The organism is Litoreibacter sp., from assembly GCF_058136045.1.
Window position 1 is genome coordinate 167487 of record NZ_JBYVDD010000006.1, and the last position, 113646, is coordinate 281132.

The window sequence follows — 113646 nt, forward strand, 5'->3', positions numbered from 1 at the left end:
TACCCTGCCCAGCGACGGCGATCGTCAAGGGGGACGGGAAGTCACAGTCAATCGCCGCCGCATCTATATTGGCGAAAGTGACGCGCGATAGACACATGGGTGCACTTGCGCAACAGCACCCCGGCTATGGCTGGGACAAAAATGCCGGATACCCCACCAAGGGTCACATTTCTGCCCTAATTGAACTTGGCGTGACCCCACATCATAGACGTAGCTTCAAACCTGTCCACAATATCTTGTGTCACCCATAAATTTCAACACATTGAAATATAAAGGTTTTGACAGCGAATCAGCTTTGACTCATCTTTAGGTCAACACAGCGAACAAGCACGACAACGTGCACCAGCTTGAGGCGAACAATGGGTAAAATGACAAAGGTGATGCATGACGCATTGCCACTGAACACGATTTTAGATGGCGATTGCATTGATGCGATGAACAGTCTTCCTGAAGGCTCTGTTGATCTGATATTTGCGGACCCTCCTTATAACCTGCAATTGCGCGGTGACTTGCATCGCCCAGACAATTCCAAAGTGGATGCGGTTGATGATGCGTGGGACCAGTTCTCGTCGTTCAAGAAGTATGATGAATTCACCCAAGCATGGCTGAAAGCTGCAAGGCGCTTGCTGAAGCCTAATGGTGCGATCTGGGTGATCGGATCTTACCACAACGTTTTTCGTGTTGGCTATGAGATGCAGAACCAAGGGTTCTGGATGCTGAATGATGTGATCTGGCGCAAGTCTAACCCGATGCCTAACTTTCGCGGCAAACGGTTAACCAATGCGCATGAGACATTGATTTGGGCGTCTAAATCCGAGGGTAGCAAATACACCTTTAACTATGAGGCGCTGAAGGCGTTGAATGAAGGTATCCAGATGCGCTCTGATTGGGTGCTACCGATTTGCACGGGTCATGAGCGTCTGAAAAATGAGCAAGGTGACAAAGCCCATCCGACGCAAAAGCCTGAAAGCCTGCTGCACCGGGTGTTAGTTGCAACGACAAATCCCGGCGATGTTGTGTTGGACCCATTTTTTGGCACCGGAACCACGGGTGCTGTCGCCAAGAAGCTGGGTCGTGATTTCATCGGGATTGAGCGTGAAGCTGCATATCGTGAAGTGGCAGAAAAGCGCCTGAAGAACGTGCGTAAATTTGACCGATCTTCGTTGGAAGTAACGCGATCCAAACGCGCCGAGCCACGGGTGCCTTTCGGCCAATTGGTCGAGCGCGGCATGTTGAGCCCGGGCGAAGAGTTATGGAGCCTAAATGGTCGCCATAAAGCCAAAATTCGCGCTGATGGCACACTGATTGGCGATGATATCAAAGGGTCGATCCACCAAGTAGGCGCTGCGCTGGAAGGCGCACCAAGCTGCAACGGCTGGACCTATTGGACATTCAAGCGTGATGGCAAAAAAGTCCCGATTGACCTGTTACGTCAACAAATCCGCTCGGAAATGAACTGAGCTACACCCAGAATTTTACAGTTACCGCCTGTGCTTGCGGCCTATCCGCGGCACACAACTGCCCCGCCCTAACCCAAGGTGCGGGGCATTTTTTTCACGCATTTCACAGTTTCTGTCTATAGTCACGCCAGTTTGATAGAGTTAACGTGACGCATATTCGTTAGTTAACAAGCATTATAAGAGCATTTACCCGATGTCTGATCTCGAGAGAACCGAAGCCGAACTGAGCCAATTAACTCGCCATTTGGCAGATTTCTTGTCCCTGTCACCTTGTGATCGCAGTGCGCCGGGATTTGCAAAGGTCTGGAGGCCGATATCGCGTTACCGTGTGCAATTACGCACCGCATTGCGCGAAGATGGCTCCATTCTATCTGACCCAAGATACCGTGTTGGGCGTACTGAAATTGAACAACGAAACAACTATAACGCCGCTCACAGGCGGCTGCGGTTGTGGCCCGAAATTGAGGACATGATTAATAAGCAAGTGTCACCGATTGGCAAAAACCTAATGCCGCAGCTTTCGGAATACATGGAGGGGGCACACAACCGTTATGTAAACCACTTGTATTCGGCGCTGCACACACTGGCCCTACCCTCGGCTGAAGCCATGAAGAATTTATTATCGGACGCACATGCTGACATTGCGCTGCCAGCCACTCATTTTGAGGCCCTAATGCATGCGGCCTATCGGATTTGCCTTGCCCAGTCGCGCAGCGCACCACCTCGGTTTTTAGACGTAGGGTGTGGTGGTGGAACCAAAGTTTATGCAGCTTTGCCGTTTTTCCGTGACTCAATGGGCCTTGAAAACAACCCTATTCAAGCCCAGGTGGCGGCGGCAGTCATGGCCAAGCTGAATGCACCATTGGAATGCATCATTGAGAGTGACGCACGTAACTTTGACGACTTCGGTAAATTCGATGTGATCTACTTTTATCGCCCCATTAAAAACCCTAATGGGCTGCGTCAGATGGAGGATCGCATCATGTCACAAGTGCGCCCCGGAACACTGCTGATTGCGCCCTACCTTGGCTTTTCTGCGGAGCAAGGCGACATGCGATGTTCTAAAATCGCCCCGTCAATTTATGTGGCCGGGATGTCCCCATATCAGGTGGAAACACTGAGACGCCGCGCGGAAATGATTGGGACCGAGGCCCCTGCCCATGACAGCGCAAGTGATGCAGCGTTAGGATACTGGCGTTCTGTTGTTGAGGCATCCCGGCGCAATGGCTTTGCCTTGTAAGGTTCTATTATAGGCAGAGATAAAGATGCTCGGACGTGTAATCAGCAATAGTGCGCGTTGACGCGAATTCCGCGCGGCGCGAGCGCTTGGCGCAGATACGATCCGCTTCGATTTGTGTCGCCGCACGGGCCTCATCAAGTTTCACAAATTCCGATATTTGGATTTTAACGCTATCGCCGTTGAAGCTGGAGACAACCGGGTTTGCTGGAACACAGCCCGCCAAAGCGCCCAGCATGGTGGCGTATAAAATTTTCTTCACAACATTTCCTTTTCAAGACTGAGTTATGCAACAGCTAGCCTTGCTATGGTAAATGATGTCTTAATTTAACGGATTTCCTACCGAGGCATCGGGTTTGTAGCAGCCTTATAAGGGGCCCAATCCGTGATCTCTGGATAATACATCGCCCGCCATTTACGCACGCGTGGGTTCATGATCCGGCGATAAACCGGGGGCACCATCGCCGCCATAGTCATCATCGGATACCCATAGGGCAGTTGCGGCGCTTCCTCCTCGGTATAGTTTTGCAGCAAGGGAAAACGACGGTCTGGTTTATAGTGGTGATCAGAGTGGCGTTGCAGGTTAATCAGCAGCCAGTTCGACGCCTTATGCGCGGCATTCCACGAATGGCGTGGCTGAACGTGCTCATATTTCCCCTCACCCAAGTGCTTACGGGTCAGGCCGTAGTGCTCAATGTAATTAACAAGCTCTAGCTGCCAAATCGCGACATAAGCTTGGAAGATGAACAGTCCAAGGCCTGCCCAGCCGCCGATTAGGAAAGCCAGCAACAACATACCCAGTTGCAAAACCGCATAGCGCGCGAATGGGTTGGACGGGTCTAAGGCCGGCAGGTTTTTACGCGCCAACATAGCTTTTTCGGCCTTCCACGCAGAAACAAAACACTCGCGTAAAACCCTAGGAAAGAAACGGTGAAACCCCTCGTTGTATCGGGCGGTAACAGGGTCTTTTGGGGTCGCGACATAGCGATGGTGAACCAACAGATGCTCGGACCGGAAATGAGAATAGAGCACAAGGGCAAGGAGCAAATCCCCCAGCCAGCGCTCGGTGCGGTTTTTCTGGTGCATAAGCTCGTGGGAATAGTTGATGCCGATAGTTCCAGAAATGACCCCGATGCCAAAGAACAACGCGATACGCTCGCCACTGGACAAATGACCTGCATGGGTAGCGTAAGCGATCATCCCGAACACCAGCAAAAATTGCAGCGGGAACCACGCCATGGTGATAGCGCGATACCAAAACAGCTCGTCGTCAGTGGTTTCCAGATCAGCGTCATCCAAGTTCAACCCGATGATTGCATCAAGAACCGAGAACATTCCCCAACCATAAAGCGGCAGTAATGCCAGCCACCAGCCGCCTTGTGTCGCGCCAATGAGCGCAAGGGGGATGAGAGCGAGCGATAACCAAAATGGCAGGGCCGTGCTGAGTTTTGAGACTTGGTTGCTAGGGATAATGGTCATGGCACATCTTTCTGAACCTGAATATCTGCCCCAAGTCTACGCGCTTCGGCGGAGGTACTCAATTGCCCACGAAGCGGTCTTTCGCCGCGTCATAAACCTTGCGCATAACGGTCGGCAGGTCGGAGGGGCGAAAGTCAGAATGCGGGACGAATGTTGCTGTGTTGAGACCAAAGGCGGCTTGATCTTGGGGAAGTTGTGCCGTCATGACCTCAAGGATCAGGTGAAAGTGGGTGAAGGTATGGCGAACCTGCATGTCGGCTGGCAGCCACTCGGCTTGAACCGGTGGCATTGGCGTAGGCACATCCGACCATTCCGAGCCGGGCCAGCCAAGCATCCCCCCAAGCAAGCCCTTGTCGGGACGGGTCTCCAACAGCCACCCGCCTTGCGCATTTCGCACAACATAGGCAATGCCGCGGCGCGTTGGTTTCGCCTTTTTGGGCAGCTTTCGCGGTAGTTGAGGCGCAACACCGCTTTGGCGGGCTTTGCATGGTGCGTGCCATGGGCAAATGCCGCAAGTGGGGCTTTTGGGCGTGCAGACCGTGGCCCCCAGATCCATGACTGCTTGCGCATAATCACCGGGGCGCTCAGCCGATGTTAGGGTCTTTGCCAACTCCATTAGCTCTGGCTTTGCCGTCGGCAGCGGGGTTTCAACCAGATGCAAGCGGGCCATGACGCGCTCCACGTTTCCATCGAGCACAGTCTCGGGTAAATCAAAAGCAATCGCCGCAATCGCGGCGGAGGTATAGGGGCCAATGCCCGGCAAGGCTTGCAACTCCTCACGCGTATTGGGGAAGATGGCGTCATAATCATGGGCGATCACTCGCGCACATTTCAGCAGGTTGCGGGCACGAGCGTAGTAGCCAAGCCCCGCCCATGCGGCCATGACATCTGCATCTTTGGCAGCGGCAAGATCAGTGACCGTGGGCCAAAGAGTAGTAAACTTAACAAAGTAGCTTTTGACTGCGGCAACCGTGGTTTGCTGTAACATTACCTCGCTCAACCAAACGCGGTAAGGGTCAGGTAAAGCCCCGTTCAAGCGCCGTGCGGGCGGGATTCTCCAAGGCATTTCCCGCGCATGACGGTCATACCAAGCCAAAAGCACGGCGGAAGAGGCATCTTCACGCAAAGTTTTATCCCCTCAAGTCGCTTTTCTCTGACATCGCTGCTACGAGGCGCTAGATTACACGGGCAACCCAAGGGAATACCAGTGACTCGCAAGCAAACCCCCTATGCCGCATCCATGGCAAAGGCCCGCCCGCCCCAGCGTCGGCGCGGATCGAAGGGGTTTTCCGCAATGTCTGGGTACGTCGAGGGCCAGATTCGCCATGCCGGAGAGCAGCGCGGCTTTGCGGTTATGCGTTTGCTGACCCATTGGAACGAGATTGTTGGTGAAGACACAGCCCGCATGGCCCACCCGATTGATGTTGGCTATAACCGCGAAGGGTTCGGGGCCACACTGACAGTACTGTGCACGGGGTCTAGCGCCCCATTGGTGCAACAGATGCTCCCGCAAATCCGCGACAAGGTGAACGCCTGCTATGGCTACTCCGCAATTAGCCGCGTGCGAGTGACGCAAACAGCGCCCGTAGGGTTCAGCGAAGGGCAAATGGCCTTTCAAGCAGCCCCTAAGCCAAAGGCCGCCCCGCCAGCACATGTAATTTCGGCCAGCGCAGATCTGGCCCGAGACGTAGAAAGCGATGGCCTGCGCCTTGCTTTGGAGAGGTTAGGCCAAAATGTATTGGCCGGAAAAGACGAAACCCTGAGAAGGAACTCTAATTAAATGAACCGCAATATCCTTATCGCCGTGGTCGGCGTTCTTGCCATCGGTCTTGGCGTATTTGTGCTAACGGGTAATTCGCCCGCGCCGGTCACACCAGTGAATGCCCAGACGACAGAACTGTCAGAAGTAGACACATCAAGCATTGTTGATATGGCAATGGGCGACGAGAATGCTCCGATCACCTTAATTGAATATGCTTCGTTCACATGCCCACATTGCGCAACATTCCATGAGAATGTGTTGAAAGACCTGAAAAAAGATTACATCGACACCGGCAAAGTGAAGTTCATTTTCCGCGAGGTCTACTTTGACCGTTATGGTTTGTGGGCTGGCATGGTGGCCCGCTGCGGCGGCGGCATGCGCTACTTCGGCATCATTGATCTGGTGTTTGAACATCAACGCGAATGGTCGCAAGGCGAGCCAACAGCCATCGCAGCCAATCTCAAGAAATTTGGCAAGCAGGCCGGGTTGGATGATGAAACGCTGGACGCCTGCATGACCGATGGTGAAAAGGCGACTGCTTTGAACGCCTTCTACCAGAAGAACGCGCAGGCTGACGGAATTCGCGCCACTCCATCCTTGGTGATCAATGGCACGACCCATTCGAACATGAGCTACGACGACTTGAAGAAACTGCTCGACGCGGAGCTGTAAATCTAGAAGTTAGAAGGGGGCTGGCAAGTTTTCGATTGCCAGCCCCAAGTTTTTAACACGCGTAAGGCCGAGCAAAGCACCGAAATGTAACGTGCGGGTCAATCCTATCTGACACTCCGGTAGCATTGCACACTGGGAAAACAACTTCTCAATGCCAGTTCAATATAGGCTAACCACCTTGCATATAAGGGACAGCTTTGGCACAAGAGCGCGACCCGCTTGGCAAGGAGACCACCATGGACAAGTTCGAAACACTCACCGGCATTGCCGCACCGATGCCTTTGATCAACATTGATACCGACATGATCATCCCCAAGCAGTTTCTTAAAACCATCAAGCGCTCGGGCCTTGGGGTAAACCTGTTTGACGAGATGCGCTACGACGACGACCGCAACGAAATCGCAGACTTTGTGCTGAACAAGCCGCAATACCGCAAGACCGAGATTTTGGTGGCTGGCGATAACTTCGGGTGCGGCTCCTCGCGTGAACACGCCCCTTGGGCGATCAAGGACTTCGGCATCCGCTGTGTCATCGCACCTAGCTATGCCGACATCTTCTATAACAACTGCTTTAAGAACGGCATCTTGCCCATCGTGTTACCGCCAGAGCAGGTCGACATATTGATGCAAGACGCCGAGAGGGGCGCGAACGCCCGCATGTCCATTGATCTGGAAGCACAGACCGTAACGACATCAGATGGCGAAGTGTTCAACTTCGAGGTAGACAGCTTCAAGAAGCATTGCCTGATGAACGGCCTTGATGACATCGGATTAACGATGGAAAAAATCAGCAGCGTTCAGGCATTTGAAACCAAGGCGGCAACCGCGCGCCCTTGGGTATAGCCAAAACTCAACCTGACTGACGGCCAGCCTTAATTACTTAGGGCTGGTCGTTTTCGTTGAGCGATCACTCCCTCAGAGACCAAATAACTGCCTGATTTTGCGCAACAAGGTTAATATCCGACCACAGTCTGGTGAGCCTGTTTGACACGGCACTGCCATGTTTCATCCCAGATATAGCGGATCACAAAGAGGCTTCACCTAAATGGGCTAATGCCCCTTTTTGAGTGACACAAGAATACCACGGAATCTCCCAATAAAATCCCTTAGTCTTATCAGATGGTTGAAGGACTTACTGAATGTAGGCAGAAATGAGGCAAGAATGAGGCACCTTTCGGCAGAAGCCAAAGGATCATCCTACTGGGACAGGGTTCGGCAAAGTATCGGATCCGCTCGGTTTGAGGGGTTTATTGAAGTGGTATCACGCTTAACAGGCGCGGTCGCCCGAGCAATGTTTGCCGTGCTGTTGATCTGCACGCCTTCACTATTGCTTCCTGGGATGACCCAAGACACGACGCAAATGGTCGTGCTTGTTGCGCTATTTGCGGGGCTGGTCACGCTTGTTGAATACGGCTCGACTTATCCCTGCCTCATAGAGTTTCGCAACGCGCCACCGTTCAACCGCGTACGGTTTCTGTCGCTTTTTGTGACCGTGTTCCTGCTCTCGATCATCTTTCGGGGTATGAATGACCCAACCACGCTGACCCGCTTTGTGCAGGCTGTCGGCCATCTTGTTGGCTACGTTATTGATTTCCCATACAGTCCCGTGCGCCTGATTTTGCTGATGGTTCCTGACCAAGGCAATGTAGAGCATATGAACCTGATGCGCGCCGCCGTGGGCCTTAGCTATCTGGTCTCGCTGCTGACATTGGCAGTGTTCTTGATCATCCTCAGGGTCATGGGCTGGCCAAACAAAACGCAGACCTTCAACTTCTGGACCAATTTGCCCACGTTCGACCCAACAATGGGTGGTGATGTGGTGGCCAGGTTAAGTCGCGATGCGCGCTTTAACATTGCGTTAGGGTTTTTCCTGCCATTCTTGACGCCAGCCGTGGCGCGTTCCGCCTCTGGGTTGTTCGATGCGTCGATGATGGAGTCGCCGCAAACTTTGGTTTGGATGATCTCCATATGGGCCTTCCTTCCTGCCAGCCTGTTCATGCGCGGTATCGCTATGAACCGGATCGCCGACATGATCGACGAAAAGCGGATGCGTGGCGCTCGCGCTGTGGCAGCTGGGTTATTGCCTGCCTAATCCTTTTGGCTAGCGCGGCGACCCCCGCGTGCGCTGAAACTTACCGAATTTTGACCTATAACTCCGGCCTATCTCGTGACGGGCCGGGGCTTCTTGTTCGTGACATCATGGCGGGCAAGGCCGATGATGATTTGCAGCGTATTGCAGACCAGACACCAGACATCGCTTCTTTACAAAATGTTGACTACGATCATGATCACATTGCCCTGAAGTTAATCCAAAAGCGGTTGAAGAAACTGGGCCATGACATGCCTTACGCGTTTGCGGCGCGTCCCAATACTGGCATCGACAGCGGTTTTGATTTGGATAAAAATGGCAAGCTGGGCGAGCCCCGCGACATGCTTGGCTATGGGCGATTTACTGGGCAAGGTGGCATGGTGGTGTTGTCCCGGCACCCTATTTTAGTGGACCAAAATCAAGACTTTTCACAACTTTTATGGGCAGACATGGATCTACCTCAGCTGCCCGAAGACGGCTATTACTCATCTAAAGTTTTGGACGTTTTACCCCTGCATTCAGTTGGCGCATGGGATGTTGCAGTGCAGCTTCCTGACGGGCTTTTGCACGTTTTGACATCGCACGCATCAACACCTGTTTTTGATGGTCCGGAAGACCGAAATGGCCTGCGAAACGCGGCTGAACTGAGGTTTTGGAAAGAGTACCTTGAGCGATCTGACCGAGACGAATCTCGCTACGTATTACTGGGAACATTTAATATTGATCCCAAGGCAGGCCAAGGGATCAAGCGGCCCCTCCTCGATCTTGTAAATCACACAGCGTTGCAAGATCCGCAGCCAATCCACGCAAACGGGGCATTCACCGCGGAGTGGTCATCAGGCTTGGCGTTGCGCCTAGATTATGTTTTGCCATCACATCGGTTTGGCATTCGGGCAACAGCTGTAGAACGGGCGCTTACGAAGGATGGAAGATCGCGCCATCACCCGGTTTGGGTTGATATCACTTGGTAATGACGCAGTAATTGCCTCAAGCAAAGGCGTCGACTCAAACTCTGGTAGCAACTCTGCAAAACGGGCCGATTGAATGCTGTGAGGCGTATCCCAAAGGTAGCGCATTTCCAGTAATGGCTTGGCCATGGCCCAAAATGGTTTTGCAACCTGCAAGGGCCACCAAGCCATTTTCCGCAAGGTCAGAGACCGCTCTGTGACCTCTTCCAAAGCATGATGTAGCTCGCGCGCCGTTAAGGTATATCCCGGAAAATTCACCTCAAGAAATGGGGGCAGCTCTTGCGCTTTTTCGGCCAATCCAACAGCCACATCCGCAAGGTCATGCAAGAACGCCCATGTGTGGGGTGCGTCCAGATCGCCGGGGTATTCAACAATGCCTTTGGACAGCTTTGCAGTGATAACTTTATCATACCAATTGCCGCTTGCAGTTGTGTCGATGAAATCGCCCGCACGCAGAATAATGGTGCGCACCCCTGCGTCGCGATAGGCTTGTTCCATATCTTCGCGGACCTGTCCCAGCGAGCATGTTGGGTGGTGCGGCGTTGTCTCATACAACTCGGTAGGCATGCCCGCGCCATAGCCATAAATGTTGCCAGGAATGATTACGGTCGCGCCGGTGTCTTTGGCCGTGTCGATTATCTGGCGTGTAAGCTCTGGAATAACCTTGGCCCAGTCCGAGGAGGCAGGGTTCCAAGCATTAACAATAACATCTGCGCCCCACGCTGCATCGGGAAGGGTATCAGTCGCACGATCAAAACAGGTGACATCCCAATTTGCCCAAGAAAACGCAGAGGCCGCGTTGCTGCCGAACCCACCATGCGAGCCGAGAATGAGGACAGTTTTTGTCATTGAGATAGGTGCTCCTGAGCTTTAATGCCCTAAGGTTACCCATTCATAATTGGAATGAAATTGCCAAAAAATGGATATCTGATATTCATAATTGAATGGATAGAATTGATAAACTCGACTGGACCTTGATACAGACCTTCCTCGCGGTTGCGGCTGAAGGGTCTCTGTCTGGGGCTGCGCGTTGTTTGAACGTTAGCCAGCCCACGCTTGGACGCCAAATCAAAGCGATGGAAGAACAGCTCGGCGTCGCGCTTTTTTATCGCCAACCAAAGGGGTTGAGCTTAACTGCGGAAGGCGAAGGGCTTCTTCCACACGCATCGGCCATGGCAGACGCGGCCTCAGGGCTGGCGACCGCCGCTGCTGGGCACGACAATTCACTGCGCGGGACAGTTCGCATCACCGCAAGCGAGTTTACGGCAATGTATTCTCTACCTCCAATTCTCGCGAGATTGCGGATAGAATATCCTGACATTCAGATTGAATTGAACCCAACAGACTTAACAGAAAATCTACTTTTCCGCGAAGCTGATATCGCCGTGCGTATGTATCGACCGACACAATTGGAGGTTGTGACAAAGAAGCTGGGCGTGCTGAAATTGGGCTTCTTTGCATCCAGCGGTTACTTGGAGCGGCGCGGCACCCCACAAAATGTCACCGAACTTATGGAGCATGACTTGATGGGCTACGACCGCTCAGAACGCTTTATTCGCGGTGCTGCCAAGATGGGGTGGCAATTGACACGTCAAAGTTTTGGCTTTCGGTGCGACTCGCAAAATGTGCATTGCGAGATGATCCGTGCAGGGGCGGGCATTGGCGTGATGTCAGAAGCCTTGGCAAAATCCTTTCCCGAAGTGATTCCCGTTATGCCCAACTTCCCGGTCCCCGGCCTTGAGATCTGGCTCTCGACCCACGAAGCTTTGCGTCACACCCCGCGCGTGGCTGCTGTTTGGAAAGGGCTTGAGCATGGATTGCGACCAATTTTGTCGCAAGATAGCTCGATCCCGATCACCGCAGGTCCGTAGCGACCTTGACCCCATAAGCCGCCCACGATACCCCGCTAGGGACCTATATTTTATGGAGCGAACCCCAATGTCCAACCCAACCATCCTGATCTTGCCGGGCGACGGCATTGGCCCTGAAGTTATGGCACAAGTGACACGCATCATTGATTGGTTTGGCGCCAAGCGCGACCTGAACTTCGATATCGAGACGGATTTGGTCGGTGGTGCGGCCTATGACAAGCACGGCGTTCCCCTGTCTGACGCGACTATGGAGCGGGCGCTGGAAGTCGACGCTGTATTGCTGGGTGCTGTCGGTGGTCCGAAATATGACGATCTGGATTTCTCGGTAAAGCCAGAGCGTGGCCTGTTGCGCCTGCGCAAAGAGATGGACTTGTTCTCGAACCTGCGTCCCGCGCAATGCTTTGATGCGCTGGCTGACTTCTCGTCGTTGAAAAAGGAAATCGTGTCCGGTCTCGACATCATGATCGTGCGCGAACTGACGTCAGGCGTGTATTTCGGTGAGCCGCGCGGCATTCAAGATGACAACGAGGGCGGCCGTGTTGGCGTGAATACGCAGCGCTACACCACCAACGAAATTCGCCGTGTCGCGCGCTCTGCGTTTGAGCTGGCGCGCCGCCGCAACAACCGGGTTTGCTCTATGGAGAAAGCCAACGTGATGGAATCGGGCATTTTGTGGCGCGAAGAGGTGCAATGGGTCCACGACAATGAATACCCCGACGTTGAGCTATCCCACATGTACGCCGACAACGGGGCGATGCAACTGGTGCGCGCGCCCAAACAATTCGACGTGATCGTGACCGACAACCTGTTCGGCGACATCCTGTCTGACTGCGCGGCAATGCTAACCGGCTCGCTTGGTATGCTCCCGTCCGCATCGCTTGGCGCCCCTGACGAGAACGGTCGCCCTAAAGCGATGTATGAGCCCGTCCACGGCTCCGCCCCTGACATCACAGGCCAATCCAAGGCCAACCCGATTGCCTGCATTCTAAGCTTCGCTATGGCATTGCGCTACTCTTTCGACCAAGGTGATGAGGCAACACGTCTGGAAGGCGCTATTGAGAAGGTCTTGGCCGACGGGGTACGCACCGCGGACCTAATGGGCCCTGACGATGGCACACCTGTTTCCACATCGGAAATGGGCGACGTCATTCTCGCGGCGCTGGACGCGACCCTATAGGAGAACGCCAATGGGCCCGAACGTTAAAGGCGCACTTTATGCTCTGGTAGCGTTCGGAGTTTTTGCGACCCATGACGTGATAATCAAAGTGTTGGGCGGGTCATACTCGCCCATACAAATTGTTTTCTTTTCAGTGGTTTTCAGTTTTCCACTGGCCACACTATGGTTGCTGAGCGATCAAACCAGCGGAACGCTAATCCCACGCCACCCATATTGGATGCTGGCGCGAACAGGCGCCGCAGTGGTTACCGGGGTGTCTGCATTCTATGCATTTTCCGTACTGCCATTGGCGCAAGTCTATGCGATTATTTTCGCATCCCCTTTGCTCATCACAGTTCTGGCTATTCCTGTTTTGGGGGAAAAAGTCCACCTGCGCCGCTGGGCTGCGGTTTTGGTTGGCCTATGCGGTGTCTTAGTCGTGCTAAGACCCGGGCAGACAGATTTGGGGTTAGGCCATCTGGCGGCATTAGCCTGTGCGATTGGTGGGGCACTGGCCTCGGTCATCGTGCGTAAAATCGGGCGCGAAGAACGAACAGTTGTCATCATGCTTTACCCGATGATGGCCAATTTCATAATCATGGGCTGCCTCTTGCCTTTGGTCTACGTTCCGATGCCCATTGAAGACCTAGGACGCATCGCAGTCGTCGCAGTGTTTGCGTGGATCGCTGGTAGGTTTCTCATCTCGGCCTACAACACGGGTGAAGCCGTTATCGTGGCCCCGATGCAATATAGCCAAATCCTTTGGGCATCCGTATATGGCGGGCTATTTTTCAATGAAGTGCCCGATTGGGGAACGCTTGCAGGCTCGACGATTATCATTCTAAGTGGGCTCTATATTGTGCTTCGAGAAAGCCGCTCAACTAGCTCCGAGACCCCTGTGCTTCGAACGCGATCTCGCCCCGAAACCGGTACATCTCTTCGCATTGGGCCTTTCTTGTGGCCACACCGGTTGAAGAAGTAAAAGCCAGTAATCCTATGGAGAATGCGCCGGAATGCTGGCTCACGCCACCCTACACTAATGGGCCGTTCCTATCTTTCGACGATCCTGCGCCAGTTTCCTCACTCTCGCGAGGTTAAGACAAATCTCGCGCTCATCGTCTAAATTTCACTTTGGATCACAAGACCAACCCCAGCGGCACAGGAAAAACAGAAGTAACACTCATGTTTCAAAACCCGCAGCTTCACGCATATCCAAATCCCAAGTTTATGTTACAGTTTGCGTGTGAAACCGTGCTCGCGTAGTCAAAGCAAATGAAATCTGTACCACCTCTTTTTGTGACCAACTTCAATCGGAACTTTACCGGTGTGTCTGCGACAACGGCCGGCGTCGTGCGCGCGCAGGCTAAGTTGATGGATTTGCACCTTGTTGGACACCCACTCCCCGGCTGCCCTGACCCTATTGATCTAAAGACCGCCCGCCAGTTATCCCGCGATACATCACAGGGGCACCCGTTTTCAATTTGGCATGTCCGCAGAAATACAGAAATGCGCGCGGCGCTCTGGGCGCGTGATGTGCTGCGCCTACCAATTCAAATTGTGTTCACCTCTGCCGCGCAGCGCAGGCATTCAGCCTTCCCCCGATGGTTGATTTCGCGCATGGATGCCGTCATCGCCACCACAAAGGTTGCAGCAACATTCGTCCCAAATGTACGAGGTGTTGTGCCTCATGGCGTGGATACAGAACGGTTCCACCCAGCCCTTGATCGCGCTGCTGCTTGGACTGCAAGCGGCTACCCTGGGCGCATTGGTATTGCAACTGTAGGCCGGATCAGGCCCGAAAAGGGGACGGATCAGTTTGTTGATGCAATGATCCGTATTCTACCAGACCACCCTGATGCTACGGCTTTGGTCATCGGGCGTGCAGGTGGGTCAAATGATGCATTTTTAACTGACCTTAAGGCCCGAACTGCGGCGGCAGGCTTAACGAAAAGGCTTTTATTTCCCGGAGAAATAGAGCCAGACAAGCTACCAAGCATACTCCGGGGATTAAGCCTTTTGGTGCCGTTGCCAAGATACGAGGGCTACGGAATGACACCGCTAGAGGCAATGGCCTCCGGCGTTCCTTTCGTTGCAACGGACACGGGGTATTTTCGCGCTTTTTCGTCTCAGGGCCAAGCGGGCGCAGTTGTGGACTTGGGGGATGTAAATGGCGCCGTTGCGCAAATACAGGGTCTATTAAACGACGGCGCAAAGCTTGATGCGATATCCAAGCGCGCGACAGAAGTGGCGCAGGAACAATACGGAATTAGAACTGAAGTTGATGGTATAACTTCCGTCTACTCACAGATTTGTCAGGACGCCACAGCTCAATGACCGAAACATTTGTGATCCACCTTGAGCGTTCTACGGCACGGCAACGTAATGTCGATAAACTGCTAGCTGCGTCCCCATACCCAGCTCGGGTCTGGCCTGCATGCGATGGGGCAGCAATGGAGAGCCATGTTCGCGATAACCTGGTTTCAGATAAGCCATTATTTACCCCAGCATACCCGTTTGACCTCTCCATGGGGGAAATTGGGTGCTTTGAAAGCCACCGTAGTGTTTGGCGCTACATGGTTGAGAACGACGTACCCGCTGCCCTTATTCTTGAAGATGACGTCGCTATTGAAGACGCATCTTTTGAGGCAGCCCTAAGCCTATGTGAAACTCATATCGAGACGTTTGGATATATCCAACTACAAGTTCGGACTGTCGCTGACGGGGTTTGTGTAGCCAAACACCCTAACAATACATGTTTGGTCCGACCTAAAATTGTGCCACTTCGCACCTCGGCCCAAATGGTCAGCCTTGGGGCCGCTCGCGCCTTATTAGATGCCTGCGAGCAGATTGATCGCCCCGTGGACGGCTTTCTACAACTTTTCTGGGAAACGAATGTACGGCCACATTGCGTGGTGCCATCAGGGGTTGCTGACTTAACCCAAGCGTCTGGGGGAAGTACCGTTTCACGGAAACGCACCCTTAGCCAAAAACTAAAGGCCGCAATCGCCCGTCAGATGTATCGCCGCCACATCAAAGCGCTCTCAGACCGACATGATCAACTGGCGGAAAGCTCATAAAGCGAATTGTTCCGCGTCCGGCCAGACAAGACATAGCCACGCGCCGCGAATGCCGCTGTACACCCTGGGTAATCTGCATCTGGGTAAGGGTGCTCAATCACAATTCGTTTCGGCAGGAGCGCTTCCAATGCCGCCTCTAGGAATGGCGCCAGTGCTTTGTCCTCATGCCCCTCAATGTCGATTTTTAACCCGAAAATTTCCGTAATATTTTGGTCTGCCAAAAGCGCATCAAGACGGCGGACTGGCATCTCGCCATCTGGGTTTTCCTCTACCGCGACAATAGCCAAATCATCTTTTCGAATTTGCAAATCACCCCGCCCCTCTTGATCACTGACAGCGCAATGGACGACTTGCAGGTTGCTTAGCCCACTGGCATTTGCATTCCACGTAAGACGGTCAACCATCAGTGGATTTGCATCAATGGCTATCGTTTTACCCAACGGTGCACAGCTGGCCATGGGTTGAGCATAAAGGCCAATGTTACATCCAAGATCAACGAAGTTAGCATCCTCTGGGGCACCTTTGATGAGGAAGTCCAAATCCGCGCCATTATAGGCCGGATTTAATAGCAACCCATATTCAATAAGGTTGTTTTCACCGCGGATACGGAAAGCGCACTCTCGAAAGTGTATGTCGAGCTTGCCATAACCGGCGGCCAACACCAAAAAGGTCCACCCTCCCCTGAATAGACCACGTTTTAGAGGCGTCGCCTTCCCTAGTGAAATAAGCATCCGTTGCACAGCATTCGGGGCGAAGTGCCCGAATGGATATTGATCATCGGCATCATCTAAATTGCGTTCTTTACCGCTAAGATTGCGCCATAAACCCGAGCCAGTGCTACGCGTTGAAGTTTTAGCCGCCACAGGGATGTCTCCGGTAAAGGGCTGAGTGCCCGTTTGAAATTGCAACTCATGCAGGCGCGCATAAATGCCGCCCCGACCAATAAGCTGCTCATGTGAGCCCGTCTCAGCCACGATGCCATGGTCTAGCACCAATATTTGGTCGGCATCGCGCACCGTTGACAACCTATGCGCAATCACAAGTGTGGTTCGGCCTTTGGACAACCGCTCCAGCGCTTTCTGGACGACTTTTTCGGATTCGGCATCCAAAGCGCTGGTGGCTTCATCCAATAACAAGATGGGAGTATCACGCAACAAGGCACGGGCGATGGCCACGCGCTGGCGTTGACCGCCAGAAAGATTACTGCCTCTAGGCCCCACTTCGGTGTCTAGACCGTCAGGAAGGTTCTTTAAGAAGTCACTGACATGGGCATCGTCAAGCACCTGCTGCAACCGCTTGTCGTCAACATCGGTGCGACCAAGAAGGATATTTTCCCGAAGGGTTTCATCGAACAAAAGAGCATCTTGCGACACGACTGAAAACAGACCTCGCAATTGCGACAGGGGCATATCTTTGATGGCCACGCCACCAATAGTAATCTTGCCCGCACCCGGATCGACGAGGCGGGTCAAAACATTAAACACGGTGCTTTTACCTGCACCAGATGGCCCCACCAAAGCGGTTGTAGTTCCCGCCTTAGCTGTAAAATTGAGACCATTTAGGACATTCTTGTCGCCATAGGACAAAGCAACATTCTCGAACTGGATTGCAGGCACCCCAACATCAATATCTTCGATTTGGCCACCAACAATAGCTGGTTTAATGTCGAACAAGCCAAAAATACGACTTAAGCTGGCAATCATCATTTCCCAGTAACCAAGCACCCCGCCTAACCGACGCATAGGCTGAAAGGCCAAGGACATAGCTGTAAAGAAGCTCATGAACTGCCCAATGGTCTTTTCACCTGCGATAATTTGGGGACCGCCATAAATCAAAACGCAGAAAAACCCAAAGCCGACAGCAAAATCTACCAAGGCCGGAACCGTGGCTTGCCCGACAGTGGTCTTAATCGTTGACTTCACCCATATGTCCGACAGAGTTGAAAAATTCTGGGCCTGATAATCTTCCATCCGATTCAGTTTGATGGGGGTGATGCCGTGGAAAACCTCGTCTAGACGGGTCGTGCGCTTACCTGCAACTTCGCGCAAAAAGTTAGATTTCCGGCGAACATACCGCTGCACAATCAAGCTAGGGAAAACCAGAATTGGTGCGCCGATAATTGCAACAAGCGTCCATTTCCAGTCCACAAACATTGCGACGCCTAACAAAGACATCAGGGAAATTATGTCACGCCCCGCGCTGACAAGGATCAAGTTCCACAAGTTTTGAATGGCAGTTACGTCGCCTTGCACTCTTTCAATCATTGCGCCAGGCGATGTGCGGGAATGGAATGCATTGTCGAGCGTCAAGGTATGGCGCAACAAGTCGACTTGCACCTCTGTGGAAGCTCGGAACGATACACTTGTCAGCAGGCTTTTGTGGATAATCCCGGTAACACCACGGGTTACAAAGAGTGCAAAAATGCCAAGACCGACCCACCAAATAGCGCTCTCTCGACCCTCAACGAAGACAAGATCAAACATCGGCTGCAACATGTAGCTAAGCGCGCCTAATGTGCTGCCCTCTATCAACATGAAGACACAGGCGAGTGCCATAATCGGCCAGTGCTTGCGCAAATATCCACTCCACAAGCGGGCGAATAACTGCCGCCCCGTTTGGGTTGATTGCGCCAAGTTTAGGTCTGGGGAATTGGTCAAAAAAGGGCTCGCATATGGCTACTTTGGCACCCTGTGTAACGCAGATTTGCGCGGGGCAGCAAGGCTAGGACAACATGGCCCTTCCCCCTAGGCCCCCAAAGGAGTATCAGGCCCCGTCTGAAATCAAGACCTACAGAAGGATCAAAGGGATCATGGGTTATAAAATCGTCGTCGTTGGTGCCACTGGTAATGTGGGCCGCGAGATGCTGAACATTCTGGATGAACGTCAGTTCCCAGTGGATAAACTTGAGGTATTGGCCTCCCGTCGCTCACTCGGCACGGAAGTCAGCTTTGGCGAAAAAACCTTGAAGACCAAGGACCTAGACACCTTTGACTTCACGGGCTGGGACATGGCTTTGTTCGCTGTGGGCTCTGAGGCAACCAAAAAATATGCGCCAATAGCTGCGGCTGCAGGTTGTGTAGTGATCGATAACTCGTCGTTGTACCGCTACGATCCGGACGTGCCTTTGATCGTGCCAGAGGTGAATCCCGAAGCCATCGTGGGCTATTCCAAGAAAAATATCATTGCGAATCCCAATTGCTCAACCGCGCAAATGGTCGTCGCCTTGAAGCCATTGCATGACCGTGCGCGTATCAAGCGCGTTGTGGTGTCCACGTACCAAGCCGTATCTGGTGCCGGCAAAGATGCCCTCGACGAGCTGTGGGATCAAACTAAGTCGATTTACAACCCTGTGGACAACAAGCCACCGAAGACATTCACCAAGCAGATTGCGTTCAACGTGATCCCGCATATTGACGTGTTCATGGAAGACGGCTCCACCAAGGAAGAGTGGAAAATGGTCGTCGAGACCAAGAAAATCGTGGACAAGTCGATCAAAGTTACCGCGACCTGCGTTCGGGTTCCGGTTTTTGTTGGCCACTGCGAGTCGGTCAACATCGAGTTCGAAGACCATCTAGACGAAGACGAGGCCCGCGACATCTTGCGTGAGGCCCCCGGCGTGATGGTTATTGATAAACGCGAAGACGGCGGTTACGTGACCCCTGTTGAATGTGTTGGTGACTACGCGACGTTCATCTCCCGTATTCGCCAAGACAGCACCATCGACAATGGCATTAACCTGTGGTGCGTGAGCGATAACTTGCGCAAGGGTGCAGCCCTAAATGCAGTGCAAATTGCCGAAACGCTTGGTTCGCGCTGCCTGAAAAAAGGCTAAGCTTGCAAAGCCTCACATGACACGAAACACTGGGCCTCAGATCATTTGATGTGAGGCCCTTTTTATGTTCCGTATTTTAGCTTTATCTACCGCCCTTCTATCGTCTGCCGCTTATGCAGAGGACTTCTCGGTGGTTGCGCCCGTCACCTCTGTCACCGTCTATCCGCAAGGCGCCACTGTTACGCGCGTGATTTCGGCTGACCTGCCACAAGGCAAGCACCGTATTTTAGTGCCATATGCAGGCGACAACGGTGATGGTCCTCCTCGCTTACATGCGCCGGAAGGCGTCGCTATTGGCGCAATGGAAATTCTTCATAACTACCTGACCGACCCTAAGGCGGCGTATTCTCCTGCACAAACGACCGCCTTTGAGCGTGTCGAAGCCGCCAAGGAGGCCCTGCAAGCCTTGGAGGATATTGTTGTGCGTGGCCAAGCTGTCGTCGAGGCGCAGAATGCGAAGAACGCTTATCTGAGGTCGTTGACGGGGGCCGCTTTGACGGGGGCCGACGCTGATGCGATGCGCGCCGCTAGCAATATGGTGGCCGAGGAGCTGGAAAAAGCATGGCGCGACCAATACGCCGCCTCCGTGACACTGCGCGCCGACGAGAAGGCCCGTGATGAGGCGCGCAAAACCGTTCAACAAGCTGAGCAGGATTTGAACCGACTGGCCCCTCCGAATGGCGCTGTCACCGTCCTTGCCCTTTCCGTCGAGACTGCTGCGGCTGTCACCGTCGAAATGGCCCTCGATAGCTTGATTTATAATGCGGGCTGGCGGGCGGATTATGACCTGAACCTCATACGCAGTGATAATCCGACCATCTCGATGGAACGTAAGGTTGTGATGCAGCAATCATCCAGTGAATTGTGGTCCGACGTTGATTTGGTCCTTTCTACCGCCAACCCCTTTGCTCAAGTGGACCCAACGAAACCACGTCCATCATTGGCTAGCATTCAGTTTAAAGGCAAAGCGGGTTACGCTTCAGCCCCCTCAATTCAGGCTGACTATGCAGTGTCGCGTGGTGGGCTTGCAGAGCCAATAATGGAGGAGCCGGTGATAGAGTCGCTACATGCCTCTGCTGTCATTGAAGGCTTATCGGTCACTTATGAGTATCCTGAACCCGTTAGCCTTGCATCGAACAGGGGCGAATTGATTTTGGCGCTTGATAGCCTCACCTTTGATGCGCGTCAGTTCAACCGGGCGGCACCACGCTTTGACCAAACGGCGTTCTTGATGGCCGAATTCACCAACACTACGCAGGAGCCGTTCCTTCCCGGTCAGGCTTCGATCTCGCGAGATGGTGTTTTTGTAGGTCGCAGCGACCTGCCAATGGTACCCGCGGGCGACAAAGCTGAGGTGTCTTTTGGCACGCTTGAAGGTCTGCGCCTTTCGTACAAATTGCTCGACAATGACACCGGTGATCGTGGCTTCCTGACCACCAGCAATACGCGGGTTCAGCAGATGGAGTTCTCGGTTGAGAACCTTTTGGCGACCAGCGAGGAAGTGCAAACAATTTTCGCGCTGCCTTATGCAGAGCAAGAAGACCTCAACGTAACAGCCTCTGCGCGGCCTTCGCCGGATGAGACCGATTTCGAGCAAAAACGCGGCGTTACAGTCTGGAATTTAGATGTGGGGCCGGGTGAGAAGAAAACCGTTCGAGTGAATGTCGAGATGGATTGGCCTGAAGGTCAAGGTCTGTTCTGGCAGCCCTAGCTAGGCCGTAAAACTAAACTGGTTTAAAACCAATCTCTGGGATGTAGTGCTCCAGCCCGCCTTCACCAATGTCAGTCCACAAGCCATGAAGGCTGAGCAATCCATGGTCGATGGCCTCAGCAATAAATGGGAAACCTGCAAGGTTTTCCAAGGAGATTAGTACGGCTTGCTTTTCCAAGGCACGGCGGCGATCATCTTCGTCCTCGATGTCTTTCACGCGCTCATAACCGGGGCGTAAAATGTCCATCCAGCGGCCAATGAAGCTGGTCTTCTCTTCCAATTCCGGTGCGTGGCCCGAGCACATATCATGGCATCCGTTGACGCCACCACAATTGGAGTGGCCAAGCACAATAATATGAGCAACTTTTAACGTACCAACAGCGTATTCGACCGCCGCCGATGTGCCATGGTATTCCCCATCCGGGTTATAAGGCGGCACAAGGTTCGCAATGTTTCGGTGAATGAAAAACTCACCCTGCTCGGCACCAAATATAGAAGTCACATGGACGCGACTGTCACAGCACGAAATGACCATCGCACGGGGGTTTTGACCATCGGTCGCTAACCGCCGATACCATGGTTCGTTCTCTGAGTAAGTAGTGGCTTTCCAACCGTGATACCTGGTGACCAGGTAGTTTGGCAGAGGTTTAGCTTGGCTCATGATATACCTTTGAGAATTTGAACCTTACTACGGACAATTGGCGCGAAATTCGAGAGAAAATTGGTGTTGCGAGAAAGAGTTTGTTCAGTTTCTGGCGAGATGGTTCTCATGTGCTTTGAGGGGGCACGGGAATATTGAGGGTGCATGATGCAAGAAATTGTAGAACTTGAGTTGAAAGAACCTGTTCGGGTTGATCCAGATCGGCTTGTCGAACTTTGTGTTTCCATGGGCGAGTTGCGCGCAGAGGCGATGATAACAACCGCTATGGAAGAGCTGGCAAGAGGGATGACAGAGGTGGAAAGGGCATATAGCGCGCAAAATATGGATGTACTCTGCACCCGAATGGATGTGCTGGTCAAAACATCCCGCCATATTGGGATGACCACTTTCTCTAGGGTCGCGGATGATGTTCTCAGCTGCGCCCAAGCGCACGAAGGGATACCGCTCGCCGCGACCTTAAACCGTCTTCGCCGGATTGCGGATCGATCACTGAGCGCAGTGTGGGATATGCAAGACATGACGGTCTAAGCGGCATTCACACGAAAGCACGTACTTGCAGAAAATTTTGCAGGCAGTAGGCTGCCTGCAAAACAGCAGGGCGGATACAAACTTGAACCATATGAGACTCAAATTTTCACAAAAGTCTCAGGACTCAATTCCGCTCTTCGCTTTGAATGCTGATGCCCTGTCTGATTGGTTGGAAAACCAATCAGATGCCACCCGCCGCTGGATCAAAGCACAAGGCTTTACGGGGGCAATTGGAACCATCTGCACCATTCCCAATGAGGATGGCGCTATCACACTGGCGGTAGCTGGATTAGGGGATGCACGATCACGTGCCCGAGGTCGTTTTACAATGGCCGCAATCGCTGCAAAACTCCCCGCGGGGGTTTATGAGTTAGCAACCGGCCATTCACTACAAGATTGCGAAGAGCACGCAGTGGGATGGCTTCTTTCACAGTACAGTTTTGATCGGTATCGCACGCAACCATCCCATAAAGCACAGCTCGTTTGCCCAAAAAACCTCAACAGCAAGAAGTTGGAAGCTATTGTTGCGGGTGAAGTGCTGACACGAGACCTAATCAATACTCCAGCATCCGATATGGGGCCTGATGCCTTGGAGGCGGCAGCCCATCAATTGGCAGAACAACACAACGCATCAGTGAATGTTATGGTTGGCGACGACTTGTTGACGCAAAACTTTCCAATGATCCACGCCGTTGGTCGCGCTTCGCCTATAGCGCCGCGCCTGATTGACATGAATTGGGGGGATACGGGCCCAACGCTAGTTCTGGTTGGCAAGGGAGTTTGCTTCGATACTGGAGGGTTAAACATCAAACCCGGAGCCTCAATGGGATTGATGAAAAAGGACATGGGCGGAGCCGCAACAGTTCTAGGGCTTGCACATATGATAATGGAGCTTGGGTTAAAGCTTCAACTGCGTGTCTTAATCCCAGCCGTTGAAAACTCGATTGATGGGTCGGCGTTCCGGCCGCAAGATATTCTTACGTCCCGAAAGGGGTTAACCGTAGAAATCAATAATACCGATGCCGAAGGACGCCTCGTTTTGGCAGATGCCTTGGCTTTGGCTGACGAGACCCCGCCAGATTTAATGATTTGCATGGCCACTTTGACCGGCGCCGCAAGAGTGGCTGTTGGGCCTGACTTGGCGCCATTTTTCACCGAAGATGCACCCTTTGCCGACGCTTTGCGCGTATCCGCTCGCGATGTCCGCGATCCTGTATGGGAGCTGCCATTCCATGCCCCTTACGAAGCCATGATAGAACCGGGTATTGCGGATCTAGATAATGCGCCAAAAGGCAGCTTTGCTGGCACAATAACAGCTGCATTATTTTTACGCCGCTTTGTGTCAAACACTGCCAGATTTGCCCATTTTGATATCTATGGCTGGCAGCCGGTCGCGGCACCCGGACGACCAAAGGGAGGCGTTGGAATGGGAGCCAGAGCAATCCTTGAAGCTTTACCGAAAGTGCTAAACCTATGAGTAGAGATTCACGCCTAACGGCCGCCAATGGGCGTGTCGCCGCAAGTTACCTACAAGGTGAAGTCGAAGCCCCCAGCTATGTTGATGGCGAGTTGGTCCAATGCGGTTCAGCCTTTGCTGACCTCACCGGCAAGCCAGAAGGAAGACGCACATCGCAACTGATCTACGGGGACTTGTTCAATGTCCTCGAGCGACGTGCCGGTTTTGCTTTCGGGCAAGCAATCCATGATGGCTATTGCGGGTATGTTCAGGAAGATCTGCTAGACCGCCCACATGACCCAACCCATTGGATAGCAGTTCCCAGCACTCATCTTTACCCCGGTCCAAACATGAAATTGATGAACACCGGAACTTTATACTTTGGCTCTGAAGTCCAAGTCATGGACAAGGAAGGGGATTGGTCGCGACTGTCAAACGGAGGGTACGTGCCGACGATGCACCTCATGTCACTGGCGCAACGCTTTGATGATCCGGTTGCTGTTGCTGACTTATATTTCGGCTCGCCCTATTTGTGGGGTGGCAACACGCGGCACGGCATTGATTGCTCAGGCTTAGTACAAGCGGCATGGCGCAGTTGCGGGCTGGACTGCCCTAGGGACAGCGATATGCAAGAGGCCGAGTTGGGGCGTGAAATTGACGTCGCTGATGCCCAGCGCGGAGATTTAGTCTTCTGGAAAGGGCATGTCGCATTGATGACTGGCCCGAACATGATGATCCATGCCAATGCTTACCACATGGCTGTCGCCTATGAGGCGCTATCGGATGCGACAGCACGAATCGAAGGAAGTGGCGGTGGGCCTGTCACATCAATTAAGCGGGCTTAATCAACAATACGAAGCGCCTTCTTTTCTAAGACACCTAGGACCTGCCGTAAATTTTCGCCCCGCTTCAAAATGCGCCCATCCATGGCGATAACGGCATAGGTTTGTCTCTTCACGGCCAGTTTCGGACGCTTTTCAATCCGATAAATTGGATGCTCTGATGACCGGCGGAAAATTGAGAAAACCGCAACTTCTTTCAACATTGAAATTCCGTAATCACGCCATTCCCCCGCAGCCACCATACGCCCATAAATGCTAAGGATATCGCCAATCTCACGACGTTGAAATGCAACCCTCTCATGGCGGTCAGGGCGAAAAGGTATTGGGGCGTTGAAATTCATGCCATGATGCTGGCCTGCATGAAGCCACAAATCAAGCAGTTGCCTCAAAAAGGCCGCATCATAACCTTAGATTTTCCACACCTCGTCCCTGATCTCGCCGCAGTTGTGCGTGATACACAACACTGTAGCGAGTAAATTCTCAAGCCCGGTGCGGTGTGATCAGCCCCCACCCAGATCGCCGTATCAGGTGCTACACAAATAGAGTCCCTTGGTCTGCTAGTCAGGCTGAGGGATTTTATGCTTTAGACCTTATTTTGGCATTTTGAACGTGAGTGATGCCCATACAGTCCACCAGACTGGAAACTCAGTCGCATCACCCTCATTCAACTCAAGCATGGTGACAGCATCCACAAGGTATTCGTGGTCAGGTTTTACCGGAATAGTGCTCCGGCCCATATCATCGGTGCGGTGTAATGTAACTTCAACTGTTCCGTCAGGGGCCTTCTCGAACAATTCGACCTGAGCATTCACCCGTGGCTCCCCGTCTAAAAGAACCAGCACAGGGAGCTGACCCAGGCGACTAGTGTAGGGGTTTGCCAGTGCAATGATCTCGGTTTTCATACCGACCTCTTGATCTGCTCCAGTCCCATCACCGATGGCGATAAGACTTTTGGCATACCGGTGATAACGCTCCGTGAAGCGGTCAGTAGGCAGGCCGCGTTCAGCGTGGCGCTCCACCGCCCATTCAAAATCCTTGTGCCTCGCAAATTTCGCAAACTTTTCCATGCTGGTATAAGTGAGCAAGCTATCGGTAGTCTCGTGCACCACAATCAAAAGCCCATCCTCTGACGGCGCAACCATACCTAAGGCTGGCATGTCGCCGAGGCGCCCTTTCACGGGCATCACGACCCCATTCATCACAAGGTCAAAGCGAGAAAACCGCTTTGGATTGAATGAATAACTTGCGCCGCTAAAACTTTGGCCCACCCGAAGTTGCGCTTGAACCTTCCCGCCATTCGGGGTCACGTATGCCTCAGGCGATATCCAGAGTTCATGGGGGTGGGCGGTACTTGCCCAGACCAATACAAGGGCGGCGGCACAAATGCGAAGAGGCAACATGGCGTTTCCTTTAATATTCATGCTCTACATGCTGCGGCAACTGGCCGTGATGTCAACACTCGTGCTGATCACATTCACGTCTTCGGTGACTGCTCACGAAATCCGTCCAGCGATTGCTGACGTGGTTTTATCTGACACTGAAGTAAATTTAACGATCCGCCTGACTGCGGAGCCGATGATAGCCGGGGTAAACCTTGAAGGCCTGCAAGACACTAATGAGGCCCCGAACGCTGCAAAATCCGATAGTTTTCGCGCCCTGCCCCCTGATGATCTATCCGCCCGCCTGACAGAAGCTTGGCCCAGTATTTCAAAAGGCATCACAGTTTTGTCGGGGGATGCTACCATCGCGCTAGAGCTACTAAAAATTAGCGTATCCGACCAATCAGACATAGAGTTGCCACGCGACACCACCATAACTCTAACCGGCGCCTTGCCCTCTGATGGCAGTAGCGTGCGCATCGGGTGGAAAGCAGCCAATGGCCCAATCATTGTGCGCCAGTCAAGCGACGGAGATGACGCATACTCCGGGTATTTAGAGAGCGGTGCCCTTAGTGATCCGTTGCCGCGTAATGGTACTGCCATTCAAAATGGGTGGTCGGTATTTATACAGTACATTGGTGTCGGGTTTGATCATATTATCCCCAAAGGCCTTGACCACATTTTGTTTGTTTTAGGCCTGTTCTTTTTATCTCTTCGGGTGCGTCCACTCGCAGCCCAGATCACCATATTCACAGTGGCACATACAATCACGCTGGCCCTAGCAAGCCTCGGGTATGTTTCTGTAAACCCCGTCATTGTGGAGCCCCTGATCGCAGCATCTATCGTATATGTGGCCGTCGAAAACATATTCACCAGCCGCGTGACGTGGTGGCGACCGCTTGTAATTTTCGCGTTCGGCTTGCTGCATGGCATGGGCTTTGCCTCCGTCCTTGGGGAATTTGGGTTGACCCCTGGTCGTTTCGTCTCGGGCCTTATCGGATTCAACATAGGGGTCGAAATTGGACAGTTAACGGTCATTAGCCTCGCCTTCATTGCTGTAGGGTATTGGTTCGGAAGCAAGCCTTGGTATCGCTCAAGAGTGTCAATCCCTGCATCTGTTTTGATCGCAATCATTGGTGCCTATTGGGCCATAGAACGGGTTTTCTTTTAGATGGCCGCACCCCGCCCAAAACCGAATACGGTTCTTGCAATCTCATCCAAACTAGGGGCCGTGGCGTTCTTCATGGGTATGGCAACCCTGATCAAAATCTCATCCACACGCGTGCCACCCGGTGAGGCGGTTTTCTTCCGTTCGATCTTTGCACTACCGATTATACTTGGCTGGATCACCATGCGAGGAGAGCTTCGAACAGGCCTGAAAACCGACAACCCTTTAGGGCATTTCTGGCGCGGCCTTGTCGGCGTGACCGCCATGAGCATGGGCTTCGCGGCGTTGGGATTACTGCCTTTATCCGAAGTGAAAGCCATACAATACGCCCAGCCAGTTTTGGTTGTTATCTTCGCGGCGATGTTCTTGGGCGAGCGAGTTCGGGCCTTCCGCTTATCCGCAGTGGCGTTAGGGATGATCGGGGTGTTGATCATTATGTCGCCGCGTTTGACTGCGATCTCTAATACCACAACGGACCCGTTGTTGGCCTTGGGTGCAATCTTGGCGTTCGGATCTGCCGTAATGGCCGGCTTGGCGCATGTCTTTGTACGGAAGTTAACCATGACCGAGCCGACATCTGCAATCGTGTTCTGGTTCTCCGTGACGGCCTCCATGTTGTCGTTGCTAACACTGCCCTTTGGTTGGGTCTGGCCCACTGGGGCAGAGGCGGCTACACTGATTGGTGCTGGATTATGTGGCGGCGTTGGGCAAATCTTCCTCACCTCTAGCTACCGCTATGCAGACGCATCCGTGGTGGCCCCGTTCGAATACTTCTCGATCCTGTTGGCATTAGGCATCGGGTATTTTATCTTCTCCGAAGTGCCGACTGCGGTGATGCTAATCGGCATATCACTTATCGTTTGCGCTGGCATTTTAATCATTTGGCGGGAACGGAAGTTAGGCTTAGAGCGCGCCAAGAGCCGCAAGGTTATGACCCCTCAGGGATGATCTGGTCATAGGCTCTGCCACTTACCCTGTGACAGAGCCTATCAGTTTAAATACGCACCAGCTTTTCATACCCTTCGGCGATGTCGCGTGCGATTGCACCTACTTCAAAGTTGTAGTCTCCAATGGAGCCCACTGGCGTTACCTCAGCGGCGGTACCAGTTAGCCAGCATTGCTCGAAGCTTTCCAGCTCTTCGGGCATAATGTGGCGCTCGTGTACAGTAATGTTGCGTTCATTCAGCATGCCAATAACCGTCTGGCGCGTAATCCCGTTCAGGAAGCAATCTGGCTTAGGAGTGTGCACCTCGCCATCTTTGACAAAGAACATATTTGCCCCCGTCGCCTCGGCCACATAGCCGCGATAGTCGAACATCATCGCGTCAGAGCAGCCCTTGGCCTCAGCCGCGTGTTTCGACATGGTGCAGATCATATAAAGGCCTGACGCTTTGGCGAAGCAGGGGATCGTCTCGGGCGAGGGGCGCTTCCATTTGGAAATATCCAGCTTCGCGCCTTTCATCTTGGCGTCGCCATAGTACGCGCCCCATTCCCAAGCGGCCACGGCCATGCGAACCGAGTTCTTTGCAGATGCGACACCCATGTCTTCACCCGCGCCGCGCCAAGCAAGGACACGCACATAGGCATCAGTCAGATTGTTGGCCTTCAACACTTCGTATTTTGCCGCCTCAATTTCATCGACAGTATACGGGATCGGCATATCAAGTTGGTCGCCTGAATATTGCAGCCGCGCAGAGTGCTTGCGGCTCTCGAATATCTTACCATTGTAGCAGCGCTCGCCTTCAAAAACAGAAGAGGCATAATGCAGCCCATGTGTTAGGACGTGGACATTGGCCGAGCGCCAATCCACCAACTTGCCATCCATCCAGATGACGCCATCACGATCGTCATATCCACCAGCCATTGCCTTCATCCTTTTCATTTGTTGCGCAAAATATGCCCGTTTCGGACATAATATTTCATTAAAGTCTCGATTCGCTATCATTCGATACTTGGAAAGTCAACAAGACTGACATAAACTCATCAGAACTAAAAAGAGCAAAGGAACAGCTTCATGTCAGATCGAGGGACTGGCCAGATGCCTATCAGCGGCGAAAGCCTGCTGTTTCTAACCGATGACCAGCTGCGTCGCGGGATTGAAGCGATGTTCTTTGCTTATCGCGGTTTCACCGCCGATCCTGATCGTATTTTGCAAGAATACACCTACGGGAGGGCGCACCACCGCGCCATGCATTTCATTAAGCGCAGCCCTGGCACCACCGTAAACAATCTGCTCGATATTCTTGGTGTGACCAAACAATCGCTAAACCGCGTTCTGCGCGCGCTAATAGAAGATGGCTTGGTAGAAAGCCGGGTTGGCAAGCAAGATCGACGCGAACGCCATCTCTTCTTAACGGATAAGGGGCAAGGTTTGGAAAAAGACCTCTCGGAGGCTCAACGTAGCCGAATGAGAGCCGCTTACCGTGACGCTGGGCCAGAAGCGGTTGCTGGCTTTCGGCAGGTGTTAGAGCAAATTATGGACCCTAAAATGCGGCACCACTTCCAAACATTTAAAGAGGGCTCGTAAATGAAACTGTCCCAAAATGACGCCCACCTGTTGATCGTCGATGACGATGAGCGCATTCGGAAGCTGCTTCAGCAGTTCCTTAGCCGTAACGGCTTTTGGACCACCTCCGCACGCGACGCGGATCATGCCCGCAGATTGCTTGAAGGGCTAGAATTTGATTTGATCGTGTTGGATGTGATGATGCCCGGTGACGACGGCATCACATTTACCAAAGAACTTCGGCAAAGCCGGGACACTCCTATTTTGCTTTTGACTGCCAAGGGCGAAAGTTCAGATCGAATTTCTGGCCTTGAAGCCGGAGCAGACGACTATCTGCCAAAGCCGTTTGAGCCAAAGGAATTGCTGCTACGGATCAATGCGATATTGCGGCGCGTACCTCAAAGCGAGGAAATAATCGACGCACCAAAAACCCTGTCTCTAGGCGACATTCGATACAATATTGACCGTGGCGAGATGTGGCGAGGCGAAGACTTAGTTCGCCTAACTGCCACTGAGGTTGCTTTGATGCGCATCTTCTCGGCATGCCCCGGAGAAGCCGTGAGCCGCGCCAAGTTGGTTGAGGATTTAGGTCGCGATGGCGGGCAGGCACAGGAGCGCGCGGTGGATGTACAAATCACCCGCCTTCGTCGCAAAATTGAGGCGGACCCGAAACAGCCACGCTATCTACAGACAGTACGCGGTTCCGGCTACATGCTAGCCCCCGACTGATCGCTTGATCGCCCACATCTGAGAGACCCGAAATGACCACCGCCCTCCTAACGCATTCCGATTGCTTGAAACATGTAACCCCTTCCGGGCATCCTGAGCGCGTGGACCGCCTTATGGCGATTTATGCGGCGCTCGATGCAATGGACCAGACCGGGTTGCAGCGTGTAGAGGCCCCGATGGGTACAGACGCGGATATTCTCCGAACTCACCCACAAGAGCATATTGATGCGGTTCGAAATGCGGCACCACTGTCCGGGTCAACGCCTTTGGACGCAGATACGCACATGTCTCCGGGATCTCTAACCGCCGCCTATCGCGGGGTCGGAGCATTGGTTAAAGCCGTTGATATGGTCATGGCAGGTGATGTCTCAAACGCTTTCGCCGCCATGCGCCCACCCGGACACCACGCTGAAAGACAAACACCCATGGGGTTTTGCTTGTTTGGAAATGTTGCGATTGCAGCCAAACACGCACTAGACGTACATGGATTGGATCGCGTTGCTGTTGTCGATTTTGACGTCCATCACGGGAACGGAACGCAAGATTTATTGTGGGATGAACCCCGTTCCTTGTTTATTTCCAGCCACCAAATGCCGCTGTACCCCGGATCAGGCGCACCGTCGGAAACTGGCGTATCAGGTAATATCTTGAATGTCCCACTGGAGCCCAATTCAGGCGGCATAGAGCTGCGCAAAGCCTATGAGCGCGTGATCTTACCCGCATTAGATGCATTTAAGCCGCAACTGGTTTTGATTTCAGCAGGGTTTGATGCTCACCGCGCTGATCCACTAGCAAACCTTAATTGGGATGAAGCCGATTTTGTGTGGGCAACAGAGCAGTTATGCGACATCGCTGATGCCCATGCCAAGGGCCGTGTCGTCTCGACTTTAGAGGGTGGATATGATCTTGATGCTCTTGCTGCGTCCACACGCGCACATTTGCAAGTTTTGATTAAGCGAGGCACCCATGTCTGACACTGACGTAAACGAATTGAGCTTCGAGCAGGCCATGGCCGAGCTGGAGCAAGTGGTGGGAAAACTAGAACGTGGCGACGTGCCCCTAGAAGACAGCATCAAGCTGTACGAGCGTGGTGCGACACTAAAAAAACGCTGCGAAGCCAAGCTAAAAGACGCCGAAGAAAAGGTTGCACAGATCACCCTTGGTAGTGACGGCCAACCAAAGGGCGCCACGCCCGTTGAGGGTTTGTGATCCGGTGTTTCAAGACGCTTTAGCTGATGCACAAACCCGTGTGCAGGCCGCGCTTGATACGGCGATGGCACCACTTGATGGCACGATCGCAGGCGCCATGCGCTACACCTGCCAAGGCGGCAAACGGTTGCGCGCGTTTCTCGTCATGGAGGGCGCACGACTTCATGGGGTTTCACCTGAAGTCGCGGATAAGGCGGCAGCCGTGATCGAGATGATCCACGCCTATTCGTTGGTCCATGACGACCTGCCTTGCATGGATAACGATGATTTACGGCGCGGTATGCCCACGGTTCATGTGCAATGGGATGAAGCTATTGCGGTTCTGACTGGCGATGCACTTCAGACGTTAGCGTTCGAGGTTTTGGCCGGGCTTGACGCGCCAGAACAGGTGCGCCTCGAACTTATCTCCTCTATGGCGAAGGCTGCTGGGGCCGGGGGAATGGTGCTGGGGCAGGCTTTGGATATCATGGCGGAGACGGCCAAGACGCCGCTTACGTTGGCTGAAATCACCCGCCTCCAGGCGGGCAAAACCGGGGCGTTGATACAGTGGTCTGGGCAGGCTGGCGCGATTTTGGCACAGGCAGACCCGACCCCACTGCGCCAATATGCCCAAGCTCTCGGGCTTGCGTTTCAGATTGCAGACGACATCTTGGATGTTGAGGGTGATGCGCAAAAGGCAGGAAAACGCCTGCAAAAAGATGCCGACGCTGGGAAGGCGACATTCGTGTCGCTGCTTGGTATGGATGGTGCTAAGGCCCGCGCAGAGGAATTGATTGTGCAGGCCAATGAGGCTCTTTCCCCTTACGGGGTGGGTGCCGATAACCTAAAAGCGGCTGCGCGGTTTGTTATAAACCGCGACACCTGAAGGACGACGCTGATGAGCGACAAACCACAAACGCCAATGCTGGATCGGGTCATTACGCCCGCAGACATGAAGGCTTTATCAGACACCGATCTGGTCCAACTGGCGCATGAGCTGCGCCTTGAGACCGTTCACGCCGTGTCTGAAACCGGCGGACATCTTGGCGCGGGCCTTGGTGTGGTTGAGTTGACAGTCGCCCTACACGCAGTTTTTGACGCGCCCAAAGATCGCTTGATCTGGGATGTGTCACATCAATGCTATCCACATAAAATAATCACAGGCCGTCGTGATCGTATCCGCACCATTCGCCAGAAAGACGGCCTGAGCGGGTTCACCAAACGATCCGAATCTCCCTATGATCCATTCGGCGCTGCGCATAGTTCCACCTCGATCTCTGCAGCTTTGGGCATGGCAGTTGCCCGCGACCTTGGTGGCGCGCCAGAACATGGGTTGGGGGATTGCATTGCGGTGATTGGTGACGGCTCGATCAGTGCTGGCATGGCATTTGAAGCACTGAACAATGCAGGCCACCTCAAGAAACGCATGATCGTTATTCTCAACGACAATGACATGTCAATTGCCCCGCCGACTGGTGCGATGTCATCCTACCTGTCGCGTCTTTATGCAGGTGCTCCGTTTCAAGAATTCAAAGCGGCAGCCAAGGGGGCCGTGTCCTTGTTACCCGAGCCTTTTCAAGAGGGAGCACGCCGCGCCAAAGAGTTGCTAAAGTCGGCGACTGTTGGCGGCACTTTGTTTGAGGAGCTGGGGTTTTCCTATGTAGGTCCGATTGATGGCCACGACATGGAGCAACTTTTGGCCGTCCTGCGGACCGTAAAGGTCCGTGCAGATGGCCCTGTGTTGATCCATGCGATCACCAAAAAGGGCAAGGGATACGCGCCGGCCGAAAATGCTGCTGATGGTGGCCATGCGACTGCCAAGTTTAATTTCATTACCGGCAAGCAGGAAAAGAAACCTTCCAATGCGCCAAGCTACACGTCGGTGTTCGGCAAAGCTTTGGTTGATCACGCCGCTGAGGATAGCAAAATTGTTGCAATCACAGCCGCGATGCCTGACGGTACTGGCTTGGGGCTGATGGCAGAGCGATACCCGTCACGCACCTTCGATGTCGGCATTGCGGAACAGCACGCGGTCACGTTCTCGGCAGGGCTGGCGGCTGGTGGCATGAAGCCATTTTGCGCAATTTATTCAACTTTCTTGCAACGCGGCTATGATCAAATTGTTCACGACGTGGCCTTGCAGCGCTTGCCTGTGCGCTTCCCGATTGATCGCGCCGGGCTTGTCGGCGCTGATGGCGCAACTCACGCAGGAAGCTTCGATATTGCCTTCATGTCAAACCTGCCCGGCATGGTGGTCATGGCCGCCGCTGATGAGGCCGAACTGATGCATATGGTTGCCACCGCGGTGGAGCATGACGAGGGCCCTATCGCGTTCCGCTTCCCGCGTGGCGAAGGTGTCGGTGTAGAGCTGCCTGAGCGCGGCCAGCCGTTAGAAATTGGCAAGTCGCGGATGATTCAAGATGGCAATCGCGTCGCAATCTTGTCTTTTGGCACACGGCTAGCCGAAGTTCTGATCGCCGCTGAAAACCTAGCTGCCAAAGGGATCACCCCAACCATTGTGGACGCGCGGTTCTCCAAGCCGTTGGACGAAGAGGCTATCTTGCAAATTGCCCGTCACCACGAGGCCTTGATCACGGTTGAAGAAGGCGCGATTGGAGGCTTCGGCTCGCAAGTCGCGCAGCTTTTGGCAAACCATGCAGTGTTCGACGCCGGATTAAAGTTCCGCTCTATGGTACTGCCTGACATCTTCATTGATCAGGCCAGCCCTGAGGACATGTACACAGTCGCCGCGATGAATGCGCCGCAGATTGAAACCAAAGTTTTAGAGGCGTTGGGCGTTGCTAATTTCTCATCACGGCAGGCTTAGGTTTTGGTGAATTGCGCCACTAGTTCTACATGAGACGACCAACGGAATTGGTCCACAGGCTGAACCCAATCTAGGCGGTAGCCGCCTTTTACCAATATCTCGGCGTCTCGGGCAAAGCTGATCGGGTTGCATGATACCGACGCAATTCGTGGGACTAAACTACGGGCCAATTCATGCGTTTGTGCCTCTGCACCCGCGCGTGGTGGGTCAATGATAACAGCATCAATTTTGCGAAACTCCTGAGGCAAAAGCGGTCGTCGGAACAGATCGCGTGTCTCGGCCGTTACCTTTTTCAAGCCGGTGGCCATGCGCCACCCTGCATCCAATGCGTCAATGAGAGATGTTTCGCTCTCAAGCGCCCAAACTTCCGCATGCTCGGCGGCCGGCAAAGTGAAGGTGCCGCATCCCGCGAATAAATCGACCACCTGCTTGGCGTCACCCAACACCTCTTTGACGGTCTCGAGCAATGTAGCTTGACCATGAGACGTCGCCTGCAAAAATGCCCCCGGAGGCGGCGTTACCTGCGCCGCACCAAAGATCTGGACTGGCGGCACGCGCGTTGAAACGGGTTCTCCATCCCAGCTAAGGCGCGCAAGTTTATGGCGCTCTGCAAGGGCGGCCATTTCCAAAATTCCTTGAGCTTTCAATTCTTTTGCGTCGCGAACATCCAAATCAAGCCCGTTCTCACTCAGAGTCACCGTTAGGCCAATAGTGCTTTTACGCGAGGCCGCAGCCACCGTAATATCTCTAAGCACCGAGAATGCCTGAACAAGGGCCGGATCCAAAAGCTTGCAATCTGGAACTTCGATCAACGCATTAGAACCCCGCCCAAAGAAGCCAACCATTGCCCCTTTTTTAGTCCTCTGGCCATGCAAAGTGGCCCGTCTACGACTTTTCGGAGGGGACGTAATAATGGGGCGAATGTCAGTTTCAATCCCCCTCGCAGTCAAGCCTGTTTGGATAACAGCTGTCTTCCAGTCCGCCACAAAATCATCATTCGCATGCTGCATGGCACACCCGCCGCAGCTCTTGAAATGCCTGCAAGGTGCCGACACACGGTCCGGTGATGGCGTCACAATGCGCCCTTCATCTACAACTTCTCTAGGCAATACCCGTGGAATGGGTGCGCCATTATCTGGCAGGCCCTCGCCCTTGTGATTCAATCGTAAAATAGTCTGTGTCATGTGGCTTACTCGGCTGCTTCGGTAATGCCTATAAACCCGCCAGACTGCCGCCGCCAGTAGCGTGCGTATAAACCGTCGTGATCCAACAACTCGCTATGAGTACCATCTTCGACAATGCGGCCTGCATCCAACACAACAATCCTGTCCATTTTAGCAATAGTGCTAAGGCGGTGGGCAATTGCGATGACGGTTTTGCCACTCATTGCGCGCTCTAGCGCAGATTGAATTGCCGCCTCGACTTCGCTGTCTAAAGCGCTGGTTGCTTCATCAAGCACAAGGATGGGTGCGTCTTTGAGCAAAGCGCGTGCCAACGCAATTCGCTGCCGCTGACCGCCGGATAGTTTCACACCTCGCTCGCCTAAATAGGCATCATAACCTGTGCGTCCTTTGTGATCCTCTAGTTGCAAAATGAAGTCATGCGCTTCGGCACGGCGCGCGGCCTCTATCATATCCTCCTCAGAGGCGTCTGGGCGACCATAAAGCAGGTTGTCACGCGCGGACCGATTGAACATAGAAGTCTCTTGCGTAACCATACCAATGCTTTGGCGAAGGCTTTCTTGCGTAACATCCGAGACATCTTGCCCATCAATCAAAACAGCGCCCATTTCAGTGTCATAAAGGCGCAAAAGCAAGCTAACCAAAGTTGATTTCCCGGCACCCGATGCACCTACAAGCCCCAGTTTCTCACCCGGTGTGATAGTGAGAGAAACATCATCAATGCCGCCCAGCTTTCGCCCATACCGGAATGTCACTGCACCAAAGGCGACTTCCCCCACAGTGACATCTAGGTCCTTAGCTTCGGGTTTGTCGAGAAGCGTATGGGCGGGTGTCAAAGTGCGCATTCCATCTTCTATCTCGCCAATGTTTGCATACATTGCCATGAGTGAAAAACTGACCCACCCCGTCATTTGTGCAATACGGATTGAGATCGCGCCAGCGGCGGCGATATCCCCAGTCGTGGCACCGCCTGACTGCCAAAGGGCTACCGTCCCGCCGATCAACAGAACCGGCAAAGTACCAGCCGTGGCCATCAACGCGAAACGGAAACCTGTCGACAAGCGCCCGAACTCCAGTGCGCGATTACGCAGAACTGCCATCGCATCCAATGCGGATTGATCCTCAAAGTGCGAGTTCCCAAACAGCTTGACCGTCTTAATGTTGGTGATTGTATCCACGACCTGTCCTGTGACCATAGTCCGCGCCCCGGCCCGCGCCGCAGAGCGTTTTCGGATGCGAGGCATAAACCAGCGGATCATGAAAAAATAACCGCATAGCCATAAAATTAAGGCCCCAGCAATCCAGCCGTCGATCGTCCCCAACAACAAAACGGAACCCAGCAATGATGCTAGAGCAAAGGCCACCACGTTGATCGACTCGGCGGTAACATCGGTCAAGGCGCGGGCTGTCTGCATTTGCTTTTGGGCAATGCGGCCCGCAAAATCATTGTCAAAATAATCCACCGAATGGCCAAGGGTCCATCGATGGAGGCGGCTTTGAATAAGTGGATAGACGTTAGGCGGCACGACAATACCATTAAAAGCAGCACTCAGGCCGAAAAATAATGGCCTAAAAATGAGGAAAAACCCGATAAACATGCCTACCAAAGGCCAGTTGCGCGCAAAAAAATCTGTTGGCCCAGATAAGGTTGCCGCGTCAATCACCCACCCCAAAAGCAAAGCGGTAACAGCTTCCATCGTGCCAGCCATAGCCGAGAAAACCGCAGCCAAAAATAGCACCGGCCATGCCCCAGACAAACACCACTTACAAAACGCCCAAAGCGTGCGCGGTGGGGCTGTCTTGGCTGGCTTAAAGGGCTCGATGCTGTCACCCAATCGGGCGAGGAAAGGCTCCAAAATTTGTAATAGTCGCATGATCATTTAGAAAAACTCGCGTTGGAACGGCAACCAGACGAATGGGAAACCGAAACCTCAGTATGAGTCCAACATATAATAGGTGTCTTAAAGGAAAACCATGGCGGCAGATGACGCCAACGCCATAGACATGATGGTCATGAAGCCACGCCACCAAGTTGGCTTGCTTAAAAGTACTGCCAACAACGATCCGGCAAAGGTCCAAAAGAGGCAAACAAACAGATTTATTCCGGAAAACGCCGCCCCCAAACGCAGTGCTTCTTGTATGGGTGACAAACCAGCTGCGTATCCTGAGGAGGCTGCCAGCGCGATTGCCCAAACTTTTGGGTTGATCCATTGAAACAAAACCGCCTCACCAAAAGAAAAAGGTCGTTCGCGGGTTTCTGTTTGGGGGCTTCGTGTTGAATGGAAAAGCTTCCACGCCATCCACAAAATCCAACCCGCTGCCAAACATTTCAATGTGAATGTCAGCGCCGGTTGTGAAAGTAGAAGTGCCCCAATGCCATATCCCGTCAAAGCAGAGGTTATGCCAACCCCACACGCAACACCTAAAACATGCGGCAAAGTACGGCGCAGACCAAAGCGAGCACCGGATGCAGTTAGCAAAATAACATTTGGTCCAGGTGAAAAAAGTCCTGCAAAGACAAAAATATAAAGCGGATCTATGCTCACTTTAGCAGCTGGGTTTTTGTTAAGGAAAAGCCCGAAGATATCCAATTACCCTCCAGCTCACGTAGTTTCTTTCCCAGCGCTTCTTGCTGAAATTCCGGCATTAAATCCGTTGCTTTAACTGGAAACATAGCATTCTCGCCCTGCTTAATCTCCCGATCCAAATTTGAACTCAATGGCTGCTCAAACAGTGCGGCACGCAAAAAAGCTGTATCGCGGGCAGTGCTAGCACCATGGCGGTATGCAACCTCAGGTATACCTGCGCTGTCTGAAACCAACTTGCGCAGCAGGCTAACTTCATTGGCTTCTGACTTCGATAGCCGCCAATGGTTCTTCAAATCATGGCCACTCAAACAAGCCATACGACGGGTTGCTTTGGGCCTAACCTCCCCCTCTAAATGGACCAGAATTGGGAGCGCCTTAGCATCAGCCTCCGGCATGACCTGTGCCAATATTCCAGCCTGCGCCATCGCCGCTATTGCTGGGCTTGGGTTCGGCGCAGCTAACAGTTTTTTCATCTCAGATCCGACCCGCTCAGCCGAGAGATTGCTCAAACCATCTAGACCTGCGGCGCATGCTGCCAGCCCATCTGCGTCAATGCCTCTCTCGGCATCGCCAAACCACGCGTAGAAGCGGAAAAACCGCAAGATGCGAAGATAATCTTCAGAAATCCGGAGGTTGGCATCACCGATGAACCGCACCTGCCGTTTCATAATGTCGGCTAGCCCACCAACCGGGTCAGTCACGTCTCCATGGCGGTCCGCATAAAGTCCGTTCATTGTGAAATCACGCCGGGCCGCATCCTCGTTTAAGGAGGTCGAAAATGTAACTTGAGCATGCCGCCCATCAGTTTCCACATCATGGCGGAAAGTTGTTACCTCATGGGCAATTCCCCCGGACATGACAGTAACTGTCCCATGCTCAATCCCGGTAGGAATGGATTTGAGATTTGCATTTGTCATAGCCTCAATAACCTGCTCAGGCATTGCAGATGTGGCAATATCAACATCTGCAACAGAAACCTCAAGCAGGGCATTCCGCACACAGCCGCCAACAAAAAACCCTTGATGGCCGACCGCTTCCAAAGCATCAAAAACCGCTTGAGTTGCTGGGGCAGTCATCCAAGGGCCGGTAACTTTGGTCACGCGGCTACTCGGTCAGCCAATGTGCGCAATATGCGAGCCGTTGCACCCCATATGTAATACGGGCCGTAGGGCACTGTATAAAAATACCGCTGATGGCCGCTCCAGAGCCGGCTCTCTCTTGTATAGTTTGCTGGGTTTAAAACATGCAGAAGAGGAACCGAAAAAATCTCTGCGACCTCTCCTACTTCTGGGATAGCTGTAAACCCACCCTCAACTACAGAAACTTTTGGCGTGACCTGAAAGCCGGTGACAGTTTCATGCTGTGGCAACGTTCCAAGTATGCGCACCTGCTCGCGAGGCAGCCCTATTTCTTCCTCGGCCTCCCGAAGGGCTGTGTTCGATAGGCTCTCACGCCCGTCGCGCTTGCCCCCGGGAAAAGCAATCTGACCAGGGTGGTGCTTCAGAGCGGACGATCGTTTTGTTAACAACACCCTTACACCAGTGGGGGCCTTCATTAGTGGAATAAGTACCGCCGCATCACGCAGCACTCGGCCCGCTGGCAGTTCAATTCCAGGGTTAAGATCAAAGTCAGACGTAGCCCCACCGGGCAAGGCTAGCGCAGCAGAGACTTTTTCTATCAGGTCAATTTCCATCATCATCGGTCTCTGCCTCGAACCCCAAAGCCTTAGGGTCTAAAACATAGTGAGCGCCGCAGAACTGGCAATCCGCCGTCAAAGTACCATCTTCACGGGTCATATGAGCAAGGTCGCGGGCAGAATAAATTGACATGCTTTGCCGCACTTTCTCTTTAGAACAAGTGCACCCGAACTTAACTGATTGAGGATCATAAACAACAGGCCCCTCCTCATGAAACAGACGAAACAGCAAATCTGTCGGTGCAATGCTGGGACCGATCAGTTCTAATTCCTCAACAGTATCGAGTAAAATACCCGCACGGTTCCACTTTTCGGCGTCATCATCGCCCAAGGTATCATCCGCGGTTAGAAGGTCTGAACCCTCGCTAGGCTCAGCCGTTGCCAGCAGTGGTGACGATTTAGGCATATGCTGCAACATCACCCCACCGGCGCGCCAACCTTCCTTCCCTCCAGATTCAGTGCTGCGCCCATATGTCAGCAAAAACTTGGTTGGAAGTTGCTCAGACTGAGCGAAGTAAGTTTCAGCACATGTAGCAAGGCTTCCCCCCGCCAAAGGGGTGATGCCCTGATATGGTGTCATGTCGTTCCCCTGATCAATCAAAATGGCAAAAAAACCTTTGCCAATTTGAGCAAACGGGTCTGCATCTTGGTCTAGCCGTTCTGCATCATAACTTGCGTAGGCACGGATGCGTGCAGGTTCGCCGTCATCCGTTGGGCCATAGTAATCAGTTGCGATTAAACGCAGCGGCCCGTCCCCACGGATTTGCAGTGACAGCTTCCACCGCAGCTTGATAGTTTGGCCAATCAGGGCAGTAAGCACTGCGGCCTCCGCCACCATAGCCTCCACCACTGCCGGGTAATCATGTTGTTCCAACACTTGATCCAACACCCCATCTAGGCGTCCAATACGTCCGCGGATGTCAATTTGGTTAAGCTGAAACGGCAAGACAGTATCGTCCCACGCAATTTTTTGTCCGAGAGTCATAGGGTTTCCTTACGCCTGAAGGCTTGGCATACCGTGTCTAGATAGGCACGACAATCTATTCCCCAAGGGGCGCGTACCGTTCTAAATTGGAGTTACACCATGATAAGGCGTTTCGGCGAAGCTGTTCAGCCCAAAAAAACCTACCGAAGCCGCCCCGGAGCATATGCAATTCTATGGGATGGTGAGGATATCTTAACGACAGTGCAGGACGGGAATCGGCCAGATGTGCAATTACCCGGCGGAGGGATCGACCCCGGAGAGCATCCGATTCCAGCCCTCCACCGCGAAGTGATGGAAGAAACCGGGTGGGCTATTGCCACCCCGCGCAGGCTAGGTACATTTCGCCGTTTCGTGTTTATGCCCGAATATGGGTACTGGGCAGAGAAGCTTTGTAGCGTCTACATTGCCCGCCCAGTTCTGCGCCGCGGCGCCCCATCCGAAGCTGGGCATACCGCCGTTTGGATGCCTCCTAGTTGCGCAGTAAAGCTACTTGGGAACGAGGGGGATCGGCATTTTGTCAGACAGTTTATGGACGCAATGCCTAGAGCTCGCTTGTGACCCTATCACCTATCGCGTCTGCCTCAGTGAAGCGCTCAAAGGCTAGCGCCCACCAGCAGCCGTGGCTCAATCGCAGGGTTTACATGAACCCTATAGATGTGATTGCGTTCATACTATGATGAAACGCTATCTGCCCTATTGGGTCACCCTTGGAATTGTTGTGGCAACCGCAACGATACTGTTGTGGATGGGCCGTATCCCGATCTGTAAGTGCGGCAATATTAAACTTCTGCATTTGGAAGTGATGAGCTCAGAAGGCTCGCAACATATGATGGATTGGTACACGCCATCCCATATCCTGCACGGGTTTATATTCTACTTTATCCTGTGGCTCGTCGCGCGTCGTATTGATGTCGGCTGGCGGCTATCCATCGCCACCCTGATCGAAGCCACATGGGAGATTTTGGAAAACACAGACGCCGTAATCAACCGCTACCGTGAAGTCACGATTGCTCTGGATTATTTCGGAGATAGCGTTCTGAATTCAGTCTGCGATATATTAGCAATGTTCTTAGGATTTTGGCTGGCAAAGCGCATTCCCGTATGGGCCAGCATTGCCGTTATCATCATAGCTGAAGCCGTCGTGATGGCGTTCATTCGCGATGGTTTAGCCCTGAACGTCTTGATGTTGCTTTACCCGCTGGATGCCGTCCGAGAGTGGCAAGCAGCGGGCTAGGCCCTGCTTGTGTTAGACCTGATAATAGTCGCGATACCATTTCACAAAACGGGCAACGCCCGTGCGCACATCGGTTCTGGGCTGGTAGCCGGTTAAGCGCTGCAAGAGCCCAGATTGCGCCCATGTGGCGGGTACATCACCGGGCTGCATATCCATGAAGTTTTTAGCCGCCTCACGCCCCGTTGCCTCCTCAATGGCGTCAATGAAATCCATCAGCTTCACCGGTTCACCATTGCCAATGTTGACTGCGCGCCATGCTGCAACGGCTGACAGGCTATCATCTTCTAGAATATTCTCAGCCGTCTCCGGGCGCTCTGGCGGCGTGTCTATTAGTAGCCGAATGCCTTGCACGAGGTCATCAATATAGGTGAAATCTCGGCTCATATCGCCGTGATTGAAAACATCAATCGGCGTCCCTTCCAGCGTCGCTTTAGTGAATTTGAACAGCGCCATATCTGGCCGCCCCCAAGGTCCGTAAACCGTGAAAAACCGAAACATAGTTGTCGGCATATTATAGAGGTGGGCATAGGAGTGAGCCATTGCCTCATTGGCCTTTTTGGTCGCTGCATAAAAGCTCATCTGCGTATCAACCTTGTCGGTTTCCGCATAGGGCATCTGATTGTTTGCGCCATATATTGAGGAGGTGGAGGCCATTAATAAATGTGCACAAGGATTGGCCCGGACCGCCTCCAATAGGTTAAAAACCCCAATCAGGTTTGCATCCACATAAGCGCGCGGATTGTCGATCGAGTAGCGAACACCAGCCTGCGCGGCTAAGTGCACGACGACATCAGGCTTGTGCTCAGATACGATATCCATGAGTAGGCCGTCGGTCTCCAACAGGCCCTCAATTGGCGTAAACTCCGGCATTTGAGACAGCATTTGATGGCGACGCTGTTTCAGGGTGACATCATAGTAGTCCGACATCCCGTCGAATCCCACAACCTTGAAGCCATCAGCCAACAGCCTTGCAGCCACATGGTAGCCAATAAATCCCGCCGAACCTGTCACAAGGGCTGTACGCGTTTCACTTGTCATAATCTGTGCTCCTGTCTCTCATGCCTTGGTCCGCCAAATTTTATGGTAGGTCAAACCCGAACTCGCTGCCATCGTCCATACAAGCCAATAATTATAGCTCTTTTGCTTGCAATAATCGCCCGACGTGATCAAATGTTGTGTAACGGATTGAAAGATATACCTATGAATCTGCTTCGCACCCTGTTTCAGGGGAAGAAGGCCCCAGCCGCGCCAAAACCAGAAGGCCGCAGCCCGACGCTCCCTAATCCCACGACTGCCCATTTTGTGGTTGGTGACCTTCACGGCTGCTTAGATTTGCTCGAGCATATTCTTGAGAAAATTGACCGCTCCATTGGCGAGCACGGGCTTCAAGACCCCAAGCTGGTTTTCGTCGGTGATTATATTGATCGTGGTCCCTCCAGCGCGGCTGTGCTGAAACGATTGTATGAGTTGAGTTCCGAATTCCCACAAAATGTTACCTGCATTTTAGGAAACCACGAGCAAATGATGCTCGACTTTTTAGAGACGCCCGAAGCCCGGCATGCAAGATGGTTTCGGAACGGGGCAAGCCAAACGCTCGGGAGTTTTGGAATTCAACTGCCCCCCGAGGCAGATTGGGCCGCTGATGCCTTGGATTTAGCGTCTCGGTTGCAGGAAAATATGGGGGCACAAACAGAAGACTGGCTACGATCACTTCCGTTGTCAGTACAATCTGGCAACCTTATTATTACCCATGCGGGCATCGATCCGGGTCGTTCTATTGCCGACCAATCTCCACGCGTCCTTCTATGGGGTCACCCTGAATTCCTAGTGCGGCCAGTAAACGGTGATTACTATGTTGCACACGGACATACGGTCATGGAGCACGCTGTATTCGAAGAGGGCCGAATTTCAGTTGATACTGGAGGCTATCAAACCGGATGCCTGACTGCCGCTATGGTTTTACCCAGTGGAGAGGTTGAATTCCTTCAAACCATTTCACCACGGGCCGACCCCTAAACTCCCTTCATTGAATCCTATCAAACTCTGATAGGATCATGACTTATTAAAGCTGCTTGTAACGAGAAGGAAGCGTTCGCCAAAAGGGGTGGGATTAGACGGTATAGGTGGGATGCGTGGGAGCCAATGGAATAAAGGCTTTGAGGGTGTTTAGTTGGACCATTTCCTGCCTCTCAAAACACCCCAGTTTTGTGACGCATTCTGACCCATGATACAGGTCACAGCTCAGACTAGCCGGATGATTGAGGCGTATGTCCAAGGCGCAAGCCCAAAGGCCACAATGCCGTTCCAATAGTATTGGGGTAGAAGTCGAATGGACGGATATCGCGGCAGAAATGATAGCAAAGAAGCAGTACCGCTACATCAGTCCGACATTCAAAACCAAACGGGCTTCCTTGGATGTCCATTCCATCTTACGGGCTGCACAGGCCAACAATTCGGCCCTTGAACCGACACAACTAGCCTCACGCCAAAACGATACAGACACACGGCTGGAGCAAGCTGGTTTTGAGGCAATGATCGCCAGCCTCATGGGTTTGAAAGCTGACGCAACCCAAGTTGAAATTGCAGAAGCGCTGCAAGCCCTAATGGATGGCAGCGGCGCAATTGACGGCAAGAACACTTGTTGAAACACGGCGCGAAATCCACAGATGTTGAAGCAAACATCGCGAAACAACTTGACCTCAAACCAGATGACTTCAAAAGTTAAAGGCTTCTAAATTTGGCGGGGAGAATGAATGTATTTTCCCGCCAAACAGCCATCCCAAAGAGGCTTTTGAATCGCTCCATTTTGGGATAAGGATTCAGCGACTTTCAGCATGCCGTTGAAGCCTGATAAATGCAGGAACAGAAAGCATAGTTCCTGCGCCTGCAAGCCCTCCCAAACCGTCTTTAAATAGGGGTTCAAAGTGAGCTGGATTTACTGCCGATTGAAAGCTAACTGCAAGCTTTTGAAAATGGCGGGTATTTCTTTCCCACTTTGCGAGAACTTATTTCCCGCAACACTGCTCTCACCGTTGGCGACCTGCGGTTTCCGCTCCTCTCCCCCTGACCCACGCCCCAAAACCGAAATTCGGATCTGGGGCGTAACGTCACGGCTGCGACCGCGACAATTTGCGGTAAGGTTCCCACGACACATACGGAGAATTCAAAATGTCTGATATCATGATCTTAAGTGGCGCACGTACTGCCATTGGCGCCTTTGGCGGCGCCTTAGCTGGAACACCCCCAATCGATTTGGGGGCTACAGTCTCCAAGGCGGCAATGGAGCGCGCAGGCGTCGACCCCTCCCAGATCGGACATGTGGCATTTGGCCATGTCATCAATACAGAACCTCGCGACATGTATTTATCCCGTGCAGCCGCCATGCAAGCAGGCATACCTGACACTGTGCCCGCCATGAACGTGAACCGCCTATGCGGGTCCGGCGTGCAGGCCATGGTGTCCGTAATCCAGTCTTTGATGTTGGGTGACGCCGAGTTTGGCCTCGCTGGAGGGGCCGAAAACATGAGCCGTGCGCCGTATATCTTACCACAAGCCCGATGGGGCCAAAAGATGGGGGATGCAGGGGCGCAGGATATGATGCTAGGCGCATTGAACTGCCCATTCGGGACGGGCCACATGGGCATCACCGCCGAAAATGTCGCGCGTGAACATGATATTTCGCGCGAGGCACAGGATGCTTTTGCGCTCGAGAGTCAAGCTCGTGCGGCTCGTGCAATCGAAGCCGGGTATTTTAAAGATGAAATAACCCCCATCGAAGTCCGTGTGAAACGGGACATGGTTTCTTTTGAGGTCGATGAACATCCCAAGACGACCACAGCAGAAACACTGGCAGGCTTGCGGACCGTATTTCAAAAAGACGGGACCGTTACAGCCGGCAATGCATCTGGGATAAATGATGGGGCGGGCGCAGTCGTTTTGGCCACGGAGGCTGCCGCGAAAGCCTCGGGGCTGACACCACGAGCGCGCGTTTTAGGGTATGCCCACGCGGGAGTTCGCCCAGAAGTTATGGGTATTGGCCCAATACCTGCTGTGCAAAAACTACTGGCGAAAACTGGACTTAAGGCAGCTGACTTTGATGTCATTGAATCTAATGAGGCCTTTGCAGCACAAGCCTTAGCTGTCAGTCGGGAACTGGATTTTGATCCCGCCAAAGTAAACCCTAATGGTGGCGCCATTGCACTTGGCCATCCTGTGGGTGCCACTGGTGCGATCATCACAGTAAAAGCCCTACATGAACTAGAGCGCATAAAAGGATCAAAAGCACTAATCACAATGTGCATTGGCGGCGGTCAAGGCATTGCTCTGGCCATTGAGCGGCTATAATTATGGTTCCATCGCAAAGTTGTTTGGTGCGCCATCGTCACTAAAACATCATGATCCCGCGCGCAGTTGGCTACCCGTTGTTCCCGTAATGCGCGCGGTGATGATCTGACCCACAGGCTGGTCGGTATCGAACAGGGTCTCCGTGAACTGCTCGGTGCGGCCCATACGAGGGTTTTCCATCAAAACATTGTGCTGCGCGCCAACACGCGAGGCGAGATGCTTTTGCACCCGCTCGGCACCAGCGGCCCGAAGACGAGCGGCGCGGGATTTGATGTCCTTGCCATTTACAGGCGGCATTTTAGCCGCGGGCGTGCCTTGGCGGGCGGAATACGGGAAGATGTGCAACCATGTCAGGTCGCACTCCTCGATCAGTTTGAGAGAATTGTCGAACATAACTTCGGTCTCGGTCGGAAAACCGGCGATAATGTCCGCACCGTAGGTCATATCAGGGCGCAGCTTGCGGGCCTCTTCACAGAATTTGATAGCATCATCGCGCAGATGGCGGCGCTTCATCCGCTTGAGGATCATGTTGTCGCCAGCCTGCAAGCTAAGGTGCAAGTGAGGCATCAGGCGTGGCTCTGTGGCGATGGCTTGCATCAGGGCGTCATCTACCTCGATTGAGTCAATCGACGAGATACGCAGGCGCGGTAAATCGGGGATCAACTTAAGGATACGGAGCACCAGATCACCAAGTTGAGGCGTCGCAGGCAAATCCGCGCCCCAAGAGGTGAGGTCAACGCCAGTCAGCACCACCTCGTTGTAACCCTTGTCCACGAGGCGTTTAATCTGGTCGACAATTACGCCCGCCGGGACGGAGCGCGAATTACCGCGACCATAGGGGATGATGCAAAAGGTGCAGCGGTGGTCGCAGCCGTTTTGCACCTGCACATAAGCGCGCGCGCGGGTGCCGAACCCGTCGATCAGGTGTCCGGCAGTCTCGTTCACCGACATGATGTCGTCCACCTGCACCTTTTCTGTGTCAGGCAAGAAGCCCCAAGTGGCGCGGTTCATCTTCTCAGTGTTGCCGATCACATTGTCGACTTCAGCCATGTTAGAGAATGTTTCTGGCTCTGTTTGCGCGGCGCAGCCTGTGACCACAAGGCGGGCGTCCGGGTTCTCTCGGCGCAGCTTGCGGATGTCTTGGCGGGCTTTGCGCACGGCCTCGGCAGTGACGGCACAGGTGTTCACCACAATGAGGTTGTCTTGCCCTTGCGTTAGGTCGCGCATGGCCTCGGTTTCGTAGGCGTTCAAACGGCAGCCGTGGGTGGAAAAAATCGGCGGTTTCATAGCGCGGCCAAGAATTCAGAGGTCAGGTGGCCAGAAAAAACATGTGCCGTTGGGCCGGTCATCCAAACACCATCGTCGCGCCAATCAATGTCTATACGACCACCGTCAAGATCAATGCGCACTTGGCGGCCCGTCAGGCCACGACGCACAGCAGAGACAGCGGTGGCACAGGACGATGAGCCAGAGGCTAGCGTGACGCCGACGCCACGCTCCCACACGCGCATACGCAGGTGATTGGGGGCGATAAGGTGGGCGACTTGGACATTGGTGCGCTGCGGGTACAGCGGGTGATGCTCATAGGTGGGACCGAAGGTGGCTAGATCCACCGCCTCGGCGTCGTCAACGAAGAAGGTGCAATGCGGGTTGCCCATGCCCGTGGCCGTTGGTGCGCCCTCCATGGGCAGCTCTAGGGTGTCCATCTCATAGGCAAGGGGGATGTCGTGCCAATCTAGCAGCGGCGCGCCCATATTAACGCGGGTGAGGCCGTTGCCTGCATCTTCGGCGTGTAAAACACCACGCTCCGTCTTCAAGGACAGGGAGGTGATTCCCCGCCGGAGCATTTCATACCGCGCCACGCAGCGAGTAGCGTTGCCGCAAGCGCCCGCAGTCGAGCCATCCGAATTAAAAAATGTTAGACTAATGTCAGCGTTATCCACGTCCTCAAGCACTGCAAGCTGGTCGAATCCCACCCCGCGATGGCGATCACCTAGGGCGCGCGCCAAGGCCTCCGACACACGGAAATCACTGCCCCGCTGGTCTATAACCACGAAGTCATTGCCTAGCCCGTGCATTTTCATGAAGGGCAGGCCGAGGGGGGCGTCTGCGTGTTGCATAAGGGGCGATATAACGCTGGCTTGGGCACAATGGAAGGGAGCCGATGAATTCGTGTATTTTTTGGGTTGACCCCATGGGGCGACCTTTCTAGATAGCACCCTCAGTGGGCCCTTAGCTCAGTTGGTAGAGCAACTGACTTTTAATCAGTAGGTCGATGGTTCGAACCCATCAGGGCTCACCACTAAAATAAGTGATGTCAGTAGACCATAAGAGTGCAGATTTGGAGCATAAGCTTGCTAATCTGCCGGTTTGGTTAGCTGACAACGTCAACTTGAGACTGCAATCGAGATGAATCCTCGCTTTGGAATAGTCGAGACAATCTCGGCTGATGGTTAGGTTGGTGAGGCAACTGTTTTTGGTACAGTGCACCGTAGGTTCGAATCCCACCAACCCGGCCTGGCCGTCGTTGTGTGCCGTCCGGCGTGAATCGCAACTTGTCCGGCGAGAAACCCAACTTATGTCGGGCAAGAACGCGACTTTGGGCACTTGCTGGGGATTTTTTGACTTTTCAGTGCTCTAGGGTGCCTGTTCGCGAGTTTCTGAAAATCGCCTCGAGCATACGAGATGACAGCTTCCAAGTTGCGGGTGATCGAAGGGTGTATGACCTGCTCGGACCATGGGCATTCAAAACGCTCAGGTCATCAACGCGTTTCCTGGTCTGGTGTGAATTACCCCATAACATCTACATTTCGTTCTAAGTCGGGTACATTTAATCCCCTTAGTCGTTACATCGGAAATTTGTGACTGCGGAAAAGTTGCTCTGTGTTGTCTCTGATGACTGGTTGGGGATATTCGGACGGGCGAGCACGTTGCTAAGACGTCGTGGATGATTGGCGAAGTTGCCGCAACTAGGTTGTTCCTCGGAAATTGAACGCTAAAATTGGCTGGCTGTGAAACGCAGCACCTAAAAGTACCGGAAAGCCGGGCTTTACTGAGGTATTCCTCTTCCGAGTCCTTCAGTCTGGAACTGAGGTTGCCTGCTTTTTGTAGAGATCTTGTTGCTACACGTTTCAATTATGTGGACAATTACCCTATTTATTTGTGGGGTAATCGTTCATATAATAGCACCATGAAAACAATCGACGCAATCAAAACCCTCACAGAATGGGATCAACGTCAGCGCTCCGTTTTTAAGATGACTGACCTGCGCACGCTGTTTCCGGAACCTTCCGAAAAGACATTTAGTGAGGGTCTGCGAAGACTTGTTCGGCTCGGTGTTTTGATGCGAATGGCAAACGGGATTTATTGGTTTTGCGACAGTCGTTTACCAAGGACACATCTCATTGAAACTGTTGCAGTCACACTCCGGCGCGGAACATATTGTTACATAAGCTTGGAATCGGCGCTATCGGAATACGGGGTCATTTCTCAGGTGCCGTTACGCGGTATCACTGTAATGACCACAGGGCGAAAAGGCGTTTTTGAAACACCGATTGGCACTATCGAGTTTACGCATACGCAAAAAAGCACAATGAAAATTTTGGATTCAACCCTCGTTACAGATCGGCCATTGCGGTTTGCAAAAGTAGAAACGGCGCTTAAAGATTTGAGGCGAGTGGGACGAAACATGCACTTGGTGTCGATGCAAGACTATCATGAAATTGTATTGGAACAAGTGGCCGTGCAAGCCGAGTGACCTGCCACTGCCTTCAAATTGATCAATCACTTGTTCGGGGTTCATTTTGCAACAGCAGCGAAAAACAGTGCGGGCGGAAAGACAGCTTTCGCTGCAACTGCTCGTTACATTGGAGATGCCGCTGTAAGAGGCCATCGAAATACCCGTGTGGCAACAGGATTCATAGTGCTGGCTCTTGCTAGGAGTAGGCCAAGTCGATTTCTCAAGAAAAGTTAGCGCTGTGGCGTCAGATTGCACGCCAATCATAGGGCACCAGAGCTTTTTGGCCACGCCATTCTTCCACGATCGCATCTTCAAACCACGTATCGCGTAAATGCGCGTGATCTAATACGATAAGCTGGAAATTTGGCTTTATCTCTTCGCATGCTGTCTTCATTAACTCGAATAAGCCTTGAACCGCCTTTTTATCCGAATCTTTATCAATCTGTTCGAGCCCACCTTCTACAATTTCGGGTGGATAATAGGCTTGAGTTGGTTGGTCAAATATCAAAAATCCTGGTACCGGGCGGTCGCGCTTGCGTAACCACCAATGCAACGCCAACAGAGTGAGAAAATGATATCCAACCCAGTTCTCACCACTACCCATTCGTTGTAGCGGAATGGGACCATCTTCCGTATCGGCGACAACTGTCAGTTTTTTCAGGTCGATCCGGAGCGAACTACCACTGTATTCTAGATCAAGATGATCAGAATACGCCTTCATTTTGTTGCCGATCAGATTGACCACAGTTTCCATCTTGGCCGCAGTCTCATCTGTGTTCAGTTTCGATTGAACAACTACGATCAGCTTTTTTAGCTCTGCTAATTCTTCTGCAACGTCACTTGCACTGTCATCAGGGCCTGTGACTTCAACGAAATCAGAGAGTCTGCCTAAAAAACGAGCACGGAGGATCAACTGGCTTTGGGCGGCACGCGCATTCTGGTCCCCTGAAATGGCGTTTCGTAATTCAGTCTGAACTTCCTTGAGGCTATTGGTAGCTTCACCAATGCGTTGCTCAATCTCGATGATATGAGCCTGCAAATGTGGGCTCTCTTTATGCACAGCGATCAGTTGAGCCTCAACCTTCGCTAACGACGAATTGATCTCTTCAACGGCTGGAATAGGGGTTTGAAGTTGTGAATCACAAATCGGACAGGTCGAACCACTTTCACTGCCTGGCTTATAGAGGTTGACGTATTGTTGTCTGACGTCAGCGCTTATGGGCCCAAAATAGGGTGATTTGATAAGAGAGTGTTTCTGGCTCATCGTAACCACTGAGGAGTGGGACATGAGAAATGACCTGAGCCCCTAAAACTCCTCCAAATTTGTGTAGAGTCTGCCCAACAAAAGGACGGACAAATGAAGGCACGATTTACGGACGAACAGATCATAGCGATGATCAAGGAACAGGAATCTGGTGAGAAGACCGCTGACGTATGTCGGCGGCACGGGATCAGCTCGGCGACGTTCTATAAATACAAGTCGAAGTACGGTGGGATGGAACCCTCAGATGCGAAGCGGTTGCGGGCGTTGGAAGACGAGGACGGTAAGCTGAAGAAGTTGCTGGCCGAACAGATGCTCGACAATGCCATGCTGCGAGACATCAATTCAAAAAAGTGGTGACGCCCGTGGCAAAGCGGAATGCTGTGGTTCACCTGTGCGAGACGCATGGTGTGAGCCAGCGGCGGGCGTGTGATGTTTTGCAGATCGATAGATCAACCGTGCGGTATCTGTCGCGTCGTGGCGACGACACTGATCTACGAGATGCGATCAAGCGGGTTTCCCGAGAACGACGTCGTTTTGGTTGTCGTCGCATCCACGTGATGATTGCGCGGAAGGGCTTTGAGGTGAACCACAAGAAAGTGAGGCGCATCTACCGTGAAGAGAAGCTTCAGGCGCGTCGCAGAGGCGGTAGAAAGCGTGCTTTGGGCACGAGAAAGCCGATGGTGCTGCCTGATGGACCCAACCAGCGTTGGTCATTGGATTTCGTGTCTGACGCTCTGACAGATGGTCGCAGGTTTCGCATTCTCGCGGTTGTCGATGACTTTAGCCGCGAGAACCTTGTACTGGTTGTTGACACATCATTGTCAGGCCAGAGAGTTGCGCGAGAACTGGACCGTGTGATCGCTGAGCGGGGCATGCCAAAGACGATTGTCTCGGACAATGGCACCGAGTTCACCAGCATGGCGATCCTCAAATGGGTTCAGAATACAGGGATCGATTGGCATTATATCGCGCCCGGAAAACCCCAACAGAATGGCTTCATCGAAAGGTTCAATGGCAAGCTGCGAGATGAATGCCTTAACGAAACGCTGTTTGGTACGTTAGGCGATGCACGGGAAACGCTGGAAGAATGGCAAGAGGATTACAATTGGCTCAGACCACATTCAGCCTTGGACAACCTGACACCGATGGAATTTTTACAGAGAAAGGCAATGGACAAAATGGCCGCCTGAGGTCACAGATTTAACCCCAAGGACTCCGCGCAAGCTGGAGGGAACTTGGGGCACAGGTCATAAGGTGAAAACTGCCGATGGTAGTTCGAACGGTACAAAAGTAGATTTGGCTATGTTGGCATATCCTTACTCTTTGAGACTGACGGCGTCTTTCAACACCGCCATGATATGCCGCCTACTTCATGCCATCACCAACTTTCGTGCATAACTCGTTTGAATGATGTCAAACAAAGTCAGTTCTCGTTAAGCTGTTGCGCGACTTTTAAAATGGTCTGCTCAAGCTGATCCTCAGTCACATCATAACTGAGGATCCCAGCCATGAGCGGCGCATTTTTTCGGAAAGAGCCTTCATCGACGCCAAGTCGTAAAATGATAAGCTTGAAACCGTTAGGACGATCTTTACCCTCTTTGCGACGTTTTTCTTCGTGGCGGTGTTGGCCCATAAGAAAGCCGCGTTCTTCTTCAGCGTAGCTCGAATTCCAGTATTCCGGAGTCACAACAATGATTGCGCTTGTCGCATTTAGCATTGCTTGTTCGATTTGAGGATCGATATACCGACCTCTTTTAAAATCGGCATCATAAAATACGTTAACTTTTTGCGCCTGCAGCAGGCTAACAAGACGCGTAACAGTTGGTTTGTTTTCGTGGCTGTAGGAGATAAACGTGCTTTTTGTGACGCCTATTACCTTTTTTAACGCTCGTTCTTTCATACTTGCAGCCATGAGATTCAGGTGACGCACCGCTGATGTGGGGTATGAGGTGTGGGACTGGATCGACTCTGCATAGGTATTGTACGCGTCTTCAATAAGCGCGACTTTGTTTGTGTCAGTGTCCAGATGAACAGGTAGATATATACCCACGAGTATCGACTCTGGCTTTACTTCTTTCATCAATCCTCCCGCAGCGTCAAAGTGCTTCACAAGGTATTCGCGTGCGCGATTTCTAAATTTCATCAACATTTCTGGGATGTTGACGTGACTCTCGATCAGATAATTTATCAGCACATAATACCACGCATAACTGCGATATAAACTTGTTGAAAATGCATCGTCGGGTATTTTAAAGATATTCTCAAATATCGCCTGCAGTACGGTCATCGCTCCTTGAAATCCGTTTTTGCTGTTGAAGTCGTCAAAAAAAACATATTGCGAGTAGCGCATCAGCACTTCTGCGCGTTCAAGATCTTTAGCCAGCTCATTGTCTGCCCAAACGCGCCCGTCCTTTTCAACAAATGCGAACATGTCACGCATCGCTTTTGCTGCGCCAGAATATTCCGACTGCAAAAAGTAGCTAGAAGCTAGCCGAACGCCAACCAATGGGTCTAGAAACACCATTGTGCGAGCGTCATCTGTATCTCGATTGCGCCATCCAAGACGGTCATATTCTTTGACGCGGTCATAGACTAGAGAGGCCAAAATGACAGTCCCATTGCGATTGTTTATCAGGCCGCCGAACGCAGATTGCCCGACAAGTTCCAGCAACCCCATTTTCTTATTGAGAAATCGGGCGGCCTCTTCGGTTACAACCTTCTTGGACGAGGACAGAGCCAAGTAAGCCAAGAACATATAGAAAATGCGTTTGCGTCCCCAGTTTGCATTATCAAAAATCGCTCCCGACTCTCGTTCGCCCTCGTCAAAACTGACCACAGCTTCATAAATCGCGTTCAGTGCATTCAGGATTGGACGTCCATCCGTATCATGTCCTGAAAAGTCCTTTTCGCATTCTAAGAATAACTTTTCAGCGCGGTCGAATTCTGATTGCAGGTCACTGGCACCATCAGGAAAGTAGACAAACCTGAACGTGTTATTGTCTTTACTTCTGCCCTCAAAAGACGGATCAACTGTCGACTTTGACGATGTGACGCTGCGCACTAGCGACCGTAATCGGTCGACGTTGTAATAGGCGTATTTTAAACCAGTGAACGCGCTGCGCAAAATTTCTTCGGCCTCTTCGTTTTCCTCTGGCGTGGCGGCCAGTGTGTCGGCTTTGTAGATGTATTTATGTTCCTCTTGCGCCCACAGATGATCCAACATGGTTCTGATTTGGAACTCGACAGGAAAGCGGCGCATCTCATCCAGTTGTTGCTCTGTAAACGACTTAAAGAGGCCGAGGAGATATTCTGCCTCTGCGCGATTGCGCACTTTTTCACTACCCTTCTGGTCCTCTCGCTCTTTGACCAGTTTCCCTAGCAAATGTGCATCTATTTTGGATTCATACTTCACGTAGAAATGAAGTGATTCATAGTTTGACGCTTTGGATTTTTTCTCCACAGTTGTTGCCGTGTTCCACGTGGCTTTCACACCTTTGATGATGTCGATAAGTTCATCATGGATGTCACGTGCAAGTGTGAAGTCGCGGAACGGTGCGGAATAGAATTCGAGACCAGAAGATTGTATGCTCAGACTCTCGGCACGAAGGATGTCTTGAAAAACCTGCTTTTGCGCTTCTTCTTGGATGCAAATCACGCGTGCGCCAACAAGGTCCTGAATGATCTCGAACAGGTAAACGGGTTGGTCGCCGAATTCGCCCTGCCGTTTTGCCAACTCTTTGCGCAGTTTTTCAAAAGCGGACAGCGGAGATTTGATCCTGATCTCAAACAGGACATCTCCTTTACGTTTGAAGCCTCGAATGATCGACAGCAGCTCCATACGCGTTCGGATTTCAAGGAATTCCAGAATTTCGCGAAACTCTTTACCTTCGTAAAACTTGCAGAACGTATCGTCGTCCATGTTGTAGAATTCTTTTATCGTAAACTTCATCAATAGTTTCCAAATCAGCAAAGTACCTACGCAACCTTTGTGAGTTGACGCGACTTGTCAACCTTGGCGTGTTTGACGAGCGCTAAGCGCTGCCCTGATCGACATCGGATACGATGTAACAACCAATGGATCATTCGTGTCTGTGTGTCGTTGGACCATAAGAGTGCAGATTGGGAGCATAGACAGCGCCGTTGCAATCGACGCCCCCCTTTGGAGTGTGCTTGCAGGCTCAAAGACTGGCACCGCGTTGCAAATCGCTATGAAGCTCCCGTACGCAAGTTTGACAAGCCCAGATTCGCATCTTCTAATCAGAGAATAGCGTTCTGCCAGGTCGCATCCCGGCCTTTTTACGTAAAATGAGCACCAACTCTGTTACCGACAGATCTACAGATAAATGATTCTGTATCGCACTCGGGCTATACAGAAGTTCAGAGTTACCACGAAAGGCTACGATTGGTCTATCTGCTCTTCCGGTAGGTATGGAAGCCACCAACGCTCTCTCATTGAGATCCCAAACCATTACACTCGCACCATCAACAGCGAATGCGACGAATCTGCCGTCATCTGAAAATTCCGGCTGTGCTTGAGGCATTGAAGTTTGATCGCTGGCTTTCATTTCCCAAGGATCTGAAGCGCCAGTCAGATCAAACAGCCAGATACCGGTGGTTGCAACAATGAGCTGATCATTCTGACCCGGACGGAAGGCAATGTATCGAACAATATCAGCTGAATCCATTGGCACGCGATCAGCCTCATGATCCAAATTTGACACCTGTCTGATTTGTAGAATTCCATTTTCGTCACCAAGTGCAATCCAACTACCGTCATCTGACAAGGCAATTGATCGGAACGAGTCAGAGATTTGGGTAGTCGACAGCGTTGGTTCATCGGCGAAAAGATCTGTCGCAACGAGCAAAACACCGTCCTGATCCAACGCTGCCAAGGTCAAACCGTCTCTGGAAAAGGTAACGGACCAAATCAAGGCGTCAAACTTGCGAAGAACACTAGTCATCTCACCGTCGAGCGTGCTCGCCAATAGATAATTCTGAGGCGTGTCCCAAGCAATACGGCCGGTAGCTTGGTTAATATTTAGTTCGGACCCGCTAGTACCATTCCCAAGATATTCTCCGAACCCACTATCCACCGATGGCAAAGGCAAAAAATCCTCTTCCGACAAAACAGACAGGCTTCGCTCATTCAATTCGATGACCCGTCTCCACAAACCTTCCGAGTTTCGTTTTGCTATTGCGGGAGGATCCTGCAAGATCGTCCCATGCAGCTCTTGCTCAACCGCGCGGATCGAATCGAAATACCCAACAAATTGTTGTGAAAACTCTGTTGTGGACAACCCTAAATCCCACTTTGAGATTCCTCCTTCTTCACTGACGGTATAGAGTAGATCGTCAGTTGCCCCAACAACCAGACCGGTAACTTGATCCCGATGTACTTGGCCCGGTGCCAGTTTGTTAGTTCCGTCAAACGTGGCAACTAGCAACCGACCATCCGGTGAGCCAGCCAAGATCTCGTTGCGTGATAAGGATATTTTACCAACACTGGGCGTCACCTGTGCTGATGCGCTGGTTACCAGTTCAGGACTGGCAATAACCGTTCCTTGTTCAACCGGAAATGAAACCAGGCGGGAATTCAAAGTGAGCGCAAAAATCGAGCTTTCTAGTACTTCCCCAGTAGGTTCTGATTTTGTCGTCTTAGCGGCAATGTCAACAATTTCTACAGACTGCGTTGCGGCATTGTCTGGCACAGCATTACACGTAAATGCTGTCGTCTGGCCTGAACTACAAAGCCCGAGTTCGCCCGCAGAGGTACCATAGACAAGAGTCGTTTCATCGAGCCAATGAAGAGCCGTCACACTTAGCCAACCCTCGTCAAAGACCTTGACTGATGTAGCTGATGCTTGTGTGATGATTTCGATCGAACTGTAGCTATCTCCAACTGCTACAGTCTCGCCCGACGGACTAAGCGCAAGTGCTCTGACTTCCCTACTCCACTGAATGTCGGCGTCACCATCGATGGTAATTTTTGCACGGACTTCCGAAACTTCTTCACCATGGATTAGGACTACTCGGCCGCTCGCCAGCCCGACGTAAACCCGTCCTCTAGGTCCAATCTTGATGGCAGTCACATGACCGTCTTCAAGAGCATTAAACAGAACTTCCGGATCACCGATCTGAAGCGCTGCAACTTTACCTATTACAATGGGCACTTGAATAACAGATCCGACGCGCGTTCCAATTATCATAGAACCATCTACTAATTCAGACGCTGTGGCCGAAATTTCGACGCCCTCTACAAACGCCATCCCATCCAGCTCATGCCAAAACGCCAGAAGCGCAGCGGCTCTGTTTCGTGCAATCGGAGTCGGAGCAACCTCCAGAGCGTCTGCAGCAAGTTGAAACTTGCGATCGGGACCTTCTGCATCGCCTATCTGAGCTGCCAACAATCGAGAAGTTGCCAATGCTTCACGTTCAATTGCCAAGTTTCGTTGAAAAATTGCTATCATGGCAGCAGCAAAAATAGCTGCCGTCGTTACAAACCCAATGATGGCAAGCCACCAAAGCTTAGTTGTTTTATGCTCTCTGCTGCTTCGGATGAACAAAAGCATAAGCCAAGGCAAGTCCGGCGCAGTTCTGGGCTTTGCATCTCGCCATGTTTCAGCCTGCATTATCTCTTCAGTATCTTGCAAAAGCAACGATCTGCGTTTTGCCTGCTTGTCCCACGAATCCGCTTTCTCGCCCAAGGTAGTCCGTGTTCGTTCCCATTCGATGTCCATTGCAAGCGCCCTGATGACTCGCGCAATCGCGTCGGAATAGTCCCGACCTTTTTGGGTGAGGTCTTCATAGTGAAGCCGTGAAAGACGTCCAGGTATCTGCGTGATATCAGTCGGCTTCAAAAGCACAGGTATAACTGGCCTGCCCAATCGTTCCGTCTGATCAATCTCCCAATGGCAAACCTCTGACGAAACCGAGGATTCACTTATTAGGAAAACGACTTTGTTAGCCTCCCTAATCAAAGCCACAAGGCGTTTGCGCCAAGCTTCGCCAGCAATTATCTCGCCGCTGTCCATCAAGACGGCAAATCCCTCCACCTCCAAGGCGTCTCGGACCCGAAATACATCTGCTTCATCTTGACGGGAGTATGATAAAAAAACCTTTGGCCGATCGGAAGTTTTAGTTGTGTCTTTCGCCATCGCCATGAAATTACACCCTCATCAGTATAGGCTTCGTCATGAAGCAGTTTCTGGGCAAACATAAGCATCGTGAGGACATCTCGGTCGAAAGCGAAGACTGTCCGAAGACTATGATGCCACCTTCAAAAAGCTGAGCTCGACCGGCTCTTCAGTTGGATTGCCATGTGTCTTCAACCAATGATGTTGGAATAAGCTTTGAGCCAGATCGATATCGGTTGATCCATCCACGAGTATGGTCAGTATCTCGACTTTTACACGCTTAATGAGATGCGCGATCTCATATTGGACACCTTGATTATCTTTGGAAAATCCACGCAAATCTAAGACGACCCTTGTCGCGCGGCCCATCAGTATCTGCACCGAGGGTCGCCAAGTGTCGTCTTGGCAATAAAAATCAAGTACGGGATAAAGCCCATCATGCGCAACCTTTGCACTTCGACCTAAAGCCTCGTCGATATCCGTCGGTGACTTGATGAACAATCGATCTGTTCCACCACCTAAGAATGCGGACAGTTCATCTTGGTTTAGCGTCTCCGTGGCAAGATCCGCAGCACCAATTAGCATGACCGGACCTTTCGTTCGCCAATCTGTCATTTGGCCAAGAGTCGATTTTTGGTGCAGACCTCTCTGGCCAAAAACCCGCAAGAACAAAAGCTGCGAGCCGTCACCAACTTTCCCGACTTTGGATAATAGAAACAACGTCGTTACAAACGCGAGCAGCGATAACAGCGCCAAAAACGCCATTCCACCTTGTGAGCTGGAAAGCAGCGAGATCTGCCATAGAGTCATGATGAACCAAATCGCATAACTCTGGAGCATCAAACCGCTTGCGCCCGAACTGATCCGGGCCAATAACCGCGAGGTAACCCATGAGAAGACCATCCCGAGCCCAAACATTAGACCAACTGCTACAAGCAGCGATGCGCCAAAAAATGTTGGCACCAAAACCAATGCCAGATCGAGTGCAAACAGCATCGGAACAATAAGTGCTAGAGCGATCAAGTAGACCGTGAGCGACGTCGTACGAAACGCTCTGCTCGCCAAAATCATAGCCGCAATAGCCGACGGCCCAACTTGAATTGCAATCAGCGTCAGACTTTCGGTTTCAACGATCTTAAGAAGCCCGATCCAAAGTGCCGAGCCACACCAAACTACAACGCGAGGCAACCCGGCGACATAAATGCAAAATGGGATTGCAGGAGTCATAAAAATTGCGATGAGAACCAAGGCTCTGCGAATTGAAAATTCGATGTCCTCTAGGGCAAAGAGTAACACGACCTCGACAATCGCATAAGCAATACCCGCAAGCAGATAACGAAGCGCCAACGACCAACGTATCGCACCTCTTGGTACAGTATCATCCAAAACAATTTGCAGCGCTCTCGGGTCGTTGATAAAGTTGTTGGGTACTACGAATTCGGGGGTACCCTCGGTGGATGTCCGACGCATACTACGTTCAATCGCTTGTCTATAAAGCTTTTGAGTCACTAAATTCAGCACGAATGCAATCGGAACAGCAGCTAAAAAGATGAAGCCGAGAACGCCATTTAAGTTAGTTTCGAGCATCTTATCTTATACCAAGGCCGAATGAAGCAGGCAAGCGGTCGGTACATCCCATTAGCTGCAGCCATTCGAAGTTGGTCACATTAAGGGGGACCTCCAGTTTCGGCGTGGCATCGAAGTACCTAAGTTTTTCCACCTCTATTGGAAGGTCCAACATCTTCCTAGATTCAAGCAAGCCGAGATGATGCTAGCACTCAATTCCAGTAACATTCGTAGCTCAAGCTGCACCCGCTGACTGTGCTAAGAGCTTCTAGTCAAGAGGATTGTCCTTCCGATAGCATCGCGTCAACTTGACCAATGAACCAATTTCCTCGATCCTTTGGGATCAGAACTGGCGGTGAAGTTAGATTTAAGGAGATATTCAGTGTTCAATCCTAGTCAAAGACGATTGCTTGCCTTGGATGGAGGAGGAATTCTAGGCGTAGTTTCACTTGGGGCTTTGCGTCAAATTGAAACGCAGCTTCGCGATCTTAGTGGAGACGCAGAGCTACGCCTGAATGCGTTTTTTGACTACATTTCAGGAACGAGCACTGGAGCAATTATTGCTGCAGGGCTTTCGCTAGGAATGAGTGTGGACGAGATAGAAGCAATTTACCTCGAAGAGGGTGAAGATATTTTCGACAAAAAGGGCATTTTGTCACGTGCTGCGGGAAGGCTGCGCAGCAAATACTCCCACGAAAAACTGACAGCACGCCTAAAGAAAGAATTTACGGACAACAGCATACTAGAGCTACAGATGTCCGGACGGCTCTCGCGCGACAAACACCTACTGATGGTCACTCGCAACGTTGAGACAGATAGCCCTTGGCCAATTAGTACTAATCCCCTTGCTTACTACAACGACGTCAACCGCCCAGACTGCAACCTTAAAATTCCTCTATGGCAGGTCGTGAGAGCAAGTTCCGCTGCACCGACTTATTTTGCTCCGGAACGGCTTCAGTGGGATCCTAGAGATCCAGACAAGCAGTTCTACTTCGAAGATGGTGGGGTAACGCCATACAACAACCCTTCGCTAATTATGTTTCAGATGGCAACTGCTCCTGAATACAATTGTGGATGGCTTACAGGGGAAGACAACATGATGATCATCTCAGTGGGCACAAGTTACAATTACCGCCTATTGTCAAAACCTCATGCAGGCGGCGAGAGTCTTTTGCAAACGGCGGCGACGGTCTCAGGTGAATTGATGCGCGGTTTTGCGATTGCGAATGATTTGACTTGCCGCAGTATTGGCCGTTGTACTGCTGGACAACCATTGGATCGTGAGGTTGGAGCTATGATCCCCGATCCCGACACCAAGACTGATCGGCAGTTCGTGTATGCGCGTTATGATTTAGAGACATCTGCCGCCGCGTTGAATGGCATGGGGCTTGATGACATTGATCCGGCATCGCTCGCCCTAGACAATGTGGCTGCGGCTCATGACATGAAGCGCGTAGGTGCACATCTTGGCAAACAGGTCGATATGGCAGCTCAGTTTGCAGGGTTCATGCCATGACCGGAGACGCACGCAAGGCTCGCAAGGTATTTGCCGCTTCGCTCGAGGAGTTTGAAAACCAAAGGCAATGGTATTCCGCACGCGCAAGCACGTTCAAATTGCGCGCACAACGGATGGATATGACCATCATTACGTGTGGTGTCTTGGTCGCAGCTTTACCTATTCTGAAACCCGGAGGCCCGGCACATTGGACTGAAATGTTGATCTCCTTTCTCGGCGCGGGAGTTGCACTAGGCCAAGGTGCACAACGCGTGTTTCGGTTTGCAGAAACCTGGCCCGAGTATCGTCTCGCGTCGGAACGGATGAAACGGGAGTATCGGCTGTTCATCAATGGAGTTGATGCTTACTTCTGTGATGACACGAAGGCGCAAGCCCATTACGTGAAACGGTTGGAAGAGATTATTGCGGAAGAGAAAAAGATTTTTTTTGATACAAATCGAGTGAGCAACGTTAAGAAAGATCAGGAATGAATAGGTCGAATGAGCTCCGCCCTGTCTGTTTCATTGCGATGCCCTTCCAGACTAAGCGAGTGCTGGGCGCGCGAGATGGCGCGCCGGGTCACGTAGATTTTGATGCTCTTTGGGACAGGGCCTATCGTCCTGCAATCGAAGATGCTGGTTATACACCGGTCCGGGCGGACTTTGACGTTGGATCAGTCATTGTTAAAGACATGGTCGAGCGTCTGGCATATGCTGATCTCGTGCTCGCAGATGTCAGCCTACCCAATGGTAATGTCTATTACGAAGTCGGTTTGCGACATGCTGCGCGCGATACTGGGTGCATACTCTTTGCTGCTAGTTGGTCGAAACAGTTGTTTGATATCGATCAGTTTACTACCGTTCGGTACGATTTACCAGATGGCGACGTTCCCGACGAATATGCAGAACTTGTTCGCAGCGAAGTGTGTGAGGCCATTGCCAAACTAAAGTCTTCGAAGACACCGTGGTTTGAATATGTGGATGATCCACACGCTGGTTGGTCGGGTGGGGATCGTACAGTGTTTCGAAAGGAAGCGCTTCAGCTTGCGGCGTTTCAGGCCGACTTACGTGCCATTCGGCTAAATGCTGTTGAGGCCGAACAAAAGGCAATGATCCGTCAAAAAATGGAAGATCTACGCGGCTCTGCATCGTTGCAACTGCCTCACGCTGCTGTGGAGATGGTTGTCCACATTCGAGATCTTTTGGAAGATTGGCCCGCTATGGTCGCATTTATTGATGACCTTGATCCAGAGGTGCGCGATCTTCCGTTTTTGCAAGAACAACGTCTTTTAGCATTGTCTAAAAGCGGAGACCACGCGCAGGCGGCAACCCATTTAGAAGCGCTAATCGAAGTTGCTGGTGCAACTCCAGAACGCATGGGCCTCCTGGGAGGTCGTTATAAGAAGCTCTGGCGCACTATGCGCCAATCCCGATTCGAAACGGGAGAAACCCGCGCAAATATGGGCGAACGCGCGCTTTTGGACAAAGCGATCGCGGCCTATCATGCTGGCATGATGTTGGACTTTAACGATTACTATTGTTCCTGCAATTTGCCGCTTCTGCTGACCGCAAGGGCCAAAGAAGATGACCTGGATCGGGCACATCGCCTCGATTATCTGGTGGTAGCAGCCTGTCAACGCGCTATTGATCTAGGCGAGGACGATGACTGGACTCGACCGACATTACTGGGTGCAGCGCTACGCGCAAACGACGTTGAATTAGCTGAGCACTTGATGGACAAAATTGGATCCGAAGGGGCCGCAAGATGGAAATTGGATACTACCATCGACGATTTAGACGACTTTCTTAGCTTTCTAGAATTCAACCCAAAACGCCATGCGTTATCCGAAATCGTTGATGGTTTGCGCCGGCACACTAGTTAAAAAAGCTAGAAATGATAGCGTGTGACGTAGGATCCTAATTCAAACAATAATTCCCAGTTGGTGCTTCGCCTGTACCATTGAGCGGCACCCCAAGGAGTGGCTCCTGCACCTTCGTAACTTCCTTCGCTTCATCTCGGACCACTTGGTTGATTTTGGAACCTTGAGACCAGATAGCTACTGCGCCAACACACGCGTCAGAAAGTGCTAAGCCGAGCAAGCAATGACGGCGCTGAGTTCTTTTCAGAACTATTGGCCTTGATCGGGAGGCGCTAACCCCCGATAATTCTATTGTTCATGCACAAGTAATCGAGGGAAATCATGCATAAGGCTTTTATCAGCTTCCATCACAAAAACGACCAATGGGACCGCGATAAATTTGAGAGACTATTCTCGCATTTGTTCATCAACAAATCAGTGGCTGACGGCGAAATCTCCGCCGACACTAGCGATGACTATACTAAGGCTCTAATTCAAGGAAATTACCTCAGCGATGCAAGCGTTTGCGTTGTCCTTGTAGGGAAGGAAACATACAAGCGGAAACATGTGGATTGGGAGATTTCAGGAGCCATTACCAACAAAGTTGGAGGTCGGTCTGGGATCGTAGGAATTTGCCTTCCGGACCACCCCGACTACGGCAAAAATAGCTATGCCGCAGATTTCACTCCGTCGCGATTAGTAGATAATTTCAAGAGCGGTTATGCAAAGTACTACGATTGGACTGATGATACTTCCAAAATGAACTCCTACATCGAAGAAGCATTTCAAAATCGGATTTCGCTTTCAGCCAAAGCAGATAATTCGCGCATTCAGTTCAAGGCGGACCGACCCTAACACTCTCTTATCAAATTGCCTTATTGGGCCCTAATTGCACGGCACAGATGAAAGATGCCGCTCTGATTTCATCCTGTCTATGGGGACTCCCGCAACAAAACGTTCACAGTGGGAAAACAGTTTCTTGTAGAACTCGGTTGTTGCACCGGCGAAAACCGAGTTTTCTGGACATTGACGTAAACGGTTATGGACCCGTCAATGACGGAACCAGTTCTTCACTTATGTTCTTGAGCTCTTCCATATGTGTATGCAGCAGATGAAACGACAGACGCTCGGCCGCCAATACTTCGCTCAATCCGGCACGATTGATTGTGCTGCTGGTACAAAAGCGATGCATCGTATCCAGGTAGTCAATAGAGGCCGCCGCAACTCGGTCATAAGAACGACGAACGTTGGTCATTCTATCATAGATCTGCGCTAGATCGTCTGGATTGCGATCCTCAGCGTTCACCAATATTGCACGGTGCTCGAGCCAAGACGTCGTTTTGACTTCGTATCTCTCGCCATCTAAGTCGGCCAGAGAACGCACAGTTGTTATGGTGCGCGCCACAACTCTTGCAATCGAATCACATGCAGCCTTAGCACGCCGCATTTCAAGTTCATTTTGTAAGAGGCCAGACTCTGCTAGCCAATCAGCGCGTTCATCATATAGATTGGTCTGCTCTGCCATGTCGACATTTGGGTCGATATTGCTTGCCGGAAAAAGACCGGCCAAAGTTTTAATCTGCGGCCTTCTCACAGACTCCGAAACTGCAGCAACAGCGGCGAAAAAAGTGCTAGCATTTTGGTGTAAGTCGTCCACAATGTCCGCATTTGACCGAACTTCTTGCAAGACGAGATTGTGAGCTGCGTACAATTCTCTCCTATCGAGAGATTCAGCCACTTGCCAAAATGTGAATCCAACAATCACTGCGACAGACAATCCAGCAAGCAAGAGGCGATGGCTGCGCCTACCCCATTTCTGCATAGCCTCGATAGCATCGACGACTTCGGCGGTCTGCGAGCCGCTTGGCTGCAAAATCGTCAGCGACGACAAATACTCCGGCAGCTTACTAAAGGGAAATGGGCGTATCATTACGGGCAACACATGTCCCAAAGGGCTTGGCCAACGCCCTTCGGTCGCTGCTATCTCCGAACGAACGTAACGACCATCATCGAGCGCTTCCGCGCTAAGCAAAAACACAACAACATCCGACCGCATAATCGCGTTCCGAATGCGTGAAATGAAATCGCCTCCTGCGGGTAGGTCGTCCTTGTCCAGAAAAACTTCGAATCGTGCGTTTCGCAAAGCCATTGCGATTTGGCTAGCAACTTCTTGATCGGATCGACTGTAGGAGATAAATATCCGGCCGCGCGTTAGCAGTGCGTTTCGAAAGGTTTCTAACATTCAACGGGCCCCTACGATTGCTGTAGTGAAACAGAAACAAAGCCGATGTGGCGCTGGCCATAGGTTCGAGCCAACCATCGTCTACCTTAAGTAGAAAGAAAATTCGCGCTGGAGTTGGTAGCTGAGCTCTTGTTCCAACAGCGGCAGCTTTGGCAATTCCATCAACGAGCTACTGATAATGTAATGGAATAAGTTCTTCGGCATTGTACTTGAGAGGTGTGCAAACCATTGTCTTGTCGTCGGCCTGGCTAGCTTGCTTAGCGCATCCACCCAAACATATTGGATTGAACTTACATTCACGGCAACTGTCATCATCCTGAAACTGAGTGTCGCGCCACTTTTGTTGGTTTTCAGGTTGAAGATCAGGCGCATTAATAGAACCAAAAACCTCATTGGTATCGCCCGCATCCATATAACACTTTGTCAAACTACCATCTGGATTCACTACGACAGTGTTTTCACGCAGCGCGGTACAAACTCCATAATCAGCATCTAATGGATCAGGCATCCGGAATCCCAACGAAAGCGCGAAGCGATGGAACTCCACTTGACGCTCTGCAAATTGTTTGGACGAGAGATAGAGCGGGTTGCCATTCTGGAACTGGCGTGCCCCATCATTTTGACGGTAGTTGAACAAGGGTGCGAAATAAAGCGTACCTAAGCGCTTATCGAGGCCTAGACGTTGAAGATCCTTCAACAGTTCCGGAATCTCTGCTTCGTTATAAGGGGCAACATGAATGCGCATAGAAAAACTGAGCCCATCAGGTGCTCCAAGGATAGCAGCGACAATCCGATCGTATGAACTTCCACCGGACTTGTCCCGACGAATTCTATCATGTCTTCGCCGTGCTCCGTCGAGCGTCACCTGAATGGAACGCAAACCTGCTCCAAACAAATCTTGAGAGAGCTTTTCTGTCAAATAATATCCATTAGTAACAACATCACCTGAGAAACCGATATCCAAGCTTCGAGCTATTTCTCGCAATCTCTCAGACATGTTCATAACTAGATCCGGCTGTGCCAGCGGCTCTCCACCAAACCACCTTAGATAAAGTGACTTAACCCCGGCCTCGGAGATACGCGTGCGCACGAAGCTTTCAAGCCGCTCCACAACAGCCTCACTCATCCCTCCATCAGCTTCCGGTTTTTGCTCAAAACAATAATGACAGCCCATATTGCATGACATAGTCGGTGCTATGATCATACCGAAGGTATCGGGCGCAAGCCGGGCTAATCGACTTTGACGTACCACATAGGCCTGTTCGTCAAACTCATCGTCAACCAAAATTAGGTTTTCATTCAGAGCAGTAGCCAAACCGGCAATTTCTGAGGATACATGGCCTGACTCAAGCTGACTACAAAGCCGATCGTACTCATTTTCGCCAAGTTCTACAACGCAGCGCTTCAGCAGGCCAACCAATATGACGCGATTACTTTTTCGCGTCACCACGATGTGCTTAGAAAATTTCAAATTTAACATCGAGCAGTCAGCTCGCCGCTTGAGCAGCAATCGCGGTATTTCCACTACAACAACGAAGAGTGATTTCGTCACCAGCTTTGCCTTCAATCTCACCCTTTACCATCACTCCGTGGCGCTGCGCCGCTTCTAGGATGTCATCTATACTCAGCGATTCACCTGTAAAATGCATTCCTTCTGGCAACGTTACCGAAACCTCTGTTTCCGACACTCGTTTGATTTTCCAATCAGAACCAAGTTTGTTTTCAGCCATCGAAATATCTCCCTATGCAAAATAATGTAAATAATTACCTTAAATGTTAACTCTCGTTCACCTGACATGGCAACGTTTTTGTTACCTTTGCCATTTTCGTGAGAACAAAAGCTTGCTCAGATCGAACCGATTTTGCCGATATCTCATATCCGCAAACGCTCTCTCATGGGTGTGCTTGTCCGGCATGTGAGATGTCTTCGCCTCGACAACGAATGTCGACCAAATTTCGAGTTTGTTGTGTTTTTGGGCGCTACAGCTCATCAATAGACTTTTGTATTGGTACCTCGGTGACCCGTTCCTTCACATTCTTTGCTAGCGTCTGATCATCGTGTATCTTAGCAGCGACCCAACCTCGCGTCGCCTTAAGAAGACTTTGAACAGTCACAACCATCTCTCCCCTCTCTTCAGGATTTAGGAGCTGCCAGTCCGACCCAAGCCGGTACCAACGACTGCGCGTTCGTGCCCATCCAGCATCTGGGTCAAAAGCGAATAGCGGCGTTGTTGTCACATACCGATCATCAATCGTTGGATGGCCCTGCAGCTGACCGTAAATTTGTTGAACACTTTTGCCAATTGTTTCGAGGCAATAGTGATTTACATATGGAGCGTTCGATAATTCTTCATCCGTCGGGCCGCGTTCAGCATCCGCAATAGCCTTTAAGACTTCATCAAAATTCTCGTCCATCTGATGGTCTCCTCGCTCAATTCCCAGGCCATTTTTTCAGTTTCGTCGGTTATGACATATCTACCCCGGCAGAATTTTCAGCGAAACGGCGAATTTAATGTAACATATTGATTTAATTATATACTTAAGGGCAAAAAAGTTGGGAAAATCTCGGAAAAGACGCCTTTTGAGCCCCTGGCAGGATTGCCAGAACGGATTTGATGAATCAAGATATGACCACCCGTATAGGAAACTGGACGTCGTTTTATGCAATGCAATATGAGCGCGGCTGAGATTAAATTTCGCCTAGAAACAGAGGCGGGTCTGTCTATTGCAGCATTCGCCGCGACCATAGGTCGGCATCCGTCAACTGTTAGTATGGTAATCCATCGCAGGCGTACCAGTGGTCCGATCATGACCAAGATTGCTGAGACGCTGGAAGCAGCACGCTCTACGCAAAGGCGGCCCTCCAACGATCAGGAGGACGCAGCATGACCTAGGTTCAATAAAAACTAGCCAGAGGTATCGCTGAATAAGCAAAGGCCCGGATGCTTTCGCAACCAGACCCCGCTGTGATTGGCCTTATTCATCCCACCTCACAATTTGAAAGTCAACAGACTCGCGGCAGCGATCTGTTGACTGCACGCAAAAATCCGACGCCATCGCGTTCGGAAGCAGGGATGCTTTGCCATGAATTCACTACTCAATCAGCCGAAGCCTTTGAGGCCTCTCAGTCGTTTCATAGGTATGAGCTGATGCCGCAATTGCCTATCACCGTCCCGCTTCGTGCGGGTGAAACTCTCACCTCGTACGTATCTCATCTAGCAGTCGCTAACGGTATCATTTCTGCTTTGGAGTTTTGTAAAGACGTCAGGCTTTCTTTGTCAGCATTACGCCAAGGCCGAAAAGAAGAGTTGGCCCGGCTATCCGAGCTATCTGGTGTCTCGACTGAAGCGCTTAGAAAGGCGGCGAATGTTCCAATTGGTTCGCTGGATTACTTGCTTTCAGGTGAACGGGTGACGAGAAGAACGCTGGTGCAATCCGAGACGAGAGTTTGTCCTAGCTGTCTAGTGGAAGATGCAGAAAGCGGCGCGCCGATTGGGCGAGTTGAATGGCAAATCAAGGCTTATAGAATTTGCCACAGACACCAGATCGACGTCTACTCTCTGCCCGAGACAGATGAGCCGCATTCCCGCTTCGACTTTCAAAGACGCGTAGCAGATCATTGGCCGGAAATTGTCGAGCGCGCAACGACGACCCGCCATAGCAAAGCAAAATGCGCGTTTGAGAAGTATCTTTCAGAGCGTTTCAAAGGAAAACCTAGCAGTCGCTGGGTCGACAGTTTGGCGTTGAGTACCATTATTGAAGTTTCGGAACGACTGGGGGTGGTATTAGCTTTCGGTCAATATGCTTTCTCATCAAAAATCTCTGAATCTGATAGATTGTGGGCTTTTCATACAGGTTTTGGGGTAGTTTACGATGGGCCCGCAAGGATTTTGGCGACGTTCGAAGAAGTTCATAGTGCGTCATCTAGCCGACTACCGGGCTTTCACTCGGACTTTGGCGCTTTCTCCCGTTGGTTTGCTTTGGTTGACTGGACCAAGGAACGATACCAACCCATAGTCGAACTTTTGTGCAAATTTGCTTTCGAAAACTATCCTTTCGAAGTTGGCGAAAAGTTCTTGGGCCGCGCCTGTGAAGAACAAAAATTCATGAGGGCTTCATCGGCAGCAAAAAAGTACAAGATCGATCATTTGCGCACGAGATTTTTGGCTCGTGACCTTGGGTTTGGCACCGACACTGCTTATGCGCAGATACTAATAGATGTGAAGAAATACGGTAAAAAGTTCGAAGAGTTCTCTCAGTGCATGAACCAAAAAACGATGGCAAGAGAACTGGGCATAAACGAGACTTACACTAACAAGTTCTTGTCCGGAGGTTTCATTCGGCCACGCTTCACGATCGAAGGTTTAGCACCGGTATTTCACCCTGATGATATCGGTTCCTTTCTTTCAAAAATCCGCAAACAAGCTGCCTATGTCAAAAGGCCACCAAAAAGGTATTTGGCGCTGTCGGAAGTGAGCATTCGTGTAAAACAGAATTTAATTGAAATCTTGAAGTTGTGTCTGGCTGGCAAAGCCAAGTCGCTTTGCTTCGCCAAAACGGCACCTTCTCTCTCAGACTTTTTCATCGATCGTGATGAAATTCTCGATCTGCTGCAATCAGAACCGCCAAACGGGATCTATAAGCACAAAGTTCGACCGTTTTTGCGTATCAACACGAGCACCCTCAAGTTTGTAGTAGATGAGGGCCTTTTGAACTCAGAACGCATCCGGCATCACCGATCTCGCAAACCGACAGCACTTATTCGCTTAGGAGATGTCAGTGATTTTTTGGCGCGCTACGCGACTCTAGGAATGATGTCTTTTCAGGCTAGGACACAAGCTGTTCATGTTTTGCGACGGCTAGAGGCTGTGGGTGTCCAGCCGATCGAATTTGGCTCCGATAAGTTAAGCAGGTTGTTTGAACGAAAACAGGTCGAGGGCACTGAGTTTGCCGCGACCTATCTTACTAGTTGGTCACTCTCCAATATTGAGGAGGCGCTGTCATGAGGTACGATTTTGCCGACCTTGACCATGACACCTGGCAGTATGAACTTCCCCGAATACGTTCAGCTGGCGCGGTAAGCATCAATGATATACCCGGCACTCTGCCATACACGGGCGTTCGCAATCCCCTCACAACAAGCAGCGTATCTCACAAAGTTGCATTTACCTATCGAACTGCAGCCAATGGTTGGCAGCGCAAAGTCGGAGCGGCAGAGAGCATGGCAGAAGCAGCTGTCGCCATGGAGGCGCTGGTTTCTCCTATGGTTCACGACGTCGAGTTTCAGCCTGTCGCTTTCCCGTACCTACACCCTGACGGTCGCATTGGGTCACACACAATCGATTTGCGGATCACTTATGTTACGGGGCTAAGGCGCTTCATCTTCGTTCGAAACCAAAGCAGCCTTAGCAAGCCTCAGATTCAGACTGAAATTGACGCGATTCATGCGGCAGTGCCAGTGGAGGAGGCTCACGAATTCACAGTCGTAGACGGTGATGCCTATTCAAGGCCCCGGCGCGAAAACCTCTGTCGGATGCATCATCTTGTTCACTTTGCGCCTGATCCGGAATCAGACGCGGTCGTAGGCCAGTTGTTCGCCAGAGTTGGTGAAGTCTGGCACCTATCCCACCTCTTTGGGCAAACTTCACTTCCAAAACCCAAGGCATTCAAATCAGTGCTGCGTCTTCTAGCTCGTGGGGAATTGGAAGCTGACCGAGATGCGGTGATTTGCGAGCATTCTCGTGTTTGGATGGCGCAAGATGATTAAGCCGAACTATATCCTTCCCACCGGGAAAGAAATCGTCACGGCAACACAAACAATTCGCCTTAGAAAAGCGAAAGACAACTGTTTTGAGGCCATCGACGTTCATACCGGCGAGACCAATATATATTCATTCCAGGAAGCACTCGAACTTCTTCGAAGGCCTGATGTAACTCTGCCCTTAATCCATTCGCCAAACTCTGAGGCAACGGCCAAGATTCGAACTGGCGGTCTGTTCCATCGCGATCAGCTAAGCCTGAGACAGCAAGATGAACTGGATTTTCGAAAGGCGTTCTGTGTCTCAGTTGACGCCTTGGAGGCGACTGGGGCTAGACTAAAGATTGTAAACTTAGACAAACCTGAAAACCGAAAGTTCATTCGGAACTTCGCCAGCAAGATATACACGGCGGCTCCGATCGCGATTGATCAAGTGCGAGGCGGAAAAGCAAAAGCCATCGCGGTGCTTCCGAAAGGGCGAACCCTTCTAAAGTATGTTAAGCGCTATCGGAGTTCTGGTCGGAATGAGATGGCTCTTGCGGATCAGGATTGGCTTAAAGGCAATCGAACCTCGAGGTTCCCGCTGCGTGTCGAAGAGTTGATTTCCCAGGCAATTGATGAAGTCGCCCTGGACGCTAAGGACCCGCCAACATCGCAGGTTTTAAGCCGACACGAACAACTCATCGAAACTGAGAACCAAAGACGGGAAGCGCTTGGACTGGCGCTACTCAAGGCGGCGACTTTTAAACCCATAAATGACCGGTTCAAAGCAATTAATTCGACAGCTCGGGACATTGCGCGAAAGGGAGAAAAGTACGTCGCAAACAATCGTAGCCGGGGTTCAACTGATACACGCGCACTAATGATCGGCGAATTTGTCGAAATTGATGAGTGCAAAATATCGTTGATGGCGACCGTTAAAGAAAAGGGTCTTTGGCAAGCCCTTTCAAAAGAGGAACAGATCTCGCTCGCCGAAATCGACAACTTGATACAAACAAGGCTTTGGCTCGTTGTTGTGCTCGACGTTGCGACAAGGATGCCGCTTGGATGGGCATTAAGCGACGGTGCATCAACAGAAGCAACACTAGCGGCCGTAAGAATGGCTACGCGCGACAAAACACGAGAAAAGATTCTCTATGGATGCGAGCGTGATCCGATGCCCATGGCGGGCCTTCTTCAACTGCGTTCAGATAACGGAAGGGGGGTTCGCAACGCTAACACCAAAACAGCATTTCTTGGGCTCAACGTACAAAGTGTCGATATGCGTGCTTACCACGCTGTGGAAAAGCCGCACTTGGAACGATTGTTTGGATCAATCGAGAGTATCCTTTTCCAATTGATCCACGGTTACACGGGGCGAAAGGCGGGGGCTTTGCCGGGATACGATCCCATCAAAAACGGCGTCCTTGATTGTGCGGAAATCTATGGGTTGATTACTCGTTTTTTTGTCGATGAGTATCCATATCGGCGCCACTACGGCGTTAATATGATGGGTGCGCGGCCCATCAAGGTCTACGAAAGAGTGAACAACACTTATGGATGTGTTGACCGTATTCCATCTTTGGACCGACGCATCGCTTTGGGTTGGAAATCCAAAGCAACTGTTACGGATGATGGTGTCAAAGCCTTTAATCTACCCTACACATCTACCGACCTTCAGCTACTTCGCGACAAGATAGAAACTAAGGTAACCGTCTACTCCGATCCTGACCTAGTGGACGAAGTAACAATCCTTGTTGAAGGCCACCCAAAACCAATACTCGGGCGTCTCACCTGGACCGCGATGAAGGGACTTACTATTCCCGAGTTCCTAGAGTTTGCTGCATCTGTCCGAGCTGAAACCCCCGGAGAAACTATCGACTTCGAGTCACAGCGCATCCGTTCCGCACGAACGCGTTTTGAGCACATGAGGCAGACGGCAATCGAGCATAAACTTCCGCGGAGCTTCATGACCCGAGCAGAAGCGGAAGCCAAGGCCAAGGTCGTCATGACTGGCGTACACGCCCCTGTTGCACCAACCCCAAATACAGCAAAGCCGGGCTCAATAGGTTCACCTGATCCGATTGAAGGCGTTCGCAAAGTTGGCAAAGGATTTCGCCCAGAAACAAAAGCTCATCGAGATACTGGCGTCCGGCCAAAGACGGAGATGCCTAAGAAACCGGATACGAAAGGAAAGCTGTCATGAGCTTTGTCAGACACGATCAGGTAGACCTTCAAAAAAGTCTCTTCGCTGCACACTACGAGTTCCCGCGTTCGCTAAGGCTTCGTGGTGCCTTTGAATGGATGATAACAGATTACTATTCTAAGGCGTTGCTGGAGCGGCCCTTCGAGGCCCGAGGTATTCTGCTCACCGGTCCAACCCGGATCGGTAAAACAACGGAAACCCGTAGGATTCTAGCAGAGTTAAATGACGGCACAACGCTCATGCCAGATAGCAGACCTGCCCGAATTGTCTCCGTCACGCTGGACGGGCAAATCAGCTGGAAAGATCTAGGTATCCACACCTTGAGAACTGGACTTAGATATCCAATAGAAGACAGGAGAAATTTCAACCAACGTAATTATTGGGAAAAGGTGCAGGTCCAAGCCCAAAAACAAGGCGTGGTTGGCATCCACTACGACGAATGTCAGCACATATTCACCAACAGAAAACCTGAAGCGCGCGCAATGATTCTGGATAGCTTCAAAACGCTTTTGAAGCAGCCCGACTGGCCGTTCATGCTGGTTATGTCAGGGACCGGCAAACTTGGGGAACGAATTCAGGAGGAGCCACAACTTGCTCATCTCTTAAGACCGGTTTCGTTTACAGAAATCAATGTTCATCGGCAGGATGACCTAAACGAGCTGAATAGTTTGTGTCACGCGTACGCCGAACGCGCTGGTCATGACTTTACTGAGATTGGCACGGTTGATTTTTATCGAAGGTTTAGTCTCGCCTGCGGGAACAGCTGGGGCTTAGCTGCCGAACTAATGATTGCTGTGCTCTTGATCGCTCATGACAAGAACATCGGTGTCTTATCTACCGCAATGTTTTGCGAGGCCTTTACTGAAAGGCTAGAACTGCAACCTGGTTTCTCGCCATTTTCGGTCGAAGACTACGAAGAGCTCTTTCTCGCTCAGAAGATGATCGAGCTATGGAGCAAGTCGAAAGAGTGAACTAGCGACTTTCAAATTTCGGTGTGATTGGGCCTGTGCATTGTGCAGGCCTTTTTCTTGTTGAACCCCCCAATTTCTGCACGCTTTTGAGCCAAATCGGCAAGCTTATGCGCCAAGGAAAGTTTGGGGTCTGATTTTTCATTTAAAATTAATAACTTACGGGGTGTGCGTTTTTGTGACCGCGAAATCTGCACTCTTATGGGATTTTGACAAGTGAGATGACGAATGACACCTGACCGTTCCTTTACGACAGGTTTTTTCCTTTCTTGAGCGAGTTTGCTCAACCAGATCCGTCCACTTAGTGTCTATCGTTCAAATGGATGGCCTTGTGGCTCAGCCCCGCCACCCATGTTGCTCGTCATTTTTCTTGGATTTTCTCCGTTAGGATGTCACCGTGCGTACAAGCGATTTTCGAAACCCAAGTCCTGAGCAAACTTATAGCAACCAAATGCTAAAACCATAAATCCTATCTTCAGATTGCCCAAGCAGTGCTACAGAAGTCTCGCCAGCCCTTGTCAGCGCGCGAGATTTTGGATGCTGCTTATCGATTGCAGCTAGTACCAGAGCATCTCTTTGGGAAGACACAGTACAGCTCGTTTGTCTGTAGGTTTGTTACGCAGCGGATTTGTTTTTGGTTGACTCATTTGGCTTCGACGAAGCTTCTCGCCGAACATTGGCAGGGCAAACAACTCTACCGAAAGACGATCTTTATAGCCTGACGTCGCTTATAGCAGATCATTCTCTGCAATGTATAAAGCGGCTGGATCAAGACGAAGTTGGTAAATCGGTTGTACTATTGACGTCCTATGAATGCGCACAACCAGATAGGTTAATTCCCCGCATTGAATAGCCCCTAGCTTCCTAGACGCCTTGTTGCTTCCACTTTTGCTGTTTTTCGAACTTGATGGATGACAGCATCCCACTCTAGCGTGTTTGCGTTTCGGGTTGTAGAACATTTCGGTCCATTCGAGCACGTCACGCCTAGCATCATCTCTGGTTTTGTATGTTCGTCGCCTGATACGCTCGCGTTGCAACCGATTGAAAAAACTTTCAGCGACGGCATTATCCATTGCTCGGCAGTGCATGTTTACATGCATGAGAGGGATGCAGTTTACGATACCCATAAATCTTGCCGCGGCCTTTCCATGCATCTTTAATCAAATCAGTTTGGCGCGTATCTTCCTTCGCCCTTTTGCTGAGAGGGTACTTCAGCCAAGCATAAAAACCGCTGGGATGAATGCGCAAACACCGGCACATCGCACGGACCGAAAACACAGGGCGATGCTCTTCCCCTCTCGGCGATTGCAACGCAATCACCTGCCAGTCAACGGTGTCCCCAGCCGCTCCGCAACCTCGCTGACCGCATACCCTCCATCAACCACTTGCGCGACAGCATCGCGCTTAAACCCTTCTGAAAATCTATTTCAGGACATACCGTCCTCCTTGCTTCCAAAATTACCAAGCAAGGTGTCTACAAATCTAGGGGATATTCACAACGTCACTCCGTCGGACGTCTACTTTGGGCGAGACAAAGCCATCTTAAAGCAAAGGGAAAAGATTAAACGAAAGACCCTCGAAGCGCGGCGCTTGCATCACAGATAGCGCGCTGCATAATGAAATCAACCAGATGAGCAGAACTCTCTCTTAGTTTAAGCTGCCAGTGGTTCCAAAAACCCTGACGACGGACACAGCACATTGGTCAGGTCAACGGCGTTGAAGAAGCGCACTTCTTTCCTTGATTGATCAATGTGGTCCCCAAGGCTATGCCTGTTCCGGTTCACCTCGTCGGTGTTTGCTGCACGGGCTGTAAAGCCAATCCGACTAAGAAGCCAAAGCGAACAAAGACGAGGAAGACGTCGCAACCCGAAGGCGAATACGTCTCGGTTTTGGGTCGCTAGGCTTAGTTTTGAAAATGGCGGGTATTCATTTCCCACTTTGCGAAAACTTTTTTCCCCGCTACACCGCACCTTATCAGCCCCACGGTGGCTTGCCCGAACCGCCTCCCCCCCCTATAACCCGATAAAATAACGCGAGGGCCCCTATGACATTCCGTGCAAAGCACCTGCTTGGGATCGAGCACCTTGGCCCCGATGAAATCACCACATTGCTGGATCTGGCCGACCAATATGTCGAGTTGAACCGCCGTGACGTCAAGCATACTGACACCTTGGCCGGGCTGACCCAGATCAACATGTTCTTCGAGAATTCGACCCGCACACAAGCCAGCTTCGAGATCGCAGGCAAGCGCCTTGGCGCCGATGTGATGAACATGGCGATGCAGGCCTCCTCGGTCAAAAAGGGCGAAACCCTGATCGACACCGCCCTAACCCTGAACGCCATGCACCCCGACCTTTTGGTCGTGCGTCACCCGCATTCCGGCGCGGTGGATTTGCTGGCCCAAAAGGTCAACTGCGCGGTGCTAAACGCCGGCGATGGTCGCCACGAGCACCCGACACAGGCCTTGCTAGATGCGCTCACCATCCGCCGCGCCAAGGGTCGTCTGCACCGCCTGTCAATTGCGATTTGTGGCGATATCGCGCACAGCCGCGTAGCGCGCTCCAACATTATGTTGCTGGGCAAAATGGAAAACCGCATCCGCCTAATCGGCCCTCCGACTTTAATGCCCTCTGGCATCGAAGAATTCGGCGTAGAGGTGTTCGAGGACATGCGCGAAGGCCTAAAGGACGTGGACGTGGTGATGATGCTGCGTCTCCAGAAAGAACGCATGGACGGCGGCTTCATCCCGTCCGAGCGCGAATATTACCACCGCTACGGGCTGGACCCCGAAAAGCTGTCCTATGCCAAGCCAGACGCGATCATCATGCACCCCGGCCCAATGAACCGTGGCGTAGAAATCGACGGCGTGCTGGCCGACGACATCAACCGATCAGTAATCCAAGAACAAGTCGAGATGGGCGTCGCCGTGCGCATGGCCGCCATGGAATTGCTGGTTCGCACAAGACGCGAACAGGCGCAGCAGGGGGTGATGGTTTGAGCACGCACTCTCCAGAATGGCAGGGCATTCTTGATGATAACGAAGAGATCATCTGGCAGGGGAAGCCATCCCCTAAAGTTCGCCTAGAATTTCGCAATCCGTTTGAGCCATTTTTCTTTCTCTTTTTTACCGGATTTTCTGTCTTTTGGATGGCCATGGCATCAAAGGCACCCGGCCCGTTTTGGATGTTTGGGCTTCTTTTTTTCGGGGTCGGAAGCTACAATTTAATCGGTAAACACTTCTGGAAGGCTTGGGAGCGCAAAAGCACATTTTATACGCTCACAAACAAGCGCGCCTTAATCGCTACTACGTCGATGTTCGGGGCCCGCAAGCTCGACAGCTATCCACTAACACCTGACAAACCGTTACAGTTTTCCGAAGGGGCATTGTCGTCAATTTACTTTGAAACCAAAGAACGACGCGGAAAAAATGGCACCTATACAGAGCAGATAGGTTTCGTGATGCTTGCGGACGGCCGCGATGTCTTTCAAAAAATGCGTAATGTGCAACAGGCCCAGCAGGAAGGTGCACGGAATGGATGACCCCAAAGATCCCCGCATGTCCGGCAAAGTCGCGACCTACGCGCTGCTGGGTATTTTCGCCTTCACCGGCCTGATGATCTGGATCGGGAGCTAACGGCGATGCCTGATCTCCCCATCAGCGCCTCCGAGCACGGAAAGCTACGCGTCTTCGCGCTCAGTGATCAGCTTGCCATGGAGATCGGGCAGTCCGGCGTGTTGGATCGGTTGCAGCAGGCCTTGGGTTTGTACAGCTTACACGTACAAGATGTACAACTTGTACAAATCCGCGCGCTGGAAGACCTCGGGCTAAAAGGGCTGCTCAGCGGTGGTTATGGCATCACTCTAACCCCGCAAGACGCAGCTACAATCGACGCGCTCACCGGCGATATTGCCCTGATCCGCACCGCTGCATTCACCGCGCCGACGACCATTACCCTCAATGGCGAGGCCGAGTTGATCGCCACTTTTTCCGAGCAATCCGCCCCCGCCGCCAAATTCGCACCGCTGGTCAGTGACGCCACCAAAGGCGTTCTCGGCGGCCCCGAGGGGACTAAGCCGCACCGTGGTTTTGGTGCTCGCCTTGCCCTGATCGCGATGTTGGCGTTGGTTGCCTCCGTCGCTTGGGTCTTCTTTTACTACATAGGGTTCTGATGACTGATCTGCTTCTTACAAACGCACGACTGATTGACCCCGAAGCTGGCACCGAGACACTCGGGGCGCTGCTTATCAAGGATGGGGCAATCAGCAAAATATTGACCCAAGACGCTGATATTTCAAAAGAAAAATTCCCTATAGTCGACTGCAACGGCAAATATCTCGCACCCGGCATTGTCGACATCGGCGTGAAGGTTTGCGAGCCGGGTGAGCGCCACAAAGAAAGCTTCCGCACAGCTGGCTTGGCGGCCGCCGCTGGTGGCGTGACCACCATGGTCACCCGCCCCGACACCATCCCCACCGTAGACACACCCGAAACACTAGAGTTCACCAAAAGGCGTGGGGCTGAAATGGCACCAGTGCGCATCGCGCCGATGGCGTCGCTGACCAAGGACCGCGCAGGTCGCGAAATGGTCGAGATGGGGTTCTTGCTGGATGCAGGTGCCGTGGCGTTCTCGGATGGTGACAACGTGGTGACGGATAACAAAGTTCTCAGCCGCGCCATGACCTACGCCCGCTCGCTTGGCGCGCTGGTGATGGGCCACCCGCAAGACCCAGTGCTGTCCAAGGGTGCCGCAGTAACATCCGGTAAATTCGCCTCCCTACGCGGCCTTCCCGGCGTCTCGCCCATGGCCGAGCGCATGGGGCTAGAGCGCGACCTAGCCTTGGTTGAGATGACCGGCGTACGCTATCATGCCGACCAAATTTCCACCGCCGCCGCCCTACCCGCACTAGAGCGCGCCAAGGCACAGGGCCTTGATGTGACGGCAGGCGTTTCAATTCACCACCTGACATTGAACGATTTGGATGTGGGCGATTACCGCACCTTCTTCAAGGTCAAACCGCCCCTGCGATCCGAGGAAGACCGCCTTGCAATGGTCGAGGCCGTGGCGTCCGGCCTGATCGACGTGATCTGCTCCATGCACACGCCGCAAGACGAAGAAAGCAAACGCCTGCCCTATGAGGAGGCCGCGTCCGGCGCGGTTGCGTTGGAAACGCTGCTGCCCGCCGCCATGCGTCTGCTGCACTCAAACTCCATTGACCTGCCGACGCTCTGGCGCGCCTTGTCGCTGAACCCCGCCAAACGGCTTGGGTTGGAAGGCGGGCGCCTGAGTCTTGGCGCGCCTGCTGATCTGGTGCTATTTGACCCTCATGCGCCGTTTGTCATGGACCGCGAAACTCTGCGCTCCAAATCCAAAAATACGCCCTTTGATGGTCAGCGGATGCAAGGTCGTGTGTTGCGCACCTTTGTTGGTGGCACGGAGGTATTTGCCCATGCCTGAGATCAGCACCGCCCCTTATCTACTGTGCTTTGTCGCCGTAGCCTCCTACGTTTTGGGGTCCATTCCTTTCGGATTGGTAATTACACGGCTTATGGGTTTGGGCGATTTGCGCCAAATAGGGTCGGGCAACATCGGGGCCACAAACGTGCTGCGCACTGGCTCCAAATCCGCCGCTTTGGCAACCGTTTTACTAGACGCAGGTAAGGGCGGCATCGCCGTTCTGTTGGCCCGCGCAATGATCGGCGAGGATGCTGCCCAATTGGCAGGTCTGGCCGCGTTCATCGGCCATATCTTCCCCATCTGGCTAAAATTTAACGGCGGCAAAGGCGTCGCCACCTACCTTGGCACATTGTTAGCCTTATCATTCACGGCAGGCCTTGTAGTCTGCCTTACCTGGCTTGTCTTCGCCCTGTTATTTAGAATTTCATCGCTCGCAGCCTTGGCCGCGGCAGCGTTAATGCCCCTATGGTTGCACGTTTTAGGACTGCCACAGCTTACCATTCTAGCCGCACTACTTGGCGCGTTAATCTGGATGCGTCATGCGGGTAATATTCGCAGACTTATACGTGGTGAAGAAAAGAAAATTACGCTCAGGAAAGGGTAACCCAATGGGACCTGTAAAAGCCGTTAAAACCTGTATTTCCAAGTCGTTCACATGGAAAGGGCGCGCCTCACGGTCAGAGTTTTGGTGGTTCTTCGCTTTCTACAACGGCCTCGCAATTTTCCTCGTTATCTCCATCATCGCCTCGTCCAGCGAACTGGATGGCGAGACCGAAGCAGGCCCGCTGATGACCGCCCTAATACTTGTTGTTCTAGGCCTCATACCCGCGTCTCTTGCGGTCTTGTCGCGGCGCATCCATGACAAAGGGCTGACCACTTGGCTCATGCTGCTTTGCATCATACCCATCGGGCAAATCATATTGCTAATCTTTACAATCCTGCCCGGTGACGTCGGCGATAACTCCTATGGGCCCGACCCGCTTGGCCGCACGCCACCCCTGCCCGAGCCCGAACCTATTTACGCCAAATCCAGCATCCCAAGAGTTATCGACAAAGACTAGTAGCTGTAATCGGCATAAATCCGGCTCAGATCGCCATCCCATTCGCCGTGATACTTGGCCAGCAACTCGTCCGCTGGGGTTTGGCCTGTCTCGATGCTTTCCTTCAACGCATTAAGGAAATGCGTCTCGTCCGGCACCAAGCCGCCAGCGCCGGGCTTGGCACGGGCTTTCAGCCCCGCCTCCGAGATCGCCACGACCTCGCGCGCCAGATCAATCATCTTCACGCCGTTCACTTCGGCCGCCAACCCATCAACCGAGGCCGCAACGCGCCACGCCTCACGGGTTTCTGCATCCCAGCCTTTGGCCACATCCCAAGCCGCATCCAGCGCGGTTTGATCATAACAAATGCCGACCCAAAATGCGGGCAGCGCACAAAGCCTGCGCCACGGGCCACCGTCCGCACCGCGCATCTCCATGTATTGCTTAATCCGGGCCTCGGGGAACACCGTGGTCAGGTGGTCTGCCCAATCTGACAGCAGTGGTTTTTCACCGGGAAGCGCGGGTAATTCACCCTTCAGGAAGTCACGGAACGACTGCCCCAAAGCATCAATATATTTGCCATCGCGGTAGACGAAATACATTGGCACATCCAGCACCCATTGCACCCACGCCTCGAACCCCATGCCCTCGTCAAAGACGAAGGGAACCATGCCTGTGCGGTCCGCATCCAGCGCACGCCAAATGCGCGAGCGCCACGATTTATGGCCGTTCACTTTACCCTCAAAGAACGGCGAATTGGCGAACAAAGCCGTCGCAACGGGTTGCAACGCCAGTGCGACGCGCATCTTTTGCACCATGTCGGCCTCGGAGCCAAAATCAAGGTTCACCTGTACAGTGCAGGTGCGCCGCATCATGGCAGTGCCCATAGTGCCGACTTTTTCCATGTAGCTATTCATCAGCTTGTAGCGCCCTTTGGGCATCAGCGGCATTTGCTCATGGGTCCACTCGGGCGCGGCTCCAAGGCCGATAAACTTCACCCCGATCTCGTCTGATACAGATTTGACCTCTTGCAGGTGCACATTCACCTCGTCGCAAGTCTGGTGAACCGTCTCAAGAGGTGCGCCTGACAGCTCTAATGCGCCGCCTGGCTCTAGCGATACATTCGCGCCATCCTTGGTCAGGCCGATCAGATAGCCGCCTTCTTCAACGGGTGCCCAGCCAAAGCGATCACGCAAGCCTGATAGCACCGCATGGATCGAGCGCTCACCCTCGTAAGGCAGCGGCTTCAGGCTATCTTGGCAATAGCCGAATTTCTCGTGCTCGGTGCCAATGCGCCAGTCTTCCTTGGGTTTACAGCCCTCTTCAAGAAGCTGCGCAAGTTGGGAATCGTCGGTAATCAGACCGCCGCCGGATTGAGGAATGGACATGTCAGCAGGCTCCGTCTGAACTGGGTTTACAAGGGTTGAGGTGATTTGCAGGTGATGTCAATGCAGACGACCACGCTGTTTCGCCCAGATCACAAAACTGTCAATTTTTGTCGACCCCATGGCGCGGATGGCCGCCTCGAAATCAACGCCTTTCAGCGGGGCAAGTGCATCGAACAATTGCGCCGCCCCCTCGGCTGAATTGGGGATTAGTAACCGGGTGCCGCCGTCTTCCTCCAGCAACCAATGGACATCTTCGCGTATTGGGCCTTGGTCGTTGGTCAGGATCGTCACGCGGGCAAGATCGTTAATGGAAACTGCGCCGCCCTCATGCGGTGCAAAATAGGTAATCTGACGCTCGTCTACTTCAACCACACCGGGGCCGTCTTGCACTTTTGAGGTCAAACGCACACGCCGCCATGCGGTCCACGCGATTGCTGCACCACATAAAAACAGCAACACCCCGGCTGCCTGCCACAAAATTCCGAAATTATTGAACGACAAAATGCCAAAACCCACCAGCGACAGGCCCAGCAGCACCTCTGAATGGCGCGCCAGAAACGCCTGCACTTCGGGGCGGATCATGTCCAATCCCCCAAGGCATTTTGCCAAAGCGCCAGTGCAGCAACAACGGCAGTATCGGCGCGCAAAATGCGTGGACCAAGACTGATCGAATGCGATTGCTTTAACGCGCGCAATGTCTCTCGCTCGCCCGCAGAAAATCCGCCCTCAGGACCAATCACAATCGCCCAAGGGCCGCTGGGCAAGTTCGACAGGTTTGTCGGCTTTCCTACCATTTCCTCATCGCAAAACAACAGGTGTCGATCCGCGGGCCAGCCCTCCAGCATCACGGAGAGTTTTTGGATATCTGCCACCGGAGGCACATAAGTCCCGCCACATTGCTCCGCCGCCTCGATAGCGTGGGCTTGCAACTTGTCTTGGCGAACGCGCTCAGCATTGGTGTATTCCGTCCGCACCGGAAAAATCTGCGCGACACCCATCTCGGCGGCTTTTTCCACGATGAAATCCGTACGCGCTTTCTTGATCGGCGCAAACAGCAGCCAAAGATCTGGCGGGGTTTGTTGCGGCAAGGTTTGCTGCTCGCAAATCACCGCACCGCGCCGTTTCGCCGCCTGCACCACGCGGCACGTCCACTCGCCATCTTGCCCGTTAAACAAGGCCACAACGTCGCCTACGCCAAGGCGCATCACGTTGAATAAATAATTGGCCTGTGGCTGGGTCATCGCAACCGAATTGCCCTGCCCCAATGGCTGCTCTACAAACAACCTGATTTTTGCGCGTTCCATGAGGCTGAACATATGACCGAGCATAGCCAAATGCCAGAGGACCAAACGCCAGACGGGCAGGTAATTGATGCCGTCGCCCAAAACTGGGTCGATACATGGGCGCCTAAAGCCACCCGTCCGTACTTGCGTCTCAGCCGTGCGGACCGCCCGATTGGGACGTGGCTTTTGCTTCTGCCGTGCTGGTGGGGTGTCTTGCTCGCCGCCAGCGCCGACCCCGCCGGGCTGAACCTGTTTGACCTGTGGATCGTCATAGCCTGTGCTATCGGCGCCTTCTTGATGCGCGGCGCGGGCTGTACTTGGAATGACATCTCGGACCGCAAACTCGACGCACAGGTTGCACGCACAAAATCCAGACCCATCCCATCTGGCCAAGTCACCGTCAAAGGCGCTCTCATATGGATGGGAGTGCAGACATTGATCGCATTTGCGATTTTGCTGACGTTCAACGCAATCACCATCGCACTTGGCGTGCTGGCGTTGCTCCCCGTGGCGATCTACCCGTTCGCCAAACGCTTCACATGGTGGCCGCAGGTTTTCCTTGGCATCGCGTTTAACTGGGGCGCGCTACTGGCATGGACCGCACATACTGGCACACTCAGCCTCGCGCCAGTGATCTTATATTTCGCGGGCATCGCGTGGACGCTGTTCTACGATACGATTTACGCCCACCAAGACACCGAGGACGACGCACTGATCGGGGTAAAATCCACCGCGCGCCTGTTTGGCGAAAACTCGACATGGTGGTTGCGCCTGTTTCTCATGACATCGGTCCTCTTGTTATCTTTGGCAATCATTGTCGCCTTGGCCCCTGGGAAAAACGTCATGGTCTTAACCGTAGCTCTTGCGGGCGCGTGGGCCTTTGGCTGGCACATGGTGTGGCAGTTGCGTCGCCTTGATACCACCGACTGGACCGTCTGCTTGCTGCTTTTCCGCTCCAACCGTGATGCTGGTCTGATCCCTGCGCTATTTTTTGCCGTTACCGCATTGCTGTGATTGAACAACCTGCGCGCGCCCGTTAGGTAAGACCCGGTGCCCGCCGCAACGTTCAATGGTAGACGACCTGTATGAAACTAAAAACTATCGCCGCATTCCTCGCCGCCGCCGCCCTATCCACTGGGGGCGCATGGCTTGCTGTGGATTGGGTTGAGGCCCGCTCCGGCGAGGTTGTCACCTCTACGTTGATTGACGGGCAGCACAGTTGGACCTCGGTGACCACAGACGGGTTATTGGTCGCCTTGGGTGGCGAAGCCCCCGATGAGGCCACCCGTTTTCGCGTGGTTTCTGCGATTGGCCGGGTCATCGACCCTGACCGCATTGTCGACAACATGGATGTGAAGGCGCGCGAAAAAATCGAAGCACCGCGATTCTCGGTCGAGATGCTGCGCAATGGCGAAGGTATCTCCCTTATCGGGCTTATCCCAACCACGGGCGAAGACAATGAAATTGCCGAGCAACTGACTGATATCGCCGATGGCGCCAGCGTCACCGACATGCTTGAGAAGGCCGACTATCCAGTGCCGGACCGCTGGGAAGATGCGTTGGCATTTTCCATTCAGGCGCTGCGCGATCTTGAGCGGTCCAAAATCTCGGTCTCCTCCGAGTTGATCGAAATCACCGCGATTTCCGACAGCCCCGAAGACAAGCGCCGGATTGAGGCACAACTGGCCCGCTCTGCACCAGATGGGATACGCCTCGCGCTCCACATTTCCGCGCCGCGCCCGGTGATCACCCCTTTCACGCTGCGGTTCCTGTTGGACACCGAGGGGCAGGCCTCTTTTGATGCATGTTCCGCGGATAATGATGCGACGCGCGCACGCATCCTGCGCGCCGCAAGCGCTGCTGGCACCATTGAGAAGCCGGAATGCGCCATCGGCCTTGGCGTTCCGTCCCCTAACTGGGCCAAGGCGGTTGAAGTGGCAATTTCCGGCCTTAAAGATTTGGGCGGCGGGTCCCTGACATTCTCGGATGCCGACATTACAATGGTAGCACTGGACACCACCTCTCAGGGCAAATTCGACAGAGTTATCGGTGAGATAGATGCTGCTTTGCCGGAAATTTTTTCACTGCATTCTGTCCTGCCTGAAAAAGTGGTGGTAGATGGCAGCGGTGCCGAGACTGCTATCGAATTCGTAGCCACCCGCAGCCCCGAAGGATTGGTGCAATTGCGTGGCCGCCTGACCAATGACAGCATTAAGCAAATTGTCGGATCTTTCGCTCGTGCGCAATTCGGCTCGAGCAAAGTCTACCTTGCCACGCGCAATGATTCCAAGCTGCCTGACGACTGGCCCGTGCGGGTTTTAGCCGCGTTGGAAGCTTTGTCCACTTTGGAAAGCGGCAGTGCCGTTGTGCAAGAAGATTTCGTTGAAATTCGCGGTGTCAGCGGCAAAAAAGACGCCTCCGACACAATTTCACGCACTCTGGCAGACAAGCTGGGCGAGGCTGAAAACTTCGAGATCAGCGTTCGCTACGATGAGTTGCTGGACCTGACGTTGAACATTCCCACACCACAAGAATGCGTGGCACGGATCAACAAAATCCTATCCGCCGCCAAAATCGTGTTTGAGCCATCCTCGTCCGAAATTACCACTGAAGCAGGCCGGACCGTCGACAAAATTGCCGAAATTACCAAGCAATGCGAACGTGTTAGAATGGAAATCGGCGGGCATACGGACAGTCAAGGCCGCGAAGAAATGAACACCAACCTCAGCCAACAACGCGCTGATGCGGTGCGTGCGGCCCTCCTCTCGCGGCGGGTTTTAACCGGCAACATCACCTCCAAAGGCTATGGCGAGGCCGACCCAATCGCTGACAACGACACCGCCGAGGGCCGCGAGGCCAACCGCCGGATCGAGTTCAAACTGTTGACAGACGCCCGTGCGGCCTCCACAGACGAAACCGCACCTCAAGCAGAAACCGAGACCCAAAGTGAATAGATCAGAGTTCATCATCGCCACCGCGTTTATCCTGTTCCTTGCCTTTTGCGTGGGCTGGTTCACCTGCTGGCTGCTGCAACGCTTCAGCCGCGTGACCACGGCAGATATTGAAGAGTTGGACGGTATGGCGAAGGCGCTGCACGACGCCGAGGAAACCCGCGACCAAGCGATTACATATTTGCAGCAACGCGAGGCCGAGTTAACCAATCAGCTATCGCAAACCGAGGCCGAGCTAAAAGCCGCCATGGACGGCTTGCGCGACGCCCGCCACGAGGCCGAAGAACTGCGGACCTACATTGAGCGAACCAATCAAATTCAAGGGTAAATAAAGCCCAACTTGCTCAGGACCAACGCTCAAGCGCTTGCTCGTCGCGGTCCTTACTAGCGACCCATTCCGAGCCGTCAGAAGTGACTTCTTTTTTCCAAAACGGCGCGCGGGATTTTAGGTAATCCATCAAAAAATCAGCCGCCGCAAAAGCATCAGCGCGGTGGCGCGACGCCGTGGCCACCATCATGATATTATCACCCGGTGCCATAAGGCCGTAGCGGTGAATGATCAGCACATCTGCAAGCACCCAACGCCGCTGTGCCTCTTCGCAAATCTGCGTCAGGGCGCGCTCTGTCATGCCGGGATAGTGCTCGATTTGCATCTGACTTAACCCGCCCGAGACATCGCGTGTCACACCCGTAAAGCTTACCACTGCACCGACGTCTGTATCGCCTTTGCCAAAGGCGTTCAACTCTGCGCCCGGATCAAACGGGGCCTCTTGAACAACGATCCGCACCCGTCAACCGCCGGTCATTGGCGGGAAAAATGCGACCTCGCGTACACCTTCAAGGCTGGCCTCAAATTCAGACAAGTCTTGATCAACGGCTACCCGCAACGCAGTCAAATCAGAGAACGCCAACGCATAGCGCTCCTCGCGGGCGCGCAGTTCCTCAACCAGCTCAATAACAGTTTTGGCAGAGGTCTCAATCTGCTCTTTAGGCAGGCCAATACGTTCCCGTACCCACGCGAAATACAACACGGAGATCATGATTTGGTCTCGTCGCGAAGGTATGGCATGGCTTTTCGCAGATAATCCCAGCCTGTCATCATAGTCAGGATTGCAGCGGCCCAAAGTAGAAATACTCCGACTTTAAAGGTCACATTTGCCGCCTGCGCAAACCATTGCAATCCCAACGGATCATCAGTCGCTCCGGACATAATCGCCGTCAGCATAGCGTCATCCATGCCCGTTGTCCGGTCAAGAAACTCGTGCTGGAACAACCCAGTCGCAAACAGCACCGCAATGGAAACCATCTGCGCCGTGGTTTTCCACTTGGCCAGTTGCGTCACCTTCAACAAGCCCGCGGTATCGCCCAAAAACTCCCGCAACCCGGACACAAACACCTCGCGAAACATGATCACCGTGGAGGGCAACAATACCCAAGGGTTCATGCCAGAAAAGCCGGTAATGACCAGCAGCGCGATAATCACCATGGCCTTATCTGCAATCGGATCCAGCATCGCGCCGAACTTGCTTTCTTGCTTCCATGCACGGGCAAGGTAGCCATCGAGCCAGTCCGTCAAAGCCGCCGTTACAAATAAAATGAGCGCAAACCAATCGGCCCAAGGCCGTTGGAAATACAAAAACATAACGGCAACGCCCGGGGCTGCCAGCAGACGCATTAGCGTCAAGATATTAGGAATGTTCCAATTCATATAGCATATGTACCCGAGGCCCGCCGCCGGGGGAAGTCAGGAGTTACTGCGGTGCAGCGACCTGTGGCAATCGTGAGATAATTTCACCTACAACGTCGCTAAATTCTTGTGAGATATCAACAGAAAACCCTGCCTCTCCACGCTGTAGCGGCTCTAGAATTGCAATCTGGCTATCCAGCAAGCTGACCGGCATAAAATGCCCTGTGCGGGCCGCCATTCGCCCCTCAATAAGCGCCCGACCCCCGACCAGATGCACGAACTCCGCGTCCGGGCATGCGACCCGAATACGGTCGCGATAGCTCCGCTTCAGGGCCGAGCACCCTATCAATGCTGGCCCTCTCAGCTTGCGCAAGGTTTCCCCGACTGTATCCAACCACGGCGCACGATCCGCGTCATTCAAAGGGGAGCCCGTGGCCATTTTGTCAATATTGGCCTTTGGGTGCAGGTCGTCGCCATCCATGTAACTGGCCCCAAGATGCGCGGCGACCCCCTCGCCAACTGACGATTTCCCGCTGCCAGCCACCCCCATGATCACAAGTCGCAACATTCTACAGCGAGGCCGTAATGCCGCCATCCACGTATAACGTGTGGCCATTTACAAAACTTGACGCGGGCGAGGACAGGAAGATGCACGCGCCGACCAACTCCTCCACATTGCCCCACCGCCCCGCCGGTGTGCGTTTCTCCAGCCAAGCCGAAAATTCGGGATCCGCAACCAGCGCTGCATTCAGTGGCGTGTCAAAATACCCCGGCGCAATCGCGTTACATTGCAGCCCGTGTCTGGCCCAATCCGTGGCCATGCCCTTGGTCAAATTCCCCACCGCGCCCTTGGTCGCGGTGTAGGGCGCGATGCCGGGGCGGGCCAATGCGGTTTGGACCGACGCGATGTTAATAATTTTGCCCGCCTTGCGCGCAATCATGTGACGCGCAACGGCTTGTCCCACATGAAACACCGAGGCCACATTGGTTTGCAAAAGCTTCTCAAAAGCATCGGCTGGAAAATTCTCCAACTCACTGCGATGCTGCATTCCCGCATTATTCACCAAGATGTCTATCGGGCCGGTATCTGCTTCAAACCCATCAACAGCGGCGCGCACCGCCTCGTGATCCGTCGCATCAAAAACCAAGGTATAGGGTGCATCCAACGCGTCTGCCGCCTTGGTTAATTTCACCCCATCCCGCCCGTTTAAAATGATCTGCGCCCCGGCCTCTTTCAAGCCCCGCGCTAAGGCATAGCCAATGCCCTGAGAAGAGCCCGTCACGAGTGCTCGCTTGCCAGTGAGATCAAAAAGATCTGCGCCTTTGGTCATGTCCTGATCCTTAAACTGTGCAAAGTACCGCCCTTACCGCGAATGTTACCCAGCCGGGGATTTGAAACAAGGCAATACGTCACCCGGGGCCGGAACAGCCTCGTAGACAGCGCGGGCAATGGCACGAGACAGACATGTCGCCGCGGCGTGGCCTATCATCAATGGATCGCCGGTTTTTTCGCCTGCCGACACGCTGAACACCAAGTCGCCATCCATCGGCGTATGAGACGGCACAATCGCGCGCGCCATACCGTCATGCGCGGCCACGGCCATGCGCTTGGCCTGCGGCTTGGTCAATCTTGCGTCCGTCGCCACGATCGCTATGGTGGTGTTCGCGCCCTCCTGCGTATCCGTTTTCAATGGCAATCGCACCGCGCCATATGACACGGTATCAGCGCCCAAACTGCCGAACTCGCCCGCTATTTCCGACTGCGCGGCCCAGAACTTTCCGCCCGGCGTCACCACCGTTCCCACAGGGTTCACCACCACCAAGGCCGCGACCGTCACACCGTCGTCCAGCACCAAAGACGCCGAGCCAAGCCCGCCTTTAAGTGTCGCAGAAGTCGCACCAGTTCCGGCGCCAACGGATCCTGTGTCGAACACGTCGCTGGCCGTTTCTAAGGCTTGCTCCCCTAAATTGGCATAGGGGTTCTTGGCCCAGTTTTTGTCTCCTCCATTAAGCAAATCAAAGATAATCGCGGCAGGGACAATCGGCACGCACACATCCCCAACCGCAAACCCGCGCCCCATGTTGCGCAAACCATCAACCACACCGGACGCCGCGTCCAATCCAAACGCCGAGCCGCCGGATAACACCAGTGCATCCACGCCCTCAACCGATTTATCGGGGTCCAGCAAATCCGTCTCGCGCGTTCCCGGTGCGCCCCCCATGACATGCACCGACGCCATAAATGGCGCATCGGCAGTCAGCACCGTCGCGCCCGATTTCAACCTCGCATCTTGCGCATTTCCCACGCGCAGTCCCGCCACATCTGTGATCGAATTTCGCGCGCCGGGTCGCATTAAATGCACCGTCCGCCATCGACTTCCATGCACACGCCCGTGACCATCGAGGCCTCGTCAGAACATAGATAACAGGCCGCATTTCCCATGTCCTCGGGGGTTGAGAACCGCCCCATAGGAATGGTTGAGAGGAACTTCGCGCGCATCTCCGGCGTGTCCTCGCCCAGAAACATTTTCAACAGTGGCGTATCACCTGCCACGGGGTTGATCGCGTTCACCCGAACGCCCGCCGGGGCCAGCTCAATCGCCATGCCCTTGGTCGCATTGTTCATCCAGCCCTTCGAGGCGTTGTACCAGTTTAGCCGTGGCCGCGGACTAACGCCTGCGGTCGAGGCCACATTCAAAATCGCCCCGCTACCCTGCGCTTTCATCAAGGGTACGATATGCTTCGCGCCCAAGTAGACCGACTTGCAATTCACCGCAAAAACCTTGTCGAAATCGTCCTCAGACACCTCCTCCATTGGTGCCGGAAGGTGCGTGGTGCCTGCGTTATTGATCAAAATATCAATCCGCCCGAATGCGTCTAGCGTCGCCGCCACCATGGCTTTCACGCTGGCATCCTGCGCGACATTGGCCTCAACGGCCTGTACCGCGTCACCCAGCTCAGAAACCAGCTCATTCGCCATTTCGATGTTGAGGTCAGCAATCATCACCCGCGCGCCCTCAGCCACAAATTTACGCGTGATCCCAGCGCCAAACCCCGACGCACCACCCGTAACAATCGCCACTTTTTCATTTAAACGCATAGTGTTACTTCCTCATATCATATCTAAAATTTTGATGCAGGTCATCCATGCAGCGCCGCAACAGTTTTCAAGGTCGAGAACCCGTACAACGCCTCGAACCCTTTTTCGCGGCCATGCCCCGACAGGCCCGAGCCACCAAATGGCAACTCTACCCCGCCGCCGGCACCGTAATTGTTCAAGAACACCTGACCGCTGCGCAGCGCTTTCGCCAACCGCATTTGCCGCGCCCCGTCGCGCGACCAGACCGAGGCAACCAAGCCAAATTGCGTGCCATTGGCGATTGCCAGCGCTTCCGCCTCGTCCTCGAATGGGATCACCACTTGCACTGGCCCGAATATCTCGTCCTGCGCTAGAACATGGCCCGGGCTGACGCCTGCAAACAAGGTCGGAGCCACGTAGTTTCCTCCCGATGGCGCATCACCGACAATCTGGCCTTGCGCCGCCATTTCCAATGAGGAGCCTTTTTCTAAGAAGCCCTCAACAATCGTCTTTTGCCGTGCCGAAATTAGCGGGCCTACGTCCAAATCCGCCATCGCCGGGCCGACTTGTAGTTCGCCATATCGCGCCGCCATGCGGTCCAAAACTTGGTCGAACACGCCACGTTGCACCAAGATGCGCGACGACGCCGAGCAAGTCTGCCCCGCGTTCTGAATACCCGCATTCACCAAGAACGGCAGCGCCGCATCGATATCGGCATCGTCAAACACCAATTGCGGGGATTTTCCGCCCAACTCCAACGTCACCGGTACGATATGCTCCGCCGCTTGTCGCTGGATCATTTTGCCGACCCCGACCGAGCCGGTGAACGACACGTGGTTCACATCTGAATGCCCCGACAGGGCCGCGCCCGCTTCTGCACCCAAACCCGGAACCACGTTCAATGCCCCCTCTGGCAGACCCGCTTGGCGGGCTAAATCAGCAAAAGCCAAGGCGGTTAGGCAGGCCTCTTCGGCGGGCTTCAACACGGCTGCATTACCCATCGCCAAAGCCGCCCCAACCGAGCGCCCGATGATTTGCATCGGGTAATTCCACGGGATGATATGGCCCGTCACACCATGCGGCTCGCGCAGGGTATAAACCGTGTAGCCGTCCAGATAGGGAATGGTGTGGCCGTGCAATTTATCCGCAGCCCCGCCGTAGAATTCCATGTAGCGCGCCAGAGCCACCGCATCCGCTTTGGCCTGTTTCAACGGCTTGCCTACATCCATCGCCTCTAGGCGCGCCAACCTGTCTGCGTTCTCCAACACCAACACGCCGATTTTTGCCAAAATACGCCCACGCTCTGGTGCAGTCATCCGTGCCCATGGCCCGCTCAACGCGTCGCGTGCGGCTTGCACTGCATGATCCACATCCGCGTGTTTCCCGCGCGCAATCTCGCAAATGACTTCCCCCGTTGAAGGGTTGTTCAACTCCAACGTTTGCCCATCAACAGGGTCCACCCAAACGCCTCCGATGAAACAAAGGGACGGGTCGAACCAGATATCTTCACTGCTCATTGGGTATGCTCCTGTCTAGGCATCGGGCAGGCGCGGTGCGGCTGCAATCAGGGTTTTAGTGTAGGGGTGTTTTGGGTTGATGAACACCTGTTCAGTTTCGCCTTGCTCAACAATTTTTCCAGCCTTCATCACCAAACAGCGGTCTGTGATGGCACGCACCACCGACAAATCATGCGAGATGAATAAATAAGTGAGGCCAAAGCGGTCCGATAAATCCGCAAGCAAGTCCAGAATTTGCGCGCGGATTGAGACATCCAACGCTGACACCGCCTCGTCCAGCACAATCAGGTCCGGCTTGATGATCAACGCGCGTGCAATGGCGATCCGTTGCCGCTGCCCGCCTGAAAATTCATGGATATATTTGGCTTTATCCGATGCCTCCAGCCCGACCGAGATCAGCGCCTCGTCGATCTCAACCTCGCTTGCTTTGCGCCCCAGAAGATGAAACGGCTCCGACACCAATCGCGCCACCTTATGGCGTGGATTGAAGCTGCCATAAGGGTCTTGGAACACCACTTGCATCTTATGGCGGACCATCGGGCCGACAGGTTGCCCATCCAGATGGATGTGCCCACCTTGCAGCGGCTCCAGTCCCAAAATTGCGCGTGTCAGGGTCGACTTTCCACAGCCACTTTCTCCAACCAAACCAAGGCTTTCACCACGTTTTATCTGAAAGTTAACCCCATCCACCGCCCGGAATTTTTTCACCGGCCCAAACAGCGCCCTACGTGGTAAATTGTAATCGCGCACCGCATTTTCGACCTGCAACAAGGGAACATCTTGGGGCGTCCCTGCGCGTTCTGGTTGATGAGTGGAGGCCGCAAATAGGGCCTCTGTATAGGGGTGCGTCATGTCGCGATGCAATGTCTTCGCCGCGCCCTCTTCGACCACCTCACCGTCTTTCATAATCACGATCCGATGCGCCATTTCCGTGACCACAGCCAAATCATGACTGATCAACATCAACCCCATACCGTCCTCGTCCACCAGTCGCGCCAGAAGGGATAAAATCTCGGCTTGAGTGGTCACATCCAGCGCCGTTGTCGGCTCATCTGCGATCAACAATTTCGGCTGCAAAGCAATCGCCATCGCGATCACCACCCGCTGACGTTGCCCCCCTGATAACTCATGCGGATACCGGCCAAGCGGAAAGCGATCTTGCGGCAACTCACAGCGCTCTAGTGCTTGCGCGGCCCGAGCCATGGCTTGCGACTTCGACACATTTTCATGGATCAAAATTGTCTCCGCCACCTGCGCGCCGATCGTTTGCACCGGGTTAAGCGCCGTCATTGGCTCTTGAAACACCATGCCAACATCGCGCCCCCGCAAGGCACATAAATCAACCTCATCCAGCGCCAGAACATCGCGCGCGAGCAGGCGCACAGAGCCTTCGCACGACGCACCATCCGGCAGCAATTGTAATACTGAGAACGCCGTCAACGACTTGCCAGACCCGCTTTCTCCGATCACACCCAAAATTTCCCCCGGCGCAATTTCAAGCGATATATCGCGCAAAATTTGCGTACCATGGATCGACAGAGACAGCCCCTCAATCGCCAGCAAACTCATCTCTGAACCCTCAACTTCGGATCAAGGAAATCGCGCAATCCGTCACCTGCAAGGTTCAACCCCAACACGCTGAACACGATGGCAAATCCTGGAAATAACGCCACATGCGGGGCCAGTGAGATCAGCGTTTGTGCATCGGCCAACATGCGCCCCCAACTGGGTGTCGGCGGCTGCGCACCAAGACCCACATAGCTAAGTGCCGCCTCGGCCAAAATGCCCAGTGAGAACTGTATGGTTCCTTGTACAATCAGCAGGTTAGTCACGTTCGGAAGGATATGTTCCATTGAAATTCGGGCCGCTCCCTTACCCGCCACACGCGCCGCCAGCACGTAGTCCCGGGTCCACAAAGACAACGCCGCACCGCGTGTCAGACGGGCAAAAACCGGGATGTTGAAAATGCCGATAGCGATGATTGCATTCACCGCTGACGGACCGAAAATCGCCGTGATCAGGATCGCAATCAACAGGGATGGGAAGGCAAATATCAGATCATTACCGCGCATGATTACCTCGTCCAGCAGCGATCCTTTACGCGCCGCTGCGGCCAACCCCAGCGGCACACCAATCCCCATGCCTATTCCTACCGCGACGACCGCCACCGCTAGGGATGTCCGCGCGCCAACCATGATCATCGAAAAGATGTCGCGCCCGAAATGATCCGTGCCAAACAGGTGCTCCCAAGTGGGCGGCTTCAGCTTGTTGGAAATCTCCAACACCGTCACGTCATAGGGCGTCCAAATGAACGAGATCACCGCGCCCAGCGCAAATATGGACGTCAAAGCCAGCCCAAACCACAGGTTCCTCATCCCCGCCCCCTAAGCCGCGGGTCCACCCACGCATAGGCCAAATCCACTGTGAAATTCACCATGATCACCGCGAAGACCAGCAAGAACATGACGCCCTCCACCATGATCAAATCGCGCTGCGAAATGGCTTGGAACACCAGCCGCCCCAACCCCGGCAGATAGAACACATTCTCGATGATAATCGCGCCTGCCAACAGGAAAGAAAACTGCAACCCGATGATGGTCAGCACGGGGATCATCGCGTTGCGCAAAGCATGCCGCCAGAGTGCTTGGCGCATGGTTAGCCCCTTGGCGCGGCAGGTACGGATGTAGTCCTCCGACAGCGTGTCAAGCAACGCCGACCGCATCACCCGCGCCAAGATCGACGCCTGCGGCAAGGCCAACGCGACCGAGGGCAAAACCAGCGCTTTCAATGCTGCTAATGGGTGTTCCCAACCGGGAAAGCCGCCCGCAGAGAACCACCGCAGGTTGATCGCAAACAGTAATACCATCAGCATGGCAAACCAAAAGTTGGGCACCGCAATACCCAATTGCGTGGCTCCCATCACCGAGAAATCCGTCCATGATCCACGCTTGGTTGCCGCTAAAATACCCACAGGAAACGCGACCAACACGGTCAGCCCAAGCGAGATCAACGCCAAAGGCAGCGATAACCACAACCTTTCGCCAATGATCTCTGCCACCGGGGTGCGGTAGGTGTACGAGACGCCAAAATCACCCGTCAGCATGCCGCCAACCCATGACAGATAACGCGACACCAGCGACGCGTTCAGACCCAACTCTTCGCGCAAGGCAGCCACCGTGTCGGGCTGTGCGTTGATGCCCAACATGAACGAAGCCGGATCGCCGGGGATCACCTCAATACAGGCAAAAATGACAAGGCTCGCCACGACCAATGAGATCGCAAGCGAGCCTAATTTTTTGATCGCATAGCGCAACATTTATCCGCTATGCCCCTGTTTTACTTAGACCAACTGACGCCGGTAAGGTCCAACGCCTGCGTCGGTGCATTGGCCCAGATGCCGTTCAACTTAGCATTCACAACCGAGGTCAGCGCCAGTTGGAACAGATACCCGTTCACGTAATCTTCTGAGATCGTAATTTGCGCAGTCTTGAGCAACTCAGAGCGTTTCCCCGGATCGGCCTCCACGCTCAACTGCCCCAACAAATCCTGCAACTCGATGTTATCATACTGAAAATAGTAGTCAGGCCGCGCATAAATGCCGATGTCCATTGGCTCGGTGTGGGACACGATCGTCAGGCCAAAATCTTTACCACGGAACGCCTGCTCTAGCCATTGCGCCCACTCCAGATTTGAAATCTCGGTCTCGATCCCCACCGCGCGCAACTGTGCCGCGATGATTTCCCCGCCGCGCCGCGCGTAGGATGGCGGTGGCAGTTTCAACGTGGTCTTAAACCCATCTGCCAAACCGGCTTCGGCCAGCAATGCTTTGGCCTTCTCAGGATCGTATTGCGAGTTGCCCGTCAGGTCGATGTAGTCGGGGTGATGCGGCGCAAAGTGCGAACCAATCGGCGTGCCGTAGCCAAACATCGCACCATCGATAATCGCTTGGCGATCAATCGCGTGACTGACCGCTTGGCGGACCAAGACATTATCAAACGGCGCTTGCTTGTTGTTCATCGCAAGAATCGTCTCGCCCTCGGTGCTGCCAGACAGCACAGTAAAGCGTGGGTCAGCTTCAAATTGCGCCAGATTTTCCGGTGCCGGATAGCTGTAGAAGGCGTCGATATCCTCGGCCATCATCGCGGCAAACGCGGCTGTTGGCTCCGAGATAAACTTAAACGTCGCCTTGTCCAGTACGGCAGCTTCCCCCCAGTAGTTGGCATTTCGGACCAACGTGATGCTATCGCCCTGCTTCCAGTCGTCGAACTTAAACGCCCCGGTCCCGATCGGCTTTACCTTGATGTCGTCGATGCTTTCAGGGGCCACAATTACCGCATCCCCCCACGCCAGATTGAACAAGAAATTGCCCTGCGGTGCGTTCAATGTAACCTTCACCGTTGTGGGGTCCAGCGCCTCCACCTTGGCGATATTATCAAACAGCGCCTTTTGTGCGTTCACCGAATCCTCGGCCCGTGCGCGGTCCAGCGAGAACACTACATCCGTGGCCTCCATATCCGTGCCGTCATGGAACGTCACACCTTGGCGCAGCTTGAACGTGTAGACGCAGCCATCAGGCGAAATCTCCCAGCCCTGTGCCAAACCCTTGATTACCGAGCCATCAGACGCAAAGCGTGTCAGCCCCTCAAACACGTTGGAATATACCACTTGGTCAATCGCGCCTGCGGCCGCCGAGGTCGGATCTAGGTGTGGCGGCTCCAACTGCAAGCCTACAGTTACGTCATTGGTTTGCGCGAATACGCTAGCGCCTGTCAGCATGCTTACTGCAACTACAGGTCCAAAAATCCATCGGGTCATGGAATTCCTCCGTTCAATCGGCCGCAAAATAGCGCCCTTCAAGCGGAAGTTTGAAGCGAAACTGCAAAGCAATCAAGCACAAGCCGCCCGTTGTGCTGGATTTGCTGCTTCTATTTTGATAGGCCCTGCGCAACTTTATTGCGTGAAGGATCAATCAATGAGCGCCACCGCCCGCCAATCCGCACCGATGCCCCAAGATATTATGGCGCGCAAAGGCGGCGTGCCGCTGGTCAGCCTGACTGCCTACACCACACCTATGGCTGAAATGATGGACGGCATTTGCGACTTCGTATTGGTCGGTGACAGTGTTGGAATGGTGTTGCACGGCCTGCCGTCGACTGTGGGCGTGACGATGGAGATGATGATTTTGCATGGCCAAGCCGTGCGTCGCGGATTGCGCGCGTCGATGCTGGTAGTGGACATGCCCTTTGGCTCCTATGAGGAAAGCCGCGAGCAAGCTTTTCGCAACGCGGCTCGCATCATGACAGAAACCGGCGCAGGGGCCGTGAAGCTCGAAGGCGGAGGAAACATGGCTGACACCATCGCGTTCCTTGTGGCGCGCGGCATTCCGGTGATGGCTCATATCGGCTTGACCCCCCAATCGGTCAACACGCTGGGCGGCTACAAGGTGCAGGGGCGCGGCACAGCTGGCGATCAATTGCTTGCCGATGCGCAGGCCGTCGCGGGAGCCGGAGCCTTTGCCGTGGTGCTGGAAAAAGTGCCGCAAGTTTTGGCCGATAAGATCACCGCAGCAGTTCCCATCCCCACGATCGGCATTGGAGCCTCTGCCGGATGCGACGGGCAAATCCTTGTGGTCGATGACATGCTGGGCCTATTCACCGCGTTCAAAGCCAAATTCGTCAAACGCTTTGCCATGTTGGGCGATGATGCCCGCGTCGCGATTCAGTCCTACGCCGATGAGGTGCAGGCCCGCAGCTTCCCCGGCCCAGAACACGTATTTGCGCAAACCGCACCGGAGACTTCCAAATGAACGCCCCGATCATTCGCCCCTTGGCCGATTTACGCACCATAGTGGCAAAGTGGAAGCGTGCCGGTGAGACCATCGGCGTGGTCCCCACCATGGGCGCGCTACATCAAGGCCATTTGAGTTTGGTGCGCGCAGCCAAAGCCGATTGTGACCGCGTTGTCGTGACCATCTTCATCAATCCTAAGCAGTTCAACACCCCCGAGGACTACGAAAATTACCCCCGTACCGAGGAAGATGACGCACAGAAACTTAGCCCCCTCGGCGTCGATGCCGTCTACGTGCCGGACGGGCCGACCATGTACCCCGAGGGCTTCGCCACCAATGTCTCCGTCGCGGGTTTAACGGATGTTTTGTGCGGCGCGCATCGCCCCGGCCATTTTGACGGCGTCGCCACGGTGGTATCAAAACTGTTCCTGCAAACCGGAGCCGACAAAGCCTATTTTGGCGAAAAAGACTTCCAGCAATTGCAGGTTGTGACCCGGCTAGCCCGCGATTTAGACATCCCCATACAGATCGTCGGCTGCCCCACTATTCGCGAGGAAGGCGGCCTTGCCATGTCATCTCGCAACCTGCTTTTGTCCGACCGCGCCCGCACATGGGCACCAGAATTAAACGCCGCGATGGAGGACATGGCCGCGAGATTGCTGGATGGCGGCAACCTTATTGACTTACGCGCCAAAGCCACCACCCGGATCGAGCGCGCGGGCTTCACTGAAGTTGATTATCTAGACCTACGTGCCTGCGACACGCTGGAAGCTCTGACATCTCCATCGCGTCCCGCCCGCCTCCTCGCCGCCGCATGGCTCGCCGGTGTGCGTTTGATCGACAACATTGCAGTGGGGGAGTGATCCGGAAAACTACGGCTTTGATCTGCTAATTCAGCGGGGGCTCAACACATAAGTTCCCCACCGCACAGGGGGTTCCGCATCCCAGCACCTACAAAATTAAGCACAACTCAGAGTAAGTAAAACGAGAATGGGCACCCTCAGCTCAACCTAGACCTCTTGCTTTACAATATCCGTAATCAAAACATCCGTAATATCTACATTAACAATTCTTCTAGCACTCATCAGTAGCGATCGGCGCAAAGCATCCATAGCTGCAGGCGCGGTATAAACCCCATCAAATCCCCCAATATAAGCATGATCGAACATTACCTGAAGGAATGCATCACGCAGCTTTGGTTCCCGGTCATAAATCCCACTCGTTTCCGTAGCTTTCGTTTCCAAGCTGACCGACATTACCACCAGAGCGGCTATTCGGTCATTTTTGATCACCGGAATCACAAACTGATTGTTGATTTTAACATAATTGAAGTCTTCATTAATAGTATCCACAACATCCTCAGACGCATCTTCTACATCTTCGGAGTGTTCCTCTTCTTGAGAAGCTTTTTCATCCATTTCTGGCGGAGCAGGGCGGAGCATAAACCCTGCACCCCCCCCTGCACCAACACCAATAAGAAGTAACAGAACCGGTAGAATTTTTCCCATGATTTACTCCTAGAATGGTAACAATATATCAGCCACTTGCTGACCGTATCGTGGCTGCTGTACATCTGTGATTTGCCCGCGCCCACCATAGGAAATCCGCGCAGCCGCGATTCGATCATAACTAACTTCGTTCTTCCGATTAATGTCAGCGGGACGCACATACCCCGTGATCAAAAGCTCCCGAAGCTCAAAATTGACGCGAACTTCTTGCGACCCTTGAATGCTCAACACGCCATTTTCCAAAACGTCCACCACGGTTGCTGCGATCCTAACAGAGAATTTTTCTTTACGACGGACAGTTCCATTTCCAGAAGAAGAACTACTCGAATTTGTTGAAACAGCTGTATCCAAACTTGCCCCATCTGGAAGTGCTTCGTTGATACGCTGAGGAATTCCGAAGAGCGACGGAATCGCAAGGCTTTCAGAACCCGCCCTTTGGCGTGATGTGCTGTTTGATATTTCCGCACGCTCATCAATTTCCACAACGACAGTAACAATGTCACCAGTTTGCTCCGCACGCTGGTTCCCCAACAAAGAGTTTCGACCAGATCGCCACAATGACGCCTCATCTCGAGCGAGTGAAGACTGTGTTGTCTCAGGCAGTGCAACCCGCATCATGGCGTGGTGCTCGTTGGAATTAGTTGGAGGTTTAAATTTTGGAGGCTGACCAACAGCTTCCAAGCGCCCGCAAGCAGCCGCAAAGCAGCACAACAGCAATACCAGACCGCGCCAAAAATTAATTTTCATCAAAGGCTCTCCACTTAATGCTCTACGATTACATAACCAGATGCATCGACTCGGCCAAAAACAGTATTGCGAGAAGTAAGATTAATCACCCGCAATACGTCTCCTATCGCGCCGCGTTCCAGCGCGCGCCCTTCGGTCCTAATGCTCAGCGCAGGGCTACTATATATCAGCACAACAACTTGATTTCGCTCAACCAAAGCTGGTGGCCCAACATCTGTTCTCTTTATTGGGCGTCCAGCATAAAGAATCCTGCGCGCCTCCATCCCCACTACGGCTTGCACATCACTAACAAACCCCGGCTTGGTGTCCTCAGAGGCTCGAACGTCCTCAAGGCGCAGGATCTCCCCCGGGCGGATCGTGTGAATCGGGATAACCGCCTGAGCGGATGCAGATAGGGCGGCCCACACCGATAAAATCCCGAGAAAAATTATGCTACCCTTCCCTCTCATCGGATTTGCGTCGTAGCACTTAGCATTTGGTCAGCAGCTGTGATTACTTTCGCGTTCAGCTCATACCCTCGTTGCGCCTCGATCAGTTCAGTAACTTCCCTCACGGCATCAACGGATGAATCCTCGAGATAGCCATGGCGAAAACTCCCAAGACCGTTGTCGCCCGCAGTTCCAACAACCGCAGCGCCAGACGCACCCGTCTCAACGAACAAGTTACTTCCGATTGCTTCCAGGCCCTTTTCATTAGAAAATCCAGCCAGCGTTAATTGCCCAAGTTGTTCAGGCTCTATCCGATCGATAAAATAAGCGAACACTTCGCCATCAGGGTTAATCGAGATTGAGCGAGCATCTTCCGGGATAGTAATATTTGGAACGATTGGAAAACCGTCCGATGTCACAAGTAACCCATCTCCTGTCCGCTTCAGCCCCCCATCCCGAGTATATCCTGCGGCACCGGAAGGCAGCGTAACTTCAAGATACCCGCGCCCCTCAATGGCAACGTCCAAGTCGCCGCCAGTCTGTGACAGTGCCCCTTGCTCCACATTCACCGACACGGCGGTTGGGCGAACACCAAGCCCCAGTTGCACGCCTGCTGGCACCAAAGTTCCATCGGATGCATTAATACTGCCAGCGCGTGTCATTTGCTGATAATGTAAATCCGCAAACTCCGCACGTCGCGTATTATAGCCCGTCGTGGACATATTCGCGAGGTTATTTGCTATAACATCAACCCGCATTTGTTGAGCAGCCATCCCTGTGGCGGCAATTTTTAGCGCATTCATTTTCAGATCCTTTTCTATCGTCCGCCAACAAGCGTCATAATTGACCTCAATCGCTCATCCTCTTTGTCGAGGAAGGACTGCCCCATCTCATATGATCTTTGAACTTCAATCATACGTGCAATTTGCTGAACCGGATCGACGTTTGAGGACTCCAGAAAGCCTTGCTTAATTGTTGCGTTTTCTGCCGGGACCAAATCGGAGTTTGTCTTAAACCTCACACCATCCTCTCGGACTAAATCGGTCATATCGATTGGGTTAACCAACCCCACCTGCCCTATTGGCCCTCCATTAACTGACAGGGTCCCATCCGGGGCAACACTGATCTGTCCTGCATCAGATGGCACAAACACTGGTGCGCCCCCTGCATCCAACAGCCGGTAGCCTTCAGGCGTCACTAACTCCCCCCCTGCATTCGGGGTGAAAACACCCGCCCGTGACAAGCGCGCTCCCGAAGGTGTTTCAATTTGAAAATACCCTTCGCCCTCAATCCCAAGGTCGAAAGTGCCACCTGTTTTGGTCAGTGCTCCCTGCTCAAAACTTGTGATGTGAGCATTCGCAGTGGCCATTGATAAACTGCCCTGCCCGTCTCCAAGTTGCTTAATCTGCTCTGAGAATACTGCCGCCTCGGACCGAAATCCCGTCGTTGCCATATTGGCAATATTATTCGCCACAATCCGCATCTCATTCATCAAGCCAGACTGTCTAGTAAGAGTTGCGTAGATCGAATTTCCCATGGGCTAGCCTCCTGCAATCAGCGGAATAAGAGTGTCAGCCCAAAAACTTGTGAGGTTGCGCGTCATGAAACTCATTGATGCCCAAAACACTGCAAGCATCGCACCAACTTTCGGCACAAAAGTAAGCGTCATTTCCTGAATCGAAGTGAGGGCTTGAAATAAACCGACCATCAAGCCCACACCAAGAGCCACCGCCAGAATTGGAGCTGAAATAACAACAGCAATCCATAGACCTTGGCGCAGGACATCAAAAAATTCAGCTTCACCCATCATCAGACTGGCATCCTCAAAATTTCTTGATACGCCTCGACGACTTTATCTCGAACACTCACTGCCGTTTGAATTGCCAGTTCCGTTTGCGCCAATGCCTCGACCAACGCATGTGGATCGGCATTTCCTTGCATTGATGACATTGCAGTTTGCTCACCTGCCATCAAAACATCAGAAAAATTTTGCACCGCACTTGGTACAGAGGAATCTGCACTTGGAGTGGTAGCAGGCTTTGCGGCCCCATAAGCTCTTTGAGCAATTGTAGCGGAAATATCCATTCTGGATGGTCCTCATTGTTACAGAAAATTATCTTCGAAGCAGATCCAGCAAGGAAGTCGACATCTTCCGAACCTGCTCAAACATTTTTAGATTAGCTTCATAGCTTCGTTGCGCCTCTCGAGCGTCCGCTATTTCAATCATCATGTTAACATTTGAGCCGCTATAATAGCCGGCCTCATTTGACATAGGGTGAGACGGGTCAAAGACTTCCAAAAGATCCGCTTGATCCAAGTTTGTCCGCCCTTGTTTGACCTCACCGGTCGCACGGCCCGCATTCATCACCTGTTCAAATGATGCCATTTTTCGCCGGTAACCAGGCGTATCCGCGTTCGCAAGATTCTCAGACGTCAGACGCAATCGAGATGATTGAGCACGCATCCCGCTCGCGGCAACACTTAAACTATCATGTAAATTCGCCATACTGCCGCCTATCGCCCACGACCAATGCTAATCTTGATCAAATCAAGAGAGCTTTGGTATATTGCTAGGGCGCGCGAGTGTTGTTGTTCCGCTTCTATCGACTTCAGCATCTCAGCCTCGATAGAAACAGTATTCCCATTCGGTGTCGCCTCGGAACTAGCCGTGACTAGATGCGCCACGCCTCGGGCACCGCTTTCGCCTTGAATGTGCCCGCTACGGGTTTTCACCATCTCTAGCGGGTTCGCGCCATTTCCCAACTCTTGACGAAACGGCGTTATGTCGCGAGCTTTAAAATTAGGCGTATCTACATTGGCAATATTCTTAGCAATCACCGATTGCCTGCTTGCCGCGTGGGTCGCCATCGCATTCGCAGTGCGAAACAAAGATATATTCTGGAACATCCGGGGTTCTCCCTTGGAATTCATACATCTTGTCTTAAGGGTGATTCCTTTAAGAAAAGTAATCGTACCTAAAAAGAGAATTCCAATGTTGTCACAATCTTTTGCGCCCTTAGTTTCTTCCATCAAAGCAATCCCACGGTCGGAGTGCGACGGATCCATAAGCGCAACGAGTTCAAACATAATTCAGGTAATTGGTTTGTCAAAAATTGGACAAGTTGGTGATATTGTTGAAGTTTTTCCTAGTGGCCGAGATGCCGTTTTCGGAGAAATTCTTGCGCTTCGAGGTGCCACAGCCGATATTTTACCTGAATCCGGCAGCCAAGGTATGGCCCTAAATGACCGCGTTAGGCACCTTGGACCGACACGAATTCGACCTGATAAAAGTTGGTTAGGCCGTGTCATTGACCCCTTTCTTCGGCCCATGGATGGGAGGCCCTTGGTTGAGGGCACCGCAGATGTACCCCTAAAGGCTAGCCCACCAGCACCCACAAAAAGAAAACGCCTCGGCAGCCGAATCGAAACCGGAATAGCCGCATTCGATACCCTCCTTCCAATTGTTCGGGGTCAACGCATCGGAATTTTTTCAGGGTCTGGCGTCGGTAAATCAACACTTCTCGCGGACTTGGCCAAAGGAGTGGACGCCGACGTCATCGTCATCTGCTTAATAGGTGAACGTGGCCGCGAGGTCCGGGACTTCCTAGAAGATACCTTAGGCCCAGAAGGTCTGAAGCGGGCCGTTGTGATCGCCGCAACCTCGGACCAATCAGCCATGGTTCGCCGCCGTGGGGCTTGGGTCGGCATGGCCGTTGCAGAGTTCTTCCGCGACCAAGGGGCACATGTGTTTTTACTCTCGGACTCCATGACACGGTTTGCCGAGGCCCACAGAGAAATCGCTGTATCATCTGGGGAGGACCCAAGTTTACAAGGCTTTCCGCCCTCGACATCTCAAGAGCTCATGGCGCTTAGCGAGCGCGCAGGCACGGGTTTGGAAGGCTCTGGTGACATCACAGCCGTCTTTTCGGTCTTGGTGCAGGGCTCGGACATGGAAGGCCCTATAGCCGATATCATGCGCGGCGTCCTAGATGGGCACGTGGTCTTGGAGCGCAAAATCGCAGAGCGCGGGCGCTTTCCCGCAATTGATATCCTAAAATCCGTATCACGCAGCCTACCAGCCGCAGCCTCCCCCTCCGAGCTAGAAATCCTTGAACGCACCCGCCGTGTAATGGGGGCCTATGACGAGGCTGAGCTAATGATCCAAGCCGGTTTGTACGAGCCAAACTCAAGTGAAATAATCGACGCCGCAATTGTTGCGCGCCCAAAGTTCGAAGCCTTCTTGAGCAATCGCAACACTGGCTCAGCCGAACGCTCCTTTAGTGCTCTGGATGCCTGCCTGAATGATGAGCTTGAGGAAACACCTAAAGAGGTCCAGTCCTGAAACTGCCCGTTAGAAATCTAGATTTTCAACATTCAGCGCATTCGTTTGGATGAACTCACGTCTCGGTTCAACCACATCACCCATCAACTTAGTGAAGATATCATCCGCTTCTGCAACGTCCTCAATCTTAACCTGCAAGAGCGTCCGCGCATCCGGGTCAAGCGTCGTCTCCCACAACTGGTCAGGATTCATCTCGCCAAGCCCTTTGTAGCGCTGTAAAGACAGACCTTTTTCGCCTTCTTCCAGAATCGACTGAAGCAAATCAATCGGGCCATATACCGGCTGCTCACGGTCCTTTCGAACCAGCTTTGCAGGTTGGCCATAAGTCTCCTGCAAGCTCTTGGTCAATTGCCCCAAGCGCCTCGCTTCTCCGGACCGCAGAACGCCACCATCCAACACACGAACCTCATCCACGCCGCGCAAAACGCGCCACAACCGAATGCCTTTGTCTTGTGTTGGGCGGCCTTGCCAGCCCTTCTCATACTCTAATGCGATTAGGTCCAACCGAGCAGCAACCGTATTGGCAACCGCTTGCAGATCACCATCCAACTGCCCCGCTTCAAACGCCCCTGCAATCGCCGACTGTTCCAAAATATGTTGCGGGTAATGCGTTGGGAAGGCTTCCAAAATACGCCGGACCAAACGCGCCTCATCAATGACGCGCCGCAAATCTTGACCAACAATCTCTTCCCCGCTGGCCAACTTCAAAACAGCCCCTTCAACACCCTGCTCGATCAGATAATCCTCCATCGAAGCTTGATCTTTTAGGTAAACTTCTGAGCGCCCACGCGCCACTTTATACAGCGGTGGTTGCGCAATATAGAGGTGCCCCTGCTCGATCAATTCGGGCATTTGGCGGTAGAAGAACGTCAGCAAAAGCGTACGGATATGCGCGCCATCCACGTCAGCATCCGTCATGATAACGATTTTATGGTAGCGCAGTTTCGACACATCAAACTCATCGCGCCCAATTCCCGTGCCCAACGCCATGACCATATTACCGATCTCTTGGCTGCCCAACATCCGGTCAAAACGTGCCCGCTCCACATTCAAAATCTTACCCTTCAATGGCAAGATAGCCTGCGTTTGGCGATCGCGCCCCGTTTGCGCCGACCCCCCGGCCGAGTCCCCTTCCACAAGGAAGATTTCTGTCTTGGAAGGGTCTTTATTCGAGCAATCTTTCAGCTTCGAGGACAAGAAATTCATGTCCATCGGGTTCTTGCGTCGCGTCAATTCACGCGCTTTACGTGCCGCTTCGCGCGCCTGCGCCGCCTCAACAATCTTCGACACAATAATGCGTGCCTCATTGGGGTTTTCTTCAAACCACTCCGCTAATTTCTCATTCACCAAACCCTCGACCGCTGGGCGCACTTCTGACGACACCAACTTGTCCTTGGTTTGGCTCGAAAACTTCGGATCCGGCACTTTCACCGACAACACGCACGTTAACCCTTCGCGCGCATCATCGCCTGTGAACGAAATCTTTTCCTTCTTGGCGATCCCCGAGGATTGCGCATAATTGTTAATCGTACGCGTCAACGCGCCACGAAATCCCGCCAGATGCGCCCCGCCATCACGCTGCGGAATGTTGTTGGTAAACGGCAGAACCATCTCATTATAGCTGTCATTCCACCACATCGCGACTTCAACGCCAATGTCGTCTTTCTCACCAACAATATAAATTGGCTCAGGCATCATCGCAGTCTTGGAGCGATCCAAATACTTCACGAATTCCTTAACGCCGCCGTCATAATACAGCTCAGCGCGCAAATGCTCGACAGGGCGCTCGTCGATCAAAATAATCCGCACGCCCGAGTTCAAAAACGCCAGCTCCCGTAGCCGGTTTTCCAATGTCGTAAACACATAATCGCGGTTCGAGAACGTATCGAGTGACGCCAAGAACCGCACTTCAGTCCCCGTGCGGTCAACATCGCCCAGAACTTCCAGATGCTTAACCGTGTCACCATGCTCAAAGCGCGCAAGATGCTCCTTGCCATCACGCCAAATGCGCAGCTCCAGATAATCGCTCAGCGCGTTCACAACCGATACGCCAACCCCGTGCAAACCGCCTGAAATCTTGTAGGAATTGCTGTCAAACTTACCGCCAGCATGTAGTTGCGTCATGATGACTTCGGCGGCAGAAACGCCCTCTTCCTCGTGGATGCCCACCGGAATACCGCGCCCGTTATCGCTGACCGAAACCGACCCGTCGTCATGAACTGTCACGTTCACCGCATCCGCATGGCCCGCCAGCGCCTCATCGATCCCGTTATCGACAACCTCATAGATCATGTGATGTAAGCCAGAGCCGTCATCGGTATCCCCGATATACATCCCTGGCCGCTTACGAACTGCTTCTAGGCCCTTGAGAACCTTAATAGAATCCGCACCATACTCTTCTTTTTTACTTTGTTCGTCGGCCATGAAGTCTTTCCCGCTTAAGTTACGCGAAATATAGGGGTTTTACTGGTGCTTGTCACGCAGTTGGCGCAAGATATTGTGGTGTTAGAAACCACTGCCCTGATCGAACATACGGCTAGAATAAGCCGATCGCTACACCGACTCCAATCAGCAAGTACCCCGCGACCACATTCATCTTTCGCATGGCTCTCGGCGTCGTTAACACCCCCCGGACTCGGTCCACAGACGCAGCCAAAACAAGGTTCCCTATCAGCGGCACAAGGAAGCTCAAAAAACATATCGCCGCGATATCCCAGCCCGTCACCATCGTCAGATCGAAAAACCCTGGCAACATACCCATGTAGAACAGTACCGCCTTCGGGTTTGATAAAATCACCACCACGCCAGCGATGAACCCCGCCCACATGCCGGGACGCGTCAGGCGTGAATTTTTCGCCAGCTTCATGTCTGCCTTCCGGATCAGCAAAACTCCCATCACCACGAACATCCCCGCCGCCACCCATTTCAGCACATCCATAAACCAGCTGGCCTGATCCACGATCCATGTAACCCCCAACACCGCCACCAACGGCCAGATGACATCACCGACGACAACACCAAACGCCAGCGGCCAGGCCGCCCGGAAACCGCCCGACATAGAGCGCGCCAGCAACGCCACCCACACCGGTCCCGGCGTCAAAAACAAGATGAAAAGTCCGCCCGCGTAGAACAGTAATTCATACGCTGAGATCGTCATTTGTACGCTCCAGACAAAATTCCGTACACACTGTACCTGTTAACCTCAGATGTACCGCCCGCCTCTAACACTTCCAAATGTTGCGCGCGATTCCCTAATTCCGTGAACAACTCTGCCCCCGTCCCCGTCATCCATGCCTGCGCTTTTAAGGCGCATATCTCATCATAAAGAGCCGCGCGTCGCTCCGCATCCAAATGCGCTGCCACCTCATCCAGCAAGATCAACGGAGCCGCCCCGAAATCTTCCGACAACGCCCGTGCATTGGCAAGGATTAGTGACAGTAGTAACGCCTTCTGCTCTCCGGTAGAGCACTGTTTTGCCTCAATATTCTTGGCCCTATAGATAGCCTTCATGTCCGCACGATGTGGCCCAACAAGTGTTCGTCCGGCTCTCAAATCAGCAGATCGAGACGCTTGGAGGGCCTGTAGCAAAGCCTCCTGACCATCAATAAAATCGCCGTCATCGGGGTTCTCAATAGACAGATCAGCAGTCGGGAAAGAAGTCTCGGCCCCCTCCATAGCGCACCGCAATCGCACCAAAGCTGCGGCACGGTTCGCAATGATCTGCGCTCCGGCCTCAGCCATCTGGGCCTCCAATGCGCCATACCACATTGCGTCGCGCACCATATCCTTAAGCAGCCGATTACGCTGCCGCATCGCCTTCTCGTAAGCCACTGATACTTCTGCATGTTTCGGCTCGAAGCTCAAAGTAATACGGTCCAAAAACCGCCGCCGCCCTTCGGCCCCCTCCAACCAAAGCCGGTCCATAGCCGGGATCAACCAAACGATTCTGGCGACCCTTCCCAGCGTAATTTGAGGTGTTGCTTTCCCATCAATCCGAACAGTTCTGCTCGCACCAGATTCTGCCCGTGTTTCAATTTCATGGACTTGGCCAAGGCTGTTCAATACGCCGGAGACTTTCCAGCCCAGCGCTTCAGGCAACCGTGCAATCTCATCCACTTTCGCGCGACGCAAGCCACGTCCCGGCGAAAGCATTGATATTGCTTCTAAAACATTGGTTTTTCCTGCCCCATTCGACCCAAAAATCGCAACAGGACGATCATCCAACTCCAAATCCACCCGACGGTGAGACCTAAAGTGAGACAGCGTTAAAGAAGAGAGGTACAACCCCGCCATAGCAGCACGTTAAACGCGCATAGGCATCACAACGTAGACAGCCGACTGGTCATTCCCTTCCCGCATCAAGGTAGGATCACCTGCCGAATTGAACATGAAAACAGCGTTTTCACGATCAACTTGTCCAGCAATTTCAAGAAGATACTTAGCATTGAAGCCAATTTCCAACGGCTCGTCTCTATAAGCCACGGCCAATTCTTCTTCTGCGGCACCGCTATCAGGAGCGTTAACAGACAAGATTAACTTGTCTTCACTTAGCGACAGCTTCACCGCCCGTGATCGCTCAGAAGACACCGTTGCCACGCGGTCCACAGCCTTGGCAAACTCAGCCGCATCCACTTCCAGTTTACGCGTGTTTCCTTGTGGGATTACACGGGTATAATCGGGAAAGGTTCCGTCTATCACCTTGGAGGTTAAGGTAATATCCGGTGTCGCAAAGCGTATTTTAGTCTCAGACACCGACACTGCGATTTGCATCTCGTCATCTTCAAGAAGCTTGCGAAGCTCTGCCACAGTCTTGCGCGGTACGATCACGCCCGGCATATCAGCCGCATCACTTGGCAGATCAGCATCAATACGCGCAAGACGATGCCCATCGGTTGCCACACACCGCAGCACCTTACCACCGTCAGCATCCGAGATATGCATATAGACACCGTTCAGATAATAACGCGTCTCCTCGGTCGAGATCGCGAATTTTGACTTATCGAACAAACGACGCAGCACTGGGGCCGGAGCCGAAAAATTGGACTGGTACTCTGACGAGGCCATTACCGGAAAATCTTCTTTTGGCAATGTCGCCAATGAGAAATTCGACCGCCCGGCCTCAACAGTAAGGCGCCCAGATGTTCCGTCATCACTCAATGAAACAAGGGCTCCATCGGGTAGTTTGCGCACAATCTCATGCAGCGTAGTCGCCGAAACGGTTGTGGCACCGGGACGCTCCACTTGGGCTGGTGCTTTGTCGACGACCTCGATATCAAGGTCAGTCGCTCGAAAGCTGACATCATTGCCTTCGGCTTCAATTAGCACGTTGGCAAGAATCGGAATGGTGTTGCGACGCTCAACCACGGATTGGGCTTGGCTAACAGCCTTGAGCAGGGCGCTACGCTCGACACTGATTTTCATTTCCGTCCCTCTTAGAAGATGTTGGGGCGGAGAGACTACCCTCTCCGCCCGCATATGCAAACATTAATTGAAAAGTCCGCTTTTATCACGGGGCCGTCAAGCCAATTAGGCCTCTAACATGCGACGCAATAGCTCCGCGTCTTCGGCCACTTGGCTATCTTGGGCTTTTAACTCCTCAATCTTACGCACTGCATGGATTACCGTCGTGTGATCACGGTTGCCAAACCGCTTGCCGATCTCAGGGTAAGAGCGCTGCGTGAGGTGTTTAGAGAGCCACATCGCCATCTGCCGAGGGCGCGCAATGTTGCGTGACCGCTTTGGCGACAAAAGGTCAGACATACGAACATTATAATAATCGCAGGTCTTGCGCATGATCTCGTCCATCGTGACCTTCCGGTCCGACTGACGCAAAATGTCAGCTAAGCTTTCCTGCGCCATGTCCAAGGTAATTTCACGACCGACCAAAGAGGCCAAAGCAAAGAGTCTTGTCAAAGCTCCCTCTAAAACACGCACATTGTTAGATATCCGATGTGCAAGAAACTCCAACACCCCATTGGTAATTTCTAACTCTTGATACTGTGCGCGGTACTGCTCAACCTTCTGCTGCAAAATCCCAAGACGAAGCTCATAATCAGTCGGATGCAGGTCCACGACCAGCCCCCACTGCAAACGAGACCGAATACGCTCTTCCAGACCGTCAATTTCACCGGGCGCGCAGTCCGCCGATATGATAATCTGCTTTTGCTGATCTATCAGCGCATTGAAAGTATGGAAAAATTCTTCTTGAGTGCTGCCTTTTCCGGCAATGAACTGCACATCATCCACCATCAAAACGTCAACTGAGCGGAACAAGCTTTTAAAGTCCATCATCTGGTTGTCGCGCAACGCTTGGATGAATCTATACATAAATTGCTCTGCCGATAGATAAACGACACGCAGTTCCGGCGAGCGCATCTGCAGTTCCCAAGCGATCGCGTGCATCAGGTGAGTTTTGCCAAGGCCAACGCCACCATAAAGGAACAAAGGGTTAAACCCAACAGGCCCCCCTTCGGCAACCCGGCGCGCAGCGGCATGGGCCAATTCATTGGGCTTCCCGACGACAAATCGGTCGAAAGTAAACCGCTTATCTAACGGAGCACCAAGCATTTTCTCATTGAACGAGCGCGACGATGCCGACGACTTCCCTTTAAAGCCTTCCGATGCAGGCACGGGCGGCGAAGGTGCAGGGCTATTAGCTAGAACGGAAAATTTCAGCCGCGTTACCGGGTTACCAAGGTTTCCAAATTGGCGAAGGATTTCATCTCCAAAATTACGGGACACCCAATCACCTTGAAAACTGGTTTGAACACCAAATTCAGCAACGCCACCTTCACAGGACACAAAGGTCAAAGGTTCAATCCACGTCAGGAAATTATTTTTCCCGATAGTTGTCTGAAGTGTTTCACGTGCTTGGCCCCAAGTGTCGTTCGTCATTTTGTCCCCGTTCCGCAGATCAAGACTGCCGCCATGGCAGTCCGTGGGCCTTCCATCCGTTCAGGCCCCCCCGATGTTTCGCTTGATCCAAGTCCCCTTCGAACCCTTCGGTCACGTTGAACAAATCGAATGCGGGCGTCTCACTGGTCAGAGACATCAACACCGCCTTGGCGGCGTTCAACGAACGCACACCTGACCTGCAAATGAACAAAATCTGAGTCGGAATAGTACCGCCCAATGCATCGTTCATTTCTTCAACAAACCGTGGGTTTGCAGACATATCCGGATATCTAGACCATTCGACCAACATGACCGACCGGTTCAGACTCGACAAATCAGGCTTCCCTACAAAAGCCCACTCGGCTTTCGTCCTGACGTCGATAAGCACCGCAGATGGATCGTCCTTTAAACGGTCCCATGCCTGAACAGGCAGCAGCTCTTCTATAGCTGGTTCAGCACGCGTGCTCATTCCATGTCCCCCGAAACGAATTGAATCGCTCAACATGGATAGCGACTAGTTAGGGTATCCCGCAACTGATCTTCGCGCTTGACTCAGAGTTAATGGTTTCCCGAATCTTACAACGATGTGAATGGTGCTAGATAAGCAACTGATCATAAAAAAAACGCGCTCCGAAAAGCGCGCTTTTATGATTCGAATTTTAATCGTCACGAAAGTTTAGCCGAGGGCTTTAACTCGCGAGGATA

At 52.8% G+C, this 113646-nt stretch carries 111 protein-coding genes, 1 tRNA gene and 1 pseudogene (2 of these 113 running past the window's edge); 54 read left to right on the forward strand and 59 right to left on the reverse strand.

From position 1 onward, the window contains the following. The 3 genes from rnhB to AC3Y7R_RS09255 all read left to right on the forward strand — a co-directional run. A protein-coding gene (gene rnhB / locus AC3Y7R_RS09245; protein WP_490041746.1) for a ribonuclease HII crosses the window boundary here: on the forward strand, positions 1–251 show its end. The gene continues 364 nt to the left of window position 1, outside the view; only the last 251 of its 615 coding nucleotides appear in the window; its start codon lies beyond the left edge, outside the window; the stop codon is at positions 249–251. Positions 252–359: 108 nt separating this feature from the next. Beyond that, a complete protein-coding gene (locus AC3Y7R_RS09250) occupies positions 360–1460 on the forward strand; it encodes a site-specific DNA-methyltransferase (RefSeq protein ID WP_490041747.1) in 1101 nt (366 codons plus the stop codon). Between the two features lie 193 nt (positions 1461–1653). Further along, a complete protein-coding gene (locus tag AC3Y7R_RS09255; protein ID WP_490041748.1) occupies positions 1654–2700 on the forward strand; it encodes a hypothetical protein in 1047 nt (348 codons plus the stop codon). A 7-nt stretch (positions 2701–2707) separates the two neighbouring features. Here AC3Y7R_RS09255 and AC3Y7R_RS09260 read toward each other — a convergent pair whose 3' ends face one another. The 3 genes from AC3Y7R_RS09260 to mutY form a co-directional block, all read right to left on the reverse strand. Next, entirely contained in the window at positions 2708–2959 is a 252-nt protein-coding gene (locus tag AC3Y7R_RS09260) for a hypothetical protein (RefSeq protein WP_490041749.1), read from the reverse strand. A gap of 77 nt (positions 2960–3036) precedes the next feature. Next, entirely contained in the window at positions 3037–4176 is a 1140-nt protein-coding gene (locus AC3Y7R_RS09265) for an alkane 1-monooxygenase (protein ID WP_490041750.1), read from the reverse strand. A 58-nt stretch (positions 4177–4234) separates the two neighbouring features. Beyond that, positions 4235–5302: an A/G-specific adenine glycosylase gene (mutY, locus tag AC3Y7R_RS09270; RefSeq protein WP_490041751.1), complete on the reverse strand. Its 1068-nt coding sequence runs from the start codon at positions 5300–5302 to the stop codon at positions 4235–4237. Positions 5303–5470: 168 nt separating this feature from the next. Here mutY and AC3Y7R_RS09275 point away from each other — a divergent pair, with 168 nt between their 5' ends. The 5 genes from AC3Y7R_RS09275 (at position 5471) to AC3Y7R_RS09295 (ending at position 9669) form a co-directional block, all read left to right on the forward strand. Further along, a complete protein-coding gene (locus AC3Y7R_RS09275) occupies positions 5471–5956 on the forward strand; it encodes a DUF721 domain-containing protein (protein ID WP_490041752.1) in 486 nt (161 codons plus the stop codon). Continuing rightward, positions 5957–6610 (forward strand): DsbA family protein, encoded by a 654-nt coding sequence (locus AC3Y7R_RS09280; protein ID WP_490041753.1) that lies wholly within the window; start codon positions 5957–5959, stop codon positions 6608–6610. Between the two features lie 236 nt (positions 6611–6846). Further along, positions 6847–7452: a 3-isopropylmalate dehydratase small subunit gene (leuD, locus tag AC3Y7R_RS09285; protein WP_490041754.1), complete on the forward strand. Its 606-nt coding sequence runs from the start codon at positions 6847–6849 to the stop codon at positions 7450–7452. A 319-nt stretch (positions 7453–7771) separates the two neighbouring features. Then, positions 7772–8701, forward strand: a complete 930-nt coding sequence (locus AC3Y7R_RS09290; RefSeq protein ID WP_490041755.1) for a hypothetical protein — start codon at positions 7772–7774, stop codon at positions 8699–8701. A gap of 50 nt (positions 8702–8751) precedes the next feature. Beyond that, a complete protein-coding gene (locus AC3Y7R_RS09295; RefSeq protein ID WP_490041756.1) occupies positions 8752–9669 on the forward strand; it encodes an endonuclease/exonuclease/phosphatase family protein in 918 nt (305 codons plus the stop codon). Here AC3Y7R_RS09295 and AC3Y7R_RS09300 read toward each other — a convergent pair. Beyond that, complete coding sequence (locus tag AC3Y7R_RS09300) at positions 9571–10515, reverse strand: Rossmann-fold NAD(P)-binding domain-containing protein (protein WP_490041757.1); 945 nt, start codon at positions 10513–10515, stop codon at positions 9571–9573. The two genes, AC3Y7R_RS09295 and AC3Y7R_RS09300, sit on opposite strands and share 99 nt — an antisense overlap. A 95-nt stretch (positions 10516–10610) precedes the next feature. Here AC3Y7R_RS09300 and AC3Y7R_RS09305 point away from each other — a divergent pair, with 95 nt between their 5' ends. From AC3Y7R_RS09305 to AC3Y7R_RS09325, 5 genes are all read left to right on the forward strand, one after another. Then, positions 10611–11537: a LysR family transcriptional regulator gene (locus tag AC3Y7R_RS09305; protein WP_490041758.1), complete on the forward strand. Its 927-nt coding sequence runs from the start codon at positions 10611–10613 to the stop codon at positions 11535–11537. A 67-nt stretch (positions 11538–11604) separates the two neighbouring features. Then, entirely contained in the window at positions 11605–12714 is a 1110-nt protein-coding gene (leuB, locus tag AC3Y7R_RS09310; RefSeq protein ID WP_490041759.1) for a 3-isopropylmalate dehydrogenase, read from the forward strand. A 10-nt stretch (positions 12715–12724) separates the two neighbouring features. Next, entirely contained in the window at positions 12725–13675 is a 951-nt protein-coding gene (locus AC3Y7R_RS09315; protein WP_490041760.1) for a DMT family transporter, read from the forward strand. A 290-nt stretch (positions 13676–13965) separates the two neighbouring features. Continuing rightward, positions 13966–15027 (forward strand): glycosyltransferase family 4 protein, encoded by a 1062-nt coding sequence (locus tag AC3Y7R_RS09320; protein WP_490041761.1) that lies wholly within the window; start codon positions 13966–13968, stop codon positions 15025–15027. Then, on the forward strand, positions 15024–15770 hold the full coding sequence (locus tag AC3Y7R_RS09325; protein ID WP_490041762.1) for a glycosyltransferase family 25 protein: 747 nt from the start codon (positions 15024–15026) through the stop codon (positions 15768–15770). Before AC3Y7R_RS09320 ends, AC3Y7R_RS09325 begins: the two co-directional genes overlap by 4 nt. On the opposite strand, the gene AC3Y7R_RS09330 is transcribed toward AC3Y7R_RS09325, so the two are convergent. Continuing rightward, positions 15749–18325 (reverse strand): FkbM family methyltransferase, encoded by a 2577-nt coding sequence (locus AC3Y7R_RS09330; RefSeq protein WP_490042016.1) that lies wholly within the window; start codon positions 18323–18325, stop codon positions 15749–15751. The two genes, AC3Y7R_RS09325 and AC3Y7R_RS09330, sit on opposite strands and share 22 nt — an antisense overlap. 254 nt (positions 18326–18579) lie before the next feature. Here AC3Y7R_RS09330 and AC3Y7R_RS09335 point away from each other — a divergent pair, with 254 nt between their 5' ends. Both AC3Y7R_RS09335 and AC3Y7R_RS09340 read left to right on the forward strand, forming a co-directional pair. After that, positions 18580–19602 carry an aspartate-semialdehyde dehydrogenase gene (locus tag AC3Y7R_RS09335; RefSeq protein WP_490041763.1) on the forward strand — a complete coding sequence of 341 codons (1023 nt, stop codon included), beginning with the start codon at positions 18580–18582 and terminating at the stop codon, positions 19600–19602. A 64-nt stretch (positions 19603–19666) separates the two neighbouring features. After that, positions 19667–21313: a DUF4139 domain-containing protein gene (locus AC3Y7R_RS09340; RefSeq protein ID WP_490041764.1), complete on the forward strand. Its 1647-nt coding sequence runs from the start codon at positions 19667–19669 to the stop codon at positions 21311–21313. A gap of 13 nt (positions 21314–21326) precedes the next feature. Here the strand turns inward: AC3Y7R_RS09340 and AC3Y7R_RS09345 are convergent, their stop codons facing one another. Further along, entirely contained in the window at positions 21327–21974 is a 648-nt protein-coding gene (locus AC3Y7R_RS09345) for a carbonic anhydrase (RefSeq protein WP_490041765.1), read from the reverse strand. Positions 21975–22118: 144 nt separating this feature from the next. On the opposite strand from AC3Y7R_RS09345, the gene AC3Y7R_RS09350 reads away from it, so the two are divergent. The 3 genes from AC3Y7R_RS09350 (at position 22119) to AC3Y7R_RS09360 (ending at position 24803) form a co-directional block, all read left to right on the forward strand. Then, a complete protein-coding gene (locus tag AC3Y7R_RS09350) occupies positions 22119–22502 on the forward strand; it encodes a hypothetical protein (RefSeq protein WP_490041766.1) in 384 nt (127 codons plus the stop codon). 91 nt (positions 22503–22593) lie between these two features. After that, positions 22594–23979, forward strand: coding sequence for a leucyl aminopeptidase family protein (locus AC3Y7R_RS09355; RefSeq protein WP_490041767.1), 1386 nt, complete (start codon positions 22594–22596; stop codon positions 23977–23979). Next, positions 23976–24803 (forward strand): C40 family peptidase, encoded by an 828-nt coding sequence (locus tag AC3Y7R_RS09360; protein ID WP_490041768.1) that lies wholly within the window; start codon positions 23976–23978, stop codon positions 24801–24803. Before AC3Y7R_RS09355 ends, AC3Y7R_RS09360 begins: the two co-directional genes overlap by 4 nt. Here AC3Y7R_RS09360 and AC3Y7R_RS09365 read toward each other — a convergent pair. Beyond that, a complete protein-coding gene (locus AC3Y7R_RS09365) occupies positions 24800–25141 on the reverse strand; it encodes a DUF2794 domain-containing protein (RefSeq protein WP_490041769.1) in 342 nt (113 codons plus the stop codon). The genes AC3Y7R_RS09360 and AC3Y7R_RS09365 overlap by 4 nt on opposite strands. Positions 25142–25390: 249 nt before the next feature. Continuing rightward, a complete protein-coding gene (locus AC3Y7R_RS09370) occupies positions 25391–26200 on the reverse strand; it encodes a DUF4198 domain-containing protein (protein WP_490041770.1) in 810 nt (269 codons plus the stop codon). A 19-nt stretch (positions 26201–26219) separates the two neighbouring features. Here AC3Y7R_RS09370 and AC3Y7R_RS09375 point away from each other — a divergent pair, with 19 nt between their 5' ends. Beyond that, positions 26220–27350 (forward strand): HupE/UreJ family protein, encoded by a 1131-nt coding sequence (locus AC3Y7R_RS09375; protein ID WP_490041771.1) that lies wholly within the window; start codon positions 26220–26222, stop codon positions 27348–27350. Then, the gene (locus tag AC3Y7R_RS09380) at positions 27351–28295 is read left to right on the forward strand and encodes a DMT family transporter (RefSeq protein WP_490041772.1); all 945 of its coding nucleotides are present in this window, start codon (positions 27351–27353) and stop codon (positions 28293–28295) included. 46 nt (positions 28296–28341) lie between these two features. Here AC3Y7R_RS09380 and AC3Y7R_RS09385 read toward each other — a convergent pair whose 3' ends face one another. Continuing rightward, positions 28342–29211, reverse strand: a complete 870-nt coding sequence (locus AC3Y7R_RS09385) for a branched-chain amino acid aminotransferase (protein ID WP_490041773.1) — start codon at positions 29209–29211, stop codon at positions 28342–28344. 150 nt (positions 29212–29361) lie between these two features. Here AC3Y7R_RS09385 and AC3Y7R_RS09390 point away from each other — a divergent pair, with 150 nt between their 5' ends. From AC3Y7R_RS09390 to dxs, 6 genes are read left to right on the forward strand one after another with little or no spacing between them, the layout of a single operon-like run. Then, on the forward strand, positions 29362–29874 hold the full coding sequence (locus tag AC3Y7R_RS09390) for a MarR family winged helix-turn-helix transcriptional regulator (protein WP_490041774.1): 513 nt from the start codon (positions 29362–29364) through the stop codon (positions 29872–29874). 6 nt (positions 29875–29880) lie between these two features. Beyond that, positions 29881–30582 (forward strand): response regulator, encoded by a 702-nt coding sequence (locus AC3Y7R_RS09395; RefSeq protein ID WP_490042017.1) that lies wholly within the window; start codon positions 29881–29883, stop codon positions 30580–30582. Between the two features lie 32 nt (positions 30583–30614). Then, positions 30615–31556 (forward strand): histone deacetylase family protein, encoded by a 942-nt coding sequence (locus AC3Y7R_RS09400; RefSeq protein WP_490041775.1) that lies wholly within the window; start codon positions 30615–30617, stop codon positions 31554–31556. Beyond that, positions 31549–31791 carry an exodeoxyribonuclease VII small subunit gene (locus tag AC3Y7R_RS09405; protein ID WP_490041776.1) on the forward strand — a complete coding sequence of 81 codons (243 nt, stop codon included), beginning with the start codon at positions 31549–31551 and terminating at the stop codon, positions 31789–31791. The genes AC3Y7R_RS09400 and AC3Y7R_RS09405 overlap by 8 nt, the downstream gene beginning before the upstream one ends. A gap of 4 nt (positions 31792–31795) precedes the next feature. After that, complete coding sequence (locus tag AC3Y7R_RS09410) at positions 31796–32656, forward strand: polyprenyl synthetase family protein (RefSeq protein WP_490042018.1); 861 nt, start codon at positions 31796–31798, stop codon at positions 32654–32656. Positions 32657–32668: 12 nt separating this feature from the next. Continuing rightward, positions 32669–34597 (forward strand): 1-deoxy-D-xylulose-5-phosphate synthase, encoded by a 1929-nt coding sequence (dxs, locus tag AC3Y7R_RS09415; RefSeq protein ID WP_490041777.1) that lies wholly within the window; start codon positions 32669–32671, stop codon positions 34595–34597. Here the strand turns inward: dxs and AC3Y7R_RS09420 are convergent. The 6 genes from AC3Y7R_RS09420 to hslO all read right to left on the reverse strand — a co-directional run bounded on the left by AC3Y7R_RS09420 (position 34594) and on the right by hslO (position 41047). Beyond that, entirely contained in the window at positions 34594–35442 is an 849-nt protein-coding gene (locus AC3Y7R_RS09420) for a class I SAM-dependent RNA methyltransferase (RefSeq protein ID WP_490041778.1), read from the reverse strand. The genes dxs and AC3Y7R_RS09420 overlap by 4 nt on opposite strands. 344 nt (positions 35443–35786) lie before the next feature. Continuing rightward, the gene (locus AC3Y7R_RS09425; protein ID WP_490041779.1) at positions 35787–37652 is read right to left on the reverse strand and encodes an ABC transporter ATP-binding protein; all 1866 of its coding nucleotides are present in this window, start codon (positions 37650–37652) and stop codon (positions 35787–35789) included. An 87-nt stretch (positions 37653–37739) separates the two neighbouring features. Continuing rightward, positions 37740–38369: a LysE family translocator gene (locus tag AC3Y7R_RS09430; RefSeq protein ID WP_490041780.1), complete on the reverse strand. Its 630-nt coding sequence runs from the start codon at positions 38367–38369 to the stop codon at positions 37740–37742. Continuing rightward, positions 38321–39466: a CCA tRNA nucleotidyltransferase gene (locus tag AC3Y7R_RS09435; RefSeq protein WP_490041781.1), complete on the reverse strand. Its 1146-nt coding sequence runs from the start codon at positions 39464–39466 to the stop codon at positions 38321–38323. The genes AC3Y7R_RS09430 and AC3Y7R_RS09435 overlap by 49 nt, the downstream gene beginning before the upstream one ends. Continuing rightward, positions 39463–40059, reverse strand: a complete 597-nt coding sequence (locus tag AC3Y7R_RS09440; RefSeq protein WP_490042019.1) for a CoA pyrophosphatase — start codon at positions 40057–40059, stop codon at positions 39463–39465. Before AC3Y7R_RS09440 ends, AC3Y7R_RS09435 begins: the two co-directional genes overlap by 4 nt. Beyond that, entirely contained in the window at positions 40049–41047 is a 999-nt protein-coding gene (hslO, locus tag AC3Y7R_RS09445; RefSeq protein ID WP_490041782.1) for an Hsp33 family molecular chaperone HslO, read from the reverse strand. Before hslO ends, AC3Y7R_RS09440 begins: the two co-directional genes overlap by 11 nt. 99 nt (positions 41048–41146) lie before the next feature. On the opposite strand from hslO, the gene AC3Y7R_RS09450 reads away from it, so the two are divergent. Then, positions 41147–41605 (forward strand): NUDIX hydrolase, encoded by a 459-nt coding sequence (locus AC3Y7R_RS09450; protein ID WP_490041783.1) that lies wholly within the window; start codon positions 41147–41149, stop codon positions 41603–41605. 115 nt (positions 41606–41720) lie between these two features. Then, complete coding sequence (locus tag AC3Y7R_RS09455; protein WP_490041784.1) at positions 41721–42281, forward strand: DUF2585 family protein; 561 nt, start codon at positions 41721–41723, stop codon at positions 42279–42281. Positions 42282–42293: 12 nt separating this feature from the next. Here AC3Y7R_RS09455 and AC3Y7R_RS09460 read toward each other — a convergent pair whose 3' ends face one another. Beyond that, complete coding sequence (locus AC3Y7R_RS09460) at positions 42294–43319, reverse strand: NAD-dependent epimerase/dehydratase family protein (RefSeq protein WP_490041785.1); 1026 nt, start codon at positions 43317–43319, stop codon at positions 42294–42296. Between the two features lie 162 nt (positions 43320–43481). On the opposite strand from AC3Y7R_RS09460, the gene AC3Y7R_RS09465 reads away from it, so the two are divergent. The 3 genes from AC3Y7R_RS09465 to AC3Y7R_RS09475 all read left to right on the forward strand — a co-directional run bounded on the left by AC3Y7R_RS09465 (position 43482) and on the right by AC3Y7R_RS09475 (position 46625). Continuing rightward, the gene (locus tag AC3Y7R_RS09465; protein ID WP_490041786.1) at positions 43482–44297 is read left to right on the forward strand and encodes a metallophosphoesterase family protein; all 816 of its coding nucleotides are present in this window, start codon (positions 43482–43484) and stop codon (positions 44295–44297) included. Between the two features lie 251 nt (positions 44298–44548). Continuing rightward, a complete protein-coding gene (locus AC3Y7R_RS09470; RefSeq protein WP_490041787.1) occupies positions 44549–44926 on the forward strand; it encodes a phage protease in 378 nt (125 codons plus the stop codon). Positions 44927–45449: 523 nt separating this feature from the next. Next, the gene (locus AC3Y7R_RS09475) at positions 45450–46625 is read left to right on the forward strand and encodes an acetyl-CoA C-acyltransferase family protein (protein ID WP_490041788.1); all 1176 of its coding nucleotides are present in this window, start codon (positions 45450–45452) and stop codon (positions 46623–46625) included. Positions 46626–46673: 48 nt separating this feature from the next. Here the strand turns inward: AC3Y7R_RS09475 and mtaB are convergent, their stop codons facing one another. Together mtaB and dapF are read right to left on the reverse strand one after the other, a co-directional pair. Next, positions 46674–47912: a tRNA (N(6)-L-threonylcarbamoyladenosine(37)-C(2))-methylthiotransferase MtaB gene (mtaB, locus tag AC3Y7R_RS09480; RefSeq protein WP_490041789.1), complete on the reverse strand. Its 1239-nt coding sequence runs from the start codon at positions 47910–47912 to the stop codon at positions 46674–46676. Then, positions 47909–48745 carry a diaminopimelate epimerase gene (dapF, locus tag AC3Y7R_RS09485; RefSeq protein WP_490041790.1) on the reverse strand — a complete coding sequence of 279 codons (837 nt, stop codon included), beginning with the start codon at positions 48743–48745 and terminating at the stop codon, positions 47909–47911. Before dapF ends, mtaB begins: the two co-directional genes overlap by 4 nt. A gap of 106 nt (positions 48746–48851) precedes the next feature. Here dapF and AC3Y7R_RS09490 point away from each other — a divergent pair. Both AC3Y7R_RS09490 and abiEi read left to right on the forward strand, forming a co-directional pair. Then, a tRNA-Lys gene (locus tag AC3Y7R_RS09490) sits at positions 48852–48927 on the forward strand. 699 nt (positions 48928–49626) lie between these two features. Continuing rightward, positions 49627–50382: a type IV toxin-antitoxin system AbiEi family antitoxin gene (abiEi, locus tag AC3Y7R_RS09495; protein ID WP_490041791.1), complete on the forward strand. Its 756-nt coding sequence runs from the start codon at positions 49627–49629 to the stop codon at positions 50380–50382. A 226-nt stretch (positions 50383–50608) separates the two neighbouring features. Here the strand turns inward: abiEi and AC3Y7R_RS09500 are convergent, their stop codons facing one another. Then, positions 50609–51628, reverse strand: a complete 1020-nt coding sequence (locus AC3Y7R_RS09500) for a DUF3732 domain-containing protein (RefSeq protein WP_490041792.1) — start codon at positions 51626–51628, stop codon at positions 50609–50611. A 93-nt stretch (positions 51629–51721) separates the two neighbouring features. On the opposite strand from AC3Y7R_RS09500, the gene AC3Y7R_RS09505 reads away from it, so the two are divergent. After that, positions 51722–52818, forward strand: a protein-coding gene (locus tag AC3Y7R_RS09505; protein ID WP_490041793.1) for an IS3 family transposase whose coding sequence is annotated in 2 segments (ribosomal slippage) — positions 51722–51968 and positions 51968–52818 — 1098 coding nt in all. Because the reading frame shifts where the segments join, the coding sequence is not laid out codon by codon here. 233 nt (positions 52819–53051) lie between these two features. On the opposite strand, the gene AC3Y7R_RS09510 is transcribed toward AC3Y7R_RS09505, so the two are convergent. The 3 genes from AC3Y7R_RS09510 to AC3Y7R_RS09520 all read right to left on the reverse strand — a co-directional run bounded on the left by AC3Y7R_RS09510 (position 53052) and on the right by AC3Y7R_RS09520 (position 60348). Continuing rightward, complete coding sequence (locus AC3Y7R_RS09510) at positions 53052–55547, reverse strand: TIR domain-containing protein (protein ID WP_490041794.1); 2496 nt, start codon at positions 55545–55547, stop codon at positions 53052–53054. 334 nt (positions 55548–55881) lie between these two features. Next, positions 55882–58788: a TIR domain-containing protein gene (locus AC3Y7R_RS09515; RefSeq protein WP_490041795.1), complete on the reverse strand. Its 2907-nt coding sequence runs from the start codon at positions 58786–58788 to the stop codon at positions 55882–55884. A 102-nt stretch (positions 58789–58890) separates the two neighbouring features. Then, positions 58891–60348 carry a hypothetical protein gene (locus AC3Y7R_RS09520; RefSeq protein WP_490041796.1) on the reverse strand — a complete coding sequence of 486 codons (1458 nt, stop codon included), beginning with the start codon at positions 60346–60348 and terminating at the stop codon, positions 58891–58893. Between the two features lie 361 nt (positions 60349–60709). On the opposite strand from AC3Y7R_RS09520, the gene AC3Y7R_RS09525 reads away from it, so the two are divergent. The 4 genes from AC3Y7R_RS09525 (at position 60710) to AC3Y7R_RS09540 (ending at position 64535) form a co-directional block, all read left to right on the forward strand. Further along, on the forward strand, positions 60710–61843 hold the full coding sequence (locus tag AC3Y7R_RS09525) for a patatin-like phospholipase family protein (RefSeq protein WP_490041797.1): 1134 nt from the start codon (positions 60710–60712) through the stop codon (positions 61841–61843). Continuing rightward, positions 61840–62313 carry a DUF4231 domain-containing protein gene (locus tag AC3Y7R_RS09530; RefSeq protein WP_490041798.1) on the forward strand — a complete coding sequence of 158 codons (474 nt, stop codon included), beginning with the start codon at positions 61840–61842 and terminating at the stop codon, positions 62311–62313. The genes AC3Y7R_RS09525 and AC3Y7R_RS09530 overlap by 4 nt, the downstream gene beginning before the upstream one ends. 38 nt (positions 62314–62351) lie before the next feature. Further along, the gene (locus tag AC3Y7R_RS09535) at positions 62352–63704 is read left to right on the forward strand and encodes a tetratricopeptide repeat-containing protein (protein WP_490041799.1); all 1353 of its coding nucleotides are present in this window, start codon (positions 62352–62354) and stop codon (positions 63702–63704) included. 318 nt (positions 63705–64022) lie between these two features. After that, positions 64023–64535 carry a TIR domain-containing protein gene (locus tag AC3Y7R_RS09540; RefSeq protein WP_490041800.1) on the forward strand — a complete coding sequence of 171 codons (513 nt, stop codon included), beginning with the start codon at positions 64023–64025 and terminating at the stop codon, positions 64533–64535. Between the two features lie 184 nt (positions 64536–64719). On the opposite strand, the gene AC3Y7R_RS09545 is transcribed toward AC3Y7R_RS09540, so the two are convergent. The 4 genes from AC3Y7R_RS09545 to AC3Y7R_RS09560 all read right to left on the reverse strand — a co-directional run bounded on the left by AC3Y7R_RS09545 (position 64720) and on the right by AC3Y7R_RS09560 (position 68337). Continuing rightward, the gene (locus tag AC3Y7R_RS09545) at positions 64720–65922 is read right to left on the reverse strand and encodes a toll/interleukin-1 receptor domain-containing protein (protein WP_490041801.1); all 1203 of its coding nucleotides are present in this window, start codon (positions 65920–65922) and stop codon (positions 64720–64722) included. Between the two features lie 169 nt (positions 65923–66091). Beyond that, positions 66092–67402, reverse strand: a complete 1311-nt coding sequence (locus tag AC3Y7R_RS09550; protein WP_490041802.1) for a radical SAM protein — start codon at positions 67400–67402, stop codon at positions 66092–66094. A 7-nt stretch (positions 67403–67409) separates the two neighbouring features. Next, entirely contained in the window at positions 67410–67652 is a 243-nt protein-coding gene (locus AC3Y7R_RS09555; protein WP_490041803.1) for a hypothetical protein, read from the reverse strand. A 250-nt stretch (positions 67653–67902) separates the two neighbouring features. Beyond that, on the reverse strand, positions 67903–68337 hold the full coding sequence (locus AC3Y7R_RS09560; RefSeq protein WP_490041804.1) for a DUF6634 family protein: 435 nt from the start codon (positions 68335–68337) through the stop codon (positions 67903–67905). Positions 68338–68864: 527 nt separating this feature from the next. Between AC3Y7R_RS09560 and AC3Y7R_RS09565 the strand changes: the two genes are divergently transcribed. The 4 genes from AC3Y7R_RS09565 to AC3Y7R_RS09580 are packed head-to-tail and all read left to right on the forward strand — an operon-like array spanning position 68865 to position 74836. Continuing rightward, positions 68865–70928, forward strand: coding sequence for a TniQ family protein (locus AC3Y7R_RS09565; RefSeq protein ID WP_490041805.1), 2064 nt, complete (start codon positions 68865–68867; stop codon positions 70926–70928). Next, positions 70925–71689, forward strand: coding sequence for a hypothetical protein (locus AC3Y7R_RS09570; protein ID WP_490041806.1), 765 nt, complete (start codon positions 70925–70927; stop codon positions 71687–71689). The genes AC3Y7R_RS09565 and AC3Y7R_RS09570 overlap by 4 nt, the downstream gene beginning before the upstream one ends. Further along, a complete protein-coding gene (locus tag AC3Y7R_RS09575; protein WP_490041807.1) occupies positions 71682–73865 on the forward strand; it encodes an integrase catalytic domain-containing protein in 2184 nt (727 codons plus the stop codon). Before AC3Y7R_RS09570 ends, AC3Y7R_RS09575 begins: the two co-directional genes overlap by 8 nt. Beyond that, positions 73862–74836 (forward strand): AAA family ATPase, encoded by a 975-nt coding sequence (locus tag AC3Y7R_RS09580; RefSeq protein ID WP_490041808.1) that lies wholly within the window; start codon positions 73862–73864, stop codon positions 74834–74836. The genes AC3Y7R_RS09575 and AC3Y7R_RS09580 overlap by 4 nt, the downstream gene beginning before the upstream one ends. An 11-nt stretch (positions 74837–74847) precedes the next feature. On the opposite strand, the gene AC3Y7R_RS09585 is transcribed toward AC3Y7R_RS09580, so the two are convergent. Next, positions 74848–75120, reverse strand: coding sequence for a hypothetical protein (locus tag AC3Y7R_RS09585; protein WP_490041809.1), 273 nt, complete (start codon positions 75118–75120; stop codon positions 74848–74850). 577 nt (positions 75121–75697) lie between these two features. Continuing rightward, positions 75698–76218, reverse strand: a pseudogene (locus AC3Y7R_RS09590) (IS3 family transposase). A gap of 659 nt (positions 76219–76877) precedes the next feature. Here AC3Y7R_RS09590 and AC3Y7R_RS09595 point away from each other — a divergent pair. From AC3Y7R_RS09595 to AC3Y7R_RS09620, 6 genes are all read left to right on the forward strand, one after another. Next, on the forward strand, positions 76878–77831 hold the full coding sequence (locus AC3Y7R_RS09595) for an aspartate carbamoyltransferase catalytic subunit (RefSeq protein ID WP_490041810.1): 954 nt from the start codon (positions 76878–76880) through the stop codon (positions 77829–77831). Beyond that, a complete protein-coding gene (locus tag AC3Y7R_RS09600) occupies positions 77828–78373 on the forward strand; it encodes an aspartate carbamoyltransferase catalytic subunit (protein WP_490041811.1) in 546 nt (181 codons plus the stop codon). Before AC3Y7R_RS09595 ends, AC3Y7R_RS09600 begins: the two co-directional genes overlap by 4 nt. A gap of 99 nt (positions 78374–78472) precedes the next feature. After that, positions 78473–79003 (forward strand): hypothetical protein, encoded by a 531-nt coding sequence (locus AC3Y7R_RS09605; RefSeq protein WP_490041812.1) that lies wholly within the window; start codon positions 78473–78475, stop codon positions 79001–79003. Next, positions 79003–80289 (forward strand): dihydroorotase, encoded by a 1287-nt coding sequence (gene pyrC / locus AC3Y7R_RS09610; RefSeq protein ID WP_490041813.1) that lies wholly within the window; start codon positions 79003–79005, stop codon positions 80287–80289. Before AC3Y7R_RS09605 ends, pyrC begins: the two co-directional genes overlap by 1 nt. Next, positions 80282–80893 (forward strand): glycerol-3-phosphate 1-O-acyltransferase PlsY, encoded by a 612-nt coding sequence (gene plsY, locus AC3Y7R_RS09615; RefSeq protein WP_490041814.1) that lies wholly within the window; start codon positions 80282–80284, stop codon positions 80891–80893. The genes pyrC and plsY overlap by 8 nt, the downstream gene beginning before the upstream one ends. A 4-nt stretch (positions 80894–80897) precedes the next feature. Then, entirely contained in the window at positions 80898–81350 is a 453-nt protein-coding gene (locus AC3Y7R_RS09620) for a DUF805 domain-containing protein (RefSeq protein WP_490041815.1), read from the forward strand. Here AC3Y7R_RS09620 and AC3Y7R_RS09625 read toward each other — a convergent pair. Genes AC3Y7R_RS09625 through AC3Y7R_RS09635 form a run of 3 tightly spaced genes read right to left on the reverse strand, consistent with a single transcriptional unit; the run spans position 81347 to position 84021 of the window. Beyond that, positions 81347–82717, reverse strand: coding sequence for a glutamate--cysteine ligase (locus AC3Y7R_RS09625; protein ID WP_490041816.1), 1371 nt, complete (start codon positions 82715–82717; stop codon positions 81347–81349). The two genes, AC3Y7R_RS09620 and AC3Y7R_RS09625, sit on opposite strands and share 4 nt — an antisense overlap. Positions 82718–82774: 57 nt before the next feature. Continuing rightward, the gene (locus tag AC3Y7R_RS09630) at positions 82775–83299 is read right to left on the reverse strand and encodes a hypothetical protein (RefSeq protein ID WP_490041817.1); all 525 of its coding nucleotides are present in this window, start codon (positions 83297–83299) and stop codon (positions 82775–82777) included. Further along, the gene (locus tag AC3Y7R_RS09635) at positions 83296–84021 is read right to left on the reverse strand and encodes a 16S rRNA (uracil(1498)-N(3))-methyltransferase (protein WP_490041818.1); all 726 of its coding nucleotides are present in this window, start codon (positions 84019–84021) and stop codon (positions 83296–83298) included. Before AC3Y7R_RS09635 ends, AC3Y7R_RS09630 begins: the two co-directional genes overlap by 4 nt. Positions 84022–84033: 12 nt before the next feature. Here AC3Y7R_RS09635 and ubiA point away from each other — a divergent pair, with 12 nt between their 5' ends. The 3 genes from ubiA to AC3Y7R_RS09650 all read left to right on the forward strand — a co-directional run bounded on the left by ubiA (position 84034) and on the right by AC3Y7R_RS09650 (position 87279). Then, on the forward strand, positions 84034–85014 hold the full coding sequence (ubiA, locus tag AC3Y7R_RS09640; RefSeq protein ID WP_490041819.1) for a 4-hydroxybenzoate octaprenyltransferase: 981 nt from the start codon (positions 84034–84036) through the stop codon (positions 85012–85014). Positions 85015–85085: 71 nt separating this feature from the next. Beyond that, entirely contained in the window at positions 85086–86954 is a 1869-nt protein-coding gene (locus tag AC3Y7R_RS09645; RefSeq protein ID WP_490041820.1) for an OmpA family protein, read from the forward strand. Then, positions 86947–87279, forward strand: a complete 333-nt coding sequence (locus AC3Y7R_RS09650; protein ID WP_490041821.1) for a hypothetical protein — start codon at positions 86947–86949, stop codon at positions 87277–87279. Before AC3Y7R_RS09645 ends, AC3Y7R_RS09650 begins: the two co-directional genes overlap by 8 nt. 16 nt (positions 87280–87295) lie before the next feature. On the opposite strand, the gene AC3Y7R_RS09655 is transcribed toward AC3Y7R_RS09650, so the two are convergent. The 12 genes from AC3Y7R_RS09655 to AC3Y7R_RS09710 are packed head-to-tail and all read right to left on the reverse strand — an operon-like array spanning position 87296 to position 98049. After that, positions 87296–87739 (reverse strand): molybdenum cofactor biosynthesis protein MoaE, encoded by a 444-nt coding sequence (locus AC3Y7R_RS09655; protein ID WP_490041822.1) that lies wholly within the window; start codon positions 87737–87739, stop codon positions 87296–87298. A gap of 3 nt (positions 87740–87742) precedes the next feature. Beyond that, entirely contained in the window at positions 87743–87991 is a 249-nt protein-coding gene (moaD, locus tag AC3Y7R_RS09660) for a molybdopterin converting factor subunit 1 (RefSeq protein WP_490041823.1), read from the reverse strand. Continuing rightward, the gene (pgsA, locus tag AC3Y7R_RS09665) at positions 87988–88659 is read right to left on the reverse strand and encodes a CDP-diacylglycerol--glycerol-3-phosphate 3-phosphatidyltransferase (RefSeq protein WP_490041824.1); all 672 of its coding nucleotides are present in this window, start codon (positions 88657–88659) and stop codon (positions 87988–87990) included. The genes moaD and pgsA overlap by 4 nt, the downstream gene beginning before the upstream one ends. A 43-nt stretch (positions 88660–88702) precedes the next feature. Then, positions 88703–89206, reverse strand: a complete 504-nt coding sequence (locus AC3Y7R_RS09670) for a gluconokinase (protein ID WP_490041825.1) — start codon at positions 89204–89206, stop codon at positions 88703–88705. A gap of 1 nt (position 89207) precedes the next feature. Beyond that, a complete protein-coding gene (locus AC3Y7R_RS09675; RefSeq protein WP_490041826.1) occupies positions 89208–89969 on the reverse strand; it encodes an SDR family oxidoreductase in 762 nt (253 codons plus the stop codon). A 45-nt stretch (positions 89970–90014) separates the two neighbouring features. After that, positions 90015–90992: a P1 family peptidase gene (locus AC3Y7R_RS09680; RefSeq protein WP_490041827.1), complete on the reverse strand. Its 978-nt coding sequence runs from the start codon at positions 90990–90992 to the stop codon at positions 90015–90017. Then, positions 90992–91738, reverse strand: coding sequence for an SDR family oxidoreductase (locus tag AC3Y7R_RS09685; protein ID WP_490041828.1), 747 nt, complete (start codon positions 91736–91738; stop codon positions 90992–90994). Before AC3Y7R_RS09685 ends, AC3Y7R_RS09680 begins: the two co-directional genes overlap by 1 nt. Before the next feature lie 41 nt (positions 91739–91779). Then, positions 91780–93234 carry an aldehyde dehydrogenase family protein gene (locus AC3Y7R_RS09690; RefSeq protein ID WP_490041829.1) on the reverse strand — a complete coding sequence of 485 codons (1455 nt, stop codon included), beginning with the start codon at positions 93232–93234 and terminating at the stop codon, positions 91780–91782. Positions 93235–93249: 15 nt separating this feature from the next. After that, positions 93250–94803 carry an ABC transporter ATP-binding protein gene (locus AC3Y7R_RS09695; RefSeq protein WP_490041830.1) on the reverse strand — a complete coding sequence of 518 codons (1554 nt, stop codon included), beginning with the start codon at positions 94801–94803 and terminating at the stop codon, positions 93250–93252. Further along, positions 94800–95609 carry an ABC transporter permease gene (locus AC3Y7R_RS09700; protein WP_490041831.1) on the reverse strand — a complete coding sequence of 270 codons (810 nt, stop codon included), beginning with the start codon at positions 95607–95609 and terminating at the stop codon, positions 94800–94802. Before AC3Y7R_RS09700 ends, AC3Y7R_RS09695 begins: the two co-directional genes overlap by 4 nt. After that, positions 95606–96550: an ABC transporter permease gene (locus AC3Y7R_RS09705; protein WP_490041832.1), complete on the reverse strand. Its 945-nt coding sequence runs from the start codon at positions 96548–96550 to the stop codon at positions 95606–95608. Before AC3Y7R_RS09705 ends, AC3Y7R_RS09700 begins: the two co-directional genes overlap by 4 nt. A gap of 20 nt (positions 96551–96570) precedes the next feature. Continuing rightward, positions 96571–98049, reverse strand: a complete 1479-nt coding sequence (locus AC3Y7R_RS09710) for an ABC transporter substrate-binding protein (protein WP_490041833.1) — start codon at positions 98047–98049, stop codon at positions 96571–96573. 157 nt (positions 98050–98206) lie between these two features. Between AC3Y7R_RS09710 and panB the strand changes: the two genes are divergently transcribed. After that, entirely contained in the window at positions 98207–99040 is an 834-nt protein-coding gene (gene panB, locus AC3Y7R_RS09715) for a 3-methyl-2-oxobutanoate hydroxymethyltransferase (protein WP_490041834.1), read from the forward strand. Continuing rightward, the gene (gene panC, locus AC3Y7R_RS09720) at positions 99037–99885 is read left to right on the forward strand and encodes a pantoate--beta-alanine ligase (protein WP_490041835.1); all 849 of its coding nucleotides are present in this window, start codon (positions 99037–99039) and stop codon (positions 99883–99885) included. Before panB ends, panC begins: the two co-directional genes overlap by 4 nt. A gap of 147 nt (positions 99886–100032) precedes the next feature. On the opposite strand, the gene AC3Y7R_RS09725 is transcribed toward panC, so the two are convergent. The 9 genes from AC3Y7R_RS09725 to AC3Y7R_RS09765 are packed head-to-tail and all read right to left on the reverse strand — an operon-like array spanning position 100033 to position 104792. Beyond that, the gene (locus tag AC3Y7R_RS09725; RefSeq protein ID WP_490041836.1) at positions 100033–100530 is read right to left on the reverse strand and encodes a flagellar basal body-associated FliL family protein; all 498 of its coding nucleotides are present in this window, start codon (positions 100528–100530) and stop codon (positions 100033–100035) included. Between the two features lie 9 nt (positions 100531–100539). Continuing rightward, on the reverse strand, positions 100540–101277 hold the full coding sequence (gene flgH / locus AC3Y7R_RS09730; RefSeq protein WP_490041837.1) for a flagellar basal body L-ring protein FlgH: 738 nt from the start codon (positions 101275–101277) through the stop codon (positions 100540–100542). A 14-nt stretch (positions 101278–101291) separates the two neighbouring features. Continuing rightward, positions 101292–101726 carry a flagellar basal body P-ring formation chaperone FlgA gene (gene flgA / locus AC3Y7R_RS09735; RefSeq protein ID WP_490041838.1) on the reverse strand — a complete coding sequence of 145 codons (435 nt, stop codon included), beginning with the start codon at positions 101724–101726 and terminating at the stop codon, positions 101292–101294. Further along, entirely contained in the window at positions 101723–102508 is a 786-nt protein-coding gene (gene flgG, locus AC3Y7R_RS09740; RefSeq protein WP_490041839.1) for a flagellar basal-body rod protein FlgG, read from the reverse strand. Before flgG ends, flgA begins: the two co-directional genes overlap by 4 nt. Positions 102509–102522: 14 nt before the next feature. Next, positions 102523–103242 (reverse strand): flagellar hook-basal body complex protein, encoded by a 720-nt coding sequence (locus AC3Y7R_RS09745; protein WP_490041840.1) that lies wholly within the window; start codon positions 103240–103242, stop codon positions 102523–102525. 3 nt (positions 103243–103245) lie between these two features. Further along, on the reverse strand, positions 103246–103512 hold the full coding sequence (locus tag AC3Y7R_RS09750) for a flagellar biosynthetic protein FliQ (RefSeq protein WP_490042020.1): 267 nt from the start codon (positions 103510–103512) through the stop codon (positions 103246–103248). 2 nt (positions 103513–103514) lie between these two features. After that, the gene (fliE, locus tag AC3Y7R_RS09755; RefSeq protein ID WP_490041841.1) at positions 103515–103790 is read right to left on the reverse strand and encodes a flagellar hook-basal body complex protein FliE; all 276 of its coding nucleotides are present in this window, start codon (positions 103788–103790) and stop codon (positions 103515–103517) included. A 28-nt stretch (positions 103791–103818) separates the two neighbouring features. Next, positions 103819–104211 (reverse strand): flagellar basal body rod protein FlgC, encoded by a 393-nt coding sequence (gene flgC / locus AC3Y7R_RS09760; protein ID WP_490041842.1) that lies wholly within the window; start codon positions 104209–104211, stop codon positions 103819–103821. A gap of 8 nt (positions 104212–104219) precedes the next feature. Then, a complete protein-coding gene (locus tag AC3Y7R_RS09765; protein WP_490041843.1) occupies positions 104220–104792 on the reverse strand; it encodes a FlgB family protein in 573 nt (190 codons plus the stop codon). Here AC3Y7R_RS09765 and AC3Y7R_RS09770 point away from each other — a divergent pair. After that, entirely contained in the window at positions 104698–106047 is a 1350-nt protein-coding gene (locus AC3Y7R_RS09770) for a FliI/YscN family ATPase (RefSeq protein WP_490041844.1), read from the forward strand. The genes AC3Y7R_RS09765 and AC3Y7R_RS09770 overlap by 95 nt on opposite strands. 9 nt (positions 106048–106056) lie before the next feature. On the opposite strand, the gene gyrB is transcribed toward AC3Y7R_RS09770, so the two are convergent. The 7 genes from gyrB to rpsT all read right to left on the reverse strand — a co-directional run. Continuing rightward, complete coding sequence (gene gyrB / locus AC3Y7R_RS09775; RefSeq protein WP_490041845.1) at positions 106057–108471, reverse strand: DNA topoisomerase (ATP-hydrolyzing) subunit B; 2415 nt, start codon at positions 108469–108471, stop codon at positions 106057–106059. Between the two features lie 112 nt (positions 108472–108583). Next, positions 108584–109204 carry a LysE family translocator gene (locus AC3Y7R_RS09780; protein WP_490041846.1) on the reverse strand — a complete coding sequence of 207 codons (621 nt, stop codon included), beginning with the start codon at positions 109202–109204 and terminating at the stop codon, positions 108584–108586. Beyond that, complete coding sequence (gene recF / locus AC3Y7R_RS09785) at positions 109201–110340, reverse strand: DNA replication/repair protein RecF (protein WP_490041847.1); 1140 nt, start codon at positions 110338–110340, stop codon at positions 109201–109203. The genes AC3Y7R_RS09780 and recF overlap by 4 nt, the downstream gene beginning before the upstream one ends. A gap of 9 nt (positions 110341–110349) precedes the next feature. Continuing rightward, positions 110350–111468 carry a DNA polymerase III subunit beta gene (dnaN, locus tag AC3Y7R_RS09790; RefSeq protein WP_490041848.1) on the reverse strand — a complete coding sequence of 373 codons (1119 nt, stop codon included), beginning with the start codon at positions 111466–111468 and terminating at the stop codon, positions 110350–110352. 105 nt (positions 111469–111573) lie between these two features. Continuing rightward, a complete protein-coding gene (gene dnaA / locus AC3Y7R_RS09795) occupies positions 111574–112941 on the reverse strand; it encodes a chromosomal replication initiator protein DnaA (protein WP_490041849.1) in 1368 nt (455 codons plus the stop codon). 19 nt (positions 112942–112960) lie between these two features. After that, complete coding sequence (locus AC3Y7R_RS09800; protein ID WP_490041850.1) at positions 112961–113410, reverse strand: rhodanese-like domain-containing protein; 450 nt, start codon at positions 113408–113410, stop codon at positions 112961–112963. 207 nt (positions 113411–113617) lie between these two features. Next, positions 113618–113646, reverse strand: the end of a protein-coding gene (rpsT, locus tag AC3Y7R_RS09805; protein ID WP_490041851.1) for a 30S ribosomal protein S20. The gene runs 235 nt beyond the window's last position; the window shows 29 of its 264 coding nt (coding positions 236–264); its start codon lies off the right edge, out of view; the stop codon is at positions 113618–113620.

What these genes read in the sequence shown, in the direction of transcription:
- AC3Y7R_RS09305 (WP_490041758.1), top strand. Translation starts at nt 10,611, where the DNA reads ATGGATAGAATTGATAAACTCGACTGGACCTTGATACAGACCTTCCTC.
- pyrC (WP_490041813.1), top strand. Translation starts at nt 79,003, where the DNA reads ATGACTGATCTGCTTCTTACAAACGCACGACTGATTGACCCCGAAGCT.
- AC3Y7R_RS09380 (WP_490041772.1), top strand. Translation starts at nt 27,351, where the DNA reads ATGGCCGCACCCCGCCCAAAACCGAATACGGTTCTTGCAATCTCATCC.
- AC3Y7R_RS09375 (WP_490041771.1), top strand. Translation starts at nt 26,220, where the DNA reads ATGCTCTACATGCTGCGGCAACTGGCCGTGATGTCAACACTCGTGCTG.
- moaD (WP_490041823.1), bottom strand. Translation starts at nt 87,991, where the DNA reads ATGATCTCCGTGTTGTATTTCGCGTGGGTACGGGAACGTATTGGCCTG.
- AC3Y7R_RS09400 (WP_490041775.1), top strand. Translation starts at nt 30,615, where the DNA reads ATGACCACCGCCCTCCTAACGCATTCCGATTGCTTGAAACATGTAACC.
- AC3Y7R_RS09275 (WP_490041752.1), top strand. Translation starts at nt 5,471, where the DNA reads ATGTCTGGGTACGTCGAGGGCCAGATTCGCCATGCCGGAGAGCAGCGC.
- AC3Y7R_RS09700 (WP_490041831.1), bottom strand. Translation starts at nt 95,609, where the DNA reads ATGAGGAACCTGTGGTTTGGGCTGGCTTTGACGTCCATATTTGCGCTG.
- AC3Y7R_RS09405 (WP_490041776.1), top strand. Translation starts at nt 31,549, where the DNA reads ATGTCTGACACTGACGTAAACGAATTGAGCTTCGAGCAGGCCATGGCC.
- AC3Y7R_RS09680 (WP_490041827.1), bottom strand. Translation starts at nt 90,992, where the DNA reads ATGCGACCCGGCGCGCGAAATTCGATCACAGATGTGGCGGGACTGCGC.
- AC3Y7R_RS09500 (WP_490041792.1), bottom strand. Translation starts at nt 51,628, where the DNA reads ATGAGCCAGAAACACTCTCTTATCAAATCACCCTATTTTGGGCCCATA.
- AC3Y7R_RS09330 (WP_490042016.1), bottom strand. Translation starts at nt 18,325, where the DNA reads ATGGCACTCGCCTGTGTCTTCATGTTGATAGAGGGCAGCACATTAGGC.
- plsY (WP_490041814.1), top strand. Translation starts at nt 80,282, where the DNA reads ATGCCTGAGATCAGCACCGCCCCTTATCTACTGTGCTTTGTCGCCGTA.
- leuB (WP_490041759.1), top strand. Translation starts at nt 11,605, where the DNA reads ATGTCCAACCCAACCATCCTGATCTTGCCGGGCGACGGCATTGGCCCT.
- AC3Y7R_RS09460 (WP_490041785.1), bottom strand. Translation starts at nt 43,319, where the DNA reads ATGACAAGTGAAACGCGTACAGCCCTTGTGACAGGTTCGGCGGGATTT.
- AC3Y7R_RS09620 (WP_490041815.1), top strand. Translation starts at nt 80,898, where the DNA reads ATGGGACCTGTAAAAGCCGTTAAAACCTGTATTTCCAAGTCGTTCACA.
- AC3Y7R_RS09255 (WP_490041748.1), top strand. Translation starts at nt 1,654, where the DNA reads ATGTCTGATCTCGAGAGAACCGAAGCCGAACTGAGCCAATTAACTCGC.
- AC3Y7R_RS09530 (WP_490041798.1), top strand. Translation starts at nt 61,840, where the DNA reads ATGACCGGAGACGCACGCAAGGCTCGCAAGGTATTTGCCGCTTCGCTC.
- AC3Y7R_RS09575 (WP_490041807.1), top strand. Translation starts at nt 71,682, where the DNA reads ATGATTAAGCCGAACTATATCCTTCCCACCGGGAAAGAAATCGTCACG.
- AC3Y7R_RS09390 (WP_490041774.1), top strand. Translation starts at nt 29,362, where the DNA reads ATGTCAGATCGAGGGACTGGCCAGATGCCTATCAGCGGCGAAAGCCTG.
- flgA (WP_490041838.1), bottom strand. Translation starts at nt 101,726, where the DNA reads ATGAGAGGGAAGGGTAGCATAATTTTTCTCGGGATTTTATCGGTGTGG.
- AC3Y7R_RS09280 (WP_490041753.1), top strand. Translation starts at nt 5,957, where the DNA reads ATGAACCGCAATATCCTTATCGCCGTGGTCGGCGTTCTTGCCATCGGT.
- AC3Y7R_RS09520 (WP_490041796.1), bottom strand. Translation starts at nt 60,348, where the DNA reads ATGCTCGAAACTAACTTAAATGGCGTTCTCGGCTTCATCTTTTTAGCT.
- AC3Y7R_RS09345 (WP_490041765.1), bottom strand. Translation starts at nt 21,974, where the DNA reads ATGAGCCAAGCTAAACCTCTGCCAAACTACCTGGTCACCAGGTATCAC.
- panC (WP_490041835.1), top strand. Translation starts at nt 99,037, where the DNA reads ATGAACGCCCCGATCATTCGCCCCTTGGCCGATTTACGCACCATAGTG.
- AC3Y7R_RS09670 (WP_490041825.1), bottom strand. Translation starts at nt 89,206, where the DNA reads ATGTTGCGACTTGTGATCATGGGGGTGGCTGGCAGCGGGAAATCGTCA.
- AC3Y7R_RS09300 (WP_490041757.1), bottom strand. Translation starts at nt 10,515, where the DNA reads ATGACAAAAACTGTCCTCATTCTCGGCTCGCATGGTGGGTTCGGCAGC.
- AC3Y7R_RS09540 (WP_490041800.1), top strand. Translation starts at nt 64,023, where the DNA reads ATGCATAAGGCTTTTATCAGCTTCCATCACAAAAACGACCAATGGGAC.
- AC3Y7R_RS09745 (WP_490041840.1), bottom strand. Translation starts at nt 103,242, where the DNA reads ATGGGAAATTCGATCTACGCAACTCTTACTAGACAGTCTGGCTTGATG.
- panB (WP_490041834.1), top strand. Translation starts at nt 98,207, where the DNA reads ATGAGCGCCACCGCCCGCCAATCCGCACCGATGCCCCAAGATATTATG.
- AC3Y7R_RS09470 (WP_490041787.1), top strand. Translation starts at nt 44,549, where the DNA reads ATGTCCAAGGCGCAAGCCCAAAGGCCACAATGCCGTTCCAATAGTATT.
- AC3Y7R_RS09695 (WP_490041830.1), bottom strand. Translation starts at nt 94,803, where the DNA reads ATGAGTTTGCTGGCGATTGAGGGGCTGTCTCTGTCGATCCATGGTACG.
- AC3Y7R_RS09315 (WP_490041760.1), top strand. Translation starts at nt 12,725, where the DNA reads ATGGGCCCGAACGTTAAAGGCGCACTTTATGCTCTGGTAGCGTTCGGA.
- AC3Y7R_RS09725 (WP_490041836.1), bottom strand. Translation starts at nt 100,530, where the DNA reads ATGGGAAAAATTCTACCGGTTCTGTTACTTCTTATTGGTGTTGGTGCA.
- AC3Y7R_RS09515 (WP_490041795.1), bottom strand. Translation starts at nt 58,788, where the DNA reads ATGGCGATGGCGAAAGACACAACTAAAACTTCCGATCGGCCAAAGGTT.
- flgH (WP_490041837.1), bottom strand. Translation starts at nt 101,277, where the DNA reads ATGAAAATTAATTTTTGGCGCGGTCTGGTATTGCTGTTGTGCTGCTTT.
- AC3Y7R_RS09340 (WP_490041764.1), top strand. Translation starts at nt 19,667, where the DNA reads ATGTTCCGTATTTTAGCTTTATCTACCGCCCTTCTATCGTCTGCCGCT.
- AC3Y7R_RS09320 (WP_490041761.1), top strand. Translation starts at nt 13,966, where the DNA reads ATGAAATCTGTACCACCTCTTTTTGTGACCAACTTCAATCGGAACTTT.
- AC3Y7R_RS09705 (WP_490041832.1), bottom strand. Translation starts at nt 96,550, where the DNA reads ATGTTGCGCTATGCGATCAAAAAATTAGGCTCGCTTGCGATCTCATTG.
- AC3Y7R_RS09780 (WP_490041846.1), bottom strand. Translation starts at nt 109,204, where the DNA reads ATGACGATCTCAGCGTATGAATTACTGTTCTACGCGGGCGGACTTTTC.
- AC3Y7R_RS09770 (WP_490041844.1), top strand. Translation starts at nt 104,698, where the DNA reads ATGTTGTCACAATCTTTTGCGCCCTTAGTTTCTTCCATCAAAGCAATC.
- ubiA (WP_490041819.1), top strand. Translation starts at nt 84,034, where the DNA reads ATGACCGAGCATAGCCAAATGCCAGAGGACCAAACGCCAGACGGGCAG.
- recF (WP_490041847.1), bottom strand. Translation starts at nt 110,340, where the DNA reads ATGGCGGGGTTGTACCTCTCTTCTTTAACGCTGTCTCACTTTAGGTCT.
- AC3Y7R_RS09555 (WP_490041803.1), bottom strand. Translation starts at nt 67,652, where the DNA reads ATGGCTGAAAACAAACTTGGTTCTGATTGGAAAATCAAACGAGTGTCG.
- pgsA (WP_490041824.1), bottom strand. Translation starts at nt 88,659, where the DNA reads ATGAATTGGAACATTCCTAATATCTTGACGCTAATGCGTCTGCTGGCA.
- AC3Y7R_RS09685 (WP_490041828.1), bottom strand. Translation starts at nt 91,738, where the DNA reads ATGCGTTTAAATGAAAAAGTGGCGATTGTTACGGGTGGTGCGTCGGGG.
- AC3Y7R_RS09465 (WP_490041786.1), top strand. Translation starts at nt 43,482, where the DNA reads ATGAATCTGCTTCGCACCCTGTTTCAGGGGAAGAAGGCCCCAGCCGCG.
- AC3Y7R_RS09550 (WP_490041802.1), bottom strand. Translation starts at nt 67,402, where the DNA reads ATGTTAAATTTGAAATTTTCTAAGCACATCGTGGTGACGCGAAAAAGT.
- AC3Y7R_RS09370 (WP_490041770.1), bottom strand. Translation starts at nt 26,200, where the DNA reads ATGTTGCCTCTTCGCATTTGTGCCGCCGCCCTTGTATTGGTCTGGGCA.
- AC3Y7R_RS09565 (WP_490041805.1), top strand. Translation starts at nt 68,865, where the DNA reads ATGCTTTCGCAACCAGACCCCGCTGTGATTGGCCTTATTCATCCCACC.
- AC3Y7R_RS09335 (WP_490041763.1), top strand. Translation starts at nt 18,580, where the DNA reads ATGGGTTATAAAATCGTCGTCGTTGGTGCCACTGGTAATGTGGGCCGC.
- AC3Y7R_RS09455 (WP_490041784.1), top strand. Translation starts at nt 41,721, where the DNA reads ATGATGAAACGCTATCTGCCCTATTGGGTCACCCTTGGAATTGTTGTG.
- dxs (WP_490041777.1), top strand. Translation starts at nt 32,669, where the DNA reads ATGAGCGACAAACCACAAACGCCAATGCTGGATCGGGTCATTACGCCC.
- AC3Y7R_RS09605 (WP_490041812.1), top strand. Translation starts at nt 78,473, where the DNA reads ATGCCTGATCTCCCCATCAGCGCCTCCGAGCACGGAAAGCTACGCGTC.
- fliE (WP_490041841.1), bottom strand. Translation starts at nt 103,790, where the DNA reads ATGGATATTTCCGCTACAATTGCTCAAAGAGCTTATGGGGCCGCAAAG.
- AC3Y7R_RS09365 (WP_490041769.1), bottom strand. Translation starts at nt 25,141, where the DNA reads ATGAATTTCAACGCCCCAATACCTTTTCGCCCTGACCGCCATGAGAGG.
- flgC (WP_490041842.1), bottom strand. Translation starts at nt 104,211, where the DNA reads ATGGCGAATTTACATGATAGTTTAAGTGTTGCCGCGAGCGGGATGCGT.
- AC3Y7R_RS09750 (WP_490042020.1), bottom strand. Translation starts at nt 103,512, where the DNA reads ATGGGTGAAGCTGAATTTTTTGATGTCCTGCGCCAAGGTCTATGGATT.
- AC3Y7R_RS09355 (WP_490041767.1), top strand. Translation starts at nt 22,594, where the DNA reads ATGAGACTCAAATTTTCACAAAAGTCTCAGGACTCAATTCCGCTCTTC.
- AC3Y7R_RS09440 (WP_490042019.1), bottom strand. Translation starts at nt 40,059, where the DNA reads ATGGAAATTGACCTGATAGAAAAAGTCTCTGCTGCGCTAGCCTTGCCC.
- AC3Y7R_RS09420 (WP_490041778.1), bottom strand. Translation starts at nt 35,442, where the DNA reads ATGGTTGGCTTCTTTGGGCGGGGTTCTAATGCGTTGATCGAAGTTCCA.
- mtaB (WP_490041789.1), bottom strand. Translation starts at nt 47,912, where the DNA reads ATGAAACCGCCGATTTTTTCCACCCACGGCTGCCGTTTGAACGCCTAC.
- AC3Y7R_RS09630 (WP_490041817.1), bottom strand. Translation starts at nt 83,299, where the DNA reads ATGATCCGCCCCGAAGTGCAGGCGTTTCTGGCGCGCCATTCAGAGGTG.
- AC3Y7R_RS09765 (WP_490041843.1), bottom strand. Translation starts at nt 104,792, where the DNA reads ATGTTTGAACTCGTTGCGCTTATGGATCCGTCGCACTCCGACCGTGGG.
- AC3Y7R_RS09510 (WP_490041794.1), bottom strand. Translation starts at nt 55,547, where the DNA reads ATGGACGACGATACGTTCTGCAAGTTTTACGAAGGTAAAGAGTTTCGC.
- AC3Y7R_RS09635 (WP_490041818.1), bottom strand. Translation starts at nt 84,021, where the DNA reads ATGGAACGCGCAAAAATCAGGTTGTTTGTAGAGCAGCCATTGGGGCAG.
- dapF (WP_490041790.1), bottom strand. Translation starts at nt 48,745, where the DNA reads ATGCAACACGCAGACGCCCCCCTCGGCCTGCCCTTCATGAAAATGCAC.
- AC3Y7R_RS09645 (WP_490041820.1), top strand. Translation starts at nt 85,086, where the DNA reads ATGAAACTAAAAACTATCGCCGCATTCCTCGCCGCCGCCGCCCTATCC.
- dnaA (WP_490041849.1), bottom strand. Translation starts at nt 112,941, where the DNA reads ATGACGAACGACACTTGGGGCCAAGCACGTGAAACACTTCAGACAACT.
- AC3Y7R_RS09595 (WP_490041810.1), top strand. Translation starts at nt 76,878, where the DNA reads ATGACATTCCGTGCAAAGCACCTGCTTGGGATCGAGCACCTTGGCCCC.
- AC3Y7R_RS09350 (WP_490041766.1), top strand. Translation starts at nt 22,119, where the DNA reads ATGATGCAAGAAATTGTAGAACTTGAGTTGAAAGAACCTGTTCGGGTT.
- AC3Y7R_RS09265 (WP_490041750.1), bottom strand. Translation starts at nt 4,176, where the DNA reads ATGACCATTATCCCTAGCAACCAAGTCTCAAAACTCAGCACGGCCCTG.
- AC3Y7R_RS09570 (WP_490041806.1), top strand. Translation starts at nt 70,925, where the DNA reads ATGAGGTACGATTTTGCCGACCTTGACCATGACACCTGGCAGTATGAA.
- AC3Y7R_RS09385 (WP_490041773.1), bottom strand. Translation starts at nt 29,211, where the DNA reads ATGGCTGGTGGATATGACGATCGTGATGGCGTCATCTGGATGGATGGC.
- AC3Y7R_RS09360 (WP_490041768.1), top strand. Translation starts at nt 23,976, where the DNA reads ATGAGTAGAGATTCACGCCTAACGGCCGCCAATGGGCGTGTCGCCGCA.
- AC3Y7R_RS09425 (WP_490041779.1), bottom strand. Translation starts at nt 37,652, where the DNA reads ATGCGACTATTACAAATTTTGGAGCCTTTCCTCGCCCGATTGGGTGAC.
- AC3Y7R_RS09560 (WP_490041804.1), bottom strand. Translation starts at nt 68,337, where the DNA reads ATGGACGAGAATTTTGATGAAGTCTTAAAGGCTATTGCGGATGCTGAA.
- AC3Y7R_RS09250 (WP_490041747.1), top strand. Translation starts at nt 360, where the DNA reads ATGGGTAAAATGACAAAGGTGATGCATGACGCATTGCCACTGAACACG.
- AC3Y7R_RS09625 (WP_490041816.1), bottom strand. Translation starts at nt 82,717, where the DNA reads ATGTCCATTCCTCAATCCGGCGGCGGTCTGATTACCGACGATTCCCAA.
- dnaN (WP_490041848.1), bottom strand. Translation starts at nt 111,468, where the DNA reads ATGAAAATCAGTGTCGAGCGTAGCGCCCTGCTCAAGGCTGTTAGCCAA.
- gyrB (WP_490041845.1), bottom strand. Translation starts at nt 108,471, where the DNA reads ATGGCCGACGAACAAAGTAAAAAAGAAGAGTATGGTGCGGATTCTATT.
- AC3Y7R_RS09475 (WP_490041788.1), top strand. Translation starts at nt 45,450, where the DNA reads ATGTCTGATATCATGATCTTAAGTGGCGCACGTACTGCCATTGGCGCC.
- AC3Y7R_RS09545 (WP_490041801.1), bottom strand. Translation starts at nt 65,922, where the DNA reads ATGTTAGAAACCTTTCGAAACGCACTGCTAACGCGCGGCCGGATATTT.
- AC3Y7R_RS09580 (WP_490041808.1), top strand. Translation starts at nt 73,862, where the DNA reads ATGAGCTTTGTCAGACACGATCAGGTAGACCTTCAAAAAAGTCTCTTC.
- AC3Y7R_RS09800 (WP_490041850.1), bottom strand. Translation starts at nt 113,410, where the DNA reads ATGAGCACGCGTGCTGAACCAGCTATAGAAGAGCTGCTGCCTGTTCAG.
- flgG (WP_490041839.1), bottom strand. Translation starts at nt 102,508, where the DNA reads ATGAATGCGCTAAAAATTGCCGCCACAGGGATGGCTGCTCAACAAATG.
- AC3Y7R_RS09450 (WP_490041783.1), top strand. Translation starts at nt 41,147, where the DNA reads ATGATAAGGCGTTTCGGCGAAGCTGTTCAGCCCAAAAAAACCTACCGA.
- AC3Y7R_RS09290 (WP_490041755.1), top strand. Translation starts at nt 7,772, where the DNA reads ATGAGGCACCTTTCGGCAGAAGCCAAAGGATCATCCTACTGGGACAGG.
- AC3Y7R_RS09690 (WP_490041829.1), bottom strand. Translation starts at nt 93,234, where the DNA reads ATGAGCAGTGAAGATATCTGGTTCGACCCGTCCCTTTGTTTCATCGGA.
- AC3Y7R_RS09325 (WP_490041762.1), top strand. Translation starts at nt 15,024, where the DNA reads ATGACCGAAACATTTGTGATCCACCTTGAGCGTTCTACGGCACGGCAA.
- leuD (WP_490041754.1), top strand. Translation starts at nt 6,847, where the DNA reads ATGGACAAGTTCGAAACACTCACCGGCATTGCCGCACCGATGCCTTTG.
- AC3Y7R_RS09675 (WP_490041826.1), bottom strand. Translation starts at nt 89,969, where the DNA reads ATGACCAAAGGCGCAGATCTTTTTGATCTCACTGGCAAGCGAGCACTC.
- hslO (WP_490041782.1), bottom strand. Translation starts at nt 41,047, where the DNA reads ATGACTCTCGGACAAAAAATTGCGTGGGACGATACTGTCTTGCCGTTT.
- AC3Y7R_RS09710 (WP_490041833.1), bottom strand. Translation starts at nt 98,049, where the DNA reads ATGACCCGATGGATTTTTGGACCTGTAGTTGCAGTAAGCATGCTGACA.
- AC3Y7R_RS09535 (WP_490041799.1), top strand. Translation starts at nt 62,352, where the DNA reads ATGCCCTTCCAGACTAAGCGAGTGCTGGGCGCGCGAGATGGCGCGCCG.